This window comes from Enterobacter cloacae complex sp. S3 (assembly GCF_014930495.1).
GTDB classification, from domain to species: domain Bacteria; phylum Pseudomonadota; class Gammaproteobacteria; order Enterobacterales; family Enterobacteriaceae; genus Enterobacter; species Enterobacter asburiae_B.
This window is the reverse complement of record NZ_JADBRD010000006.1, coordinates 1-101,862: the sequence shown is the minus strand read 5'-3', so window position 1 is coordinate 101,862 and position 101,862 is coordinate 1. Positions and strand designations below refer to the sequence as shown.

The 101,862-nt window shown below is 55.9% G+C and carries 92 protein-coding genes, 1 rRNA gene and 1 riboswitch; of the genes, 46 read left to right on the top strand and 47 right to left on the bottom strand.

Translation table 11 applies throughout. From position 1 onward, the window contains the following. Positions 1-254: 254 nt before the first annotated feature. Together murI and btuB are read right to left on the bottom strand one after the other, a co-directional pair. On the bottom strand, positions 255-1,106 hold the full coding sequence (gene murI / locus IM317_RS02075; RefSeq protein ID WP_023309660.1) for a glutamate racemase: 852 nt from the start codon (positions 1,104-1,106) through the stop codon (positions 255-257). Then, positions 1,051-2,898, bottom strand: coding sequence for a TonB-dependent vitamin B12 receptor BtuB (gene btuB / locus IM317_RS02070; RefSeq protein ID WP_033146921.1), 1,848 nt, complete (start codon positions 2,896-2,898; stop codon positions 1,051-1,053). Before btuB ends, murI begins: the two co-directional genes overlap by 56 nt. A gap of 65 nt (positions 2,899-2,963) precedes the next feature. Further along, positions 2,964-3,140, bottom strand: a riboswitch (cobalamin riboswitch). 104 nt (positions 3,141-3,244) lie between these two features. Between btuB and trmA the strand changes: the two genes are divergently transcribed. After that, the gene (gene trmA / locus IM317_RS02065; protein WP_033146922.1) at positions 3,245-4,345 is read left to right on the top strand and encodes a tRNA (uridine(54)-C5)-methyltransferase TrmA; all 1,101 of its coding nucleotides are present in this window, start codon (positions 3,245-3,247) and stop codon (positions 4,343-4,345) included. A gap of 79 nt (positions 4,346-4,424) precedes the next feature. Here the strand turns inward: trmA and IM317_RS02060 are convergent, their stop codons facing one another. Further along, entirely contained in the window at positions 4,425-4,784 is a 360-nt protein-coding gene (locus IM317_RS02060; protein WP_008501783.1) for a YijD family membrane protein, read from the bottom strand. 9 nt (positions 4,785-4,793) lie between these two features. Then, positions 4,794-5,432, bottom strand: a complete 639-nt coding sequence (gene fabR / locus IM317_RS02055; RefSeq protein ID WP_008501784.1) for an HTH-type transcriptional repressor FabR — start codon at positions 5,430-5,432, stop codon at positions 4,794-4,796. A 196-nt stretch (positions 5,433-5,628) separates the two neighbouring features. On the opposite strand from fabR, the gene sthA reads away from it, so the two are divergent. Next, on the top strand, positions 5,629-7,029 hold the full coding sequence (gene sthA, locus IM317_RS02050; RefSeq protein ID WP_008501785.1) for a Si-specific NAD(P)(+) transhydrogenase: 1,401 nt from the start codon (positions 5,629-5,631) through the stop codon (positions 7,027-7,029). On the opposite strand, the gene oxyR is transcribed toward sthA, so the two are convergent. From oxyR to argC, 4 genes are all read right to left on the bottom strand, one after another. After that, the gene (gene oxyR, locus IM317_RS02045) at positions 7,012-7,929 is read right to left on the bottom strand and encodes a DNA-binding transcriptional regulator OxyR (RefSeq protein ID WP_023309664.1); all 918 of its coding nucleotides are present in this window, start codon (positions 7,927-7,929) and stop codon (positions 7,012-7,014) included. The two genes, sthA and oxyR, sit on opposite strands and share 18 nt — an antisense overlap. Positions 7,930-8,265: 336 nt before the next feature. Continuing rightward, on the bottom strand, positions 8,266-9,639 hold the full coding sequence (argH, locus tag IM317_RS02040) for an argininosuccinate lyase (protein WP_033146923.1): 1,374 nt from the start codon (positions 9,637-9,639) through the stop codon (positions 8,266-8,268). Between the two features lie 78 nt (positions 9,640-9,717). Beyond that, positions 9,718-10,494, bottom strand: coding sequence for an acetylglutamate kinase (gene argB / locus IM317_RS02035; RefSeq protein WP_120785294.1), 777 nt, complete (start codon positions 10,492-10,494; stop codon positions 9,718-9,720). A 6-nt stretch (positions 10,495-10,500) separates the two neighbouring features. Then, the gene (gene argC, locus IM317_RS02030) at positions 10,501-11,505 is read right to left on the bottom strand and encodes an N-acetyl-gamma-glutamyl-phosphate reductase (protein WP_033146925.1); all 1,005 of its coding nucleotides are present in this window, start codon (positions 11,503-11,505) and stop codon (positions 10,501-10,503) included. Positions 11,506-11,593: 88 nt separating this feature from the next. Here argC and argE point away from each other — a divergent pair, with 88 nt between their 5' ends. From argE to IM317_RS02005, 5 genes are all read left to right on the top strand, one after another. Continuing rightward, complete coding sequence (gene argE / locus IM317_RS02025; RefSeq protein WP_008501790.1) at positions 11,594-12,745, top strand: acetylornithine deacetylase; 1,152 nt, start codon at positions 11,594-11,596, stop codon at positions 12,743-12,745. 271 nt (positions 12,746-13,016) lie between these two features. Further along, a complete protein-coding gene (gene ppc, locus IM317_RS02020) occupies positions 13,017-15,668 on the top strand; it encodes a phosphoenolpyruvate carboxylase (RefSeq protein WP_033146926.1) in 2,652 nt (883 codons plus the stop codon). Positions 15,669-15,762: 94 nt separating this feature from the next. Further along, positions 15,763-16,527, top strand: coding sequence for an AraC family transcriptional regulator (locus tag IM317_RS02015; RefSeq protein WP_033146927.1), 765 nt, complete (start codon positions 15,763-15,765; stop codon positions 16,525-16,527). A gap of 128 nt (positions 16,528-16,655) precedes the next feature. Then, on the top strand, positions 16,656-17,318 hold the full coding sequence (gene fsa, locus IM317_RS02010) for a fructose-6-phosphate aldolase (RefSeq protein WP_033146928.1): 663 nt from the start codon (positions 16,656-16,658) through the stop codon (positions 17,316-17,318). Between the two features lie 12 nt (positions 17,319-17,330). Continuing rightward, positions 17,331-18,434 (top strand): glycerol dehydrogenase, encoded by a 1,104-nt coding sequence (locus IM317_RS02005; protein WP_033146929.1) that lies wholly within the window; start codon positions 17,331-17,333, stop codon positions 18,432-18,434. A gap of 83 nt (positions 18,435-18,517) precedes the next feature. On the opposite strand, the gene katG is transcribed toward IM317_RS02005, so the two are convergent. The 4 genes from katG to metB form a co-directional block, all read right to left on the bottom strand. Further along, on the bottom strand, positions 18,518-20,698 hold the full coding sequence (gene katG, locus IM317_RS02000) for a catalase/peroxidase HPI (RefSeq protein ID WP_033146930.1): 2,181 nt from the start codon (positions 20,696-20,698) through the stop codon (positions 18,518-18,520). A gap of 147 nt (positions 20,699-20,845) precedes the next feature. Then, positions 20,846-21,733: a methylenetetrahydrofolate reductase gene (gene metF, locus IM317_RS01995; RefSeq protein ID WP_033146931.1), complete on the bottom strand. Its 888-nt coding sequence runs from the start codon at positions 21,731-21,733 to the stop codon at positions 20,846-20,848. Positions 21,734-21,959: 226 nt separating this feature from the next. Continuing rightward, complete coding sequence (locus tag IM317_RS01990) at positions 21,960-24,392, bottom strand: bifunctional aspartate kinase/homoserine dehydrogenase II (RefSeq protein WP_033146932.1); 2,433 nt, start codon at positions 24,390-24,392, stop codon at positions 21,960-21,962. A 2-nt stretch (positions 24,393-24,394) separates the two neighbouring features. After that, on the bottom strand, positions 24,395-25,555 hold the full coding sequence (metB, locus tag IM317_RS01985; protein WP_033146933.1) for a cystathionine gamma-synthase: 1,161 nt from the start codon (positions 25,553-25,555) through the stop codon (positions 24,395-24,397). A 276-nt stretch (positions 25,556-25,831) separates the two neighbouring features. Between metB and metJ the strand changes: the two genes are divergently transcribed. Then, positions 25,832-26,149: a met regulon transcriptional regulator MetJ gene (metJ, locus tag IM317_RS01980; protein ID WP_007369220.1), complete on the top strand. Its 318-nt coding sequence runs from the start codon at positions 25,832-25,834 to the stop codon at positions 26,147-26,149. Between the two features lie 47 nt (positions 26,150-26,196). Here the strand turns inward: metJ and rpmE are convergent, their stop codons facing one another. Then, positions 26,197-26,409 (bottom strand): 50S ribosomal protein L31, encoded by a 213-nt coding sequence (rpmE, locus tag IM317_RS01975; protein WP_003862040.1) that lies wholly within the window; start codon positions 26,407-26,409, stop codon positions 26,197-26,199. Between the two features lie 200 nt (positions 26,410-26,609). On the opposite strand from rpmE, the gene priA reads away from it, so the two are divergent. The 7 genes from priA to rraA all read left to right on the top strand — a co-directional run bounded on the left by priA (position 26,610) and on the right by rraA (position 34,563). Next, complete coding sequence (gene priA, locus IM317_RS01970) at positions 26,610-28,805, top strand: primosomal protein N' (protein ID WP_033146934.1); 2,196 nt, start codon at positions 26,610-26,612, stop codon at positions 28,803-28,805. A gap of 119 nt (positions 28,806-28,924) precedes the next feature. Next, positions 28,925-29,938, top strand: a complete 1,014-nt coding sequence (cytR, locus tag IM317_RS01965) for a DNA-binding transcriptional regulator CytR (RefSeq protein WP_193362463.1) — start codon at positions 28,925-28,927, stop codon at positions 29,936-29,938. A 93-nt stretch (positions 29,939-30,031) separates the two neighbouring features. Continuing rightward, entirely contained in the window at positions 30,032-31,027 is a 996-nt protein-coding gene (ftsN, locus tag IM317_RS01960) for a cell division protein FtsN (RefSeq protein ID WP_033146935.1), read from the top strand. Between the two features lie 94 nt (positions 31,028-31,121). Then, positions 31,122-31,652: an ATP-dependent protease subunit HslV gene (gene hslV, locus IM317_RS01955; protein WP_008501802.1), complete on the top strand. Its 531-nt coding sequence runs from the start codon at positions 31,122-31,124 to the stop codon at positions 31,650-31,652. A gap of 9 nt (positions 31,653-31,661) precedes the next feature. Then, the gene (gene hslU / locus IM317_RS01950; RefSeq protein ID WP_023309685.1) at positions 31,662-32,996 is read left to right on the top strand and encodes an HslU--HslV peptidase ATPase subunit; all 1,335 of its coding nucleotides are present in this window, start codon (positions 31,662-31,664) and stop codon (positions 32,994-32,996) included. Positions 32,997-33,064: 68 nt separating this feature from the next. Then, positions 33,065-33,985, top strand: coding sequence for a 1,4-dihydroxy-2-naphthoate polyprenyltransferase (menA, locus tag IM317_RS01945; RefSeq protein ID WP_033146936.1), 921 nt, complete (start codon positions 33,065-33,067; stop codon positions 33,983-33,985). Positions 33,986-34,077: 92 nt separating this feature from the next. Then, complete coding sequence (gene rraA / locus IM317_RS01940; RefSeq protein WP_032662736.1) at positions 34,078-34,563, top strand: ribonuclease E activity regulator RraA; 486 nt, start codon at positions 34,078-34,080, stop codon at positions 34,561-34,563. 585 nt (positions 34,564-35,148) lie between these two features. Here rraA and zapB read toward each other — a convergent pair. Then, positions 35,149-35,388, bottom strand: coding sequence for a septal ring assembly protein ZapB (gene zapB / locus IM317_RS01935; protein WP_010436935.1), 240 nt, complete (start codon positions 35,386-35,388; stop codon positions 35,149-35,151). 399 nt (positions 35,389-35,787) lie between these two features. On the opposite strand from zapB, the gene IM317_RS01930 reads away from it, so the two are divergent. From IM317_RS01930 to fpr, 4 genes are all read left to right on the top strand, one after another. Further along, positions 35,788-36,633, top strand: a complete 846-nt coding sequence (locus tag IM317_RS01930) for an MIP/aquaporin family protein (protein ID WP_014885705.1) — start codon at positions 35,788-35,790, stop codon at positions 36,631-36,633. Positions 36,634-36,654: 21 nt separating this feature from the next. Continuing rightward, complete coding sequence (glpK, locus tag IM317_RS01925) at positions 36,655-38,163, top strand: glycerol kinase GlpK (protein WP_023309688.1); 1,509 nt, start codon at positions 36,655-36,657, stop codon at positions 38,161-38,163. Positions 38,164-38,316: 153 nt separating this feature from the next. Then, positions 38,317-39,327 carry a class II fructose-bisphosphatase gene (gene glpX, locus IM317_RS01920; protein ID WP_032662725.1) on the top strand — a complete coding sequence of 337 codons (1,011 nt, stop codon included), beginning with the start codon at positions 38,317-38,319 and terminating at the stop codon, positions 39,325-39,327. Positions 39,328-39,423: 96 nt separating this feature from the next. Further along, positions 39,424-40,170 (top strand): ferredoxin--NADP(+) reductase, encoded by a 747-nt coding sequence (fpr, locus tag IM317_RS01915; protein WP_033146938.1) that lies wholly within the window; start codon positions 39,424-39,426, stop codon positions 40,168-40,170. Here fpr and IM317_RS01910 read toward each other — a convergent pair whose 3' ends face one another. Beyond that, positions 40,171-40,590 carry a DUF805 domain-containing protein gene (locus IM317_RS01910; RefSeq protein WP_033146939.1) on the bottom strand — a complete coding sequence of 140 codons (420 nt, stop codon included), beginning with the start codon at positions 40,588-40,590 and terminating at the stop codon, positions 40,171-40,173. It lies immediately after the preceding gene. A gap of 112 nt (positions 40,591-40,702) precedes the next feature. Between IM317_RS01910 and IM317_RS01905 the strand changes: the two genes are divergently transcribed. Then, positions 40,703-41,299 carry a DUF1454 family protein gene (locus IM317_RS01905; RefSeq protein WP_033146940.1) on the top strand — a complete coding sequence of 199 codons (597 nt, stop codon included), beginning with the start codon at positions 40,703-40,705 and terminating at the stop codon, positions 41,297-41,299. Positions 41,300-41,410: 111 nt separating this feature from the next. Further along, positions 41,411-42,178: a triose-phosphate isomerase gene (gene tpiA, locus IM317_RS01900; RefSeq protein ID WP_033146941.1), complete on the top strand. Its 768-nt coding sequence runs from the start codon at positions 41,411-41,413 to the stop codon at positions 42,176-42,178. Between the two features lie 99 nt (positions 42,179-42,277). Here the strand turns inward: tpiA and IM317_RS01895 are convergent, their stop codons facing one another. The 6 genes from IM317_RS01895 to cpxP all read right to left on the bottom strand — a co-directional run bounded on the left by IM317_RS01895 (position 42,278) and on the right by cpxP (position 48,422). Next, positions 42,278-43,582 (bottom strand): SLC13 family permease, encoded by a 1,305-nt coding sequence (locus tag IM317_RS01895; RefSeq protein ID WP_033146942.1) that lies wholly within the window; start codon positions 43,580-43,582, stop codon positions 42,278-42,280. A 73-nt stretch (positions 43,583-43,655) separates the two neighbouring features. Further along, positions 43,656-44,399 (bottom strand): CDP-diacylglycerol diphosphatase, encoded by a 744-nt coding sequence (locus IM317_RS01890; protein WP_033146943.1) that lies wholly within the window; start codon positions 44,397-44,399, stop codon positions 43,656-43,658. A gap of 107 nt (positions 44,400-44,506) precedes the next feature. Further along, positions 44,507-45,496, bottom strand: coding sequence for a sulfate ABC transporter substrate-binding protein (locus tag IM317_RS01885; RefSeq protein WP_023309695.1), 990 nt, complete (start codon positions 45,494-45,496; stop codon positions 44,507-44,509). Positions 45,497-45,732: 236 nt separating this feature from the next. After that, positions 45,733-46,695: a 6-phosphofructokinase gene (gene pfkA / locus IM317_RS01880; protein WP_023309696.1), complete on the bottom strand. Its 963-nt coding sequence runs from the start codon at positions 46,693-46,695 to the stop codon at positions 45,733-45,735. Between the two features lie 174 nt (positions 46,696-46,869). Continuing rightward, the gene (gene fieF, locus IM317_RS01875; RefSeq protein ID WP_023309697.1) at positions 46,870-47,763 is read right to left on the bottom strand and encodes a CDF family cation-efflux transporter FieF; all 894 of its coding nucleotides are present in this window, start codon (positions 47,761-47,763) and stop codon (positions 46,870-46,872) included. 152 nt (positions 47,764-47,915) lie between these two features. Further along, entirely contained in the window at positions 47,916-48,422 is a 507-nt protein-coding gene (cpxP, locus tag IM317_RS01870; protein WP_032662714.1) for a cell-envelope stress modulator CpxP, read from the bottom strand. Positions 48,423-48,572: 150 nt separating this feature from the next. On the opposite strand from cpxP, the gene cpxR reads away from it, so the two are divergent. Both cpxR and cpxA read left to right on the top strand, forming a co-directional pair. Then, complete coding sequence (gene cpxR, locus IM317_RS01865; RefSeq protein WP_006179159.1) at positions 48,573-49,271, top strand: envelope stress response regulator transcription factor CpxR; 699 nt, start codon at positions 48,573-48,575, stop codon at positions 49,269-49,271. Continuing rightward, positions 49,268-50,641 (top strand): envelope stress sensor histidine kinase CpxA, encoded by a 1,374-nt coding sequence (gene cpxA / locus IM317_RS01860; protein ID WP_023309731.1) that lies wholly within the window; start codon positions 49,268-49,270, stop codon positions 50,639-50,641. Before cpxR ends, cpxA begins: the two co-directional genes overlap by 4 nt. A gap of 53 nt (positions 50,642-50,694) precedes the next feature. Here cpxA and yiiM read toward each other — a convergent pair whose 3' ends face one another. Beyond that, on the bottom strand, positions 50,695-51,369 hold the full coding sequence (yiiM, locus tag IM317_RS01855) for a 6-hydroxyaminopurine reductase (protein WP_033146944.1): 675 nt from the start codon (positions 51,367-51,369) through the stop codon (positions 50,695-50,697). A 195-nt stretch (positions 51,370-51,564) separates the two neighbouring features. Continuing rightward, entirely contained in the window at positions 51,565-52,185 is a 621-nt protein-coding gene (sodA, locus tag IM317_RS01850; protein WP_004203668.1) for a superoxide dismutase [Mn], read from the bottom strand. A gap of 288 nt (positions 52,186-52,473) precedes the next feature. Here sodA and rhaT point away from each other — a divergent pair, with 288 nt between their 5' ends. After that, positions 52,474-53,508 (top strand): L-rhamnose/proton symporter RhaT, encoded by a 1,035-nt coding sequence (gene rhaT, locus IM317_RS01845; protein ID WP_033146945.1) that lies wholly within the window; start codon positions 52,474-52,476, stop codon positions 53,506-53,508. Here the strand turns inward: rhaT and rhaR are convergent, their stop codons facing one another. Together rhaR and rhaS are read right to left on the bottom strand one after the other, a co-directional pair. After that, on the bottom strand, positions 53,509-54,357 hold the full coding sequence (gene rhaR / locus IM317_RS01840; RefSeq protein ID WP_033146946.1) for an HTH-type transcriptional activator RhaR: 849 nt from the start codon (positions 54,355-54,357) through the stop codon (positions 53,509-53,511). It lies immediately after the preceding gene. A gap of 73 nt (positions 54,358-54,430) precedes the next feature. Further along, on the bottom strand, positions 54,431-55,267 hold the full coding sequence (rhaS, locus tag IM317_RS01835) for an HTH-type transcriptional activator RhaS (RefSeq protein ID WP_033146947.1): 837 nt from the start codon (positions 55,265-55,267) through the stop codon (positions 54,431-54,433). Positions 55,268-55,568: 301 nt separating this feature from the next. On the opposite strand from rhaS, the gene rhaB reads away from it, so the two are divergent. From rhaB to rhaM, 5 genes are all read left to right on the top strand, one after another. After that, entirely contained in the window at positions 55,569-57,038 is a 1,470-nt protein-coding gene (gene rhaB, locus IM317_RS01830; protein WP_033146949.1) for a rhamnulokinase, read from the top strand. Beyond that, positions 57,035-58,294 carry an L-rhamnose isomerase gene (rhaA, locus tag IM317_RS01825; protein ID WP_045888511.1) on the top strand — a complete coding sequence of 420 codons (1,260 nt, stop codon included), beginning with the start codon at positions 57,035-57,037 and terminating at the stop codon, positions 58,292-58,294. Before rhaB ends, rhaA begins: the two co-directional genes overlap by 4 nt. Before the next feature lie 116 nt (positions 58,295-58,410). Next, positions 58,411-59,241, top strand: coding sequence for a rhamnulose-1-phosphate aldolase (gene rhaD, locus IM317_RS01820; RefSeq protein WP_033146950.1), 831 nt, complete (start codon positions 58,411-58,413; stop codon positions 59,239-59,241). A 41-nt stretch (positions 59,242-59,282) separates the two neighbouring features. Continuing rightward, complete coding sequence (gene fucO / locus IM317_RS01815) at positions 59,283-60,431, top strand: lactaldehyde reductase (protein WP_033146951.1); 1,149 nt, start codon at positions 59,283-59,285, stop codon at positions 60,429-60,431. Then, positions 60,428-60,742: an L-rhamnose mutarotase gene (gene rhaM / locus IM317_RS01810; protein WP_033146952.1), complete on the top strand. Its 315-nt coding sequence runs from the start codon at positions 60,428-60,430 to the stop codon at positions 60,740-60,742. Before fucO ends, rhaM begins: the two co-directional genes overlap by 4 nt. Here the strand turns inward: rhaM and IM317_RS01805 are convergent. The 4 genes from IM317_RS01805 to IM317_RS01790 form a co-directional block, all read right to left on the bottom strand. Next, positions 60,730-62,004: an MFS transporter gene (locus tag IM317_RS01805; RefSeq protein ID WP_033146953.1), complete on the bottom strand. Its 1,275-nt coding sequence runs from the start codon at positions 62,002-62,004 to the stop codon at positions 60,730-60,732. The two genes, rhaM and IM317_RS01805, sit on opposite strands and share 13 nt — an antisense overlap. Positions 62,005-62,048: 44 nt before the next feature. Then, entirely contained in the window at positions 62,049-64,172 is a 2,124-nt protein-coding gene (locus tag IM317_RS01800; protein ID WP_033146954.1) for an alpha-galactosidase, read from the bottom strand. Between the two features lie 103 nt (positions 64,173-64,275). Next, the gene (locus IM317_RS01795; RefSeq protein WP_033146955.1) at positions 64,276-65,271 is read right to left on the bottom strand and encodes a LacI family DNA-binding transcriptional regulator; all 996 of its coding nucleotides are present in this window, start codon (positions 65,269-65,271) and stop codon (positions 64,276-64,278) included. A gap of 17 nt (positions 65,272-65,288) precedes the next feature. Beyond that, complete coding sequence (locus tag IM317_RS01790; RefSeq protein ID WP_033146956.1) at positions 65,289-65,837, bottom strand: helix-turn-helix domain-containing protein; 549 nt, start codon at positions 65,835-65,837, stop codon at positions 65,289-65,291. A 103-nt stretch (positions 65,838-65,940) separates the two neighbouring features. On the opposite strand from IM317_RS01790, the gene IM317_RS01785 reads away from it, so the two are divergent. Then, on the top strand, positions 65,941-66,600 hold the full coding sequence (locus IM317_RS01785) for an AzlC family ABC transporter permease (RefSeq protein ID WP_023309745.1): 660 nt from the start codon (positions 65,941-65,943) through the stop codon (positions 66,598-66,600). After that, entirely contained in the window at positions 66,600-66,923 is a 324-nt protein-coding gene (locus IM317_RS01780) for an AzlD domain-containing protein (protein WP_033146957.1), read from the top strand. Before IM317_RS01785 ends, IM317_RS01780 begins: the two co-directional genes overlap by 1 nt. Positions 66,924-66,962: 39 nt before the next feature. Here IM317_RS01780 and IM317_RS01775 read toward each other — a convergent pair whose 3' ends face one another. Both IM317_RS01775 and fdhD read right to left on the bottom strand, forming a co-directional pair. Next, on the bottom strand, positions 66,963-67,175 hold the full coding sequence (locus IM317_RS01775; RefSeq protein WP_033146958.1) for a DUF1471 domain-containing protein: 213 nt from the start codon (positions 67,173-67,175) through the stop codon (positions 66,963-66,965). Between the two features lie 114 nt (positions 67,176-67,289). After that, positions 67,290-68,126: a formate dehydrogenase accessory sulfurtransferase FdhD gene (gene fdhD / locus IM317_RS01770; protein WP_193362462.1), complete on the bottom strand. Its 837-nt coding sequence runs from the start codon at positions 68,124-68,126 to the stop codon at positions 67,290-67,292. Between the two features lie 373 nt (positions 68,127-68,499). On the opposite strand from fdhD, the gene fdnG reads away from it, so the two are divergent. Genes fdnG through fdhE form a run of 4 tightly spaced genes read left to right on the top strand, consistent with a single transcriptional unit; the run spans position 68,500 to position 74,023 of the window. Continuing rightward, a complete protein-coding gene (gene fdnG, locus IM317_RS01765; RefSeq protein WP_094935278.1) occupies positions 68,500-71,550 on the top strand; it encodes a formate dehydrogenase-N subunit alpha in 3,051 nt (1,016 codons plus the stop codon). Positions 71,551-71,562: 12 nt separating this feature from the next. Beyond that, positions 71,563-72,465: a formate dehydrogenase subunit beta gene (gene fdxH / locus IM317_RS01760; RefSeq protein ID WP_010436855.1), complete on the top strand. Its 903-nt coding sequence runs from the start codon at positions 71,563-71,565 to the stop codon at positions 72,463-72,465. Then, complete coding sequence (gene fdoI / locus IM317_RS01755) at positions 72,462-73,097, top strand: formate dehydrogenase cytochrome b556 subunit (RefSeq protein ID WP_010436852.1); 636 nt, start codon at positions 72,462-72,464, stop codon at positions 73,095-73,097. Before fdxH ends, fdoI begins: the two co-directional genes overlap by 4 nt. Next, positions 73,094-74,023: a formate dehydrogenase accessory protein FdhE gene (gene fdhE / locus IM317_RS01750; RefSeq protein ID WP_023309751.1), complete on the top strand. Its 930-nt coding sequence runs from the start codon at positions 73,094-73,096 to the stop codon at positions 74,021-74,023. The genes fdoI and fdhE overlap by 4 nt, the downstream gene beginning before the upstream one ends. Positions 74,024-74,062: 39 nt before the next feature. Here fdhE and IM317_RS01745 read toward each other — a convergent pair whose 3' ends face one another. Both IM317_RS01745 and IM317_RS01740 read right to left on the bottom strand, forming a co-directional pair. Further along, complete coding sequence (locus IM317_RS01745; RefSeq protein ID WP_080277799.1) at positions 74,063-74,434, bottom strand: type II toxin-antitoxin system VapC family toxin; 372 nt, start codon at positions 74,432-74,434, stop codon at positions 74,063-74,065. Positions 74,435-74,436: 2 nt separating this feature from the next. After that, complete coding sequence (locus tag IM317_RS01740; protein ID WP_033146961.1) at positions 74,437-74,679, bottom strand: CopG family transcriptional regulator; 243 nt, start codon at positions 74,677-74,679, stop codon at positions 74,437-74,439. 199 nt (positions 74,680-74,878) lie between these two features. Between IM317_RS01740 and IM317_RS01735 the strand changes: the two genes are divergently transcribed. Next, complete coding sequence (locus tag IM317_RS01735; protein ID WP_193362461.1) at positions 74,879-75,799, top strand: alpha/beta hydrolase; 921 nt, start codon at positions 74,879-74,881, stop codon at positions 75,797-75,799. An 8-nt stretch (positions 75,800-75,807) separates the two neighbouring features. Here IM317_RS01735 and fabY read toward each other — a convergent pair whose 3' ends face one another. The 6 genes from fabY to IM317_RS01705 form a co-directional block, all read right to left on the bottom strand. Next, on the bottom strand, positions 75,808-76,749 hold the full coding sequence (gene fabY, locus IM317_RS01730; RefSeq protein WP_033146963.1) for a fatty acid biosynthesis protein FabY: 942 nt from the start codon (positions 76,747-76,749) through the stop codon (positions 75,808-75,810). 44 nt (positions 76,750-76,793) lie between these two features. Next, positions 76,794-77,231, bottom strand: coding sequence for a D-aminoacyl-tRNA deacylase (gene dtd, locus IM317_RS01725; protein WP_033146964.1), 438 nt, complete (start codon positions 77,229-77,231; stop codon positions 76,794-76,796). After that, on the bottom strand, positions 77,228-78,109 hold the full coding sequence (locus IM317_RS01720; RefSeq protein WP_033146965.1) for a virulence factor BrkB family protein: 882 nt from the start codon (positions 78,107-78,109) through the stop codon (positions 77,228-77,230). The genes dtd and IM317_RS01720 overlap by 4 nt, the downstream gene beginning before the upstream one ends. Next, entirely contained in the window at positions 78,103-78,702 is a 600-nt protein-coding gene (gene yihX / locus IM317_RS01715; RefSeq protein ID WP_033146966.1) for a glucose-1-phosphatase, read from the bottom strand. The genes IM317_RS01720 and yihX overlap by 7 nt, the downstream gene beginning before the upstream one ends. A gap of 88 nt (positions 78,703-78,790) precedes the next feature. Beyond that, a complete protein-coding gene (locus IM317_RS01710; RefSeq protein WP_033146967.1) occupies positions 78,791-79,261 on the bottom strand; it encodes a hypothetical protein in 471 nt (156 codons plus the stop codon). Beyond that, a complete protein-coding gene (locus IM317_RS01705) occupies positions 79,258-80,007 on the bottom strand; it encodes a transcriptional regulator (RefSeq protein WP_033146968.1) in 750 nt (249 codons plus the stop codon). Before IM317_RS01705 ends, IM317_RS01710 begins: the two co-directional genes overlap by 4 nt. Positions 80,008-80,552: 545 nt before the next feature. On the opposite strand from IM317_RS01705, the gene IM317_RS01700 reads away from it, so the two are divergent. Next, positions 80,553-81,170 (top strand): transcriptional regulator, encoded by a 618-nt coding sequence (locus IM317_RS01700; RefSeq protein ID WP_033146969.1) that lies wholly within the window; start codon positions 80,553-80,555, stop codon positions 81,168-81,170. A 71-nt stretch (positions 81,171-81,241) separates the two neighbouring features. Then, complete coding sequence (locus IM317_RS01695) at positions 81,242-84,088, top strand: autotransporter outer membrane beta-barrel domain-containing protein (RefSeq protein ID WP_033146970.1); 2,847 nt, start codon at positions 81,242-81,244, stop codon at positions 84,086-84,088. Positions 84,089-84,170: 82 nt separating this feature from the next. Here IM317_RS01695 and typA read toward each other — a convergent pair whose 3' ends face one another. Continuing rightward, positions 84,171-85,994 (bottom strand): ribosome-dependent GTPase TypA, encoded by a 1,824-nt coding sequence (gene typA, locus IM317_RS01690; RefSeq protein WP_023333895.1) that lies wholly within the window; start codon positions 85,992-85,994, stop codon positions 84,171-84,173. A gap of 378 nt (positions 85,995-86,372) precedes the next feature. Between typA and glnA the strand changes: the two genes are divergently transcribed. From glnA to IM317_RS01670, 4 genes are all read left to right on the top strand, one after another. Beyond that, positions 86,373-87,782, top strand: coding sequence for a glutamate--ammonia ligase (glnA, locus tag IM317_RS01685; protein ID WP_023309763.1), 1,410 nt, complete (start codon positions 86,373-86,375; stop codon positions 87,780-87,782). 171 nt (positions 87,783-87,953) lie between these two features. Beyond that, the gene (gene glnL / locus IM317_RS01680; protein ID WP_008501857.1) at positions 87,954-89,003 is read left to right on the top strand and encodes a nitrogen regulation protein NR(II); all 1,050 of its coding nucleotides are present in this window, start codon (positions 87,954-87,956) and stop codon (positions 89,001-89,003) included. Between the two features lie 11 nt (positions 89,004-89,014). Then, complete coding sequence (gene glnG, locus IM317_RS01675; protein ID WP_023309765.1) at positions 89,015-90,427, top strand: nitrogen regulation protein NR(I); 1,413 nt, start codon at positions 89,015-89,017, stop codon at positions 90,425-90,427. A 111-nt stretch (positions 90,428-90,538) separates the two neighbouring features. Continuing rightward, entirely contained in the window at positions 90,539-90,649 is a 111-nt protein-coding gene (locus IM317_RS01670) for a YshB family small membrane protein (RefSeq protein WP_023333898.1), read from the top strand. Between the two features lie 72 nt (positions 90,650-90,721). Here the strand turns inward: IM317_RS01670 and hemN are convergent, their stop codons facing one another. Further along, a complete protein-coding gene (gene hemN, locus IM317_RS01665) occupies positions 90,722-92,095 on the bottom strand; it encodes an oxygen-independent coproporphyrinogen III oxidase (RefSeq protein WP_033146971.1) in 1,374 nt (457 codons plus the stop codon). Positions 92,096-92,283: 188 nt separating this feature from the next. Continuing rightward, a complete protein-coding gene (gene yihI, locus IM317_RS01660; protein ID WP_033146972.1) occupies positions 92,284-92,799 on the bottom strand; it encodes a Der GTPase-activating protein YihI in 516 nt (171 codons plus the stop codon). Between the two features lie 577 nt (positions 92,800-93,376). Here yihI and yihA point away from each other — a divergent pair. Next, on the top strand, positions 93,377-94,006 hold the full coding sequence (gene yihA, locus IM317_RS01655) for a ribosome biogenesis GTP-binding protein YihA/YsxC (protein ID WP_029741470.1): 630 nt from the start codon (positions 93,377-93,379) through the stop codon (positions 94,004-94,006). A gap of 311 nt (positions 94,007-94,317) precedes the next feature. On the opposite strand, the gene polA is transcribed toward yihA, so the two are convergent. Then, the gene (polA, locus tag IM317_RS01650) at positions 94,318-97,110 is read right to left on the bottom strand and encodes a DNA polymerase I (protein ID WP_033146973.1); all 2,793 of its coding nucleotides are present in this window, start codon (positions 97,108-97,110) and stop codon (positions 94,318-94,320) included. Positions 97,111-97,550: 440 nt separating this feature from the next. Between polA and IM317_RS01645 the strand changes: the two genes are divergently transcribed. After that, positions 97,551-98,459: an acyltransferase gene (locus IM317_RS01645; protein WP_033146974.1), complete on the top strand. Its 909-nt coding sequence runs from the start codon at positions 97,551-97,553 to the stop codon at positions 98,457-98,459. Between the two features lie 23 nt (positions 98,460-98,482). Here IM317_RS01645 and dsbA read toward each other — a convergent pair whose 3' ends face one another. The 3 genes from dsbA to IM317_RS01630 form a co-directional block, all read right to left on the bottom strand. Beyond that, a complete protein-coding gene (gene dsbA, locus IM317_RS01640; RefSeq protein ID WP_033146975.1) occupies positions 98,483-99,106 on the bottom strand; it encodes a thiol:disulfide interchange protein DsbA in 624 nt (207 codons plus the stop codon). A gap of 27 nt (positions 99,107-99,133) precedes the next feature. Continuing rightward, positions 99,134-100,120 (bottom strand): serine/threonine protein kinase, encoded by a 987-nt coding sequence (locus tag IM317_RS01635; RefSeq protein WP_033146976.1) that lies wholly within the window; start codon positions 100,118-100,120, stop codon positions 99,134-99,136. Between the two features lie 75 nt (positions 100,121-100,195). After that, positions 100,196-100,465, bottom strand: a complete 270-nt coding sequence (locus IM317_RS01630) for a YihD family protein (protein WP_008501866.1) — start codon at positions 100,463-100,465, stop codon at positions 100,196-100,198. A 68-nt stretch (positions 100,466-100,533) separates the two neighbouring features. Here IM317_RS01630 and mobA point away from each other — a divergent pair, with 68 nt between their 5' ends. Continuing rightward, a complete protein-coding gene (gene mobA / locus IM317_RS01625) occupies positions 100,534-101,118 on the top strand; it encodes a molybdenum cofactor guanylyltransferase MobA (protein WP_033146977.1) in 585 nt (194 codons plus the stop codon). Further along, positions 101,115-101,618, top strand: a complete 504-nt coding sequence (gene mobB / locus IM317_RS01620; RefSeq protein ID WP_033146978.1) for a molybdopterin-guanine dinucleotide biosynthesis protein MobB — start codon at positions 101,115-101,117, stop codon at positions 101,616-101,618. The genes mobA and mobB overlap by 4 nt, the downstream gene beginning before the upstream one ends. A 98-nt stretch (positions 101,619-101,716) precedes the next feature. On the opposite strand, the gene rrf is transcribed toward mobB, so the two are convergent. Next, a 5S ribosomal RNA gene (rrf, locus tag IM317_RS01615) occupies positions 101,717-101,832 on the bottom strand. Positions 101,833-101,862: the final 30 nt, after the last annotated feature.

Here is a 101,862-nt window from a genome sequence, read left to right as displayed (position 1 = left end):
TAAATTGTTAAAGAGCAGTGCAACGCGGCTTTCGCTCACCGTTGCGAGGTCCCGTATATTACGTTTTCCTCATTCAGAGTCAAGCGATTATTTTTGCTTTTCTCTGCCGGCGTTCATCTCTGAACCCCGCTAACCCGGCGGCCTGTAAGCCGTTGTTCCGTGTCAGTGGAGGCGCATTATAGGGAGTTCTCAGACGTTGACAACCCCTCTTTTAAAAAAAACTTTCAACCGTCTCTTTTTTGCTCAAAACCGTGCTACAGCGCCAGTTTTTCGAGCGTTTCAAAGCCATAACGGCGTAAAACGGGTAAAAGTTGCTCAGTCTCTTTCGTGATGGCCATACAAAACGCGATATTCGCATCGGTAGATTTCGCATCCGGCGCTTCATGCTCCAGCAGCCAGGCCGTACGACGGGCGATAGCCGCACCGGAATCCACCAGGCGCGTCCCCTCCGGCAATACCTCTAATAGCTCTTCCTGTAATAGCGGGAAGTGGGTGCAGCCCAGCACAACGGTATCCGGGGGTTCAGGCATGCGCAGCCACGGACGGAGAATACGACGCAGCTCGTCGAGTGATACCGCCTTTCCATGCAGCTTCGCTTCAGCCATCTCCACCAGCTCAGCCGAACCCAGCATCGCAATCTGGCATTCGTTGGCAAAACGGTCGATCAGCTCGCGGGTATAAGGACGCTTTACCGTGCCTCGCGTTGCCAGCAGACCCACAATGCCGTTCGCCGTCAGGCGCGCGGCTGGCTTTATTGCAGGAACGACGCCCACAACCGGGAACTGGAATTTTTCACGCAGGGCGGGAAGAGAAACGGTGCTCGCCGTATTACAGGCGATGACGGCCAGCGCAAGGGGATAGCGCTTTTGTACCGCGGTGACGATTTCAACCACACGCTCAACAATAAAATCTTCGCTCTTTTCCCCATACGGGAAAGCGACGTTATCGAAGGCGTAGATGTAATGGAGATCCGGCAGGAGATGCCGAATCTCATCATAGACCGAAAGCCCACCGACGCCGGAATCAAACACCAGCACGGTGGGACGCGGATTAGAAGGTGTAGCTGCCAGACAAGGTGTATTCCCGTCCTGCAGTTTGGTAGCCATAAACTGTCTCGTAATCTTTATCGAACAGGTTGGCTATTTTACCACGAACTGTGAGATGTGAGGTGACAGGATACGAAACTGCGACATCCCACAGGCTGACACCGCCCATTTTTACTTTCTCAGACGGATAAGCACCAAAGTCAGTGTCGTAACGCGTACCGAGATAGTGATAAGTCAGGCTCCAGTCGAAATCATAGATGTGCGTGTCGAGCTGATATTTCACCTGCTGCTTAGCACGACGGTCCAGAAGTTCGTTGGTTGCGGCATTGCGGGCATCCACATAGTCGTAGCCTACAGTATGCGTCAACGGACCCGTATCAAACGATGCTGTCGCTTCCACACCTTTAATGCGCGCTTTACCAACGTTGTAATATTGCTGAAGGTTATTATCGAAGTCGATGAGATTATCGACGTCATTACGGTAGCCGGAAACGCGCCAGCTCACGCCGGCCGTCAGGCCTTCAAACGCACCTTCCCACTGCTTGCTCTCTTCGGGATCAAGATGGTCATTGCCATAGAAACCATAGAGTTGACCCAGATTCGGTGCTTTATAGGCCGTACCATAAGAAGCAACGAAGCGGTAACCCTCCACGAACTCCCAGGCCGCACTACTTTGCCAGGTGCCATGGCGACCGAACTGAGAGTTGTCATCGCTGCGAACCGCTCCTTCCAGAGTGAAGTCACCAAACTGCTGCAACCCGGTCAGGTAAACGCCGGTGTTACGCAGGTCGTAGCCGTTGGTCACGTAGTTTGTACCCGGCTCGGTGCTCTGCTTCTGCCAGTCAACGCCCGCGCCAATGTTTCCATGGCCAACATCAACGGAGTTCAGCCACTGGACGTTGTACTGCTTGATTTCATCCAGTGTGGCTGTCGAATCGTAGCGGCCCAAATTTGGGTCGTAGTTATAGTCCTTGCTGTGACTATAGCTGGTGAGCAGCTGTGAATGGAAGATGTCATCGTTGAAGCGCAATCCTGCATCCCAGGTCTGACTATAGAGCTGGCGGGTATCGACCAGTACGTCAGGGGTAAATGAACTGTAGTAACCGTCGTAGGCAGTACGGTTGCTGTAGCCAAAGCCGCGAACAAATCCGCTCCACTGCTCCGAGAATGCGTGATCCAGTGCACCATAGAGCGTTTTATTCATAAAGCCGTCGCGATCGGTCTGGGCAAGGCCACCATTGTTGCCGTCCGCAACCACATCAAACCCTTTGGTATAGGTGTAATCACCCGCAAGCGTGACGCGCGTGCTGTCGCCCAATGTTTGCTGAGTACTGCCGCCATAATTCTGGTAACCATGCGACCCTACACCTGCATTCAGCGTGGTACCGTCCTTCGCGCGAGTGGTAATAATGTTTACGACTCCGCCAATCGCGTCCGAGCCGTATACCGCCGAACGCGGTCCACGAACATATTCGATACGCTGCACCAGGGAGATCGGGAACTGGCTGAGATCGGACGACCCCGTAACGCCCGCCTGGTTAAGGCGGATCCCATCAACAAGGATCAGGACATGGCTGGAGTTGGTGCCACGTATAAAGAGAGAAGAGAGTTGCCCCATCCCGCCATTTTGCGCCGTATCCACGCCGGGCAGGCGACGCATAACATCCAGGACTGAGGTTGATTGCCAACGGTCAATATCGGCACGCGTAACAACGGAGGTTGCAGCCAGAATAGTTTTTTCAGGTTGTTCAAAACGATTTGCCGTCACCACCAACGAGTCGGCGCTATCCTGCGCCCAGCCCGAAAATGCCGTGACGGACAACGCCGTCAACAGCGATACTTTTTTAATCATTGTTAAAGCATCCACAATATAAGAAGGATGCCGCAGGCCTCATCGATAGCACGCGATGATGAAACCAAATGCGACGTGATCCCGGCAGGTCTTCGGGCTAGGTGGCTATATAAGGATGAAGACTTCCCATTTTCACAGTGTCTACAACACTCATCCCGCCAGACTTTACCGCTGCGCGTCAGCTCCAGATTTACACTGGATTCCCTTTTCACTCTCAGGAGACCGGAAACAGAATGCTACAATTAGACACGTATGGATGTCCAGACAGCTATTGCCCATTAAATCTGGACATCCCCTGAACAATGCCTACAATCCCCGCGTAATTCTTTATCACTCAGGACGCATCATGACCCCAGAACACCTCCCGACAGAACAGTACGACGCGCAGCTGGCAGAGAAAGTCGTCCGCCTGCAAAGTATGATGACGCCTTTCAACGCGCCCGTTCCCGAGGTGTTCCGCTCTCCCGTCAGCCACTACCGCATGCGCGCCGAGTTCCGCATCTGGCACGACGGTGACGACCTGTACCACATCATTTTCGATCAGCAGACGAAATCCCGTATTCGCGTGGACAGCTTTCCGGCGGCGAGCGAGCTCATTAACCAATTGATGACGCTGATGATGGACGGCGTGCGCAACAATCTGGTACTGCGTAACAAGCTGTTCCAGATTGACTACCTGACCACGCAAAGCAATCAGGCGATTGTCTCCCTGCTGTACCACAAAGCGCTCAATGACGAGTGGCGCGAGCAGGCAGAAGCGCTGCGCGATGCGCTGCGCGCGCAGAACATCAACGTTCACCTGATTGGCCGCGCGACAAAAACCAAAATCATGCTGGATCAGGACTACATCGACGAGCGCCTGCCGGTGGCAGGTAAAGAGATGGTGTATCGTCAGGTCGAGAACAGCTTTACCCAGCCAAACGCTGCGATGAACGTGCAGATGCTGGAGTGGGCGCTGAAGGCGACGGAAGGGTCAACGGGCGATCTGCTTGAGCTCTACTGCGGTAACGGCAACTTCTCGCTGGCGCTGGCGCGTAATTTCGATCGCGTTCTGGCAACGGAAATCGCCAAGCCGTCGGTGGCTGCCGCGCAGTACAACATCGCTGCTAACCATATCGATAACGTGCAGATCATTCGTATGGCCGCGGAAGAGTTCACGCAGGCCATGAACGGCGTACGCCAGTTTAACCGCCTGGAAGGGATCGATTTGAAAAGCTACCAGTGTGAGACGATTTTTGTCGACCCGCCGCGCAGTGGCCTGGACAGCGAAACCGAGAAGATGGTGCAGGCGTACCCGCGTATTTTGTACATCTCCTGTAACCCGGAGACGCTGTGCAAGAACCTCGAAACATTAGGCCAGACGCACAAGGTTGAACGTCTGGCGCTGTTCGATCAGTTCCCGTATACGCACCATATGGAGTGCGGCGTTTTACTTACCGCACGGTGATCTGTAGGCCGGATAAGCGTAGCGCCATCCGGCGTTTTTGGCAGGTGGCGCTTCGCTTACCTGCCCTACAAATAATTCATTACTCTGGTAACTGGCTTTTACGGCTACGCATGCGCGAGCCAATCCAGAACACCAGCGCCACAGACAGTACCGCAGGGAAGAAGTTAGAGCCGATATCCGGATACTCCGCGCGAACCACCGTGCTATACAGCAATACGCCCAGAATAAAGCAGGCAGCGGCCAGCCCCGGTAACCCCACCGGCATGGTGCGGTTCAGGTAACGTTGATGCAGGCAGTAAACCGTCAGCACCAGCGCAATAAGCGGGAAAATCGAAAATGGAACAATTGAGCTAAAAATAGCGGCAAACGTACCATTAATGGATAAGCCAGCGATCAATGCCAGCAACAGCGTCCCTTTATCCTGACCTGACTGTTTCATTACTCACCTTCACTCTTCGGTTTGATGTGCCAGTTTCTCTTGTTCACGGCGATACCAGTAGTACGCGCCTTTGGAGATCATCCTGAGCTGCAATACCAGTCGCTCTTCGAGCTGTTTGCGTTGTTCAATGCTGACATCCAGCGCTTCGGCACCCGCGCTGAAAACAATCGTCACCATCGCCTCGGCCTGTGCTTCAGTAAACGCACGCGGCATATGGTTTTCGAGTTCAAGATAGTCGGCAAGTTCCGCGATGAAGTGCTGAATTTCACGCGCGACGGCGGCACGAAACGCCGCCGATGTGCCCGAACGCTCGCGCAGAAGCAGACGAAACGCGTTGGGGTTATTGCCGATAAATTCCATAAAGGTCGATACGGAGGTGCGGATCACGCTGCCCCCTTTGGCGATACGCTGACGCGCCTGGCGCATCAGCTGGCGCAGCATCAGACCGCTCTCGTCGACCATAGTCAGGCCCAGTTCATCCACATCACGGAAATGACGATAGAAGGACGTTGGCGCAATCCCGGCCTCGCGTGCGACTTCGCGCAGGCTCAAACTGGCAAAACTCCGCTCAGCACTCAGTTGACTGAATGCGGCTTCCACCAGCGAACGCCGGGTTTTCTCTTTTTGTTGTGCTCTTACGCCCATCACGATAGTTGAATCCTTCCAAAGGCCTGATGGCACTATACCAGAGAATAAAATTAATCTGTTTGCCTGGCTTTGTGAATGATTGTTTACGTGCGGTTTGTGCTCCACTGCCGGAAAAAAGCACAACGATAATTGGGTTACTCTGCCAATGATGTTATGATTCTGTTGCTTTTATGTATAAGAACAGGTAAGCCTTACCATGCCACATTCCTACGATTACGACGCAATAGTTATTGGTTCCGGCCCCGGCGGCGAAGGTGCTGCTATGGGTCTGGTGAAACAGGGAGCCAGAGTAGCGGTCATCGAGCGCTACCATAATGTCGGCGGCGGTTGCACCCACTGGGGCACCATCCCTTCGAAAGCCCTCCGCCACGCCGTTAGCCGCATTATCGAATTTAACCAGAACCCTCTTTACAGCGACCACTCCCGACTTCTTCGTTCATCCTTTGCTGACATCCTGAATCACGCGGATACCGTTATTAACCAGCAGACACGCATGCGTCAGGGATTTTATGAGCGTAACCACTGTGAAATTTTGCAGGGCAACGCGCATTTTGTGGATGAACACACCCTGGCACTCGAATGCCACGACGGTTCGGTTGAAACCATCACGGCTGAAAAATTTGTGATCGCCTGCGGCTCACGCCCTTACCATCCGGCCGACGTGGACTTCTCGCACCCGCGTGTTTACGACAGCGACTCGATTCTGAGCCTGCACCATGAGCCTCGCCACGTCATTATCTATGGCGCAGGGGTCATTGGTTGCGAATATGCGTCGATCTTCCGCGGAATGGACGTCAAAGTTGACCTGATCAACACTCGTGACCGCCTGCTGGCGTTCCTGGATCAGGAGATGTCGGACTCTCTCTCCTACCACTTCTGGAACAGCGGCGTGGTGATTCGCCACAACGAAGAGTACGAGAAGATCGAAGGCTGCGACGACGGGGTGATCATGCACCTGAAGTCCGGTAAGAAGCTGAAAGCAGACTGTCTGCTGTACGCCAACGGTCGTACCGGCAACACCGATTCACTGCAGCTGGAAAATATCGGGCTTGAAACCGACAGCCGCGGTCAGCTGAAGGTCAACAGCATGTATCAGACCGCCCTGCCGCACGTTTACGCGGTCGGCGACGTGATTGGCTACCCAAGCCTGGCCTCAGCCGCTTACGACCAGGGACGCATCGCCGCACAGGCGCTGGTAAAAGGCGAAGCGACGGCGCACCTGATCGAAGATATTCCGACGGGGATCTATACCATCCCGGAAATCAGTTCAGTCGGGAAAACCGAGCAGCAGCTGACGTCAATGAAGGTGCCTTACGAGGTGGGACGTGCCCAGTTTAAACATCTGGCGCGGGCGCAAATCGTGGGGATGAGCGTGGGAACGCTGAAGATCCTGTTCCATCGCGAAACGAAAGAGATCCTCGGCATTCACTGCTTTGGTGAACGCGCGGCGGAAATCATTCATATCGGCCAGGCGATAATGGAGCAGAAAGGCGGTGGTAACACCATTGAGTACTTCGTTAACACCACCTTTAACTACCCGACCATGGCGGAAGCCTATCGGGTAGCCGCGCTGAACGGCTTAAACCGCCTGTTTTAACGCGCTGTCAAAATGGCCATCCATCGAACCACGGATGGCCTCTGCCAGCTGCTCATAGCGGCTGCGCAGCGGTGAACCCGGACGATACACCAGGCCGATAGTGCGACGCGGCTCCGGCTTAATGCACGGCAGATAAACCACGCCATCACGTTTACGCTCGCGCGGCACGGCCAGCGCAGGCAGCAGCGTAATCCCGCTTCCCGCCGCGACCATATTACGCAGCGTTTCCAGGCTGGTTGCGCGGAAATGGGTATCCTCATCCGCACCCGCTTCGAAGCAGAAGCCCATCGCCTGATCGCGCAGGCAGTGGCCATCTTCCAGCATCAGCAGCTTTTCACCGGCCAGATCGGCCATCGGTACGCGATCGCGGTTCGCCCACGGGTGATCTTCATAGATCGCCAGCATCATCGGCTCATCGAACAGCGGCACTTCAATAAAGGCTTCACTCTCTTTCACCAGCGCCAGAATGGCGCAGTCGAGCTTGCCGCTGTCTAACTGCGCCAGCAGCTGATGGGTTTGCGCTTCATGCAGGTACATTTCGAGTTTCGGGAACGTCTGGTGCAGCATCGGAATGATGTGCGGCAACAGGTACGGGCCAACGGTTGGGATCAGGCCGATATGCAGCGGGCCGGACATCGCCTCCCCCTGCTGGCTTGCCATTTCCTTGAGCACTTTGACCTCGCGCAGCACGGTGCGCGCCTGATCCACCAGCAGCAGACCTGCCTGTGTGAACAGAACCTTACGACTGGTGCGCTCCAGCAGCATCACGCCCAGCTCGTCTTCCAGCTTGCGGATCTGACCGCTCAGCGTGGGCTGGCTGACGTGGCAGGAATCTGCCGCGCGGCGAAAGTGACGATGCTCGGCTAACGCTACCAGGTATTCAAGATCACGAATATTCATTATTCATCCTCCGTCGCCACGATAGTTCATGGCGATAGATAGCATAGCAACGAACGATTATCCCTATCAAGCATTCTGTTGAATAATACACCACATAGACGAGGCGGCACGTGTTTGACCCTTGACGTCCCCGCACCGTCAGCGAGTTTCTCTCAAAACTCGAACAACTAAAGCCAACGTGAACTTTTGCGGACCCCGTGGTCCGCTTTTTTTTGCGTAAAAGAGCCCGGGGATAAAAGCAAAATGGCAACCGAAGTTGCCATTTTTAGTGTTTGCTCCCTCTCCCCGTGGGAGAGGGCCGGGGTGAGGGCACCAGCCCGCACTGTTCAAACCAAATCAAACCAACCGGTTTTTCGCATCCGCTATCGCCTGCGCCACCTGCTTCGGCGACACGCCGCCTTTCGCGGCACGTTTATCCAGACAAGACTGCAGCGCAAGGATCGGATACACATCATCCCCGATAACCGCGCTGAACTTCTGCAGGTCTGCCAGCGCCAGATCTTCCAGTGGTTTACCCTGACGAATGGCTTCCACCACCGCTTCACCCACAATGTGGTGCGCTTCACGGAAAGGTACGCCTTTCGCCACCAGATAATCCGCCAGTTCGGTAGAGTTCGCATAGCCCTGCTGCGCCGCTTCCTGGCAGCGCGGACGTTTCACCTGAATGCCGTCCAGCACCAGGGCGCCCATATGCAGACAGTCCAGCCAGGTGTCGAGCGCGTCGAACAGCCCTTCTTTGTCTTCCTGCATGTCTTTGTTATACGCCAGCGGCAGCCCTTTCAGGGTCATCATCATGCCGGTCAGCGCGCCCTGCACGCGGCCACATTTGCCGCGGATCAGCTCCAGCGCGTCCGGGTTTTTCTTCTGCGGCATCAGGGAGGAGCCTGAGGTCACGCGGTCGGAGAGCTCGACGAAGCCCGCTTCGCCAGAGTTAAAGAAGATCAGGTCTTCGGCAAAGCGCGACAGATGCACCATTCCGATAGACGCATTGGAGAGCAGCTCCAGCACGTGGTCGCGGTCGGACACGCTGTCCAGGCTGTTACGGGTGGCGGAAGCAAAGCCCAGCCAGCCTGCCAGCTGCTCACGGTCGATTTCATACGCCGTACCGGCCAGCGCGCCGCTGCCCAGCGGGCTGACGTCCAGACGCTTCAGGGTATCCTGCAGACGGCTTTCGTCACGCGCCAGCATCTCGACGTAGGCCAGACACCAGTGCGCGAAGGTCACCGGTTGGGCGCGCTGCAGGTGGGTATAACCCGGCATCACCGCGTCCTGGTTGTTCTGCGCGGTCTCCACCAGCGCACTCTGCAGCTGGCGGTTAGCCGCCAGCAGTTCGCCAACGGTATCTTTGCACCACAGCTTCAGATCGGTGGCGACCTGGTCGTTACGACTGCGGCCGGTATGCAGCTTTTTACCCAGCTGGCCGACTTTGTCGATAAGTTTGCCTTCCACCCAGCTGTGAATATCTTCAGCATCGCTTTCGAGGATCTGCTGCGGGTTAAGACGCACCTCTTCCAGCAGATTGTTCAGCGCTTCTTCCAGCTGTAATTGTTCATCTGCGGTCAGTACGCCCACCGTCACCAGCGCCCTGGACCAGGCCACAGAGCCGACAATATCCTGTTCGGCCAGGCGGTAGTCGAAGCGCAAAGAGTCGTTGAACTGTTTGAACCGCTGATCCGCTGCCTGTGTAAAACGCCCACCCCAAAGTGCCATAACATGCTTCCTTAAGTATCTTTGAATTTCATTGCCCGGTGGCGCTGCGCTTACCGGGCCTACAAAACATTAAATCGATTACGCCAGAATACGCGTGCCAATCGGCGTGCCGTTAAACAGCGCCGGCAGTTGTTCCGCGTGACGCCAGGAGGCGATATCCACCGGACGGCCCAGCGTGCGTGCGGCATCCAGCGCGGCGTTCACTTTGACGATCATGCCGTCGGTAATAATGCCCTGGGCAATCAGCTGCTCGGCTTTCTCAGCCGTCATTTCCGCAATGCGCTGGCCTTTGCCGTCCAGAATGCCGCTCACGTCGGAGAGCAGGATCAGATCCGCGCCCAGCGTTGCCGCCAGTGCCGTCGCCGCCTGGTCAGCGTTGACGTTCATCAGCTCGCCCTCTTCGGTCACGCCGATAGAGCTCACCACCGGCAGGAACCCCCCTTCCAGCAGCGTGTTAATCAGCTTAGGTGAACCCGGCTGCGCCAGTCCAACGTGGCCGAGCTCTTCGTCGAGCTGGGTCACTTTTACGCTATCGCCATCGCCCAGACAGAGGCCAACGGATGCGATGTGGTGTTTCTTCGCCCACGCCAGCAGCGTTTTGTTCGCCGTACCCGCCAGCGCACCGGTAATGATGTCAATCTGGTCAGCAGGCGTGACGCGCAGGCCGTTCTTCTTTTTCACCGGCAGGTTGAGCCCTTTCATCAGCTCATCCACCACGCAGCCGCCGCCGTGCACAATCACCAGCGGACGCTGGTGTGATTCGCGATAGTTCACCAGCGCGGTAAACAGACGCTCCAGTGCTTCTTCGCTGTCCAGCAGTACACCACCGAGTTTGATAATTAATGGGTTCATCATCACACCTTAAATAAGAGCCTGCGTTTCCGGGAAACAGAAACGAATATTTGCACACTGCATTGCCTGTGCGGCAGCGCCTTTGAGTAAGTTATCTTCCGCGGCGACCACAATCAGATGCTCGCCCTGCACGGCAAAGCCGATGTCGCAGAACGGCAGGCCGACCACGTTTTTCAGCGCCGGCACGCCTTTATCGTACAGGCGCACCAGCGGTTTATCCGCATACGCCTGCGTGAAGGCCTCGTTCACCTGCTCTTTGGTCACGCCCGGCTTCAGGCGGCAGGTAATGGTTTCGAGGATCCCGCGCGGGAAGCTGCCCAGATGCGGCGTGAAAATGACGTCCGCGCCCAGATGCGTCGTGATTTCAGGGTGATGACGGTGATTAAACACGCCATACGGCTGAAGGCTCACTTCGCAGAAGCTGTTGGAGATAGCGGCCTTGCGTCCTGCACCGCTCACGCCGCTGGTGGCGTTGATCACCGGCCACTGGCTCAGATCCAGCAGGCCTGCGTCGATCAGCGGCTTCAGGGAAAGCTGCGCCGCCGTCGGGTAGCAGCCCGGAACGGCAATCAGGTCCGCTTCTTTCAGTTTATCTGTGCTCCACTCCGCCAGTCCGTACACCGCTTTTTCCAGCAGTTCCGGATGCTGATGGGTGAAGCCGTAATATTTTTCGTAAAACGCACCGTCGTTCACGCGGAACGCGCCGGAAAGGTCGAAGACCACGCAGCCAGCCGCCAGGAACTGCGGCGCCAGGTCGTGGCTGACCTCGTGCGCGGTGGCTAAAAACACCACGTCGACGCCGTCGGTAAACTCGCTGATGTCAGACATGGGCTGCAGCGGCAGATCGACAAGACCCTTAAGCTGCGGATGCAAATCGGAAATTAACTTTCCTGCATCATTGCTTTGCGCTGACACGGTCAAAGCGGTTATGGTCATATGTGGATGGCGATTCACGTAGCTTACAAGCTCTGCGCCCGCATAACCGCTAGCGCCTACAATCAGCGTATTCAACATCGGGTTCCTTTATGCTCAACGTTAATGTATTTTTATTCACATTTATTGCATGAATATTGATACTATCACGACCTAAGGTGTGTCAACAATGAAAATGAACTTACCGCCATTTATCGAGATCTACCGCGCCCTGATTGCCACTCCGTCCATCAGCGCAACGGAAGAAGCGCTGGATCAGAGCAATGAGTCTTTAATCAATCTGCTGGCGGGTTGGTTTAGCGATCTTGGGTTTAACGTTGAGGTTCAGCCCGTTCCCGGAACACGCCACAAATTTAACCTGCTCGCCAGCACCGGAACCGGTGCGGGCGGCCTGCTGCTGGCCGGTCATACCGACACCGTGCCGTTTGACGATGGCCGCTGGACGCGCGATCCGTTCACCCTGACCGAGCACGACAACAAGCTCTATGGCCTGGGCACCGCCGACATGAAAGGCTTCTTCGCCTTTATCCTCGACGCGCTGCGTGACGTGGACGTGACGAAGCTGAAAAAACCGCTCTACATTCTGGCGACCGCCGACGAAGAAACCAGCATGGCGGGCGCGCGCTACTTCTCTGAAAATACGTCGATTCGCCCGGATTGCGCGATCATCGGCGAGCCGACGTCTCTGCAGCCGATCCGCGCGCACAAAGGCCATATCTCTACGGCCGTGCGCGTGCTGGGTCAGTCCGGCCACTCCAGCGACCCGGCGCGCGGCGTGAACGCCATCGAGCTGATGCATGACGCCATCGGCCGCATCATGACCCTGCGCGACGATCTGAAAGAACGCTATCACTATGAGGCGTTCACCGTGCCGTATCCGACGCTGAACCTCGGCAGCCTGCACGGCGGCGATGCCTCCAACCGCATCTGCGCCTGCTGCGAACTGCATATGGACATCCGCCCGCTGCCGGGCATGACGCTGAGCGATCTCGACGGCCTGCTGAATGAAGCGCTGGCTCCGGTGAGCGAGCGCTGGCCGGGCCGCCTGACGGTCTCCGAACTGCATCCGCCGATCCCGGGTTACGAATGCCCGCCGGATCATCAGCTGGTTGAGGTGGTGGAAAAGCTGCTCGGTGAGAAAACCGACGTGGTGAACTACTGCACCGAAGCGCCGTTTATTCAGACGCTTTGCCCTACGCTGGTCCTGGGCCCCGGCTCCATCAACCAGGCCCACCAGCCTGATGAATATCTGGAAACCCGCTTCATCAAGCCAACCCGCGAACTGATTACCCAGGTTGTGCATCACTTCTGCTGGCATTAAAACCGCACCGAAGAGTCCCCTCTCCCAGTGGGAGAGGGTCAGGGTGAGGCCAACAAATCGCATGATCTCCGTCACATTCCCATAAGCATCTCTTATCTGACGCAATGCGAATTAAATTTCGTAAATTGCCCGCATTTATTCGTTTGCTGAACCGTTTTCGCAGCAATTGACGACGGGGGTTTTACGTGGCTTTATAAAGGGAGATGACAAAATAATGTCCAGATGATTTTCGCCTGGGCATAAACAAAAATGATGGGGTGACTGGGTTTTTATGAACGAACAATATTCCGCGTTGCGTAGTAATGTCAGTATGCTCGGCAAAGTGCTTGGAGATACCATCAAAGACGCGTTGGGGGAGAACATCCTCGACCGCGTTGAAACCATCCGCAAGCTGTCTAAATCTTCCCGTGCCGGTAACGAGGCCAGTCGTCAGGAGCTGCTCACCACCTTGCAGAACCTCTCTAACGATGAGCTGCTGCCCGTTGCACGCGCATTCAGCCAGTTCCTGAACCTGGCTAACACCGCTGAGCAATACCACAGCATTTCGCCAAACGGCGAAGCGGCAAGCAACCCGGAAGTCATTGCCCGCACCCTGCGTAAACTGAAAGACCAGCCAGACCTCAACGAAGCCACCATCAAAAAAGCGGTGGAATCGCTTTCGCTGGAGCTGGTGCTGACCGCACACCCCACTGAAATTACCCGTCGCACCCTGATCCACAAAATGGTGGAAGTGAACAACTGTCTGAAGCAGTTGGATAATAAAGATATTGCCGACTACGAACGCAACCAGCTGATGCGCCGTCTGCGCCAGCTGATTGCCCAGTCCTGGCACACCGATGAAATTCGTAAGCATCGTCCAAGCCCGGTCGACGAAGCCAAATGGGGCTTTGCGGTGGTGGAAAACAGCCTGTGGGAAGGGGTGCCTAACTATCTGCGCGAGCTGAACGAACAGCTGGAAGAGAACCTCGGCTACCGCCTGCCGGTCGACTTCGTTCCGGTGCGCTTCACCTCCTGGATGGGCGGCGACCGCGACGGTAACCCGAACGTGACCGCAGAAATCACCCGTCACGTCCTGCTGCTGAGCCGCTGGAAAGCGACCGACCTGTTCCTGAAAGACATTCAGGTGCTGATCTCCGAGCTGTCGATGGTTGAAGCGACGCCTGAACTGCGCGCGCTGGCCGGAGAAGAAGGCGCCAGCGAGCCGTACCGTTTCCTGATGAAGAAACTGCGTGGTCAGCTGATGGCCACTCAGGCCTGGCTGGAAGCGCGTCTGAAAGGTCAGCGCCTGCCAAAACCAGAAGGTCTGCTCAGCCAGAACGAACAGCTCTGGGAGCCGCTGTATGCCTGTTATAAATCACTGCAGGCCTGCGGGATGGGCATCATCGCTAACGGCGAACTGCTCGACACCCTGCGCCGCGTGAAGTGTTTCGGCGTGCCGCTGGTGCGTATCGACGTACGTCAGGAAAGTACCCGTCATACCGAAGCGCTGGGCGAACTGACCCGCTATCTCGGCATCGGCGACTATGAAAGCTGGTCCGAAGCCGACAAACAGGCCTTCCTGATCCGCGAGCTGAACTCGAAGCGCCCTCTGCTGCCGCGCAACTGGGAGCCAAGCAACGAAACCCGCGAAGTGCTCAACACCTGTAAAGCGATCGTGGACGCACCGAAAGGATCGGTGGCCGCCTATGTGATCTCCATGGCGAAGACCCCGTCCGACGTGCTGGGCGTTCACCTTCTGCTGAAAGAAGCGGGAATCGACTACGCCCTGCCGGTCGCCCCGCTGTTTGAGACCCTCGACGACCTGAACAACGCCAACGACGTCATGACCCAGCTGCTGAATATCGACTGGTACCGCGGCTTTATTCAGGGCAAACAGATGGTGATGATTGGCTATTCCGACTCCGCGAAAGATGCGGGCGTGATGGCGGCATCCTGGGCGCAGTATCAGGCGCAGGACGCACTGATCAAAACCTGCGAGAAAGCCGGTATTGAGCTGACCCTGTTCCACGGACGCGGTGGCTCGATTGGCCGTGGCGGCGCACCTGCACACGCAGCGCTGCTTTCACAGCCGCCGGGAAGCCTGAAAGGCGGCCTGCGCGTCACCGAGCAGGGCGAGATGATCCGCTTCAAGTACGGTCTGCCGGAAGTGACCATCAGCAGCCTGTCGCTCTACACCAGCGCGATCCTGGAAGCAAACCTGCTGCCGCCGCCGGAGCCGATAGCATCCTGGTGCCATATCATGGACGAGCTGTCTGATATCTCCTGCGATCTGTACCGCGGCTACGTGCGTGAAAACAAAGATTTCGTTCCTTACTTCCGCTCGGCCACGCCTGAGCAGGAGCTGGGTAAACTGCCGCTGGGCTCACGTCCTGCGAAGCGTCGCCCAACCGGTGGCGTAGAGTCTCTGCGCGCGATACCGTGGATCTTCGCCTGGACGCAGAACCGTTTGATGCTGCCCGCCTGGCTGGGTGCCGGTGCCGCGCTGCAAAAAGTGGTGGAAGACGGTAAACAGAACGAACTGGAAACCATGTGCCGCGACTGGCCGTTCTTCTCTACCCGTCTGGGCATGCTGGAGATGGTCTTCTCGAAAGCTGACCTGTGGCTGGCGGAATACTACGACCAGCGTCTGGTGAAACCAGAGCTGTGGGCGCTGGGTAAAGAGCTGCGCGAACTGCTGGAAGGCGACATCAAAGTGGTACTCGACATCGCCAACGACTCACATCTGATGGCGGACCTGCCGTGGATTGCCGAGTCTATTCAGCTGCGTAACATCTACACCGACCCGCTGAACGTCCTGCAGGCAGAGCTGCTGCACCGTTCGCGTCTGGCGGAAGAAGAAGGTAAAGAGCCGGATCCGCGCGTTGAACAGGCGCTGATGGTGACGATTGCGGGCGTTGCTGCGGGTATGCGTAACACCGGCTAATACTCTATGCCCGGCGGCGCCGCGCTTGCCCGGACCTGTGACTGGTAGGCCGGGTAAGCGTTAGCGCCACCCGGCACATTTCGGTAGTCTTCTCATGCATTCCGATATCACCCGAATTTTGGCAGACCTGGTAAACCGCACGCTACCGCTGGGTCAGATTCATTTCTCAGCGCTGTCTGAACAGCATTCCCGAACATCTCCCTGCCTCGTCATTACCCTTGATGCCCCCTGTGAGGCGATATTTTCATCCTTTGGACACTTAACGCATCCATCGTCTAACGCCCTGAGCATGCATTTCGGTAAGCAGCTGCTGACTATCGAGTTACAGCATGACAATACGCTTGTGCAGCAGCTCCAGGTTGCCCGCCGCGGTCCGCGAACGGGTGCTTTTCTTCTGCAGACGCTAGCCGAATTACAGATGCAGCCGGATGAGCAAGAGACCGCGATACTGGTGGTATTAAGCTTGCTCAGCCACTGCCGGGATCTGCTTGGCAGCGACATCCACACCGCCAGCCGCAGCCGCGCCCTGTTTGAGGCCATTCGCCGCTTCATCGAAGAACATCACGCTTCGGCGTTAACCCGTGAATCCGTCGCGCAGGCGTTCTACGTCTCGCCGAACTACCTTTCCCACCTCTTTCAGAAGATTGGCAACGTGGGGTTCAACGAATACCTGACGCAAACGCGACTCGAACACGCGCGCCAGCTGCTCAAAGGCTACGATCTTAAAATCAAAGATATCGCCGCACGCTGTGGGTTTACAGACAGCAATTACTTCTGCCGTCTCTTTCGCAAGCACACCGAACGCTCTCCTTCCGAATATCGTCGCCAGTATCACAGCGAGCTGACCGCCAAAAAATAGCATTGTGATCGCTCTCGCACTTCGCTAAGGACATTACATTTGTCCAGTATTTGGCAAAATTGGCCTGTATCCGCCCTGCCTGCCCGCGTCTTATCCTTTATTCAACCTTTCTGACTTAAGGAAAAATAATGGAACTGTACCTGGATACCGCCAACGTGGCGGAAGTTGAACGCCTGGCGCGGGTCTTCCCCATTGCGGGGGTCACTACCAATCCGAGCATCGTTGCCGCCAGCCGTGAATCCATCTGGGACGTGCTGCCGCGTCTGCAAAAAGCCATCGGGCCGGAAGGCACGCTGTTTGCTCAAACCATGAGCCGCGATGCCGAAGGGATGGTGGCAGAGGCCAAACGTCTGAGTAACGCCGTCCCGGGCATCGTGGTGAAAATCCCGGTGACGGCTCAGGGGCTCATCGCGATTAAGGCGTTGAAAAAAGAAGGGATAGCCACGCTGGGGACCGCCGTTTACAGCGCGGCACAGGGCCTGCTCGCCGCGCTGGCAGGCGCGAAATATGTCGCGCCGTACGTAAACCGCGTTGACGCGCAGGGCGGTGACGGCATTCGCATGGTCCAGGAGCTGCAATCCCTGCTGGAACTGCACGCGCCGGAAAGCAAAGTGCTGGCCGCCAGCTTCAAAACGCCGCGGCAGGCGCTGGACTGCCTGCTGGCGGGATGCGAGGCAATCACGCTTCCCTTAGACGTAGCGCAACAAATGCTCGGCACGCCAGCGGTAGAGTCAGCCATAGAGAAGTTCGAGCAGGACTGGAAAAACGCGTTTGGTAACCTCAACCTCTAAGGGAGAACTGTTATGGACCGTATCATTCAATCGCCGGGAAAATATATCCAGGGCGCTGATGTGCTTACCCGTCTCGGCGACTATCTGAAACCCCTGGCCAATCGCTGGCTGGTTGTCGGCGATAAATTTGTGCTGGGTTTTGCCGAAGAGACCCTGCGCCAGAGTTTTAAAAAAGCCGAACTGCACGCCGAAATGGCGCCGTTTGGCGGCGAATGTTCGCAAAATGAAATCGATCGGCTGAAAAAGCTGGCAGACAGCGCCGACTGCCTGGCGGTGCTGGGTATCGGCGGTGGTAAAACGCTGGATACCGCTAAAGCGCTGGCCCATTTTATGGACGTGCCGGTCGCTATAGCCCCGACAATCGCCTCCACCGATGCGCCGTGCAGCGCCCTTTCGGTCATTTACACCGACAGCGGTGAGTTCGATCGCTACCTGATGCTGCCGCACAACCCGAACATGGTAATCGTCGATACCAAAGTGGTCGCGGGCGCGCCGGCACGCCTGCTGGCCGCCGGGATTGGCGATGCGCTGGCAACCTGGTTTGAAGCACGCGCCTGCTCGCGCAGCGGCGCGACCACCATGGCGGGAGGCAAATGTACGCAGGCTGCACTCGCGCTGGCCGAGCTGTGCTACAACACGCTGGTTGAAGAGGGTGAAAAAGCCATGCTGGCCGCGGAACAGCATGTGGTTACACCGGCGCTGGAACGCATTATCGAAGCCAACACCTATCTCAGCGGCGTAGGCTTTGAAAGCGGCGGGCTGGCGGCAGCACACGCTATTCATAACGGTATGACGGCGGTACCGGACGCGCACCACTTCTATCACGGCGAAAAAGTGGCGTTTGGCACGCTGACGCAGCTGGTGCTGGAAAACGCGCCGGTAGAAGAAATAGAGACCGTCGCCGCGCTTTGTCACAGCGTTGGGCTGCCGATCACGCTGGCGCAGCTAAACATCAAAGAGGATATTCCGGCCAAAATGCGTTTGATCGCGGAAGCCTCCTGTGCCGAAGGGGAAACTATCCACAACATGCCCGGCGGCGTAACGCCGGATCAGGTGTATGCGGCGCTGCTGGTGGCCGACCAGTATGGGCAGCGGTTCCTGCAGGAGTGGGAGTAAATAGCGTGAATAAAAATCCCCGCAACAGCGGGGATTTTTTTGCCCGTAGGCCGGGTAAGCGTTAACGCCACCCGGCACAACGGTTACTGCAGGTCAAACCGGTCCAGATCCATCACCTTCGCCCATGCGGCAACGAAGTCGCGGACGAACTTCTCGCTGGCATCGCTGCTGGCATAAACCTCTGCCAGCGCGCGCAGGACGGCGTTAGAACCGAAGACCAGATCGGCGCGGGTGGCGGTGTATTTCACTTCACCGCTGGCGCGATCGCTTCCGGCAAACAGTTCATTAGATTCGTCGGTTGCCTTCCACTGGGTGTTCATGTCCAGCAGATTCACGAAGAAATCGTTGCTCAGCACGCCCTCGCGGTCGGTAAACACGCCATTCTTGCTGCCATCAAAGTTTGCACCCAGCACGCGCAGGCCACCGATCAGCACCGTCAGCTCAGGCGCGGTCAGCGTCAGCTGCTGGGCTTTGTCGATCAGCAGTGACTCCGTCGTGGACACATCCACCTGCGCACGGTAGTTGCGGAAGCCGTCGGCAATCGGTTCGAGCAGGTTAAACATCTCGATATCCGTCTGATCCTGACGCGCATCGACGCGGCCCGGGGTGAACGGAACGTTGACGTAAACGCCTGCCGCTTTCGCCGCCTGCTCAACGCCCACCACGCCCGCCAGCACGATGATATCGGCCAGAGAGGCTTTGTTGGTGGTGCGCTGGATAGCTTCCAGAGCCGGCAACGCGCGAACCGCTGCGGCGTTCACATCCCAGTCGCGCTGAGGAGCCAGCGCCAGACGCGCGCCGTTGGCGCCGCCGCGCTTGTCGCCGCCGCGGAAGGTCGACGCTGATGCCCAGGCAACGGAAATCAGTTCGCTCACGGAGAGGCCAGAGGCAGCGATTTCCGCCTTCAGGCTTTCAATGTCTTCTTTCGACGGATTGAACACCGCCTGCGGCAGCGGGTCCTGCCAAATCAGATCTTCTTTCGGCACTTCCGGGCCAAGGTAACGCGATTTTGGCCCCATATCGCGGTGGGTCAGCTTGTACCACGCGCGCGCGAAGGCTTCGTTGAAGGCCTGCGGATCGTTCAGGAAGCGGCGGGAAATTTTCTCGAATTCCGGATCAAAACGCAGCGTCAGGTCGGTGACCAGCATGGTAGGTTTGCGTTTTTTCGACGGGTCGAACGGGTCAGGCATGATTTCCGGAGCATCCACGGCTTCAAACTGAATCGCCCCCGCCGGGCTGCGGGTCTGCACCCATTCGTATTTGAACAGGTTCTCGAAGAAGTAGTTGCTCCACTGGGTCGGGGTTTGCGACCAGATGACTTCCAGACCGGAGGTAATGGCATCTGCGCCAATTCCCGTGCCGTGCGTGCTGGCCCAGCCCAGGCCCTGCGCTTCAATCGGCGAGGCTTCCGGGTCGGTGCCGACGTGCGTGGCTTCACCCGCGCCGTGGGTTTTGCCGAGGGTGTGGCCGCCCGCGATCAGCGCAACGGTCTCTTCGTCGTTCATCCCCATGTTGCCGAAGGTGGCACGAATGGCCGCCGCAGCAGACAGAGGTTCACCGCTGGCGTTTGGCCCTTCCGGGTTCACATAAATCAGGCCCATTTCGGTGGCGGCGAGAGGTCGCTTCGCCAGCGCCTCCGGGTCACGGTGGGTTAGCCAGGCTTTTTCATCACCCCAGTTCACGTCCAGGTCTGGTTCCCAGACGTCTTCACGCCCGGCACCGAAACCAAAGGTACGGAAGCCGGAGTTCTCCAGCGCCACGTTACCCGCGAGGATAAACAGGTCGGCCCAGGAAATTTTTTGTCCGTATTTTTGCTTGATGGGCCACAGCAGACGGCGCGCCTTATCCAGGCTCACGTTATCCGGCCAGGAGTTCAGCGGCGCAAAGCGCTGTTGACCGCGGCCTGCGCCACCGCGCCCGTCAACGGAGCGATAGGTACCCGCGCCGTGCCAGGCCATACGGATAAACAGGCCCGCATAGCTGCCCCAGTCGGCAGGCCACCACGGTTGAGAGTCGGTTAAAAGGGCTTTGAGGTCGCCTTTAAGGGCGGAGTAATCAAGTTTGCTGAATTCTTTGCGGTAGTCGAAGTCTTCACCCAGCGGGTTCGAACGATTGGAATGTTGGTTAAGAAGATCGATGCGGAGTTGTTTTGGCCACCAGTCGCGGCTGCCTGTACCTGCCCCCGCGCTGTGATCGACGCCGCCCTGGTGGAACGGGCATTTGCCGACCGATGCCGCTTTATTGGTCTCGTCTGACGTGCTCATCGCTATGCTCCCTTTTACAGTGTTACCGTTACGATATACACCACTAGCAATAAGTTATAGTTGAATTAATCCACAGATTCGATAGCTAATACCTTTTAACTATTCGCGTAACTAAAAAGCCCTCGTAATACGAGGGCTTTGTGCTTATTACGCCGGACGAACGCCCAGCGTATGGCAAATGGCGTAGCTCATCTCCGCACGGTTCAGCGTATAGAAGTGGAAATCTTTCACCCCTTCACGGCTTAAAATTTTCACCATGTCCATCGCGATATTCGCCCCCACCAGCTTGCGGGTTTCCGGGTCGTCGTCCAGCCCTTCGTACATTTTGGACATCCACAGCGGAATGCGGACATTGGTCATATCGGCGAACTTCTTCGCCTGTTTGAAGTTAGAAACCGGCAGAATACCCGGGATAATTTCAACATCGATGCCCGCGGAGACGCAGCGGTCACGGAAACGCAGGTAGCTTTCCACATCAAAGAAGAACTGGGTAATGGCGCGGTTCGCGCCGGCGTCCACTTTACGCCTGAGGTTCAGCAGATCGGCCTGGGCGCTTTTCGCTTCCGGATGCACCTCAGGATAAGCGGCAACGGAGATATCAAAATCAGCCACCTCTTTCAGCAGCGCGACCAGATCGGCGGCATACATGTCCGGCTTACCGCTGCCCGGCGGCAGGTCACCGCGCAGAGCGACGATATGACGAATGCCGTTATTCCAGTAATCCTGAGCGATGGCCCGCAGCTCGTCGCGGGTGGCGTCGATACAGGTGAGATGCGGCGCCGCTTCCAGACCGGTACGATCTTTGATGCCTTTAATGATGCTGTGCGTACGGTCACGCTCGCCGGAGTTAGCACCGTAAGTCACGGAGACGAACTTCGGCTTCAGGCTGCTGAGACGATCGATAGAGCTCCACAGAGTTTGCTCCATTTCACTGGTGCGCGGCGGGAAAAATTCAAAAGAGACGTTAATCTGGCCGTTTACTTCGGCCAGGCTCTGATTCAGTGCTTCCCGCTGGTTGGCGTGAAAAAAGCTCATACCTTACCTCTATCAATCGCATGTCGTTATTTGTTGTGTTGTGAACTTCTATACGTTTAGACGTCCAGATGTAAAAATGACGGAAAAGCGGAGGGACGTCAACATAAATAATCAACAATAACGGTGAGGTTTGCTCAGGGAATATGAGGGAAATTCAGGATGAGGGTGAGTGCGGTCTGATGCCCTCACCCTAACCCTCTCCCACAGGGAGAGGGAAATTCAGGATTTACAGCAGCTTAGCCAGACGGTTGATGTCGGACTGAATGGCTCCAGCGGTGACATCGCGTCCCGCGCCAGGGCCGCGGATCACCAGCGGGTTATCGCGATACCAGCGGCTTTCGATGGCGAAGACGTTATCGCACGGCAGCAGCGCCGCCAGCGGATGTTCAGGACGCACCGCCTCGACGCCGACTCGCGCTTTTCCGTTGGCCTCGAAACGCGCCACATAGCGCAGTACCAGCCCCATCTCGTTCGCCGCTTCCAGACGCTGTACCATCTGCTCGTTAAGCTCTTCACCATTTTCAAAGAAATGATCCACAGAACCTTCTTCACAGCCGGCAGGCACCAGCGATTCGACGCGTACGGAATCCGGTTCGATGTCGTAACCGGCTTCACGCGCCAGGATCACCAGCTTACGCATCACGTCTTTTCCGGAAAGGTCAACGCGCGGATCGGGTTCGGTTAAGCCCTGCTGCCACGCCTGATCCACCAGGTCAGTGAACGGTACGGTGCCGTCGAACTGCAGGAAAAGCCAGGAGAGCGTGCCGGAGAAGATACCGCTCAGCGCCAGAATGCTGTCGCCGCTTTCAATCAGGTCACGCACGGTGTGGTTAACCGGCAGGCCAGCCCCAACGGTGGCGTTATAGAGCCAGTGGCGCCCCGTTTTTTCAAACGCGTCGTGGATCTGGCGGTATTTATCGGTGCTGCTCGCCCCCGCCAGCTTGTTCGCACTGATAACGTGGAAACCGTGGCTGGCGAAATCCAGATACTGATCCGCAAGCTGTTCGCTTGCGGTAACGTCCAGCACCACCAGATCGTCATACGGGTGCGCACGCATCCACAGGAACAGCGACTCTTCATCCTGCTCAACCGCTTCATCATTAAAGAAGGCAAGCGCGCGGCTGGCGTCCAGCCCTTCGTAGTTCAGCAGGCTGCGGCGGCTGTCCACCACGCCCGCAAGAATGAATTCGAATCCGGTACGCGCCGAGAGCGTCACCTGTTCGCGGGCAAACAGCTCCAGCCAGCGGGAACCGATGTTGCCTTTCCCGAACAGCACCAGACCGATGCGCTTTTCCGCGCGGAACAGGGAGGTGTGCAGGCCCTGAATCAGGCTCTCGGTTGGGCCTTTGCGCAGGACGGCGACCAGGCTGATGCCCTCCTCCGACTGCCAGGTGAACTCCACCGGCTGGCCTTTCAGCTGCTGCCAGAAGCGGTGGCAGTGCAGCGGGTTACGGGTGACGCCCGCGCCCACCATCGCCACCAGCGCCAGCCCCTGACGCAGGCGAAGCTCGCCCGGCAGGCCCGCTTCATCCAGAATTTTCAGCGCGCTGTCCGCCACTTCCGCGGTATAGCAGAACTGCAGCAGCTGACGATCGTTATGCACGCCAACGGCCAGCGGACGCACCTGGGCGCGTTTCAGGATCGTGTCGATATCTTTATGCGCCAGCTTGAAGTCCTGGCCCGCAGGCACCTGAAACTCAATCAGGCAGATGTCGTCGTGGCTGGTGACAATACGCGCCCCGGTACCGGACGCCAGCACGCGCTCAATGCGCGTGGAGCCTTGATCCGGGGTGTAACTGCAGCGCAGCTGGAGGTCGATATCGCTGCCGGAAACCGGCTGCAGCGTGCGCGCGTGCAGTACCGGCGCGGCCAGACGCGCCAGCTCGCTGGCTTCGTCGAGACGCAGCAGCGGCAGCAGGCAGGCATCTTTTACTTTGCGCGGGTCCGCGCTGTACACGCCGGCCACGTCGCTCCAGATGGTGACGCGAGACACGCCCGCCAGGGCACCAATTTGCGTTGCCGAGTAGTCCGAACCGTTACGACCCAGCAGCACGGTTTCGCCCGCGTTGCTGCGGCTGATAAAGCCGGTGACGACAATACGTTTGCCCGGGTGCTGCACCAGCAGCTGTTGCAGTAGCGGGTAGGACAACCCTTCATCCACCTGCGGCTGCGCGGCGCGTTCGGCGCGCAGGAAATCACGCGCGTCGAGCCAGGCCGCTTCCACGCCCAGGTGCTGCAGCACGGCGGCCATCAGGCGCGCGGACCACACTTCACCGTGGCCCACCACTTCGGCATACACCGCGTCGGTAATTCCGCTGTCCAGCAGGGCAGCCAGACGCTCAAGGTCATGCGTAAAGGCGCTGATCAGCCCGTCCGCCACGTCCGCAGGCAGCAGGCCGGCAATCAGCTCGCTCTGGTAACGGCGTAAGGACTGTTGCACCTGATGCGCAGAAAGGCGATCGGTCTGGCTCAGTTTCAGCCAGCTAATCAACTGGTTGGTGGTGCTGCCCGCCGCCGAGACAACCATCATGTCACCCGGCTGTGAATATTCCGTCATGATCCCTGCAACGCGCAGGTAACATTTCACATCAGCAAGACTACTACCACCAAACTTGTGCAGTTGACGACCCTTCGCCCCTGCCTGCGCTATCACACTCATGATTACCCCTTGGCTGCGATCCGGAAGGCATTTTCCAGATCGGCAATTAAATCTTCAGAATCTTCAATGCCGGTTGAGATACGCAGCAGCGTCTCAGAAATTCCGGCGGCGGCACGAGCTTCCGGTGCCATACCTGCGTGCGTCATGGTCGCGGCGTGGGAGATCAAGCTTTCAACCCCACCTAAGGATTCCGCCAGCGTAAACAATGACAGCCCGCTCAGGAAGCGACGCAGCGTTTGCTCGTCACCGTCCAGTTCAAAACTTAACATCGCGCCAAACCCTTTCTGCTGACGCGCGGCAATCTCGTGCCCCTGATTTTCCGGCAGCGACGGGTGATAAAGCTTTTTCACCAGCGGCTGGGTTTTCAGGAAATCGACAATCGCCTGGGCATTGCGCTGCGCTACGTCCATGCGCGGCGACAGCGTGCGGATGCCGCGCAACAGCAGATAGCTGTCGAAGGCCCCCGCGGTGACGCCAATATTATTGGCCCACCATGCCAGTTCGGTGACAACGTCGGGATCTTTGGCAATCACCACGCCCGCCACCACATCAGAATGGCCGTTCAGATATTTAGTGCATGAATGTAATACCAGATCGGCACCCAGTGCGAGTGGGTTCTGAAGGGCCGGACTGAGGAACGTATTATCCACTACACTTATCGCTCCCGCATCCCTTGCGAGCTGACAAATTTTCGCAATATCGACAACGCGCAACAATGGATTGCTTGGACTTTCCACCAGAACCAGCTTCGGTTTCTCTGCCAGGGCCTGTTTCAGCGCCTGTTCGTCGTTTTGATCGACAAACAGCACGCGATAGCAGCCGCGTTTCGCCAGGCTGTCAAACAGGCGATAGCTGCCGCCGTAGCAGTCGTGCGGCGCGACCAGCAGATCGCCCGGTTTCAGGAACACCGTGGTCACCAGGTGAATGGCGGACATCCCCGTATTGGTTAATACTGCACCTGCGCCACCTTCCAGCTCGGCCAGCGCGCGCTGGGTCACGTCACGCGTAGGGTTGCCACGACGCGAATAATCATGCGCGCGGGGTTCATTAAATCCGGTGAAATTATAGGTACTGGAAAGATGAATCGGCGGGACAACGCAGCCGTACTGCTCGTCATCATTTAATCCGCTACGCACTGCAATAGTGGCCTGTTTACGCGTCATGGTGAGGGCTTCCTGGCGAATGAGGTGAAAAGTCAGGCACCAGAGTAAACACTGAAAGTATGGACGTCAATACATCTGGACATCTAAACTTCTTTGCGTATAGATTGAGCAATGCGCAAATAGCCGTTAAAATTATATGCTTTAGTGCACGCTGCAGCGGCAATATCCGTGCCACGGTATCGTCTCTACGGTAAACTAGACAAGATTGCGGTTCAAAACGGGTGGTTACAGGTTTTGCACCTTTAAATAAATGACTGAGAGGATTAAAGGTATCTCATGGCTGAATGGAGCGGCGAATATATCAGCCCATACGCTGAGCACGGTAAGAAGAGTGAGCAAGTAAAGAAAATTACGGTTTCCATTCCTCTGAAGGTGTTGAAGATCCTCACCGATGAACGTACGCGTCGTCAGGTGAATAACCTGCGCCACGCGACCAACAGCGAACTGCTGTGCGAAGCGTTTCTGCATGCGTTTACCGGTCAACCGTTGCCGAACGATGAAGATCTGCGCAAAGAGCGCAGTGATGAAATCCCGGAAGAGGCGAAGGTGATCATGCGTGAACTGGGTATTGACCCGGATACGTGGGAATACTGAGAAGCGGATACAAAAAAGGCACCTTGCGGTGCCTTTTTTTCGGGAACTTATTTAGCGCCCGGGATGCTGAAACGCTTGTTGAAGCGGTCAACACGGCCACCGGTTGCAACGTCACGCTGCTTACCAGTGTAGAACGGGTGGCATTTGCCGCACACGTCCAGGTTCAGATCGTGACCCACGGTAGAGCGGATCTGGATAGAGTTACCGCAAGAACAGTTTGCAGTAATCATTTCGTATTTCGGGTGAATATCTTTTTTCATGGGAGAACCTCAGTTAAGGCCGCGTCGCTCTTCCAGCCCTAACGCCAGACACCACGCGATGTTGATTGTAAGTTCTTTGGCGTAAAGTACACCAAAGGCGGCGAATCATACAGAATTTGACCAACGTATGCAAACTGATCCGCACGCCGCTTTTACTAATGTGTATACTAACGCGCCACTTTTCAAGTCAGGAAGATTCGATGCCCGTCGCTCACGTTGCCCTGCCCGTTCCGCTTCCCCGCACCTTTGACTACCTGCTGCCCGACAGCATGAGCGCCAAAGCGGGTTGCCGCGTGACCGTGCCGTTTGGCAAACAGCAGCGCGTGGGGATTGTTGTCTCCGTCAGCGATCAAAGCGAATTACCGCTTAACGAGCTGAAGTCGGTCGTTGAGGTACTGGACAGCGAGCCCGTTTACTCTACCAGCACCTGGCGACTGCTGCTGTGGGCGGCGGATTATTATCATCACCCGATTGGCGACGTGCTGTTCCACGCCCTGCCAATCATGCTGCGCCAGGGCAAAAGCGCCAGCCATGCGCCGATGTGGTACTGGTTTGCCACCGAGCAGGGCCAGGCGGTGGATATCAACAGCCTGAAGCGATCGCAGAAACAGCAGCAGGCGCTGGCGGCGCTGCGTCAGGGAAAAATCTGGCGACATCAGGTCGACGAGCTTGAGGTCAGCGAAACGGCGCTACAGGCCTTAAGAAAGAAAGGGCTGAGCGAACTGGCCAGCGAAGCTCCCGCTCTTTACGACTGGCGGGAGAGTTTCTCCGTTTCAGGGGATCGCCTGCGTCTGAATACCGAGCAGGCCACCGCCGTGGGCGCGATTCATAGCGCCTCCGATCATTTCTCTGCCTGGCTGCTGGCGGGGGTCACCGGTTCCGGCAAGACCGAAGTCTACCTGAGCGTGCTGGAAAACGTGCTCGCGCAGGGCAAACAGGCGCTGGTGATGGTGCCGGAAATTGGCCTGACGCCGCAAACCATCGCCCGATTCCGCGAGCGCTTTAACGCGCCGGTTGAGGTGCTGCACTCCGGTCTGAACGACAGCGAACGCCTCAGCGCCTGGCTGAAAGCGAAAAACGGCGAAGCGGCGATTGTGATCGGCACCCGCTCGTCTCTGTTTACGCCGTTTAAAAATCTTGGCGTTATCGTGATCGACGAAGAACACGACAGCTCCTATAAACAGCAGGAAGGCTGGCGCTATCACGCCCGCGATCTGGCGGTCTATCGCGCGCACAGTGAGCAGATTCCTATTATTCTCGGGTCCGCAACGCCGGCGCTCGAAACCCTGCACAACGTGCGCCAGCGTAAGTACCACATGCTGCGCCTGACGCGTCGGGCGGGGAATGCCCGTCCGGCCATTCAGCACGTGCTTGATCTTAAAGGTCAGCAGGTTCAGGCCGGGCTAGCGCCTGCATTGATTACCCGCATGCGCCAGCACCTGCAGGCGGGGAACCAGGTCATTCTGTTTCTGAACCGCCGCGGATTCGCCCCCGCCCTGCTGTGCCACGACTGCGGCTGGATTGCCGAGTGTCCGCGCTGCGACCACTACTATACCTTCCACCAGGCCCAGCGGCATTTGCGCTGCCACCACTGCGACAGCCAGCGCCCGGTGCCGCGCCAGTGCCCGTCGTGTGGTTCCACGCATATTGTGCCGGTCGGTCTGGGGACGGAACAGCTGGAACAGGCGCTTGGCCCCTTCTTCCCGGACGTGCCTATCTCGCGTATCGACCGGGATACCACCAGCCGCAAGGGCGCGCTGGAACAGCAGCTGGCGGAAGTGCATCGCGGCGGCGCGCGCATCCTGATTGGCACCCAGATGCTGGCGAAAGGCCACCACTTCCCGGACGTGACGCTGGTTGCCCTGCTGGACGTGGACGGCGCGCTGTTCTCGGCAGATTTCCGCTCAGCCGAGCGCTTCGCCCAGCTTTATACCCAGGTGGCAGGGCGTGCCGGTCGCGCCGGTAAACAGGGCGAAGTGGTGCTGCAAACGCACCACCCTGAGCATCCGCTGCTGCAAACCCTGCTGCATAAAGGCTATGACGCCTTTGCCGAGCAGGCGCTGGCCGAACGCCAGACCATGCAGCTGCCGCCGTGGACCAGCCACGTCATCATCCGCGCGGAAGATCACAACAACCAGCAGGCGCCGCTTTTCCTGCAGCAGCTGAGAAACCTCCTGCAGGCCAGCCCGCTGGTGGATAATCAGCTGTGGATCCTGGGCCCGGTGCCGGCACTCGCACCAAAGCGCGGCGGACGTTTCCGCTGGCAAATCTTACTTCAGCACCCCTCACGTGTTCGCCTGCAGCATATCGTCAGCGGCACGCTGGCGCTCATCAACACGCTGCCGGAAGCGCGAAAAGTGAAGTGGGTACTGGACGTCGATCCCATCGAAGGCTGAAGACGGATCGAAAAATTTAACGCTCCTCACACTTTTTATGAAAATTCTGTAACCGATTCCATTAACTATCTGTAAAAATGGTGATGTCAGAAGTTCGGTGTTCAGGCGAGGAGAAGACGTTGAAGTCCAGGAAAGAGGTTGCACCGGCGACCATGAAAGACGTTGCCCAGAAAGCACAAGTCTCTACGGCAACGGTATCCCGCGCATTAATGAACCCGGATAAAGTCTCCCAGGCGACCCGTAACCGGGTAGAGCAGGCTGCGCTTGAAGTGGGCTATTTCCCACAGGCGATGGGGCGTAACGTCAAACGCAATGAGTCGCGCACCATTCTGGTGATTGTGCCGGATATCTGCGACCCCTTCTTCAGCGAGATTATCCGCGGTATTGAAGTCACCGCAGCGGAACAGGGTTACCTGGTGCTGATTGGCGACTGTGCTCATCAGAACCAGCAGGAAAAAACCTTCATCGATCTCATTATCACCAAGCAGATCGACGGCATGCTGCTGCTTGGCTCCCGCCTGCCGTTTGATGCCAGCATTGAAGAGCAGCGTAATTTACCGCCGATGGTGATGGCCAACGAGTTTGCGCCAGAGCTGGAGCTGCCGACGGTCCACATTGATAACCTCACCGCCGCGTTCAACGCCGTAAACTATCTCCAGGAGCGCATTGGCTGTATTGCCGGGCCTGAAGAGATGCCGCTGTGTCATTATCGCTTGCAGGGCTACGTTCAGGCGCTGCGCCGTACCGGCGTCACCGTCGATCCGCACTACATTGCGCGCGGTGACTTTACCTTCGCCGCGGGTGGACAAGCGCTTGAGAAACTTCTGGACCTGCCTGAACCGCCAACCGCCGTATTTTGTCACAGCGACGTGATGGCGCTGGGCGCATTGTCGTACGCCAAACGCCGCGGCCTTCGCATACCGAAAGATTTATCGATCATCGGATTCGACAATATTTCGCTTTCAGAATTTTGCGATCCGCCGCTCTCAACGGTCGCTCAGCCGCGCTACCAAATCGGCCGCGAAGCGATGCTGCTTCTGCTGGATCAGCTTCACGGTCAAACAGTTAGCAGCGGCTCGCGGTTGCTGGACTGTGAACTGATTGTCCGCGGCACTACCCAGGCATTGACTTAAAGTAAACGTCTTTCGGATACCCTTATCTGGTCAAAGCCCCGCCGCTTAAGTAACATGGCGGACTGACGAACGAATAAATACAGCGAAACGATAGTGGCACAACGAGATTATGTACGTCGCGGCCAGCCGGCACCTTCGCGACGCAAAAAGAGTAGCTCAAGGAAAAAGCAACGTAACCTGCCTGCTGTCTCGCCAGCAATGGTCGCTATTGCTGCGGCTGTAGTCGTCGCCTTTATTGGTGGCCTGTACTTTATCACGCACCATAAAAAAGAAGAGTCTGAGGCGCTTCAGGCCAATAAAGTTGCCGGAAATGGCCTTCCTCCGAAGCCTGAAGAGCGCTGGCGCTATATCAAAGAGCTGGAAAGCCGTCAGCCTGGGGTGCGTGCGCCAACCGAACCTTCTGCGGGTGGTGAAGTGCAGAATGCGAATCAGCTGACGGATGAACAGCGTCAGCTGCTGGCCCAAATGCAGGCCGATATGCGCCAGCAGCCTACGCAGCTGAACGAAGTACCGTGGAATGAGCAGACGCCGGCACAGCGCCAGCAAACGCTGCAGCGACGTCAGGCGCAACAGCAGATCCAGCAGCAACAACAGCAGCAGTGGGCGCAAACCCAGCCGGTGCAGCAGCCGAAAGCACAGCCGCGGGTAACGGAACAGCCATACCAGCAGCCGACGCGTACGGCGCAGTCTCAGCCTGTCCAGCAGCAGCCGAAAACGCAGCCGCAGAAACAGGCGGCTCAGCCGTATCAGGATCTGCTCCAGACGCCAGCGCATACCACCGCGCAGCAGCCGAAAACGCAGCAGGCCGCGCCGGTGACCAAAGAGACCGAAGCGCCGAAGCAGACGGCTGAGAAAAAAGACGAGCGTCGCTGGATGGTACAGTGCGGTTCGTTCAAAGGCGCGGAGCAGGCGGAAACGGTACGTGCGCAGCTGGCCTTTGAAGGGTTTGATTCGCGTATTACCACCAATAACGGCTGGAATCGCGTGGTGATTGGTCCGGTCAAAGGCAAAGAAAATGCCGATGGCACCATTTCTCGTTTGAAAATCGCCGGCCATACAAACTGCATTCGACTCGCCTCCGGGGGTTGAAACCCCCGAAATCCCCCCCATCTATCATTTAATTCAGCCCTGAGCACAGGCTCAGGGCTTCTGTTTCCCGATTCTGTAACCAGGGGGTCTGCTCGTGACAACAATAGTAAGTGTACGCCGTAACGGCCATGTGGTAATCGCCGGTGATGGCCAGGCCACGCTGGGTAATACCGTCATGAAAGGCAACGTGAAGAAAGTGCGCCGCCTCTACAACGACAAAGTGATCGCCGGTTTTGCAGGCGGCACGGCGGACGCCTTCACGCTGTTTGAACTGTTCGAACGCAAACTGGAAATGCACCAGGGTCATCTGGTGAAAGCTGCCGTTGAGCTGGCGAAAGACTGGCGTACCGACCGCATGCTGCGCAAGCTCGAAGCGCTGCTGGCCGTGGCCGATGAAACCGCCTCGCTGATCATCACCGGTAACGGTGACGTCATTCAGCCGGAAAATGACCTGATTGCCATCGGCTCTGGCGGCCCTTATGCCCAGGCTGCAGCCCGCGCGCTGTTGGAAAATACCGACATGAACGCGCGTGATATCGCGGTGAAGGCGTTGGATATTGCAGGTGATATCTGCATTTATACCAACCACAACCACACCATCGAAGAATTGACCTCCAAAGCGTAAGGATCTCCCATGTCTGAAATGACCCCACGCGAAATTGTCAGCGAACTGAACAAACACATTATCGGCCAGGATAACGCCAAGCGTTCGGTGGCTATCGCCCTGCGTAACCGCTGGCGTCGTATGCAGCTTGATGAAGAGCTGCGCCACGAAGTGACGCCAAAAAACATTCTGATGATCGGCCCGACCGGCGTCGGTAAAACCGAAATCGCCCGTCGTCTGGCGAAGCTGGCTAACGCGCCGTTCATCAAGGTTGAAGCCACCAAGTTCACCGAAGTGGGCTATGTGGGTAAAGAAGTGGACTCCATCATCCGCGATCTGACCGACTCGGCGATCAAGATGGTGCGCGTCCAGGCGATCGAGAAAAACCGCTATCGCGCGGAAGAGATGGCCGAAGAGCGCATTCTCGACGTGCTGATTCCACCGGCAAAAAACAACTGGGGCCAGGCAGAGCAGCAGGCGGAACCATCCGCGGCGCGCCAGGCATTCCGCAAAAAACTGCGTGAAGGCCAGCTGGACGACAAAGAGATTGAGATCGATCTCGCTGCCGCGCCAATGGGTGTGGAAATCATGGCGCCTCCGGGCATGGAAGAGATGACTAGCCAGCTGCAGTCCATGTTCCAGAACCTGGGCGGCCAGAAGCAGAAAGCGCGTAAGCTGAAAATCAAAGACGCGATGAAGCTGCTGATTGAAGAAGAAGCGGCGAAGCTGGTAAACCCGGAAGAGCTGAAGCAGGACGCTATCGACGCGGTTGAGCAGCACGGTATCGTGTTTATCGACGAAATCGACAAAATTTGTAAGCGCGGCGGCAACAGCTCCGGCCCGGACGTGTCCCGCGAAGGCGTTCAGCGCGACCTGCTACCGCTGGTTGAAGGCTGCACAGTCTCCACCAAGCACGGCATGGTGAAAACGGACCACATCCTGTTTATCGCTTCAGGGGCGTTCCAGGTTGCCAGCCCGTCGGATCTGATCCCCGAACTGCAGGGGCGTCTGCCTATCCGCGTTGAGCTGCAGGCGCTTACTACCGAAGATTTCGAACGTATCCTGACCGAGCCAAACGCCTCTGCTACCGTACAGTACAAAGCGCTGATGGCGACCGAAGGCGTGAACCTCGAGTTCACCGAAGACGGTATCAAGCGTATTGCCCAAGCCGCATGGCAGGTCAACGAAACCACCGAGAACATCGGTGCGCGTCGCCTGCATACCGTGCTGGAACGCCTGGTGGAAGATATCTCTTACGACGCGAGCGACCTTAACGGCCAAACCGTTACCATTGACGCAGAATATGTGAGTAAACATCTGGATGCGTTAGTGGCAGATGAAGATCTGAGCCGTTTTATCCTATAATCGCGGTTACTGGATTCTCATCACGTTTAATGGGGGCTAATGCCCCCATTTTTATTGGCTAAATACTTATGACTGACATCAGCCGTACTCAGGCGTGGCTCGAAAGTCTGCGCCCTAAAACGCTTCCTCTGGCCTTTGCCGCAATTATCGTCGGCACCGCCCTTGCCTGGTGGCAGGGTTATTTTGATCCGCTGGTCGCCGCGCTGGCACTGATTACCGCCGGCCTGCTGCAAATCCTCTCCAATCTCGCCAACGACTACGGCGACGCGGTAAAAGGCAGCGACAAGCCGGACCGCATAGGGCCACTGCGCGGAATGCAGAAAGGGGTGATTACCCAGGCGCAGATGAAACGCGCGCTGATTATCACCGTGGTGCTGATCTGCGTATCCGGCCTGGCGCTGGTGACGGTGGCGTCTAAGACCACCAGCGATTTCATTGGCTTCCTGGTGCTGGGTTTACTGGCCATTATCGCGGCCATCACCTACACCGTCGGCACGCGTCCTTACGGTTATATTGGACTCGGGGATATCTCCGTACTGGTGTTCTTCGGCTGGCTGAGCGTGATGGGAAGTTGGTACCTGCAGGCGCATACGGTGATCCCTGCCCTTTTCCTGCCCGCGACCGCCTGCGGCCTGCTGGCGACGGCGGTGCTCAACATCAACAACCTGCGCGACATCGACAGCGATCGCGAGAACGGCAAAAATACCCTGGCGGTTCGTCTGGGGCCGGTTAATGCGCGCCGCTATCATGCCTGCCTGCTCATTGGCGCGCTGGTTTGCCTGGCGCTGTTTAACCTGATTTCCTTGCAGAGCTTGTGGGGCTGGCTGTTTGTGCTTGCCGCGCCGCTGCTGATTAAGCAGGCCCGCTTTGTGATGCGTGAACTCAGCCCGTCCGCCATGCCGCCGATGCTGGAACGCACGGTAAAAGGCGCGTTACTGACTAACCTGTTGTTCGTCATCGGGATTGTTTTAAGCCAGACGCTGCGTTAGCTGACAAATATCAATTAACAATTGATGATTTTGCCAACAACGCATTTCGCACGATATACTGAACACATTCGCAGCAACTGAGCGTTAAACCTATGAAATACGATACCTCCGAGCTTTGTGACATCTACCAGGAAGATGTCAACGTCGTTGAACCGCTGTTCTCCAACTTTGGTGGGAGGTCGTCGTTTGGCGGTCAAATCGTCACGGTGAAATGTTTCGAGGACAACGGGTTGCTGTACGATCTGCTCGAACAGAATGGCCGCGGCCGCGTTCTTGTGGTCGACGGCGGCGGTTCCGTGCGCCGTGCATTAATTGATGCTGAACTGGCCGGCATTGCCGTTCAGAATGAGTGGGAAGGCCTTGTGGTGTATGGTTCCGTACGTCAGGTGGACGATCTGGAAGACCTGGATATCGGGATTCAGGCCATCGCTGCCATACCGGTAGGGGCGGCGGGTGACGGCATCGGCGAAAGCGACGTGCGCGTCAATTTCGGCGGCGTGACCTTCTTCTCCGGGGACCATCTCTACGCCGATAATACCGGCATTATCCTGTCGGAAGATGCGCTGGATATCGAGTAGTTAAAAGTCAGCGAGAACCATAAAAAAACCGCCAACAGCAATGTGGCGGTTTTTTTGTCCCCTCAGGATTCGCGGTCCGTTGGGAAGTTTTGCAGACTAACACCAGGGAGTTTCATCATACTCTCGTCCAAACCTTGGGCAACCCCTCAGAACCTTTATAAAATCCTAATTGTCTATGAATACCTTAACTCCACGGTTGATGCTCATTATGATGAAGCGTCCCTTTCCGCCATCTCGCAAATGGGCATCGGTCCAGGGAAAGGTGTATTCACTACCGTAAAGCAGGCTAATACCAGGGCTTGTGTCCACCGACTTATCACCGGTGGTGAACGGTGGAGCGGTTAGCTGCAGGGACCGCATAATGAAACGCTATTTATGTATCGCGTTCATTGTCGCCAGCGTACTCGTTGTAAAGAGTGATGAACCGAATGTGTTCGTTGCTTTTGCTATGACAGCGCAGGACAAGTAGCGTTAAGGCCGCCTTTGGCGGCCTTTTTTATGGTGAGCCCCGGCTGACATCAAATCATAAAAAAGCCGGGTGGCGGCTTCGCCTTACCCGGCCTGTTCAATTCATCCCGTAGGGAATTAGACCTCTTCCATACGTCCCAGCAGCGCCTGCAGGCGATCCTGCCAGCCGTTCTGCTGTTCGCGCAGCTGGTTGTTTTCGCGCTCCAGTTCTTCGCGGCCGTGCTGAGCGTTCTGAACTTCCTGCGCCAGGCTGTTGTTCTTTTCTTTCAGCTCTTCAATTTCCATCTGCAGCAGGGTGATGGTGTCAATCGCCTGCTGTACTTTCGATTCCAGTTTCTCAAACACTTCTAAAGACATGATGCTACCTCTCCTGAATTGCAAGGCGACGCTTTAACATAAACGCGCACGACATATACCGTCGATTGTATGGAGCGCGGCGCTCTGTGTCCAGCGACACACCGCGCAGATCGCGGTTTGCAACACTTTTAGGTCTGGTCCTGGTGTGTTCGCGTCATATACCCCTAAATTGTTAACTGATTCGTTAATGAAATGATTCAGCTCACATTTCTGTACTGATGCAAAAATGTGCTTTATGGCGCGAAAACGCTCATTTTATTGACACAGACCACACATTTTGATTTCGATATTTCTCGTTTTTGCTCGTTAACGATAAATTAACACTATGTCTACAGGGCATCGTGGCTGTCACGGGCGGCCATGCTAACAATAAACATCAATTTCTTCAGGATTCCGATTATGAGTCAGACATCAACCTTAAAAGGCCAGTGCATTGCCGAGTTCCTTGGTACCGGGTTGTTGATATTCTTCGGAGTGGGCTGTGTCGCTGCACTGAAAGTGGCGGGTGCCAGTTTTGGTCAGTGGGAAATCAGTATCATCTGGGGTCTGGGCGTGGCGATGGCCATCTACCTGACTGCAGGGGTTTCTGGTGCACATCTTAACCCGGCGGTGACAATCGCACTGTGGCTGTTCGCGTGCTTCGACGGACGCAAAGTTGTTCCTTTCATTCTTTCTCAGTTTGCCGGCGCGTTTTGCGCAGCGGCGTTAGTTTACGGGCTTTATTACAATCTTTTCATCGACTTCGAACAGACGCATCATATGGTACGCGGCAGCGTCGAAAGTCTGGATCTGGCAGGCATCTTCTCAACCTATCCAAACCCGCATATTAATTTTGTGCAGGCGTTCGCAGTTGAAATGGTGATTACCGCTATTCTGATGGGCGTTATCCTGGCGCTGACCGACGACGGAAACGGCATTCCGCGCGGCCCGCTGGCCCCCCTGCTGATTGGTTTGCTGATTGCGGTGATTGGCGCATCCATGGGCCCGCTGACCGGCTTCGCGATGAACCCGGCACGTGATATCGGACCAAAAGCCTTCGCCTTTATCGCCGGCTGGGGCGACGTGGCCTTCACCGGTGGCAAAGACATTCCTTACTTCCTGGTACCGCTGTTTGCGCCGGTTGTCGGGGCTGCGCTGGGTGCGTTTAGCTACCGCAAATTAATTGGTCGCCACTTACCGTGCGACACCTGTGTGGAAGAGGAGAAGGAAACGACTTCTACCGCACAACAAAAAGCTTCGCTGTAATCTGACTACGGGACACATACCATGACCGAAAAAAAATATATCGTTGCGCTCGACCAGGGCACTACCAGCTCCCGCGCTGTCGTAATGGATCATGACGCGAACATCGTCAGCGTGTCACAGCGCGAATTTGAGCAAATTTATCCTCGTCCAGGCTGGGTAGAACACGACCCGATGGAGATTTGGGCATCACAAAGCTCCACGCTGGTCGAAGTGCTGGCGAAAGCCGATATCAGTTCCGACGAGATTGCCGCGATTGGTATTACCAACCAGCGTGAAACGACGATTGTCTGGGAACGCGAAACCGGTAAGCCCATTTACAACGCTATCGTCTGGCAGTGCCGCCGTACATCCGAGATCTGCGAACAGCTGAAGCGCGACGGTATGGAAGAGTACGTGCGCAGCGCCACCGGTCTGGTGGTTGACCCGTATTTCTCCGGCACCAAAGTGAAATGGATCCTCGACCACGTAGAAGGTTCACGCGAGCGTGCTAAACGCGGCGAGCTGCTGTTCGGTACCGTCGATACCTGGCTTATCTGGAAGATGACCCAGGGACGCGTTCACGTGACCGACTACACCAACGCCTCGCGTACCATGCTGTTCAACATCAACACCCTTGAGTGGGATGACAAGATGCTGGACGCGCTGGACATTCCGCGCGCGATGCTGCCTGAAGTGCGTAAGTCTTCCGAAGTGTACGGCCAGACCAACATCGGCGGTAAAGGCGGCACCCGTATTCCTATCGCCGGTATCGCCGGTGACCAGCAGGCGGCGCTGTTCGGCCAGCTATGCGTCAAGGAAGGGATGGCGAAGAATACCTACGGCACCGGCTGCTTTATGCTGATGAACACCGGCGAGAAAGCGGTGAAATCAGAAAACGGCCTGTTGACCACCATCGCCTGCGGCCCGCGCGGCGAAGTGAACTATGCGCTGGAAGGTGCGGTGTTCATGGCGGGTGCATCCATTCAGTGGCTGCGCGACGAGATGAAGCTGATCAGCGATGCGTTCGACTCCGAGTACTTCGCGACCAAAGTGAAAGACACCAACGGCGTGTACGTGGTGCCTGCGTTCACCGGTCTGGGCGCGCCGTACTGGGACCCGTATGCACGCGGCGCAATTTTCGGCCTGACGCGCGGTGTGAACTCTAACCACATTATTCGCGCTACTCTCGAATCCATCGCCTACCAGACACGCGACGTGCTGGAAGCGATGCAGGCTGACTCCGGCATTCGTCTGCACGCCCTGCGCGTGGACGGCGGTGCGGTAGCGAATAACTTCCTGATGCAGTTCCAGTCCGACATTCTCGGCACCCGCGTTGAACGCCCTGAAGTGCGTGAAGTCACGGCGCTGGGCGCGGCGTACCTTGCCGGTCTGGCGGTAGGCTTCTGGCAGAACCTGGACGAGCTGCAGGAAAAAGCGGTTATCGAACGCGAGTTCCGCCCGGGCATCGAAACCACCGAGCGTAACTTCCGCTACAGCGGCTGGAAAAAAGCGGTGAAACGCGCCCTGGCGTGGGAAGAGCACGAAGAGTAATCCCCCTCACCCCGGCCCTCTCCCCAAAGGGGAGAGGGTGTTTTAAGTCCCCTCGCCCCTTTGGGGAGAGGGGCTCCAACCGCACCGGCCCCCTCACCCCTCCCCACTCTGTGATAAACTTCGTGCAATTCCTTTTGATTGCACGAGTACCTCATGAAACGTGAACTTGCTATCGAGTTTTCCCGCGTCACCGAAGCGGCCGCACTTGCAGGCTATAAATGGCTGGGCCGTGGCGACAAAAATACCGCAGACGGCGCAGCCGTCCATGCCATGCGTATTGTACTTAACCAGGTCAACATTGACGGCACCATCGTGATCGGCGAAGGCGAGATCGACGAAGCGCCGATGCTCTACATCGGTGAAAAAGTCGGTACCGGCAAAGGCGATGCCGTGGATATCGCGGTTGACCCGATCGAAGGCACCCGCATGACGGCGATGGGTCAGGCCAATGCGTTAGCGGTGCTGGCCGTGGGCGATAAGGGTTGCTTCCTCAACGCGCCGGATATGTACATGGAAAAGCTGATTGTCGGTCCTGGCGCAAAAGGCGCAATCGACCTTAGCCTGCCGCTGGAAGAGAACCTGCACAACATCGCCAAAGCCCTGGGCAAACCCCTTAGCGAACTCACCGTCACCATTCTGGCGAAACCGCGCCACGACGCCACTATCGCGCAGATGCAAAAGCTCGGCGTGCGCGTGTTTGCTATCCCTGACGGTGACGTTGCCGCCTCGATCCTGACCTGCATGCCGGACAGCGAAGTCGACGTGCTGTATGGCATCGGCGGCGCGCCGGAAGGTGTGGTCTCCGCGGCAGTGATCCGCGCGCTGGATGGCGATATGCAGGCCCGTCTGCTGCCCCGCCATGAGGTGAAAGGCGACAGCGAAGAGAACCGCCGTATCGGGGAAAACGAGCTGGCGCGCTGCGAAGCGATGGGCATCGAGGCCAATAAAGTGCTGGCTCTGGACGAGATGGCGCGTAGCGATAACGTTGTCTTCTCGGCGACCGGCATCACCAAAGGCGATCTGCTGGACGGCATCACCCGCAAGGGCAATATGGCCACCACTGAAACGCTGCTGATCCGCGGTAAATCACGCACCATTCGCCGCATCCAGTCTATCCACTATCTCGACCGCAAAGACCCGGACGTGCAGACGCACATTCTGTAAAACCGTTTGATCGATAGAGCTTTCCGGCCCTGACGGGCTGGAAATTACCACCACAAGTACGGAAGATAGAACAGAGAAACAGCACAGGAGAAGATCATGGCGGACTGGGTAACAGGTAAAGTCACAAAGGTACAGTTCTGGACCGATGCGCTATTTAGTCTCACCGTACATGCTCCCGTTCACCCGTTTAAAGCCGGGCAATTTGCGAAGCTGGGACTGGATGTCGACGGCGAGCGCGTGCAGCGCGCCTACTCTTACGTTAACGCGCCTGATAACCCGGATCTCGAGTTCTATCTGGTCACCGTTCCTGAAGGTAAGCTCAGCCCGCGCCTTGCCGCCCTTAAGCCCGGCGACGAGGTGCAAATTGTGAGTGAAGCGGCAGGCTTCTTTGTGCTCGAAGAGATCCCTGACTGCGACACGCTCTGGATGCTGGCAACCGGTACGGCCATCGGCCCTTATCTCTCTATTTTGCAGTACGGCAAAGATCTGGAGCGCTTTAAAAACATCGTGCTGGTTCACGCTGCGCGCTACGCCGCAGACCTGAGCTATTTGCCGCAAATGCAGGCGCTGGAGCAGCAGTACGGCGGAAAGCTAAAGATTCAGACGGTGGTCAGCCGCGAAACCGTAGCAGGAGCGCTTACTGGCCGCGTGCCGGCGTTAATTGAGAGTGGAGCCCTGGAAGAGGCAGTAGGTTTGCCGCTGAACGCTGAAACCAGCCACGTCATGCTGTGCGGCAACCCGCAGATGGTACGTGACACGCAGCAGCTTCTGAAGGATACCCGGCAGATGACGAAACATCTTCGCCGCCGACCGGGCCATATGACCGCCGAACACTACTGGTGATCAGCGGTATTTCACCTCAACGGTGTCTTTACCGTATTTATTTTCGCTCTGGGTGCCAATAAACGCGCCCAGATCGACAATCATCATCACGAAGATGGCCGACGGCAGCAGCCTGCCCACGACCCACGGCAGGATGGACGGAAGCATCGCCCAGTTTCCCGCCACCAGCATCCACGCCAGAATAATCAGAAATGCCCACGCGCCGGAACGTCCGCGATCGTGCAGCCGTTTTACGACAACCGCCGCCGTTGGCCATAGCAGACAGACCAGCGCGAAGGCTGCCGTTTGCGTGCTCAGCCAGGCGTTGTAAGCCACGAAAAACAGAAGCAGCATGGCGACAACCCACGTCACCATCCAGATCCAGAAATCACGGCGTCCAATACGCCCTTTGAATGAAAACAGCCACTGCTGTATGGTCATGTAAGGTTCCTTATTATCGTATAGCGCGCATTTTACCCTGGAGTTGTGACCTTTTGACAAGCCGACCAGATATCGTTTTAATCATGAGCACTTACGGCCAGGGGCAATGTTAATGAAAAGTTCGGCACGTTCTCTTTTCCTGTGTTTAACGCTGCTCAGCGCGGGTTATCCCCTGCACGCCGCCGAAACCACAGCCCCGACCACAGCACCCTATCTGCTGGCGGGCGCGCCGTCGTTCGATCAGTCTATCAGCCAGTTTCGTGAAACCTTCAATCAGACCAACCCCACGCTGCCGCTGGATGAGTTTCGCGCCATTGATGGCTCACGCGATACCCCCACACTGACCCGTGCGGCAAGCAAGATTAACGAGAATTTGTATGCTTCCACGGCGCTGGAGCGCGGTACGTTAAAAATCAAAAGCATGCAAATCACCTGGCTGCCGATACAGGGGCCAGAGCAGAAAGCCGCTAAGGCGAAAGCGCTGGAGTACATGAGCGCGGTACTGCAGGCCTTTACCCCTGCGCTGACGAAAAAGCAAAGCCAGCAAAAGCTGCAAAAACTCCTTACCGCCGGGAAAAACAAGCGTTATTACGCCGATACCGAAGGCGCGATCCGCTATGTTGTGGCGGACAACGGCGAAAAAGGACTGACCTTCGCTGTTGAACCGATTAAGCTGGCACTATCTGACACCCTCGGCGGGGCGAATTAATGACAAAAAGCAAAGCCTTTCGAGGGAAAATCTCTATACTGATTCACAGACCATGCTGCCCGACAGGGTGGCCATATTCCTTAATTCGCTTATTTAGCGTGGAGAATTGAAATGCGACATCCTTTAGTGATGGGTAACTGGAAACTGAACGGCAGCCGCCACATGGTAAACGAACTGGTTGCGAACCTGCGTAAAGAGCTGGCTGGCGTGACGGGCTGCGCGGTTGCTATCGCTCCGCCGGATATGTACCTGGATCTGGCTAAACACGCCGCTGACGGCAGCCACATCATTCTGGGCGCGCAGAACGTTGACGTTAACCTGTCTGGCGCGTTCACCGGTGAAACCTCCGCTGAAATGCTGAAAGATATCGGCGCGAAATACATCATCATCGGCCACTCCGAGCGTCGCACCTATCACAAAGAATCCGACGAGTTCATCGCGAAGAAATTCGCCGTGCTGAAAGAGCAGGGCCTGATCCCGGTTCTGTGCATCGGTGAAACCGAAGCGGAAAACGAAGCGGGCAAAACCGAAGAAGTGTGCGCACGTCAGATCGACGCAGTGCTGAAAACCCAGGGCGCGGCAGCGTTCGAAGGCGCAGTAATCGCGTACGAGCCAGTCTGGGCGATCGGTACCGGCAAATCTGCAACCCCTGCGCAGGCTCAGGCGGTTCACAAATTCATTCGTGACCACATTGCTAAAGCCGACGCGAAGATCGCTGAGCAAGTGATTATTCAGTACGGCGGTTCCGTAAATGCTTCCAACGCTGCTGAGCTGTTCACCCAGCCAGACATCGATGGCGCGCTGGTTGGCGGTGCATCCCTGAAAGCTGACGCTTTCGCGGTGATCGTTAAGGCAGCTGAAGCGGCTAAACAGGCGTAATTGCCTTTGTGGCGGGTGGCGCTTGCGCTTGCCCGCCGCTCTTCTCCTCCCTCTCCCTTTAGGAGAGGGTTGGGGTGAGGGGAAACCGCTCGCACCGAACTACACTTTCCCCAGCAAACTAAACCACAGATAATCCAGCGGCAGCAGCACCAGATAAGTCGCTATCGCCAGCGCCAGACAGAGCACCATCCCCGCCCTTGCAGGCACCTTTCCTAACCCCATCGCCACGACAATCGGCGACGCCTGATACGGCAGCAGCGGCGTGGAATAGCCCAGCACCTGAATCATGATCACCGACAGCAGCGGAAAACCGGTCGCGTCCGAAAAACTCTGCGCCAGGGTGGTGTACAGCGCCGGAACGCCGTTGGCGGTCATGATGAAGTTGAGCGCCGTGGTAATACCGGTCAGCGCCAGGAAACTGGTGAACGGCCTGTCTGCATCCAGCGGCATAATGCGAAGCAATGCCTCGCCCACGGCCGTTCCGATACCGGTTTGCGTCACGACAATCGCCAGCCCAAGAATGCCCGCGACGTAAATACAGGTGCGCATGTTCACCCCCGCAGAAAACTCTTCCCCGGTGATAAAGCCAACGCGCGGCAGCATAACGATGACCGACGCCGCCAGCCCCGTCCACGCCGGCCCTACGCCGTGCCAGCTCTCCGTGACCCACATCCCCAGCACCACCGCCAGCAGCCAGGCAAGACGCTTTTCATCCCGCCCCATAGGATCAGACGGCGCCTGTTCCTTCGGCGGTTTTGGGCAGCCGGGAAATAGCCAGCAGATGAGGCCAATCAGAATCAGGCCTTTGAGGATACCGAGCACCGGCGTGTGCAGCAGCAGATACGGGACATAGTTCAGATGGATGCCGTACGAGCCTTCCGCCGCACCGCTCATCACCAGATTGGGGACGTTTGCAGGCAGGATCGTCGCCGAAAGCTGGAAAGTCCCGAACCCCACCGCCAGCGCCAGTCCGAACCAGGCGCGGGAGCCGTCGGCGATACCGGCGCGTTTTGCCATCGCCGCGACAATCGGCATCAGCAGCGCAATACGTCCCATGTTCGACGGCATCACAAACGCCAGCGCGTAGCTCAGCAGCACCACGCTCGCCACCATCAACACCCAGGAGTCGGTGAGCTTTGCCGACAGCGCCCGGGCGGCCCTGTCCGCCAGTCCGGTTTTACGGATCGCCACGCCAAGCACAAAGCCGCTGAATACCAGCCAGAAAGCAGACGAGGCAAAACCGCCGAAGATGACCTCCGGCGGAGCGATTCTGGCGGTCATCGCCGCCGTGAAGAACAGCAGCGCGGTGATAAACTCCGGCAATAGCGACGTCGCCCACAGCACGATGGTGACGCCAACGATCAGTGAGGGCAGCAGCAGAGGATGCGTTAACCAGAGCGACATACCTGTCTCCTGTAGAATTTTTCAGCAAGTCTACGGTGACAGGCAGCCCGAGTAAACGCGATTTATGGTGGGGTTACTTCAGGATAGTGCATTGATGATCCTGCAGTTCCTCCGCTGACGCGCGGTTAAGCGTGAGCAGGTTACGCTCGGTCGCCAGCAAAACAAAAGAGCCATCCGACTGCTGCGCCATTGCCAGCGCGAAACGCCCCATATGGTCGCGCGCTTCCGGCAGCTCTTCCGCCAGCATCATAAACGGGCTGCGCTTGACCAGTTCATTCTCCGTCACGCGGCGAGCAAGATACTCATGTCCTTCCAGCCCCCCCGAAAGAGGCAGCCACTGGGTGCTGATTTCTCCCTGTGCCGCGTTGAGCTTCTCGCGCACGTCCGGGCGCAGGCAGGATATATGAATATGAAAATGGTTCTGCGTGCGGCCAGTCGGCGAGTTAATCGTCAGCGAAATGGCGCTGTCAGGCACCTCGGATCCACGCTTCAGGGTCATAAAGCTGCGCGACTGCCACGCCAGCCAGAAAAAGTTCGGCGTATGAGCGTCGGTCAGCAGCGGGCTCTCGGTGCCGTTGATGCGATATGTCGGCATCAGCAGGTATTGCAGCGGCCCGTTGCGATCTTTAAATACCACATAGCCTGCATCCGTTTTCACCTGCGCACAGGGTGCAGGGTTACGGTTCTGGATCTGATTCGGCACACACTGGTCGAGAACGATATGTCGCAACGCATTCGGATTACCCGCCTTCATCCAGTACACACCGCCAGCGGCAAGGGCGATGACAATGAGGAGCAATAAGATAATTTTTTTCACAACGCGTTCCCTGTTTTCAGTAGAGGCAAAAGAGTAACGCAAAATGATGACCAAATAAAAAACCCGGCGGATTTCTCACGCCGGGTCACCGTTTCACAGGCTAATGGTTAGCGCTGGCTAATTTGGTCGAAAGTACCGCCATTGGAGAAGTGCTCTTTCTGCGCTTTGGTCCAGCCGCCGAACACATCGTCAATAGTGAATAGCTTCAGTTTTGGGAACTCCCCTTCGTATTTCTTGGCGACCGCCGCATCGCGTGGACGATAGAAGTTTTTCGCCGCAATTTCCTGGCCTTCTGGCGAGTACAGATACTTCAGGTAGGCTTCCGCCACCGCTTTGGTATCTTTCTTCTCAACCACTTTATCGACCACGGAGACGGTCGGCTCAGCCAGAATCGATTCGCTCGGGGTCACGATCTCAAATTTGTCTTTGCCCAGCTCGTGGGTGGCCAGCAGGGCTTCGTTTTCCCATGCGATCAGCACGTCGCCAATCCCGCGCTCGACGAAGGTGTTGGTGGCGCCACGCGCGCCGGAGTCCAGCACCTCAACGTTTTTATACAGCGCCTTCACGAATTCCTGCGCTTTGGCCTGGTCGCCATTGTTGTGATGCAGTGCATAGCCCCATGCGCCCAGGTAGTTCCAGCGAGCGCCGCCGGAGCTTTTCGGGTTCGGGGTAATCACAGAAACGCCCGGTTTGATCAGGTCGTTCCAGTCTTTAATTTGTTTCGGGTTTCCTTTACGCACCAGGAAGACGATGGTCGAGGTGTAGGGTGCGGAGTTATCCGGCAGGCGTTTGATCCAGTTTTTGTCGATGCGGCCGCGCTCGGCGATCGCGTCGACATCGTAGGCCAACGCCAGGGTCACCACGTCGGCTTCAATACCGTTTATCACGGACGTCGCCTGCTTGCCGGAGCCGCCATGCGACTGACGAACCACCACGTTGTCGCCGGTTTCCTGTTTCCAGTGTGCCGCAAACGCTTTGTTGTATTGCTCGTACAGTTCACGCGTCGGGTCGTATGACACGTTCAGTAACTGGATATCCTTAGCCAGAACGCTGGTCGATGCCAGCAATAATGTTAAACCCACGCCCCATTTATTCATCGCCCAGCTCTCTTGTGTAGTGTTTTGATGAATGCAGCGTGCCAGAAAGCGAATCGAGGATTAAAGAATAAAAAAAGATTGGCTATAACGTAGTGGAATAAAAGAAGTGGATGAACGGCCTGATGCCCTCGCCCTGACCCTCTCCCACGGGAGAGGGAGCAACCATAAAAAACGGTAACCCAGGGGTTACCGTTTTGCATTTACCTTGCCGCCACCCGGCACAAAACAAACGCCGATCAGTACAGTTTTTTCGCGCAGTCCAGCCAGTCACCTTTGAACGGACGCTTCATGTTTTCAATCGCGTCGATGATGTCGTGGTGAACCAGTTTTTCGTTCTGAATACCGACGCAGCGGCCGCCGTGACCCTGCAGCAGCAGATCGATAGCGTACGCGCCCATACGGGACGCCAGAATACGGTCGTAAGGGCCTGGGGAACCGCCGCGCTGGATGTGACCCAGAACGGTCGCGCGGGTTTCGCGTTTGGTTTCGGCTTCGATGTACTTCGCCAGCTCGTCAACGTCACAGATGTGCTCGGTGATAGCCACGATCGCGTGTTTTTTACCTTTCGCGATGCCCGCTTTGATTTCAGCCACCAGATCTTCACGGCTAAATTCGACTTCCGGCACGACGATAAATTCGCAACCGCCCGCAATGGCTGCCGCCAGCGTCAGGTCGCCACAGTAACGGCCCATCACTTCAACGATAGAGATACGCTGGTGAGAAGAAGAGGTGTCACGCAGACGGTCAATCGCTTCAACAACGGTACCCAGTGCAGTAAAGAAGCCGATCGTGTAGTCAGTACCTTTGATGTCGTTGTCGATGGTGCCCGGCAGACCGATGCACGGGAAGCCCATTTCGGTCAGACGTTTTGCACCCATGTAGGAGCCGTCACCACCGATAACCACCAGGGCGTCCAGGCCGCGTTTCTTCATGTTTTCGATAGCCACTTCGCGAACGTGTTCATCACGGAATTCCGGGAAGCGTGCAGAGCCGAGGAAAGTACCGCCACGGTTGATCATGTCAGACACGCTGTAACGGTCGAGCTGAACCATACGATCTTCATACAGGCCCAGATAACCGTCATAAACGCCAAAAACTTCCAGGCCTTCCGTCAGCGCTGCACGGACAACACCACGAATTGCCGCGTTCATGCCCGGCGCATCACCGCCGCTTGTCAACACACCGATTTTCTTAATCATGACTACCTCTGAACTTAGGAATGCAAAATTGAAATCTGTTGCCGGAAGAAACTTATCGACCAACGAATACTGCAAATAGTATATCAATCCCTTCCAGCTGAATTGATTCAGGTCAGACCAAACGGCGGTAATTTATACACAAAATGCTGGCCTGGCTCACTTTTTTACAACGAATTACGAAAGCCCAACATGACCGGGTACAACCGAGCAGGGATCCTGGTGAATGATGACGTCTGAACCAGGAAAACGCTGCAAAATCGCCTGCTCGACCTGCTCAGCAATAACGTGAGCCTGAACCAGTGGCAGGTTGTCTTCCATTTCAATATGAATCTGAATAAAGCGGGTCGGCCCTGACTGCCGCGTTCGAAGATCGTGTGCACCGCTGACGCCGGGCCAGGAGGTCACGATAGAAAAAATTTCATTACGTTCTGAGTCCGGGAGGGCGCGGTCAAGCAGTGATTGCACCGCTTCATACCCCATCCGCAGGGCGCTATATAAAATATAGATACCAATCCCTAACGCAAATAACGCATCGGCGCGATGCCAGCCATACCAGGCCAGACCGAGCGCAATAAGAATAGCCCCATTCATCATAACATCAGATTGATAATGAAGCATATCCGCCCGTACAGCCTGACTTTGCGTTTTGCGAACAACCCAGCGCTGGAACGTTACCAGAACAAGTGTGCATATAAGCGCAACGATCGTCACAACTACGCCCACGCCGGGATCGTTCATCGGTGTCGGCGAAACGAGATGCTGAATGCCGGTTAAAAACAGGAACAGCGCAGAGCCGGAAATGAACATACTTTGCGCCAGCGCGGCCAGCGACTCCGCTTTGCCGTGCCCAAATGTGTGCTCTTCATCCGCTGGCTGCAGCGAGTAACGCACCACCAGCAGGTTGGTCAACGAGGCGGCAATGTCCATCAGCGAGTCCACCAGCGCCGCCAGAATACTGACCGAGCCGGTATACCACCAGGCAAAGATTTTAATCAGTAACAGGCTGGAGGCCATGACGGTCGCCGCAATGGCGGCCCGGCTTACCAGTCTTCCATAGGATTGATTCATAAACGCTCCTGTCATGTCATGCCGCTAGTATAACGGAAGCATGGGGAGTCTAAGGATGAATAAACGGTTAACAGCGCGGATGCGGGGCAAAAAAAACCCCCACATCATGTGGGGGAAGACAGGGATGGTGTCTATGGCAAGGAAAACAGGGTTTACTGGTTACTACGGGTACTGCTATTGCTACTGAAAAACGTCGTTTCTGAGCTTCGCTGCATCCGTGCAACCTCACGCAGCTGGTCCATTCGCTGCTGATGTCTGGCATTCAAAACCGCTTGCTGCTCGGGCGTTAGCAGATGGAACATCTGGTTGCGGACCTTCGCCATCTCTACCTGGCGGGCAACCTGTTCCTGTGCCATTTTTTCGGCCTGAGCGCGAACAGCGCTTTCGTCAAAATTTTCTGCGGTGACAAGGCGATGCATTGTCTCCATTTCGCTAACATTAACAGGGGGCTGGTCGTGTCGTGCCCTCTGCATCAGATCTCGCATCTGTTGACGCTGATGTTCGGTTAAACTTATGCCGTCAAACATATGGCTTTGGCTGCTGTTCTGCGTTGCGCCCTCTTGTAAGGGACTGTTATCGCTGATGATAGCTTCAGCAGCCTGGCTAAACGCACTGAACGCCAGCGTTGAGGCCATGACGGCAGCGGTAACTTTGCGCATCACTTGCTCCCAAAATCTTTCGTGTCGCGATTCAACGAGAGACAGTCTACGATTCAGGCTGCAAACATGCGTCAGGGGGTGTAAAACAACGTAAAGTCATGGATTAGACAGCCTTGATGTCGTAATTTCTGCCTCGGAGGTATTTAAACAATGAATAAAATCCTGTTAGTTGATGATGACCGAGAGCTCACATCCCTTTTAAAGGAGTTGCTCGACATGGAAGGTTTCAACGTCCTGGTTGCCCATGATGGCGAGCAGGCGCTGAGTCTCCTTGACGACAGCATCGATTTACTTTTGCTCGACGTGATGATGCCGAAGAAAAACGGTATTGATACGTTGAAAGAGCTTCGCCAGACACACCAGACTCCCGTTATTATGCTGACCGCGCGCGGCAGCGAACTTGACCGCGTACTCGGCCTTGAGCTGGGCGCGGATGACTATTTACCCAAGCCGTTTAACGACCGTGAACTGGTTGCCCGTATTCGCGCTATCCTGCGTCGTTCCCACTGGAGCGAGCAGCAGCAAAATACCGACAACAGCTCGCCTACTCTTGAAGTCGACTCCCTGAGCCTGAACCCGGGCCGTCAGGAAGCAAGCTTTGATGGCCAGACGCTGGAACTGACCGGCACGGAGTTCACCCTGCTGTATCTGCTGGCGCAGCACCTCGGCCAGGTGGTTTCGCGTGAACATCTAAGCCAGGAAGTGCTGGGCAAACGCCTCACCCCGTTTGACCGCGCCATCGACATGCACATCTCTAACCTGCGCCGTAAGCTGCCGGAGCGGAAAGATGGTCACCCATGGTTTAAAACCCTGCGTGGTCGCGGTTATCTGATGGTTTCCGCTTCATGATAGGAAGCTTAACCGCCCGCATCTTCGCCATCTTCTGGCTGACGCTGGCACTGGTTTTAATGCTCGTTTTGATGTTGCCAAAACTCGACTCACGCCAGATGACGGAGCTTCTCGACAGCGAGCAACGTCAGGGCGTGATGATCGAGCAGCACGTGGAAGCCGAGCTGGCAAACGATCCGCCAAACGATTTAATGTGGTGGCGCAGGCTGTTTCGCGCTATCGACAAGTGGGCGCCGCCCGGACAACGCCTGCTGCTGGTGACCAGCGAAGGCCGCGTGATTGGGGCCGATCGCAATGAAATGCAGATCATCCGCAACTTCATTGGCCAGGCGGATAATGCCGATCATCCCCAGAAGAAGAAATATGGCCGCGTAGAGATGGTAGGGCCTTTCTCCGTCAGGGACGGAGAGGATAATTATCAGCTCTACCTGATCCGTCCGGCGAGCAACTCCCAGTCTGATTTTATCAACCTGCTGTTTGACCGCCCTCTCCTGCTGCTGATTGTCACCATGCTGGTCAGCTCACCGCTGCTGTTATGGCTGGCGTGGAGCCTGGCAAAACCGGCGCGTAAGCTGAAGAATGCCGCCGATGAGGTGGCGCAGGGTAACCTGCGACAACACCCTGAACTGGAAGCAGGTCCGCAGGAGTTCCTTGCCGCCGGAACCAGTTTTAACCAGATGGTGAGCGCCCTCGATCGTATGATGACCGCACAGCAACGTCTGCTGTCGGATATCTCGCACGAGCTGCGTACCCCGCTTACGCGCTTGCAGCTTGGCACCGCGCTGCTGCGCCGCCGCAGCGGTGAGAGCAAAGAGCTGGAGCGTATTGAAACGGAAGCGCACCGCCTGGACAGCATGATCAACGACCTGCTGGTCATGTCGCGCAATCAGCAGAAAAACGCGCTGGTTAGCGAAACGGTGAAAGCCAATCACCTGTGGCACGAGGTGCTGGACAACGCGGCGTTCGAAGCGGAACAGATGGGTAAATCTTTCACCGTCAACTTCCCGCCGGGCCCGTGGCCGCTGTACGGAAACCCCAACACGCTGGAAAGCGCGCTGGAGAACATCGTGCGTAACGCTCTTCGCTACTCGCATACGAAGATTGAGGTGGCGTTCTCGGTGGATAAAGACGGGATCACCGTCATTGTCGATGATGACGGCCCAGGCGTGAGCCCGGAAGACCGCGAGCAGATTTTCCGTCCGTTCTATCGTACCGATGAGGCGCGCGACCGGGAATCGGGCGGCACGGGACTGGGTCTGGCGATTGTTGAAACCGCTATGCAGCAGCACCGCGGCTGGGTGAAAGCCGACGATAGCCCGCTGGGTGGACTACGGTTAACGCTGTGGCTACCGTTGTATAAGCGTTCGTAGACGTTAGTGCCGGGTGGCGGCTTCGCCTTACCCGGCCTACTTTCTGCAGAGGACTATTTCCCCCACAATCTCCGCGAATTATCCTCGATTTTGCTGCTTAAACGCCGCTTCTGCATCGTTCTTGTCCAGCTGATGGATAACCCCGCCGCCGACAGCAGGCGGTGATACTGTTCGTCGTCAAACGGCATATGCCAGGCAATGGCGCAGGCGTCATAAACAGACACATCGCTCAGGCGCGACGCCAGCTCAAGCGGCGCGTCCGCTGAAACCTGCCCAGCCAGCACCACGCGATACAGCCAGCCGGTTTTACCCGCTTTTTGCAGCTGGGCCGACATATCCTGAATACCGAAGTGGTAGTTGAGCTTGAAGCACGGCGAGCGTGGCTGCGTCACCTGAATCAGGGCATCGCCCCAGCGGTAGATATCACCGATAAACACGTTCTTTTCGGTGAGCTCTTCGGTGGAGAGATTCTCGCCAAACGCGGGGGCGACGAAGAGGTCCGCCTGCTCGGGAAACTCGGTTTTCCAGTGCTGATAGTGTTCACGCGGGTAGTGGCACAGCGCGCGATCGGGCCCGCCGTGGATTTTCTTTTCGGCCTGCTCGTCACCCGCAAGCCCGAGGTCGGTTAACGTCAACTCACCGTCGACCTGAATTTTGGCGATGGCACTCGGGCGGCTGCCGTCGTACTCCCTTACCTTGCCTGTAAACACGTTCACCGGGTAATGCATTGCTGCTCCTTTATATGCCCTAAATAATTCGAGTTGCAGGAAGGCGGCAAGAGAGTGAATCCCCAGGAGCTTACTCAAGTAAGTGACTGGGGTGAGCGAACGCAGCCAACGCACCTGCAACTTGAAGTATGACGGGTATACAGATACAAAAAAAGCGAGTCATAAGACTCGCTTCTCACAGGCGTCAATGCAACCTTATTTTTTAGCGGCGAAACGCGCTGCTGCTTCGTCCCAGTTCACCACGTCCCAGAAGGCTTTGATGTAGTCCGGACGACGGTTCTGGAATTTCAGGTAGTAAGCGTGTTCCCACACGTCCAGACCCAGGATTGGGAAGCCGGATGCGCCAGAAATCGCTTCACCCATCAGCGGGGAGTCCTGGTTAGCAGTAGAAACCACCGCCAGCTTGTCGCCTTTCAGAACCAGCCACGCCCAGCCAGAGCCGAAACGGGTTGCAGCGGCTTTTTCGAATTCCGCTTTGAAGTTGTCAACGGAACCGAAGTCGCGCTCGATAGCCGCTTTCAGGTCGCCCTGCAGGGTGGTACCGGTTTTCAGGCCTTTCCAGAACAGGCTGTGGTTAGCGTGGCCGCCAGCGTTGTTACGCAGAACGGTTTTCTTGTCCGCTGGCAGCTGGTCCAGCTTGGTGATCAGCTCTTCAGCAGACAGGTTAGCGAACTCTGGCAGGCTTTCCAGCGCGGCGTTCGCGTTGTTCACATAGGTCTGGTGGTGTTTAGTGTGATGGATTTCCATCGTCTGCTTGTCGAAATGCGGTTCCAGTGCGTCGTAGGCATACGGCAGGGATGGCAGTGTATAACTCATAATCCTCTCCATTATTGTCGGGCGGCACAGCTGTTAATGCCGCGTAAGCAGTTGGTTCATTATAGTTAATTAAATGATATTGAAAATGATTATCAATGCCGTAGTTTTTATAAGGTTATTCGTTTTTCGATTAATCGCGAAATTGTGAGTCTGCTCACGCGGTTAACGTGCTGATTGCCATCCAGAACACATCTGCGGCAACCTTCTGAAGGTCTCCAAACCGCCTAATTTTTACACTCCTCAAGTCGGTGGGAAGCCACTGACGATAAAAACGATGAGGGTGTAAAAATGAATCATGCGATTACGATGGGTATCTTCTGGCATTTGATAGGCGCTGCCAGTGCAGCCTGTTTCTATGCTCCGTTTAAAAAAGTGAGAGGCTGGTCATGGGAAACCATGTGGTCCGTTGGCGGTATCGTGTCCTGGCTGATTTTGCCCTGGACCATTAGCGCCATGCTGCTGCCCGATTTCTGGGGCTACTTCTCCTCCTTCAGCGCCGCCACCCTGCTGCCGGTGTTCCTGTTCGGCGCGATGTGGGGCGTCGGCAACATCAACTATGGCCTCACCATGCGTTATCTCGGCATGTCGATGGGGATTGGTATCGCGATTGGCATCACGCTGATCGTCGGTACCCTGATGACGCCAATTCTCAACGGCAACTTCGACGTGCTTATTAATACTCAGGGTGGGCGGATGACGCTCCTGGGCGTGCTGGTGGCGGTCATTGGCGTAGGAATTGTGACGCGTGCGGGGCAGTTGAAAGAGCGCAAGATGGGCATTAAAGCTGAAGATTTTAACCTGAAGAAAGGTCTGCTGCTGGCGGTGATGTGCGGCATTTTCTCGGCCGGCATGTCGTTCGCCATGAACGCCGCCAAACCGATGCACGAAGCGGCGGCCGCGCTGGGCGTCGACCCACTGTACGCTGCGCTACCAAGCTATGTCGTGATTATGGGTGGCGGCGCGATGGTTAACCTGGGCTTCTGCTTCATTCGTCTGGCAAAAGTAAAAAAACTGTCGGTAAAAACCGATTTCTCGCTGGCAACATCGCTCATCATTACCAACGTGCTGCTCTCCGCTCTGGGCGGCCTGATGTGGTATTTGCAGTTCTTCTTCTACGCCTGGGGCCACGCCAGCATTCCGGCGCAATACGACTATATAAGCTGGATGCTGCACATGAGTTTCTACGTACTTTGCGGCGGGCTGGTTGGGCTGGTGCTGAAAGAGTGGACGAACGCCGGACGTCGTCCGGTTGGCGTACTGAGCCTCGGCTGCGTGGTGATTATTATCGCTGCCAATATCGTCGGCCTCGGCATGGCAAACTGATTACGCCCCCTTTCGACTGCGATGACGCCACTGTACCGGCGTCATCCCCACCTCGCGGTTAAACACCACTGAAAAGTAGTTACTGTCCTCAAAGCCGCAGCGCATCGCCACATCACTGACCATCCACTCCGTATGCTGGAGGAGATATTGTGCATGGCAGATGCGCAGCTGGCGCAGATAGTGGTTCACCGTCATCCCGGTCAGGGTGCGGAAATGCTGGCGCAACGCGCGCTCGCTGCACTGTTCCTGCTCGCAGAATTTCTCCAGTACAAAGTTTTTATTCAGGCTGCCCGCAAGCCGGGTGATGAGCTTATCCAGCAGCGCTTCCTGCGTTGTGGCGGAGGGGTTATCAGTGGCGTAACGATGGCGCTTCAACGTCATCACCAGCTGGGCGAAAAGCAACTCCGCCAGCTGGTTAGCAACGGGGTCGTTCTTCTGGCTCTCCTGCTCCAGTTGAGAAATAACCTGCCGTACCTGAGCCATGCCGCTACTGCTTAAGCGCCAGTGCGGAGAACCCTTAGCATCAAGAAAGCCCGGGATGCTCGCGGCCCAGTCCACGTTAAGCTTGAGCCTGTCCGGACAGTAAATAACGTTTTGCAGCACCAGGTCGTTAACCGAGGCGTAGGAGTGTTTATCATCCGCGCGAATGTAGAACAGGTCTCCGCGCGTGATGCGGTAGGGACGGTCGTTGAGGATGTGCAGGCCGTTACCGCGCCAAACCAGCACCAGCTCGCAAAACTCGTGGGTATGTTCGGCAAAGACGTCCTGCGGGTAGCGATCGGCCACCGTGACGGCCTGACTCGCGGAGGCAAAAAAATCATCTTTGCGAAGAATTAACTGAGCAGCCACACCACGACCTCTACGCCGAATAACCTGACACTATTAGCTTTTTTGCGGAAATAAAACGGTGACTGCCCTCGCGTTACTGAAGCATCGCGTCTTTTCCCTGGCGAATATCGCGCGGAGACCAGTTAAATTCCCGGCGAAATAGCGTTGAAAAGTGATTGCTGTCGCCAAAACCGCAGCAATAGGCAATATCAGTGACGCTATCGTCGGTATGACGTAAAAGATGACGCGCTTTGATCAGGCGCAGACGGTTAAGGTAGCGTTGCGGCGTCAGTCCGGTGTGCTGTTTAAGCTGGCGATGCAGGGTACGCAACGACAGGGAAAAATCATCCGCAAGCGTTTCCCAGCAGACATCCTCGGCAAAATGATCTTCCAGCCAGGCCATCAGATGGTTCAGGCGCGCGTTGTTATCTTCCAGCCCTTCCACCAGGCTGCTGCGGCGCAGCAGCACCAGAAGCTGCATAAACAGCAGTTCGCGCGTGGCAATGGCGTGCGTCTCCTGCCCGTCCTCGCTTCTCTCCATCTGGCTCACCAGCTGACGCACCTGCTGCAGGATGGACTGATTCACCCGCCAGTGCGACGGATAGTGTCCGTCTTGCTCCTGGGGCAACAGCTGGCTCAGCCCCGAAAGAAACTGGAACGCGTCCGGGGAACGGTAAAGCACATTCGTCAGACACAGGTTGTCGGTATGTTCATACAGGTGCCGGTCGTGGTCGCGCACGAAGCACACCGTACCGCCGCTGATGGTATAGGGCTGGCCATTGAAAACATGAATACCCGTCCCGCGCTCAACAATCACAATTTCGTGAAAATCATGATGATGCTCCGGGAACGCAGCCTGAGGAAGCCGTGGCTCAATCGCGACAGGCGAACCTCCTGAAGGAAAAAAATCCACGCAGTGCAGTACGGTCATAACGGCCCCCACCAATGAAAAATGTTCTCAAAATAGTAATTAAGGCCTCCCACACTCACCTTCAATTTTTGGCAGTAAACCTCGCAAAAGCTGTCCATTTTTCAAGAAACAGGGGGAAAGATCGGGAAATGCGCTCAGCGTCACACTGCCTGAGCATCCCGTCACTGCTGGAAACTGTGAGCGTCCTCACATTCACCTTTGCTTTCTTGCCAGCGCGAGATTTGGCCTGTCAGTGGTGAGAAGGTGACTTTTTCTTCCCTTTTTTACACTCACCGCTAATGACTTAAGAAAGGACCCGACCATGACTTTTCGCCATTGTGTGGCTGTCGATTTAGGCGCATCCAGCGGCCGCGTAATGCTCGCGAGCTGGGACCGTGAGCAGCACGCGCTTTCGCTTCGCGAAATGCACCGTTTCGCCAACTGCCTGCAAAAGCAGGACGGTTTTGATACCTGGGATATCGATGCCCTGGAGGCAGAGATCCGTACCGGACTGAACAACGTCTGCAACGATGGCATTCGCATCGACAGCATCGGCATTGATACCTGGGGCGTGGACTACGTTCTGCTTGATAGCCATGGCGAGCGCGTCGGCTTGCCGGTGTCTTATCGCGACAGCCGCACCGACGGCCTGATGGCGAACGCTATCGCCCAGCTTGGCAAGGACAACATCTACGGGCGCAGCGGCATTCAGTTTCTGCCGTTTAACACGCTTTATCAGCTGCGTGCTTTGGTCGAGCAACAGCCGGAGCTGGTCGCGGACGTGGCCCATGCGCTGCTGATCCCGGACTACCTGAGCTATCGCCTGACCGGCAACATGAACTGGGAATATACCAACGCCACCACCACGCAGCTGGTCAACATCAACTCGGATAGCTGGGATGAACATCTGCTGGCCTGGACGGGGGCGTCGCCTTCCTGGTTCGGCACACCCACCCACCCGGGTAACGTGATCGGTCACTGGATTTGCCCCCAGGGGAACGCAATCCCCGTCGTTGCCGTCGCCAGCCACGATACCGCCAGCGCGGTAATAGCGTCCCCACTTGCAAGCAAAGACGCGGCTTACCTCTCGTCCGGCACCTGGTCGCTGATGGGCTTTGAGAGCAAAACCCCGTACGCCAGCGATGCCGCGATGGCCGCAAACATTACCAACGAAGGCGGTGCCGAAGGCCGCTACCGCGTACTGAAAAACATCATGGGGCTGTGGCTGCTCCAGCGGGTGCTGAAAGAGCAGAACGTTACCGACCTGCCCGCGCTTATCGCCGAAACCGAGAAGCTGAAGGCCTGCACGTTCCTGATCAACCCGAACGATGACCGCTTTATCAACCCGGCGCACATGAGCGCCGAAATTCAGGCCGCCTGCGTCGAGGGCGGGCAGCCGGTGCCGTCGAGCCCTTCCGAACTGGCGCGCTGCATTTTTGACAGCCTCGCCCTGCTGTATGCCGACATCCTCAGCGAGCTGGCGAGCCTTCGCGGAAAACCGTTCAGCCAGCTGCATATCGTGGGCGGCGGCTGCCAGAACCAGCTGCTGAACCAGCTCTGCGCCGATGCCTGCGGCATCACCGTGGTGGCGGGTCCCGTGGAGGCCTCCACGCTCGGGAATATCGGCATTCAGCTGATGACCCTGGACGAACTTTCCAGCGTTGACGACTTCCGTTCGGTGGTGGCGGCTAACGCCAGCCTGACCACCTTCACCCCCAATCCCTGCCGTGAAATTGCTCGCTTTCGGGCGCAGTTTCAGCAAAACCGACTGACTAAGGAGCTTTGCGCATGACAACTCAATTAGAACAAGCCTGGGGCCTGGCTAAACAGCGTTTCGCCGCCGTCGGCGTGGATGTCGAAGAGGCGCTGCGCCAGCTCGACCGTCTGCCCGTCTCCATGCACTGCTGGCAGGGCGATGACGTCGCCGGTTTCGAGAACCCAGGCGGTTCCCTGACGGGTGGTATTCAGGCCACCGGTAACTACCCGGGCAAAGCGCGTAACGCGACCGAACTGCGCGCCGACCTGGAGCTGGCGCTGAGCCTGATCCCGGGGCCAAAACGCCTGAACCTGCATGCGATTTACCTCGAATCCGACGAGCCAGTGGCGCGCAATGAAATCAAACCGGAACACTTTAAGAACTGGGTGGAGTGGGCCAAAGCCAACCGGCTGGGCCTGGACTTTAATCCGTCCTGTTTCTCACATCCGCTGAGCGCGGACGGTTTTACCCTCGCCCACGCGGACGACGACATCCGCCAGTTCTGGATCGACCACGTGAAGGCCAGCCGCCGCGTTTCGGCGTATTTCGGCGAGCAGCTCGGCACGCCGTCGGTGATGAACATCTGGATCCCGGACGGCATGAAGGATATCACCGTCGACCGTCTGGCCCCGCGCCAGCGCCTGCTGGCCGCGCTGGATGAGGCCATCAGCGAGAAGCTGGACCCGGCGCACCACATCGACGCCGTAGAGAGCAAGCTGTTCGGCATTGGCGCCGAGAGCTACACCGTGGGCTCGAACGAGTTCTACATGGGTTACGCCACCAGCCGCCAGACCGCGCTGTGTCTGGATGCCGGCCACTTCCACCCGACCGAGGTGATCTCCGACAAAATCTCCGCCGCCATGCTCTACGTGCCGCGCCTGCTGCTGCACGTCAGCCGTCCGGTACGCTGGGACAGCGATCACGTGGTGCTGCTGGATGATGAAACCCAGGCGATTGCCAGCGAAATCATCCGTCACGACCTCTTTGACCGCGTACACATCGGCCTCGACTTCTTCGATGCTTCCATCAACCGCATCGCAGCGTGGGTTATCGGCACCCGCAACATGAAGAAAGCCCTGCTGCGCGCGCTGCTGGAGCCTGTCGCCGCGCTGAAACAGCTGGAGGCTAACGGCGACTACACCGCCCGTCTGGCGCTGCTGGAAGAGCAGAAATCCCTGCCGTGGCAGGCGGTGTGGGAGATGTACTGTCAGCGTAACGACGCCCCGGCGGGCAGCCAGTGGCTGGACAACGTGCGGGCATACGAGAAAGACGTGTTGAGTCAGCGCGGGTAATTTTGCCCTCACCCTAACCCTCTCCCACAGGGAGAGGGAACTTTTACCCCCTCTCCCTGTGGGAGAGGGCCGGGGTGAGGGTTCAACCTCACCGCGATAACTGGAAAATGAAGACTATGCAGACCATCACCACTTCCTGGTTCGTCCAGGGCATGATCAAAGCCACCTCCGACGCCTGGCTGAAAGGCTGGGACGAGCGCAACGGCGGCAACCTGACGCTGCGCCTGGACGACGCGGATATTGAACCGTTCGCGGCCGATTTCCACCAGAAGCCGCGCTATATCGCGCTGAGCCAGCCGATGCCGCTGCTCGCCAACACGCCGTTTATCGTCACCGGTTCCGGCAAGTTCTTCCGTAACGTCCAGCTCGACCCGGAGGCCAACCTCGGCGTGGTGAAAGTGGACAGCGACGGCGCGGGCTACCACATACTGTGGGGCCTGACCGACGAGGCGGTGCCCACCTCCGAACTGCCGGCTCACTTCCTCTCCCACTGCGAGCGCATCAGGGCAACGAACGGCAAAGACCGCGTGATCATGCACTGCCACGCCACCAACCTGATCGCCCTGACCTACGTGCTGGAAAACAGCGCCGACTTCATCACCCGCAAGCTGTGGGAAGGCAGTACCGAGTGTCTGGTGGTGTTCCCGGACGGCGTGGGCATTCTGCCGTGGATGGTGCCGGGTACCGACGAAATCGGCCAGGCAACCGCCGTTGATATGCAAAAACATACTCTGGTGCTGTGGCCGTTCCACGGCGTGTTCGGCAGCGGCCCAACGCTGGATGAAACCTTTGGCCTGATCGACACCGCTGAGAAATCAGCGGAAGTGCTGGTGAAGGTGTACTCCATGGGCGGCATGAAGCAGACCATTTCCCAGGAAGAACTCATCGCCCTCGGCAAGCGCTTTGGCGTGAGCCCGCTGCAATCCGCGCTGGATTTGTACGCATAACGCCTTCGCAGGACAAACGTTGATCGTTAAGGAGAATTATCATGAGCTTTATGTTGGCACTTCCAAAAATCAGCCTTCACGGCGCGGGCGCAATCGGCGATATGGTTAACCTGGTTGCGAACAAGCAGTGGGGAAAAGCGCTGATTGTCACCGACGGCCAGCTGGTGAAGCTGGGCCTGCTCGACAGCCTGTTTACCGCGCTGGACGCCCATCAGATGTCGTATCACCTGTTCGATGAGGTGTTCCCGAATCCGACGGAAGCGCTTGTGCAAAAAGGAATTTCGGCTTACCGGGACGCGGAGTGTGATTACGTGATTGCCTTTGGCGGCGGCAGCCCGATTGACACCGCCAAGGCGATTAAAATCCTCACCGCCAACCCCGGCCCGTCAACCGATTATTCCGGCGTCGGCAAGGTGAAAAATGCGGGCGTGCCGCTGGTGGCAATTAACACCACCGCAGGCACGGCGGCGGAGATGACCAGCAATGCGGTGATCGTCGACTCCGCGCGTCAGGTGAAAGAGGTGATTATTGACCCAAACATCATCCCGGACATCGCCGTGGACGATGCCAGCGTGATGCTCGATATTCCCGCCTCCGTGACTGCCGCAACCGGTATGGATGCGCTAACCCACGCCATTGAAGCCTACGTGTCCGTTGGCGCGCACCCGCTCACCGACGCCAACGCGCTGGAAGCCATTCGCCTGATCAACCTGTGGCTGCCGGAAGCGGTCGAAGACGGTCATAACCTTAAGGCGCGCGAGCAGATGGCGTTTGGTCAGTATCTGGCGGGCATGGCGTTTAACAGTGCGGGTCTCGGCCTTGTGCATGCCCTGGCGCACCAGCCGGGCGCGACGCACAACCTGCCGCACGGCGTATGCAACGCCATCCTGCTGCCGATCGTCGAAAGCTTTAACCGCCCGAACGCGGTCGCGCGTTTTGCCTGCGTGGCGCAGGCGATGGGCGTCGATACCCGCGGCATGAGCGATGAAGCCGCCAGCATGTCCGCCATTCAGGCGATCCGCAACCTGAGCGCTCGCGTCGGCATCCCTACGGGCTTTAGCCAGCTCGGCGTGACCAAAGCCGATATTGAAGGCTGGCTGGATAAAGCGCTCGCCGATCCGTGTGCGCCGTGCAATCCGCGCGCCGCCAGTCGTGAGGAAGTTCGCGAGCTGTACCTGGAGGCCCTATGATCCGCAAAGCCTTTGTGATGCAGGTCAACCCGGACGCGCACGAGGAGTACGCGCGCCGCCACAATCCGATTTGGCCGGAGCTGGAAAAGGTGTTGAAAGACCACGGCGCACACCAGTACGCCATTTATCTCGACAAAGCCCGCAGCCTGCTGTTTGCGACCGTAGAGATTGAATCGGAGGAGCGCTGGAGCGCGGTAGCCAATACCGACGTCTGCCAGCGCTGGTGGAAACATATGGGCGACGTCATGCCGTCGAACCCGGATAACAGCCCGGTGAGTACCGAGCTGAAAGAGGTCTTTTACCTGGACTGATGTGTTAACGCTGCTGCCCCCGCGGCGGCGATCTCCTGCCTGCTGCTCAGCGTAAACGCCGACACCACCGTAATCGCCAGCACGAAACAGCCCAGCATCAGATACGTCTCCTGGAAGCCGATCCGGTCATACATATTCCCGGCAAAAGCGGAGAGGAAAATGGCCGCCGACTGCTTGGCGAACTGGAAGCCGATCAGATAGATAGTCGCTGACAGTCGGGTATCAAACACCCCGGTGATGTACTTAAATGCGCCCACCAGCAGGAACGGGACTTCCAGCGCGTGCAGCATCTTGAGGGCAATCACCTCCACGGCGGTGGTGGCGAACGATGAACCGATAATGCGCGTCGCCATAATCACCCCGGCGATCAGCAGCGTGTTCTTCGCGCCGATGCGGTTAATGATCCACGGCGAACAGAACATAATGATGGCGTTACAGATTTCCCCCGCAGTCGTTGCGAAACCAAAGGCGCGGGTTCCTTCCTGCGGCGTGGCGAAGAAGGTTTTAAAGAAGGTGGCAAACTGCTGGTCGAAAACGTCATACACGCAGGCCACGCCAATTACGTAGAGGATAAACATCCACATTCTGCGCTGGCGGAACAGGTTGAACACGGTTTTGGCGGTGATTTGCGGCTGGTTCGCGCCCAGGGCATCCATGACCTGCGCCGTCTGGTTGGGCTTTGGCTTCGCCACCACCAGCAGCAGCATCAGCAGCAAAGCCGCTCCCGATCCCATCCAGAAAACGTACGACGGATCGATGCCGAACAGGATGCCGCCCGTTGAGGCGCACAAGCCCCAGCCGAGGCAGCCAAACATCCGCGCCTTGCCGTACTCAAAGAAGCTGTTGCGGCTCACGCGCTCAATGTAGGCCTCAATCGCCCCCGATCCGGCCGAGAAGACAAAACCGATATACAGCCCGCCGCTCAGCGCGCCCAGCCAGATATTGGCTTTCAGCAGCGGCGCGAAGATGTACAGGAAGAACGGCGCGAACAGAAACAGCAGCACCGCGATGATCCACAGAAGGTGTTTTTTCAGCCCCAGCTTGTCCGAAATTACGCCCAGCACTGGCTGGAAGGCGATAGCCGACAGTGAGATGCAGGAGAAGACAATCCCGGTGTGGGTTTTATTCAGGCCGATGATGTCCGACAGCCAAATCGGCAGGAACGGAAAGCAGGTGGCCATAATGAAGAAGTAGAGAAAGAAGAACAGCCCAAAGATCCAGAAGTTAGGGTTGTCTTTGTGGGTACAGGTTGTTGTGTTCATTATTTTTATCCTCAACGGAGGGCCGGTTCCCCGGCCCGTCACCCTTACACGCGTTCGACGCCAATCAGAATGGCGGTTTCCGGATCCAGAATCGGCAGCGCAATGCCCGCCTGCATCAGCCACTCGCCGCTCACCGTTTGCGGCGTTTCCATCCACGCCGGCAGCTTGCGCATGGTGTGCCCTCCTTCACCCGTAATCTGAATATTCGGGTGATCGAGCAGCGTGACGCGATACCGCGCGCTGGCCTCCAGCCCCGCCATGCGCAGCGGCATCATCAGGCTGTAGTCCGGCATCGCGAGCTGGCTGACCATAAACAGCCCCTGCGCCTTATCTTCGCTAACAATACCCTGCGCCAGCGTGGTGGCGTCCGGCATATCAATTCGCCACTGGGTGCCGTGGTGAATGACCTCCCGCCACTGCTTGTGCAGCGCGGCGTAATGGCGATAGCCTTCGCGCTCCCGTGCGTCCACGGTGAGCGGATCCAGCTCCAGCCCCATATGGCCAAACAGAGCCGTCAGCCCGCGAAACTGGATGCTATGCTGGCGGAAGGTGGCGTGGCATTGATGATGACCGATATGCGCGCCCATCACCTCCGGCGGGAAGAAGTAGCTCATGCCGCGCTGGATGGTGCTGCGCTCCAGCGCGTCGTTGTTGTCGGACGCCCAGAAGCGGTGGCTGCGGGTCAGTACCTCATAATCAATGCGCCCGCCGCCGGAGGAGCAGGATTCAAACTCAATATGCGGGAAGCGTTCGCCCAGCACGTCCAGCAGGCGGTAAAACTGACGGGTCTGAGCGTCGGCGGCGGCTTTACCGTTGTGTCCAGGCTGCACCAGCTCGCGGTTCATGTCCCACTTCACGTAGTCGACCGCATGCTCGCCCAGCAGCCAGCTCATGCGCTCCACCAGGTAATCAAAGGCCTCCGGGATGTTGAGATTGAGCACCAGCTGGTGTCGTCCGGTCGCCCGGGGATAGCCCGGCAGCGCCAGTACCCAGTCAGGATGCGCACGGTACAAATCTGAATCCGGGTTGATCATCTCCGGCTCAACCCAGATGCCAAACTCCATGCCGAGCCGTTTGACGTGGTCGATCACCGGCGTCAGGCCGTTCGGGTATTTTTTCTCGTCCAGATACCAGTCGCCCAGCGCGGCATGGTCGTCGTTACGGCCTTTGAACCAGCCGTCATCAATGATGAAACGCTCCACGCCCAGCGCGGCAGCCTCGTCGGCCATGCGCTTAATGTAGTCCGGATCGTGGTTGAAGTAGATCCCTTCCCAGGTATTGAGGTGCACCGGGCGCGGTTTGTTTTCCGGGAAGCGGATGACGTTGTTGCGCAGGTAGCGATGAAACGGCTGGCTCATGCCGTTCAGGCCCTGCGTGGAGTAGCTGGCGTACAGGCGCGGCGTCCAGAGCGTATCGCCCTCCTCAACCGCCATTTCACCCGGCAGGTAGAGCGCTTCGGCCTGAAGATAGCGACGACCGTCGGTTTTCGCTTCCGCGCGCAGGCGGTGATTACCGCTCCAGCCCAGATGCACGCCCCAGACGTCGCCCTGCATTTCGCTGAACGACGGCGTACCGGCAATCAGCGCCGGGAAGTGCTCGTGGGAGGTTTTACCCCGACGATTTTCAATCACGAAGCTGTCGTGTTCAAGCTTAACGCGGTGCGGCTGAAACTCTCTGATCCAGCGTCCGTGGAAGGCCATCACCTCCTGCGCGCGCTCGGCCACCGGCAGCGTGACGGCGAAACGGTCAACCTGCCAGGGGATCGCTTTCAGGTTCGTTAAACCGTGACGAACCACCAGCACGCCGCTGACATCCAGCGCCAGCTCGCTGGTCAGGCGCAGGCCCGCATGCTCATCTTCGGCGGTAATCGTCAGGGTGTTTACGTCCTGCTGCACCTGCGTGGTTTTGAACACCGGGGAACCGTCCAGCCCCTGGCGATGACCCTCAATGCCAGGCGAACCAAACAGACCATGCCCCAGCTCGGCCATCAGCGTGACCGGGGAGTCGACGTCAAGCCTGCCGTTGGCAACGGGACGTGCGAGCGTAGCAACATCCTGCGGCGAAAAGTGCTGAAGGTGAGGCCCCCAGTAGAGAATTTCGGCGAACGGATGGGTTTTGATCACCACGTCTACCGTCGTGGTTTCGAGTCGTAAAACGGGATCTTGCATCAGACATCTCCTGTCATCGGGATGATCTGAGTGTTGATCCGAAACGTTTCGGATACAAACCAAAACGTTTCGGTTCTGTGATCGGGTTTGGAATTTTAGTGGTTTAGGCCGTCTGGCCCGGAGAGAATTCAGGCTGCCAGAGCACCTGAAGCTGTTCAATATCGTCGCCGTTAATCAGCTGACGCACCATATTGGCAATCTGTTTCCCGACGCCCTGGCGGGTGGACTGGATCACCGACGCCACCTCAATATCAACGATGCTGTCCTGCGGCAGGCCATCATAGACCACCAGCGAGACGGCGTTGTCGCCGGATAAACGCCCCAGCTGCGCCAGCGCCATCGCCGCGCCGTCGCCGTGGGTGTTGCAGTCGGTGATGATGGCCGTTGGCGGCTGCGGCAGGGCAAGCAGTTCTTTGGTGGTGGCATACCCGACGCGGCGCGAAGGCGGCATGGCGCGCAGCCATTCGCTGGAAAGCCCGGCTTCCCGCAGGGCGTCGAGATAACCCTGACGGCGCTGGGTGATAAATGCCTGATTGTTGCTTTCGCCAAGTAGCGCGATACGCTGATGGCCTTTCTCGATCAGCCAGCGGGTAGCCTGATGCGTACCGGCGTAGTTGTCGAAGTCAAACCACGCGTACGGCTGCGGAAGGTGGCTGCGCCCGAGCGCCAGGAAAGGAAAACCGGCGGCCTGCAGCTGCTCAAGACGGGGATCGTGATCCAGCGTGTGCGCCACGATCAGCGCGTCGACGCGTCGGCTTTGCACCATGCGCATATAGCTGTGCTTATCCGCCAGATCGTCGTCGGCGATGAGCAATAAGTCGATCTCATGTCGCGCCAGTTCATGGCTAATTTCGCCGACCATGTCCATAAATACGCTGTTATTGAGCGGAACAGGATGTACGGGAAACACCAGCCCGACGGCGTCAATTTTGCCCATCTTCAGGCGGCGGGCAAAGGTGTTTGGTCGGTAACCACGGCGCTGAGCCTCCGCTTCCACGCGTGCGCGCGTCTCGGCGGAGACGTCATCATATCCGTTGAGGGCGCGGCTGACGGTGGTGACTGACAGCCCCAGTTCTTTAGCAATGGCTTTAAGCGACATGAGTTTCCGTATCTCTGTTAGTTTTGTTCCGCCACCAGCAGCGCGTGCGTATCCGGCTCCAGCGCCTTAAAGATATGTGGCAGATCGGCGGGATAACAGATGTAATCTCCCGGGCCGAGTTCTTCGGCCGCGTCGATCAGGCCCACTAACGCGCGCCCCTGCGTCACAATAATGTGTTCAACGGACCCCGGCGGATGCGGCTGGGAAATGCGGTCTGCGCCCGGCTGGGTAAGCAGGAGGTATACGTCGCGTCGCGCGCCAGGCGGACATGCCGCCAGCAGTATCGCCTCGTAGTTGGCCTGTCCGGCAACGACCTTCGTACCTTCACCACGACGGATCACCTGAGTGGTAGGCTGCTGTGGTTCAAGCAGGCGGGCAAAAGGAATATCCAGCGCCACGCAAAGCGACCACAGCGTTTCGAGGCTAGGGTTACCGTTGCCTGACTCTAGCTGAGAAAGCGTGGATTTTGCGATCCCGGCACGGCGAGCGATTTCCGCCAGTGAAAGCCCGGTTCGCAGGCGTTCTCGCACCAGGCTTTTGGCGATTACGCTGATTGGCTGCGTCATAAAACGACCTCTTTGTTCTTTAAATCGAACGAATCGTTCATCTTGAAAAACACTTCTGTTGCGTTCATTATAATGGATACCCGTTCGATATGGCTAAAAATGTATGAAGCATCATCTCTCTTGCCTGAAAGGCGACACCATAAAAGCAATCATCCTGGTCTGCCTCGCGGTCGGCGTGGTCGGGATGTCATACGGCTCCCTGGCGATGGCCTACGGTTTTCCGGTCTGGGTACCGTTTGTACTCTCCATCACCGTACTCGCGGGCGCGTCAGAGTTTATGTTTATTGGCATCGTGGCAAGCGGCGGTAACCCGCTGGCGGCCGCAGCCGCGGGGTTACTGGTCAACGCGCGGCACGTGCCGTTTGGCGTGACGGTGCGTGAGCTGGTCGGCAAACGCGGCCTGAGCCTGTTGGGCTGCCACATCATGAATGACGAAAGCGTGGTGTTTGGCCTGTCGCAAAAAACGCCCGAACAGCGCAAAGCGGCGTACTGGCTATGTGGTTTAGGCGTGGCGATTGTCTGGCCGCTGGGGGCCCTGCTGGGTGCCATGGTCGGCAAGCTGCTACCGGACCCGGAAACCATTGGCCTGGATGCGGTATTCCCGGCCATATTGCTGGCGCTGGTGGTTCCCGCGTTTAAAAACCGTACCACGCTGATCCGCGCCTGCAGTGGCGCCGCGCTGTCACTGGCCGCCGTGCCGTTTGCCCCGGTGGGATTACCGGTGCTGCTCTCCTTACTGGGTCTCGCTGCGAGGAAAAAATAATGGGAAATATGACGTTTTTTATTCTCGGTATCGCCATTTTGTCTGCGGGAACGTATCTGATGCGTCTTGGCGGGGCGAAACTGGGCAGCAGGCTGGCATTGTCAGAGCGTTCACAGGCGCTGCTGTCAGATGCGGCAACGGTATTGCTGTTTTCCGTGGCGCTGGCGACCACGTTTTATGAAGGTGACCACTTTGCCGGAATGGCGCGCGTGCTGGGCGTGGCGTTTGCGGTATTTCTGGCCTGGCGGAAAATGCCGTTAATTGTGGTGATCGTGGCGGCGGCAGTGGTAACCGCGCTGCTGCGCGTGGCGGGCATAAACTAAAAAAGCGCCCCGGGGGCGCTCTTTCGACGGTGTGACAGCTTATTTAGTCAGTTCAGCAGTCATGTGTACGCGGTTACCTGAGAACGCCTGGGTAATTTTGTAAGATGATGCGCCAGCATCCTGAGCCTGAGCCGCGATTTTAGCTTCTGCGCCATCAATGGTAGAGGCGGTTGCAGTCACGGTCTGTGCAGCGAAAGAACCGAAAGAAGTAGCCAGAGCGATTACAGCGACAAAAGTTTTGATGCTTTTCATTATATAAACCCTTTCATTAAGTTGTTTAGGTAAGGCACCGTGCCTTGATGAGATAAATACTAGACCTCATCACGAACAACTAAAAGCGGAAGGATTTGCTATTATCATTCAAAATTATTGATTAACTATTAATCGCTGCGGATGGGTATAAACGGTCGCCCTTCCCGGCTTGCAGAAGCCCACCAGCGTCAGGTTGCAGCGCTCCGCCACCTCCACCGCCAGCGTGGTCGCCGCCGACACCGCGAAGAGAATTTCCACACCGCACATCGCCGATTTTTGCACCATCTCATAGCTGGCGCGGCTGGAAACGAGTACCGCCCCCTGCCTCCAGACATCACTTTCACGCGCACGGCGACCGAGCAGCTTGTCCAGCGCCACGTGGCGGCCCACGTCCTCGTGGCCCCCGGCAATATCGCCCGACGGCAACACCCATGCCGCCGCGTGCGTGCAGCCGCTCAGCTGGCCAATGGGCTGTACATCGTTCAGGTGCTCGAGCGCATGGTCGAGGTGAGCCAGATTAAAGGTCTGAGTAAACGGCAGTGGCGCAACGGGTTTGCCAATATCATTAAGTTGCTCAACGCCACACACGCCGCAGCCGGTACGCCCGGCCAGCGCGCGGCGGCGCTCTTTCAGCCCCATAAAGCGGCGGCTGGAGAGTTCGATTTGCACTTCAAGGCCGTTGCAAGCCTGCACCATGTCCATGCCGTAGATCTCCTGCGGATGGTCAATGATGCCTTCCGAGAGGGAAAAACCGATGGCGAACAGCTCGAGATCTTTCGGCGAAGCCATCATCACCACATGGGAGATACCGTTGTAAACGAGCGCAACGGGCACCTCTTCCGCCAGAAAATCCGGCGTGGCATTGGTAATGTGGGGCGGTCTGTGTACCGACAGTTCCACAATGCCCGCAGGCAGGGGTGACGAGTGGGGAGCACGGTTTTGTTTAGACACAGCGGTATTCCTGAACAACCACGGAGGTGAGCCTGCTATTGCATCACAAACAACAGGGCTTACGCATAGTATGGATCAACTTTTCAGCATCAAGTTTACCTACTCACTTGTGAGAGGTACAACAAAACGCATGCTACACCCCTTTAACATGTGGGGTTAATAATGTGATTAATATCACACTTTATAGTCAACAGGGTGATAATACGTTCACTTTGTATTAACGCCATTAGAACAGCTGTACCGACATTGTGGTATTCTGATGATATCCCTCGTGGAATTGAGGGATTAACGCAAATTTTTCTCCTTTGCGGTCAATTCTCAACCGCGAAGTTAAAACTACATATGTAAGCAATGTCGAAACAAGGAGTGACCCATGCAGGTCAGCAGAAGGCAGTTCTTTAAGATCTGCGCTGGCGGTATGGCAGGCACCACGGCAGCGGCACTGGGCTTTGCGCCCGGCGTAGCGCTGGCGGAAACGCGGCAGTATAAACTGCTGCGCACCCGTGAAACCCGTAATACCTGTACGTACTGCTCTGTCGGTTGCGGGCTGTTGATGTATAGCCTCGGCGACGGTGCTAAAAACGCCAAAGCGTCTATTTTCCATATCGAAGGCGACCCGGATCATCCGGTCAACCGCGGCGCATTGTGCCCGAAAGGGGCCGGTCTGGTGGACTTTATCCACTCCGAAAGCCGCCTCAAGTTCCCTGAATATCGCGCGCCTGGCTCCGATAAATGGCAGCAAATCAGCTGGGAAGAGGCGTTTGACCGCATCGCAAAACACATTAAAGAAGACCGCGATGCCAACTTTGTTGAGAAGAACGCCGACGGCGTCACGGTCAACCGCTGGCTCTCCACCGGGATGCTGTGTGCCTCTGCTTCCAGCAACGAAACCGGTTATTTAACCCAGAAATTTACGCGCGCACTCGGTATGCTCGCGGTCGACAACCAGGCGCGTGTCTGACACGGACCAACGGTAGCAAGTCTTGCTCCAACATTTGGTCGCGGTGCGATGACCAACCACTGGGTCGACATCAAGAACGCCAACCTCATTGTGGTGATGGGCGGTAACGCCGCTGAAGCGCACCCTGTCGGGTTCCGCTGGGCGATGGAAGCCAAAATCCACAACGGTGCGAAACTGATTGTGATCGATCCCCGCTTTACGCGTACTGCGTCAGTGGCGGATTTCTACACCCCAATTCGTTCAGGTACTGACATCACTTTCCTGTCAGGCGTATTGCTGTACCTGATGACCAACGAAAAATATAACCGCGAATACACCGAAGCTTATACCAACGCCAGCCTGATCGTGCGTGAGGATTACCACTTCGAAGATGGCCTGTTCAGCGGTTACGACGCCGAAAAACGCAAATACGACAAAACCAGCTGGAACTACGAGCTGGATGAAAAAGGCTTTGCGAAGCGCGACACCACCCTGCAACATCCGCGCTGCGTGTGGAACCTGCTGAAAGAGCACGTTTCCCGCTACACGCCGGAGGTGGTTGAGAATATCTGCGGTACGCCGAAGGCAGACTTCCTTAAGGTATGCGAGCTGATCGCCGAGACCAGCGCGAAAGATAAAACCGCGTCGTTCCTGTACGCCCTCGGCTGGACGCAGCACTCCATCGGCGCGCAGAACATCCGTACCATGGCGATGGTTCAGCTCCTGCTCGGCAACATGGGGATGGCAGGCGGCGGCGTGAACGCCCTGCGCGGTCACTCCAATATTCAGGGTCTGACCGACCTCGGCCTGCTGTCTCAAAGCCTGCCGGGTTACATGAACCTGCCAAGCGAGAAACAGACCGACCTGCAAACCTACCTGACGGCCAGCACGCCTAAACCGCTGCTCGAAGGCCAGGTAAACTACTGGGGCAACTATCCGAAGTTCTTCGTCTCAATGATGAAAGCCTTCTTCGGCGACAAAGCGACGGCTGAAAACAGCTGGGGCTTTGACTGGCTGCCGAAGTGGGACAAAGGTTACGACGTTCTGCAGTATTTCGAGATGATGCACCAGGGCAAAGTGAACGGCTATCTGTGCCAGGGCTTTAACCCGGTTGCCTCGTTCCCGAACAAGAACAAGGTTGTTGAGTCTCTGTCGAAGCTGAAGTTCCTGGTGACGATTGACCCGCTCAATACCGAGACCTCAACCTTCTGGCAGAACCACGGTGAATCGAACGACGTCGATCCGTCGAAGATTCAGACCGAAGTGTTCCGTCTGCCGTCGACCTGCTTCGCGGAAGAGAACGGTTCTATCGTCAACTCCGGACGCTGGCTGCAGTGGCACTGGAAAGGCGCGGACGCCCCGGGCATCGCCATGAACGACGGCGAGATCCTGGCCGGCATCTTCTTACGCCTGCGTAAGATGTATGCGGAAGAAGGCGGCGCGAACCCGGAACCGGTGCTGAACATGACCTGGAACTACTCGACGCCGGAAAACCCTGCGCCGGAAGAAGTGGCGATGGAGAGCAACGGTAAGGCGCTGGCGGACGTTATCGACCCGGCCACCGGTACCGTGCTGGCGAAGAAAGGCGATCAGCTCAGCACCTTCGCACACCTGCGCGATGACGGTACCACGTCAAGCGGCTGCTGGATCTTCGCCGGTAGCTGGACGCCGAAGGGCAACCAGATGGCCAACCGCGATAACGCCGACCCGTCAGGCCTGGGCAATACGCTGGGCTGGGCATGGGCATGGCCGCTCAACCGCCGTATCCTCTATAACCGCGCATCCGCTGACCCGCAGGGCAACCCGTGGGATCCGAAGCGTCAGCTTCTGAAGTGGGACGGCGCGAAATGGGGCGGCGTGGATATTCCGGACTACAGCACTGCCGCACCGGGCAGCGACGTTGGGCCGTTTATCATGCAGCCTGAAGGGATGGGACGTCTGTTTGCTATCGATAAGATGGCGGAAGGTCCGTTCCCGGAACACTACGAGCCGTTTGAGACGCCGCTGGGTACCAACCCGCTGCACCCGAACGTGGTCTCTAACCCGGCAGCCCGTATCTTTAAGGGCGATTTCGAAGCGCTGGGTAAAAAGGACAAGTTCCCGTACGTGGGTACCACCTACCGTCTGACCGAGCACTTCCACTACTGGACCAAGCACGCGCTGCTTAACGCCATCGCGCAGCCGGAACAGTTCGTGGAGATCGGCGAGAAGCTGGCGGGCAAGCTCGGCATTGCCCATGGCGATACCGTGAAGGTCTCCTCTAACCGCGGCTATATCAAGGCCAAGGCGGTGGTGACCAAGCGTATTCGCACGCTGAACGTTCACGGTCAGCAGGTGGATACCATCGGTATTCCGATCCACTGGGGCTATGAGGGCGTGGCGAAAAAAGGGTTCATTGCGAATACCCTGACGCCGTTCGTCGGCGATGCGAACACGCAGACGCCGGAGTTTAAGGCCTTCCTCGTGAATGTGGAAAAGGTGTAACGGAGACGACTTATGGCTTATCAATCTCAAGACATTATCCGTCGTTCCGCGACAAACAGTTTCACGCCCGCGCCTCAGGCGCGGGACCACCAGCAGGAAGTGGCGAAGCTTATCGACGTGACCACCTGTATTGGCTGTAAAGCCTGTCAGGTGGCGTGCTCGGAGTGGAACGATCTGCGTGACGAAGTGGGTCACAACGTCGGGGTGTACGACAACCCGGCGGACCTGACCGCCAAGTCCTGGACGGTGATGCGTTTCTCGGAAGTTGAGCAGAACGACAAACTGGAATGGCTTATCCGCAAAGACGGCTGTATGCACTGTGCGGATCCGGGCTGCCTGAAGGCATGTCCGTCAGAAGGGGCTATCATTCAGTATGCCAACGGTATCGTCGACTTCCAGTCCGAACAGTGCATCGGCTGCGGCTACTGCATCGCGGGCTGCCCGTTCGACGTACCGCGCCTGAACCCGGAAGACAACCGCGTCTACAAATGCACGCTGTGCGTTGACCGCGTCACCGTCGGCCAGGAGCCAGCGTGCGTGAAGACCTGCCCAACCGGCGCAATCCACTTTGGCTCCAAAGAGGATATGAAAACGCTGGCGGCAGAGCGCGTGGGCGAGCTGAAAACCCGCGGTTACGACAACGCGGGCCTGTACGATCCGGCCGGAGTTGGCGGTACGCACGTGATGTACGTGTTGCACCACGCCGACAAGCCGAACCTGTATCACGGCCTGCCGGAGAACCCGGAAATCAGCGCCACCGTGAAGTTCTGGAAAGGCATCTGGAAACCGCTGGCAGCGGTCGGTTTTGCTGCCACCTTCGCAGCGAGCATCTTCCACTACGTCGGCGTTGGTCCGAACCGCGCGGAAGAGGAAGACGACAACCTGCATGAAGAGAAAGACGAGGTGCGCAAATGAGAAAACGTGACACCATCGTGCGCTACACCGCGCCGGAACGCATCAACCACTGGGTCACCGCCTTCTGCTTCATGCTGGCGGCGATAAGCGGGCTGGGGTTCTTCTTCCCGTCCTTCAACTGGCTGATGCAGGTACTGGGTACGCCACAGCTGGCGCGCATCCTTCACCCGTTCGTGGGTGTGGTGATGTTTGCCTCGTTTATCATCATGTTTTTCCGCTACTGGCACCATAACCTAATCAATCGGGATGATATCTTTTGGGCGAAGAATATTCGTAAGATCGTCGTCAACGAGGAAGTGGGTGATACCGGGCGTTATAACTTCGGCCAGAAATGCGTATTCTGGGCGGCGATTATCTTCCTGGTCCTGTTGCTGGTGAGCGGCGTGATCATCTGGCGTCCGTACTTTGCGCCTGCTTTCTCAATCCCGGTGATCCGATTCGCGCTGATGCTGCATTCATTTGCCGCAGTGGCGTTAATTGTGGTTATCATGGTGCATATCTACGCCGCCCTCTGGGTGAAAGGCACCATTACCGCGATGGTGGAAGGATGGGTAACCAGTACGTGGGCGAAGAAACATCACCCGCGCTGGTACCGTGAAGTCCGCCAGAAACAGGAAAAGTCATCTGAATGAGTATTCGCATAATCCCGCAAGATGAGCTGGGGTCGAGCGAGAAACGCACGGCGGATTATATTCCGCCGTTGTTATTCCCCAGACTCAAGAACCTCTACAACCGCCGCGCAGAGCGTCTGCGCGAGCTGGCAGAGAACAACCCGCTGGGTGATTTTCTGCGCTTTGCCGCGCTGGTTGCCCACGCGCAGGAAGTGGTGCTGTACGACCACCCGCTGCAAATGGATCTGACCGCGCGCATCAAAGAAGCCAACGCGCAGGGCAAGCCGCCGCTGGACATTCACGTCCTGCCGCGCGACAAGCACTGGCAAAAGCTGCTGCATTCGCTGATTGCCGAGCTGAAGCCGGAGATGAGCGGCACCGCGCTGGCGGTCATTGAGAATCTGGAAAAAGCCTCTGACCTGGAGCTGGAAGAGATGGCGAGCGCGCTGTTTGCCTCCGACTTCGCTCTGGTGAGCAGCGATAAAGCGCCGTTTATCTGGGCTGCGCTGTCGCTCTACTGGGCGCAAATGGCAAGCCTGATCCCCGGTAAAGCCCGCGCCGAATACGGCGAGGCGCGCCAGTTCTGCCCAGTCTGCGGCTCCATGCCGGTATCGAGCATGGTGCAAATCGGCACCACTCAGGGGCTGCGCTACCTGCACTGCAACCTGTGTGAAACCGAGTGGCACGTGGTGCGCATCAAGTGCAGCAACTGCGAGCAGACCCGCGATCTGAACTACTGGTCGCTGGAAAATGAAGAAGCGGCAGTGAAAGCCGAAAGCTGCGGCGACTGCGGCACTTACCTGAAGATTCTGTATCAGGAAAAAGACCCGAAAGTCGAAGCCGTGGCCGACGATCTCGCCTCGCTGATTCTGGACGCGAAGATGGAGCAGGAGGGCTTTGCCCGCAGCTCGATCAACCCGTTCCTGTTCCCGGGTGAAGGGGAGTAATTCCCTCTGACAGTGCCGGGCGGTGCGAGCTTGCCCGGCCTACAGCTGGTAAGGTGAAACGACCCCGGTGATGCCCAAAAAGTCTTTCGTATTGCGTGAGATTAACGGGCAACTTCTGCTCTGAGCTGTGGCCAGAATGATAGCATCAGGCAGTTTCATTCCATGCTTCTCGCGCAAAATTACACTTCTTTCAGCGATATCTCGGGTGATATCAATAATCTCAAATACGCCCATCACTGTCGCAGTTTTCGCTTCGTGACCATGTTTGCGGGCCCCCACCATGACTTCCATCCATGTGATCAGACTAATGGCTCGATGAGAAGCTGTGCGATCAATTGCATCCGCAGCCTCAACGCGATTATTAAAAAGATCGATGAGTATATTGGTATCGAACACCGCCATGTGCTCCATGATTACCACTCCTCACGCAGCTTGCGTTCATACTCAAGCCCATCTTCCTGCTGGTTTCCCCACAAGCCAAGCGCATCGCGGATAACCGATGAACTCTGCTGGTCGAGATATTGCTCAATGGCTTCCCGAAGCAATTCGGCACGAGGCCGGTTACGCAGCTGCTTCAGATTATCCAGTCGTTGAATTACGTCTTCAGACAAATCGATCAGAATTCTGCCCATATCAAGATCCGCGGAAAGAATCATATATCACCTTAGTATATCACTATTGTCTATTTTCAAGGCAACATACGCTTTCATTCAGAAGGGTTAAAGCCCGTAGCTATAGTTTTCCTGCTATTTGCGAAGCGCTTTCCAGATTTATAGTCCTCGACAATTTTCTTATTTTCTTTTGAATCAAACCAGGTTATAAAACTGTATATCCATACAGTTAAAGGGAGTTTTCATGGCACTGGAACAGGGTATTGCGCAGCTGGTTAAGGGATTTATCGCTGCAGGCCGGCCTTCGTCACATCGACAGACCATTGAGGTACGACGAGCAGGGTACATTGCCAGCACGGGGCTTGCCGGGAAGACAGAAACGCGCGTTCAGGTAGAGACGCTAGTGCTTGAGGGCCTTACCATTCGGGTATTTTCACCTCTTAATGCCCCTGAAATATTGCCTGCTGCCATCTACTATCACGGCGGATGCTTTATCAGCGGCGGCTTTGATACCCATGACAACCAACTCCGTCAGTTAGCCTGCTACGGCAATTGCCGGGTGATCGCGGTTCAGTACAGGTTGGCGCCGGAGCATACCTTCCCCGCCGCACATGACGATGCTGAAAGAGGTGCAGATCTGGTCTGGCAATATGCGGACAAATTAGGCGTGGATAAGAACCGGCTCACCCTCTGTGGAGACAGCGCGGGAGGGCATCTGGCGCTGGTGACGTCATTGCGGCTCAACACTAGAGGACAATGGAAACCCGTACAGCTCATTCTTATCTATCCTATGCTCGACGCCACCGCCAGTTTTGAAAGCTATGCCCTCAATGGCACGGATTATATTATCACCCGCGATACCCTGCTCAGCGGGTATGAAATGTATCTTGCAGAGACTGACCGCCAGCATCCGGAAGCCAGCCCGCTGTGGCGCGATGATTTTTACGGGCTTCCGCCAGCGCACATCATTACCGCAGAGTACGATCCGCTTTGCGATGAGGGAGAAATGTTGTATCAGCATCTGACTGAGCAGGGTGTGAAGTGTACCGCTCAGCGCTGGCTGGGCGTCATCCATGGCTTCTTTCAGCTTGGCGGCGTCAGCCAGTCAGCGCGAGACGTTATGCGGGATATCGCCGGGCGGATTAACCACGCCCGAGGAGAGTGAACGGAAGATTACTCCTCCTCGTTCCCACCCTCTTCATACGCGCCGAAGGGCTTCGCTGGAAGAACAATGTAGGTGCCTTCAAACACCGCACCCGGTGTTTTATCGCCAAACAGTTCAACCTGCATTTGTACGCGGGCTTTGCGGCCGCGCGCCAGGCGGTCCAGATCGCCGCCCAGTGACCCCAGATCGGCCACGGCGCTCGGCTTGCCGCTTATCGGTGCGCTATAGCGAATGTGAGCATCAGCAAGAATGATGGTGCCGCCCAGATGGCGCTCGCGAAGCATCAGCCAGATGAGCCCCCAGCCGGTGAGCGTCGCGAGGGAAAACAGACTTCCGGCAAACAGAGTGTGGTGCGGGTTTTGATTGCCGGTTTCCGGCATGGTGGTAATAAATTTTTGTCCGGTGTACTGCTGAATGCGCACACCCATTTTTTCGCTGAGCGGAATGTACTGATACCAGGCCTGCTGCAGCTGTCCACACCAGTCGGCGCGATGAAGAATATCATCCAGCGTGGCGATGGGTTTGATCATCAAAAAATGACGAATCGGCGTGGTTTGAGGGGTCGTGATTTCCCCCTGATTCACAAAGCCGAGCTTGGCGAAAAAATCTACGGCATCTTCGCGGGCGCTACAGGTGACGCGCTTAACGCCTTCCTGACGGGCGACGGACTCAAGGGTCATCGCCATTAGCGTTCCCAGACCTTTGTCCTGAACGGAGGGATGAACCGCCATAAAGCGAATCGACGCTTCGTTATCGGCGTTGATATACAAGCGCCCGACGGCGACGAGGTTACCCTCTTCGTCCATCACCATCTGATGGTGGGCCATCGCATCCCAGGCGTCGCGTTCCGAGCCTTTTGGCTGATGCAGTGGCTTGCGCAGCATTTCCCAGCGGAACTGGTAATAAGCGTCTAACTCTTCTTCCGTTTGCGGTACTCGAAGGTGATACATAGCTGTACTCTCTCTTGTTACCCGCGGCCACGCCGCCAGTTGGCTCATACCTGGAGCCAGAATGTGACGGGGCCATCGTTCACCAGCGAAACCTGCATATCTGCAGCGAATCGTCCGGTTTGCGTATTCATTTCCTGCTGGCGACAACGCTCAACAAAGTACTCGTAAAGTGTTTCTGCACGATCCGGCGCGGCGCCTTTGGAGAAGCTCGGACGCATGCCGCGCTCGGTATCCGCAGCCAGCGTAAACTGGGAAACCACCAGCACGCTGCCGCCCGCCTGCTGGACGTTCAGGTTCATCTTGCCTTCCGCATCGCTGAAAATACGGTAGCCCAGCACGCGCTCACACAAGCGGTTGGCTTTTTGTTCGTCGTCATCCTTTTCGACACCTAACAACACCAAAAGTCCTGGGCCAATTTCACCCGTCACCTCTCCCTCCACGGTGACGCTGGCACGGGTTACGCGCTGTATCAATGCAATCATGGTTGGTCTGCTTCTAATTGTTTTTCAGCTTCTGCTGCTTTTTTAAGTTCGCGGTACACACCGAGAGTGACAGTTATTTCGGCACCAAGCAAGACGATACACCAGGTCCAGTAGACCCATACAAACAAAATGGGGATCACCGCCAGCACGCCGTAAATCAGCTGATAGGACGGAAACATGGTGATGTAGAGGGCAAACCCTTTTTTACCGAGCTCAAAAAGCAACGCCGCCACCAGCGCTCCCACAACCGCATCGCGGTTAGGCACGCGCGTGGTCGGCACGACGCTATAGAGCAGCCAGAAAGAAAGCCACGACAGGATCAGCGGAAAGATACGAAGCGCATTATCAATTACGCCGTTTAAATCACTCGCCCAGCGCAAGGAGAGAAGATACGAACTGATCGCCAGGCTCGCCCCGGCCAGCAGCGGCCCCAGCGTAAGAATCATCCAGTACACGGCAAAGGAATAGACCTTTGGCCGCGCTTTTTTACTCCGCCAGATCGTGTTCAGCGCATTATCAATGGCGTACATCAACAGCAGCGCGGTAACGATAAGACCGCACGCCCCCACTGCCGTCATCTTGCTGGAATTGGCAACAAACTGCTCAATGTAGTTCTGGATGACATCCCCGGTTGCAGGGATGAAATTCGCGAAGACAAAATGACGAAGCTGCAGGCTGACGTCCGCAAACATCGGAAAGGCGGAAAACAGGGCAAAGATGACCGCCACAAGCGGCACTAATGAGAGCAACGACACGTAGGCGAGGTTACCCGCCAGCGTGGTCATGTTGTCCTCATCAATACGGTGCCAGAGCAGTTTCAGCCAGGCCCTCAGGGGGCGAGTATGATGCGTGGCTTTTTGATGAACGGTTTTTAGCATAGCTGCTTCGCAAAGTAGTTTGGTATCGTCTCTTTTCCGGTCACCAGAATTGACGTAATACCCAACTGGTTAGCTCCCTCTATATTATCGGCGTTGTCGTCAAAAAAGACCGCATCGGCCGCGGTGAATCCTTCCGACTGGAGAACAGCCTGATAAATTCGCGCTTCAGGCTTACGCATCCCCATCTCTTGCGAAAGATAAATCTTGTCGGCCGCAGCCTTAACTTCAGGGTATTCCTCAGGCCAGAACGTCGTGTGCAGACGGTTGGTATTGGATAACACAACGACCCGATGGCCCTGCTCACGGAGCTTATGCATGATGTCGATCACTTCAGGTCGGATGGCGACAAATACCGCCTGCCAGCCGTGAGAAAACTGCTCGTAGCTTAAGGGTAGATCCATCTCATGGCAGAAACGTTCAGCGAATTCTTCATCGTCGATCTCTCCGCGTTCATGCTGATGGAAGGTCTCGCCCATCGCGAAATTCTGCTTCAGTGTCGCCAGCGGAACGCGGCTAAAGTCGCTCCATGCACCCAGCACGCGATTAAAATCGATATCGACGATTACGTTTCCTAAATCAAAGATATAAAGCATGTTTATCTCCTGCTCGCCGTGGAGAGATAACTGTAGCGGGAATAAAGAGATTTGACTATGCGTGCTGTCTAAGGTGTGCGATCGATTTCTACGGCGCGCTTTTACGACAGTAAAGTGAAGGGACGTTTGACGCGGCAAAAAGCCAGGCTCCCCGATACTCATCGATCATCAGGCTCAGCTCTCTTCCCGGCGTGCGATAAAAACCCGGCAGCGTGGCGTTGATATCAGCCTCATCCGCATTATCGGCGAAGGTTTTAACAATACGATCGTTATTTAATACGCGCGCGTTCTGATGATAGCTGTAGTGAAAATAGATGGTCCGGTTAACCTCAGAAACCGTCTGACCAAATAATTTACCGTTAATGACGGTGGATCCCTCCCGATGCTGCATCCGCCAGGAGACCGTACCCACAAATCGGTTTTTACCAATCGTCCATTCCACATCCCCCGTACAGCGTATCGGCGAACTCGAGAAATGCGAATACGCTAACCAGCCGCTGGTGATAGCGGCCCCCAGAAACGCCGCCAGAAAAATAATACGGTTCCGGAATGTCTTCATTGCTCATGCGCCCAAAAATAATGCGTGGTACATAATGCTGCCGCATCCCGTCGCGCATCGTTATTACAGACAAACGCCGCGATTCGCTCCGTTTTACTATAGCCGATCAGAAAAACGTATCGTTTTTCGGCGCACAGACCGGGATGATTTTTTAACAGGCGCAAGTAATGATCCTGAACAGGTTCATTAGGTGCATAAAAAAGCTGGCAGGCGTTGTTCGTACTGCCCGTTGAAAGTGGCATGTAGTGGCTAAACGGCATGTTCTGGTAATGCTTATATAATATCCCCCCGTTGATAAGCGCGATCAGCAAAAGCACAGCGGTGGTTATTATCAACCAGACCGGCATCTGCATCTGCATCGCGGTATCATCAGCTATTTCCGCCTCGTTATTAACCATCACGGGCTCAGCGGTTGGGGTAAATACTTCAACCTGGGTGGCTTCGGAAAGCGTAAGCCCGCGGCGAGAAATCGTTTTTACCGTATCGCGCGGCAACCCCACCTCAGCAAGCGCATTGCGTAATGTCAAAATGGCCTGGTAAAAGGTATTCGGTGTTGTGACGTCATTGCGCTCCCCCCATCCCACCACCATTAACTTATTTTGCGAAATTATTTTCCCTGGATGGGTGATGAGATAAAGAAAACAGAGATTGGCAGGAAGCTGCAATTGTATCGTTCGCCCGGTAATATGATTTACCAGGGTTTTGTTTTCTGGGTCATACTCGACCAACTTGTTAATGAGATACAATTTTCCTTTCCTCAGAAATAACAATACATAACTCTATACACCAAAAACATATACGTATATTTAACAACAGTATAGGTCAGATGGATTAGGACGCGATACCGCCCCATCTAAGATTAAAAACAACATATTATTTTTCAATTAGTTACAAGGCACTTTTCTTAGGTTTACCTCATCTAAAACGACATAATGAGATTTCATTACACTTCGCCAGCCCAAATAATTATATTGAGCCGCAACCAGAGAAAAGACTGACGTTGCGGCAGACTGAGGAAACGAATCTTTAGCTATTAGTGCTATTTCGTGTACCTCCTTCCTGGATTTTTTTTGCCGAATAATCTTAAAGGAGTGACAAATATTCCTGGAGCACTTCTGTCAGGTGATATTTTTTCGCTATGACGACGGACTGACTGAATAGATAAGCCCAGGAATTTATTTCCCTGATACTCTTTTTCATAAACAAGACAGGATAACTGGATATGTTTCAAGATTGACACATTTGAACGGCAATGAAATATTGACAATGAAAAAAGACAGGAGTGGACTGGATGATAACATCGTCGAAAACAGTTGCCCGCTGTATAAGCTGTGAATTGTCCTGTCAGTTATTTCCAGATAACGCAGTACGATCACAATATTGTGGTAATGCCTCGTTCGCAGTTTGGCCGGTTGGTAATCATTTCCTGCAGATTGCAGTTGTAAATAAAATATTACGCAGGAACAAGAATCACCTGTCACGAGGGTTTATTTTTGTAGACTTTTCGATGTACAACCTGCGCGTACTGGCCGATCCGCAATGGATTGAACGCCTGGCGATAACTAACATGAACATCGTTATAATCTCGGACCGTAAACTAGAGGCATTGGCGAATTACTTACTCACTCACCACAGTGAAATAAAGGGAGTTATTTATTCAGACGATAATGACGTTATATTGCAGGATAAAATCAACCACCTTTTCTCCGGAAGACGGGTAAATAGTAGACGTGGAAGTAAGTTGAATGCTGTCGAATTTACTTTGCTTAACAGGTTTTTATCAGGAGCATGCCTCCAGGAGATTATAAAAACAGACAGCATTGATGTTAAAAAAATTTATGTTCATAAAATACGACTTGAGAGGAAGTTAGGTACCAGCATTCATAAAATTCTCGTTTCTATTTTGTAGTTTCAACCTCTTAGCATACCCACAATTAATCGCGTGGAGGATGTTCTACGCCTGAAAGAAAGGGGGCAGACATGCCATATTTAATGAAACACTCACCTGTCGCAGTTGCGATTTCACTGGCGTTATCGTCAGCGTTATTTACCGCCCATGCAGCGGTAATAGATTTTGCTAATTTACCCGCCTCCGGAGCAGTAACGGATTTGCCTGCAGAAATACAGGCGCTGATTCCTGCAACGGCAAACGCGAACTTTAGCAAAAATACCAGCGATCCTAACTATGTCTACCAGTACAGCCCGGGTAATATCCCGATCTACGGAGATGGGATCACCCTCGAAGGACCGGGGGCGGAAGCCTTTGAGCATTCAGTCACCGTTATTCAGAACTCCACGTCCGGCAGCCCGGGGGTAATATTTGGTGACGATCTGACTATTCGCACCCAGTCAAAAGTGGCTGCCAATAATGGTAAAGACGTCGACGGCATTCGTACCCATGGTATGAACACGCCGGACAACCCGGTGTTTATTATTACCGGAGACCGCACCCACATTTACGTTAATGGCCAAAGCGGTGACGGCATCAATGCCGGGTACAGCTCCTTCAGCCAGGGCTCTCTTGGCTCCGCCAATATTTATGTGGGTGACGATCTCTATATCGAAACCACCGGCAGTACCGGTCGCGGCATTAGCGCCTATGCATTGAATGATGCTTCAAAAGCCAAAAATAACATTATCGTCGGCGATCGTGCGCATATTGTGACGCGTGGTACCTACGCAGAGGGGATTCGTACCAACCAGAGCGGCTCTTATGTTCGTCTGGGGAGTGAGGCCACCATCGAAACGTACGGCACATCGGCCTACGGCCTGTATGCAGGCTCTGCATCCAAAATTGAGCTGGGAAAAAACGCGACGATTACCACCGACGCGGCCAGCGCCTCCGGGGTGTATTCTACCGGCTCGTCAACCATCACCCTTGATGAAGGCGCGACCATCACCACCAACGGTGCCAGCGCGCATGGCGTCTATGCGTACACAGGCGCGGTGAATCTTGGTGATAACGTCACCATTGCGGTCAACAGCAGCGAGAAAACCAGCAGCTCCGCGCAAGCGCCGCACGGGATGTATGCCTGGTCACGCGGCGTGATAACGCTCGGGGGTGGCGCAACCATTACCACCGCAGGCCAGCGCGACAGCGGTAGCTACGCCCTGAACGCCAGCAACGGTGGCGTGATTGATGCCTCCGCGGGCGGAAAATTCACCCTCAACGGTGACATCCTCTCCGCTGGCGGCGTCGCGGCCACCAGCACTGCCGCAGCGCAAAACAGCGCGATCGCGCTCACCATGCAGGACAACTCTCTCTGGAACGGGGCGTCTTACATTGAGAGCAACGCCAACGGTACCGGGACTATCGCGCTTACGATGAATGATGCCGTGTGGAATATGCGCGACAGCTCCACGCTGACCAGCCTGACGCTGAATGCGGGCGGTACGATTAATTTCCAGCATGCTGAGGATGCGGCGTGGCAAACCCTGACCATCAGTGACGATTTTATCGGCAACGGCGGCAAGCTGGTTTTCAATACCGTGCTGTTTGACGACACATCGGAAACGGACAAACTGATCGTTGAAGGCAACACCTCCGGTCATACCGGGGTGGAAGTGAACAACATTGGCGGTACTGGCGCACAAACCATTGAAGGGATAGAAATCGTCAGCGTTGGCGGCAACTCTGACGGGACGTTTGAGAAGGCCAGCCGTATCGTGGCGGGGGGTTATGACTATAACGTTGTGCAAAAAGGTAAAAACTGGTTTCTGACCAGCCTGGTTGAGCCCGTTGACCCGCCGGTCGACCCGGTAGACCCACCTGTTGACCCTGTGGACCCGCCCGTCGACCCGGTGATTCCGCCGCAGGAACCGGCCCCCCCTGCTGCACCACCGCAAAGCGAGCATCAGTATCGCCCTGAATTTGGTAGCTATCAGGCGAACAGCTATGCGGCAAATACGCTGTTTATGACCCGCCTGCACGACCGTCTGGGTGAAACGCAGTACACCGACCTGCTCACCGGCGAGCAAAAAGTAACGAGCCTGTGGATGCGTAACGTCGGCGGCCATACGCGTTTCAGAGACGGCAGCGGCCAGTTAAAAACGACCGCCAACCGCTACGTGCTGCAGCTGGGTGGTGATGTCGCCCAGTGGAGCACCGACGGCCTGGATCGCTGGCATCTTGGCCTGATGGCGGGCTACGGCAACAGCCAGAGCCGGAGTGCTTCCAGCCTGACCGGATACCACTCGCGTGGCGAAGTGAATGGCTATAGCGTCGGTCTGTACGGTACCTGGTACGCAAACGACGCGGATAAAAGTGGAACCTACGTTGATAGCTGGATGCTGTATAACTGGTTCGACAATAAGGTGATGGGGCAGGATCAGGCGACTGAGCGTTATCACTCCAGCGGCGTAACCGCCTCTGTAGAAGCTGGCTATAGCATTAAGGGGGGCGAAAGCGGCCGCAACAGCTACTGGATCCAGCCGAAAGCGCAGGCCGTTTGGATGGACGTGCAGGCTCACGACCATCGCGAACGCAACGGCACGCGGGTGAAAGACGAGACTCAGGGGAATCTGATGACACGTCTCGGCGTGAAGGCCTATATCAGCGGACATAACGCGATTGACGACGGTAAATCCCGTACCTTCCAGCCGTTTATCGAGGCGAACTGGATCCACAATACCCAGACCACGCGCATCCGCATGGATGACGTCAGCAATGAAATGCGCGGTGCTCGCAATATCGGCGAGTTAAAGACGGGCGTAGAGGGGCAGATTACGCCGCAGCTTAGCGTTTGGGGCAATGTGGCTCAGCAGATAGGCGACAAAGGCTACAGCGATACCCAGGGGATGCTGGGGGTGAAATACAGCTTCAAATAACAATAAAAAAGCCGCTGAGAGATCAGCGGCTTTTTAGTTGCCAGGTGGCGCTCACGCTTACCCGGCCTACGGATTGACCGTATTACTCTTCTTTCGCACCGCGCATAGCACGTTTACGATCGTTCTCGGTCAGGTGACGTTTACGGATACGAATTGACTGTGGAGTCACTTCTACCAGTTCGTCATCATCGATGAATTCCAGAGCCTGCTCCAGAGTCATCTTGATCGGTGGAACCAGAACTGTTGCTTCGTCAGTACCGGACGCACGCATGTTGGTCAGTTTCTTACCGGTCAGGCAGTTTACGGTCAGGTCGTTAGAACGACTGTGAATACCGATGATCTGGCCTTCGTAAACTTCAGCACCGTGACCCAGGAACAGCTTGCCGCGATCCTGCAGACCGAACAGCGCAAACGCAACCGCTTTACCCTGACCGTTGGAGATCAGCACGCCGTTATTACGCTGGCCCACTTCGCCCGGACGCACGTCGTCGTAGTGGCTGAAGGTGGAGTACAGCAGACCGGTACCGGAAGTCATGGTCATGAACTCTGAACGGAAGCCGATCAGACCACGGCTTGGGATCACGTAGTCGAGACGTACGCGGCCTTTGCCATCTGGATTCATGTTTTTCAGGTCGCCTTTACGCTCACCCAGAGCCTGCATCACAGAACCCTGGTGCTGCTCTTCAACGTCCAGCGTTACGTTTTCGAACGGCTCTTGTTTACGGCCGTCGATTTCGCGGAAGATTACTTTCGGACGGGAAACCGCCATTTCGAAACCTTCACGACGCATGTTTTCGATCAGAACAGACAGGTGCAGCTCACCACGACCAGAAACGCGGAATGCATCGGCATCCTGGGTTTCTTCAACGCGCAGCGCAACGTTGTGCACCAGCTCTTTGTTCAGGCGGTCAAGGATCTGACGAGAGGTAACGAATTTACCTTCTTTACCACAGAACGGAGAGGTGTTGACGTTGAAGAACATGGATACGGTTGGTTCATCAACGGACAGGGCTGGCAGCGCTTCGACGTTCTGCGGATCGCAGATGGTGTCGGAGATGTTCAGTTCACCCAGACCGGTGATAGCGATGATGTCGCCCGCTTCCGCAACGTCACTCTCGATACGCTCAAGACCCAGGTGAGTCAGTACTTTACCGACTTTACCGTTACGGGTTTTGCCTTCGCTATCGATGATAGTAACCTGCTGGTTAGGCTTCACTTTACCGCGCTTGATACGACCAATGCCGATTACGCCAACGTAGTTGTTGTAGTCGAGCTGAGAGATCTGCATCTGCAGGGTGCCGTCGAGATCGACGTTTGGTGCAGGAACACGGTCAACAATCGCCTGATACAGCGGGGTCATGTCTTCAGCCATGTCTTCGTGGTCCAGACCTGCGATACCGTTCAGCGCAGAGGCGTAAACGATAGGGAAGTCCAGCTGCTCGTCGGTCGCGTCGAGGTTAACGAACAGGTCGAAGACCTGGTCAACAACCCAGTCAGGACGCGCGCCAGGGCGGTCAACTTTGTTGATAACAACGATTGGCTTCAGACCATGGGCAAAAGCTTTTTTGGTCACGAAGCGCGTCTGTGGCATTGGGCCATCCATTGCGTCAACGACCAGCAGAACGGAGTCTACCATGGACATTACACGTTCAACTTCACCACCGAAGTCGGCGTGCCCTGGGGTATCAACGATGTTGATACGGTAGTCATTCCATTTAATCGCGGTGTTTTTCGCGAGGATGGTAATCCCACGCTCTTTCTCCAAATCGTTGGAGTCCATCACGCGTTCTTGGGTTTCGGCACGCGCATCAAACGTACCGGATTGCTGCAGCAGCTTGTCGACCAGGGTAGTTTTACCATGGTCAACGTGCGCGATGATGGCGATGTTACGCAAATTTTCGATCACAACTTTGCCTCAGGCATTTAGAAATAGCGCGTTATTGTACACGGATTAATCGCACTACAAAACAGGATCACAAACATCCCCCGCAAACAAGTATTGCAGAGATGCTTTGTGATCGCTTTCACGGAGCGGTAAAAGGGCACTTTAACGTAAATTGCACCAATATGGTGCTCAATGTTCACATTGAAGCACTATACTGGTGCAACAAATCCATTGTGGTGCAGCCCTTTTGCACTATGGTGCGCATGATAACGCCTTTTTGGGGTGATTTAAAAGTTGGCACAGATTTCGCTTTATAAAAAATACATGGCACCAGCCAGTACAAACAGAAATTGAAGACCTCGTTACCACGACGACAATGACCAATCTGGAGAGTTAAGTATGTCCGCTGAACACGTTTTGACGATGCTGAACGAACATGAAGTGAAGTTTGTTGATCTGCGCTTCACCGATACCAAAGGTAAAGAACAGCACGTCACAATCCCTGCTCATCAGGTGAACGCCGAATTCTTTGAAGAAGGCAAAATGTTTGACGGCTCCTCCATTGGTGGCTGGAAAGGCATTAACGAATCCGACATGGTTCTGATGCCAGACGCGACCACTGCGGTCATTGATCCGTTCTTCGAAGAACCAACCCTGATCATTCGTTGCGACATCCTCGAGCCAGGCACGCTGCAGGGCTACGACCGCGACCCACGTTCTATCGCGAAACGCGCTGAAGAGTACCTGCGTTCTACCGGCATCGCAGACACCGTTCTGTTCGGGCCAGAGCCAGAATTCTTCCTGTTCGATGACATCCGCTTCGGTGCCTCTATTTCTGGCTCCCACGTGGCTATCGACGACATCGAAGGTGCATGGAACTCCTCCACTAAATACGAAGGCGGTAACAAAGGTCACCGTCCTGGCGTGAAAGGCGGTTACTTCCCGGTTCCTCCGGTCGACTCTGCACAGGACATCCGTTCCACCATGTGTCTGGTGATGGAAGAGATGGGCCTGGTTGTTGAAGCTCACCACCACGAAGTGGCGACTGCTGGTCAGAACGAAGTGGCTACCCGCTTCAACACCATGACCAAAAAAGCGGACGAAATTCAGATCTACAAATACGTTGTGCACAACGTTGCGCACCGTTTCGGTAAAACCGCGACCTTCATGCCAAAACCAATGTTTGGCGATAACGGTTCCGGTATGCACTGCCACATGTCTCTGTCCAAGAACGGTACCAACTTGTTCTCTGGCGACAAATATGCCGGTCTGTCCGAGCAGGCGCTGTATTACATCGGTGGTGTTATCAAACACGCTAAAGCGATCAACGCCCTGGCGAACCCAACCACGAACTCCTACAAGCGTCTGGTCCCGGGCTACGAAGCGCCAGTGATGCTGGCCTACTCTGCACGTAACCGTTCTGCTTCTATCCGTATTCCGGTGGTGGCTTCTCCTAAAGCACGTCGTATCGAAGTTCGCTTCCCGGACCCAGCGGCTAACCCATACCTGTGCTTCGCAGCACTGCTGATGGCCGGTCTGGACGGTATCAAGAACAAGATCCACCCGGGCGAAGCGATGGACAAAAACCTGTACGACCTGCCGCCAGAAGAAGCGAAAGAGATCCCACAGGTTGCTGGCTCTCTGGAAGAAGCCCTGCAGGCGCTGGACGCAGACCGCGAGTTCCTGACTGCAGGTGGCGTATTCACTGACGACGCTATCGATGCTTACATCGCCCTGCGTATGGAAGAGAACGACCGCGTGCGTATGACGCCACACCCGGTAGAGTTCGAGCTGTACTACAGCGTTTAATTAAAGTTGTTTTACCCGGCGTGATAAGCGCCGGGGGTAGTTGCCGTGGAAACTTTTAGCCCATCTCCGGATGGGCTTTTTTCTCCACCAACAACCTGATCTCACGCGCTTTTTACGCCGAAAACGCTATACTGCACTAAATTAGTGCAAACGACTCCAGGAGACTGCTGAATGGCAACTGGCACGCTGCCCGATGCTGGGCAGATCCTCAATTCTTTGATTAACAGCATATTGCTGGTCGATGACGAGCTGGCCGTTCATTACGCCAACCCGGCGGCGCAGCAGCTGCTCGCCCAAAGCGCACGTAAACTGTTCGGCACCCCGCTTCCTGAACTCCTGAGCTATTTTTCACTGAATATTGGCCTGATGCAGGAAAGTTTGCAGGCCGGCCAGGGGTTTACCGATAACGAAGTGACGCTGGTGATCGACGGGCGCTCGCACATTCTGTCGCTAACCGCGCAACGTCTTCCCGAAGGCCTGATCCTGCTGGAAATGGCGCCGATGGATAATCAGCGTCGACTGAGCCAGGAGCAGCTTCAGCATGCGCAGCAGATTGCCGCCCGTGACCTGGTGCGCGGTCTGGCGCATGAAATCAAAAACCCGCTGGGTGGATTACGCGGCGCGGCGCAGCTTCTGACCAAGGCGCTGCCCGATCCCGCGCTGGCGGAATATACCAACGTCATCATTGAGCAGGCGGATCGTCTGCGGAATCTGGTAGACCGTCTTCTCGGTCCGCAGCAGCCGGGAATGCACGTTACTGAAAGCATCCATAAAGTGGCTGAGCGGGTGGTGAAGCTCGTCTCAATGGAGCTGCCGGAGAACGTCACGCTGGTACGTGATTACGACCCAAGCCTGCCGGAACTGGCCCACGACCCGGACCAGATTGAGCAGGTCCTGTTGAATATTGTGCGTAATGCCCTGCAGGCGCTGGGGCCTGAAGGCGGTGAGATTATTTTACGCACCCGCACCGCCTTCCAGCTCACGTTACACGGCGTGCGCTACCGGCTGGCCGCCCGAATCGACGTTGAGGATAACGGGCCCGGCATTCCATCGCATTTGCAGGACACCCTGTTCTACCCGATGGTAAGCGGTCGCGAAGGCGGAACCGGCCTGGGCTTATCCATTGCCCGCAGTTTGATCGATCAACACTCCGGGAAAATTGAATTTACCAGTTGGCCGGGACATACCGAGTTTTCGGTTTTCCTGCCGATTAAAAAATAAAGGTGACGTTTATGCAACGAGGGATAGTCTGGGTAGTCGATGACGATAGCTCCATCCGTTGGGTGCTTGAACGCGCGCTCACTGGGGCAGGATTAAGCTGCACGACGTTTGAGAGCGGCAGCGAAGTGCTCGACGCACTCACCACCAAAACGCCAGATGTTTTGCTTTCGGATATCCGTATGCCGGGCATGGACGGGCTGGCGCTGTTAAAGCAGATCAAACAACGCCACCCTATGCTTCCGGTCATCATAATGACCGCGCACTCCGATCTGGATGCCGCAGTGAGCGCCTATCAGCAAGGGGCGTTTGATTACCTGCCCAAACCCTTTGATATCGACGAAGCGGTGGCGCTGGTTGAGCGCGCGATTAGCCATTATCAGGAGCAGCAACAGCCGCGCCACGCGCCCGATTTTGGGCCAACGACAGATATCATCGGTGAAGCGCCGGCGATGCAGGACGTGTTTCGCATTATCGGTCGTTTGTCCCGCTCGTCCATCAGCGTATTGATTAACGGTGAGTCGGGAACCGGTAAAGAGCTTGTGGCGCATGCATTGCACCGCCACAGCCCGCGGGCAAAAGCGCCGTTCATCGCCCTGAATATGGCGGCGATCCCGAAGGATTTGATTGAGTCCGAACTGTTCGGCCATGAAAAAGGGGCATTTACCGGCGCCAATACCATTCGCCAGGGGCGGTTCGAACAGGCTGACGGCGGTACGCTGTTCCTGGATGAAATTGGCGATATGCCGCTGGATGTCCAGACCCGCCTGCTGCGCGTGCTGGCCGACGGGCAGTTTTATCGCGTGGGCGGCTATGCGCCGGTGAAGGTGGACGTGCGCATTATCGCCGCGACCCACCAGAACCTGGAGCAACGCGTGCAGGAAGGAAAATTCCGTGAGGATTTATTCCACCGTCTGAACGTTATTCGCGTTCATCTGCCGCCGCTGCGTGAACGTCGGGAAGATATTCCCCGCCTGGCGCGTCATTTCCTGCAGGTAGCCGCCCGCGAGCTGGGCGTGGAAGCCAAGCAGCTTCACCCGGAAACCGACGCCGCTCTGACGCGTCTGGCGTGGCCGGGCAACGTGCGTCAGCTGGAAAACACCTGCCGCTGGTTAACCGTGATGGCCGCCGGGCAGGAAGTGCTGATTCAGGATTTACCGGCCGAGCTGTTTGAAGCGACCGCGCCTGAAAGCAGTACCGGGCACGCGCTGCCGGACAGCTGGGCGACGCTGCTGGCGCAGTGGGCCGACCGCGCGCTGCGTTCCGGTCATCAAAACCTGCTGTCTGAAGCTCAGCCGGAGATGGAGCGTACGCTGTTAACTACCGCGCTTCGTCATACGCAGGGCCATAAGCAGGAAGCCGCTCGCCTGCTGGGATGGGGACGTAATACCCTGACGCGCAAGCTTAAAGAGCTGGGAATGGAGTGATCGTACGCCGCTGTGTAAAGGTTATTCATTGAGCGCAAATTGCCGTTATTTTGCGCTTTACTGTTCCGATGAGTTTTGTATGATCGTGCCCGGAAATTGGGGGTGAACATCATGCTGGAAACAATCGTGAATATGCTCTCTAGCGGAGCCGCTGAAAGCCACACGCCACAGACAGCCGTTGCGGCTATGTTGTGTGCGGCGCTGGTGGGGCTGTTTAGCTAGCGAGTTGAACGTAAAAGCCGGGTGGCGGCTTCGCCTTACCCGGCCTACGTTTTGTGCATTTTGCAATGCGCCTTAAATCACCCGCGAGAACTGCTGTAGTCGCGCTTTCTGACGTAGATACGCGTCAAAGCACATGCAGATATTACGGATCAAAAGACGCCCTTTCGGCGTGACCTCAATTGCGTTCTCCGACACATCCACCAGCCCGTCTTTCGCCAGCGGCGCAATCAGCTTCAGGTCTTCCGCAAAATAATCGCTGAAGTGCAGATCCCACTGCGACTCAACGTCGCTGAAATCGAGACGGAAGTTGCAGATTAGCGCCTTAATCACATCGCGTCGGATGCAGTCGTCGCGCGTTAACGCGATGCCTCGCCACAGCGCGTTGCCCGTTTCATCAACCTGCTGGTAGTAAAGCTTCAGCTCTTTCTGGTTCTGCGCGTAACAGTCGCCAATCATGCTGATAGCGGAGACGCCCATCCCCAGCAAATCGGTATCGCCCTGGGTTGTGTAGCCCTGGAAGTTGCGGTGCAGAACGCCTTCACGCTGCGCAATCGCCAGCTCGTCATCCGGACGGGCAAAGTGATCCATCCCGATAAACTGATAGCCGGTTTCGGTCAGCGAGGTAATGGTTTCCTGCAGGATATCCAGCTTCTGCTGGGCAGAAGGAAGATCGGCATCTTTGATTTTTCGCTGAGCGGCAAAGAGCGTCGGCAGATGCGCATAGTTAAAGACGCTCAGGCGGTCCGGGTTGAGTTCGGCCACGCGCTTCAGGGTGAAGGCGAAGCTTTCCGGCGTTTGCTTTGGCAGGCCGTAAATCAGGTCAATATTGGTCGAGGTGAAACCAATCTCGCGCGCGTGATTGAGTAAGGCAAAGATAAATTCTTCGTCCTGCTCGCGGTTCACCAGACGCTGAACCTCTTTATTGAAATCCTGCACGCCCATACTCAGACGATTGAAGCCTTCGGCGCGTAAGTGATCCAGTACATCCAGCTCAATTTCACGCGGATCGACTTCGATCGAGATTTCAGCGTCGGCGTTAAAACTGAAATTGCCGCGCAGCAGGGTCATCAGGCGGCTGATTTGCGCTTTATTCAGATAGGTTGGCGTACCGCCGCCCCAGTGCAGCTGGCTAACGTGACGGCCAGCAAACAGCGGCGCGCGATGCACAATTTCTTGTTCGAGCGCATCAAGATATTGGTCGGCTTTGTGCTGCTGACGGGTAACGATTTTATTGCAGCCGCAGAAGTAGCAGAGCTTGTGGCAGAACGGAATATGGACGTAGAGCGACAGCGGACGCTCAGGATAGCGCGCGACAGCCTGCTGGAAATCAGCCTCGCCGAAGGCATCGGAGAACTCCAGCGCGGTGGGGTATGACGTATAACGCGGCCCGGAATAGTTATATTTCTGGATTAGGGCCAAATCCCAGTCGATAGTTGGTGCTGACATGCTCACTCCTTCCGTTGGTGTCGCGTTCGTATACGGCGGCCCGTTCTGGCCCCGTTGCGGGCCATCATTCGGGTGCGCAGCCACTTCTGTCGCCGCGACAACCGCCGTAGTTTAACGAATAACCACACCAGATAACATATAACCGGAAGGGTTATAAGCAGGACTATCGTGCCTGCCGGGTGCAAATGTTAGTTTCCACCCTTCAGAAGACGCATCATATCTTCCTGCTTCTCGTCTTCTTCTTCATCTTCGTCATCGTCGTATGACAGGCCCAGCTTCTGCATCAGTTCATCGATACGATCCAGTTTGGCATCCACCCATGACTGCTCTTCAGCGGTCAGGGTTTCACCCTCTTCAAGACGTTCCAGCAGCGCGTCCAGGCGCTCATCGTTCTCCAGCAAATCCAGCTCAGCCTGCGGTGAAAGCATAGGTTTCTCGCTCTTTGGTTTGTGCTGCTTAGTGACCGGGGTGTCTGTCACGCCCAGTGGAATGGGAGTTTTACTGCCGATACGAGGGTCTTTCTGCTGTTTGCCTTTTGCAGAAGCACCCGCTGCACCACCACCGTTGGCACGGCTACCCGCAGTATGACCGCGATGTTTTTTGTCGCGTTTGCGATCGCGCGCTTCCTGGTTCAGTTCTTCGCGCGTTTTGCGGCGTGCTTTTGCAGGGCGTTTCGCGCCCGCAGCGGAGGTTGGTTTTTTCATGATGTTTTATCTTTAAGTCGTTTTCTTCAGTATAGAATTGCGGCGAAATCTAGCAGAAAGCAAGCAAAGAAAAAAGGCGACAGAGCAATCTGTCGCCTTTTTTCCTGACTCACAACCCTTAGCGGGTCAGACTTTCCGTGTTTGCCAACAACAAACCCTGTTTATCCCTTGGCTAATACCGTCCGTGATACGGTTCCATTTCCTTTTAAAACGCCTCCAGGCGCTGGTCATCCTGACAATCCTGCGTCTTCGCCTCCTGGCGCTCCTGACCCTAATCCTTAAGTCGATTTCCTGTTGGCTTCCTCGCCCTGACGCACACTTTACCTTGTTCCGTTAAACTAACAAGCAACGAAACGGTACAAAAAGGATTTTTCAGACAATTACCCGGAAATAAGCTTATGATTTAAAACAGTTTGGCTTTTTTGACGCCTGCGAATTCTCTGAAATCTCCCATAGCATCACTGGCCGATCTCTCACACCGGTTGGGGCATTCGCCTACAGCTCATAGCAATCAGAAAAGCCTTTTGGCTGCATTCGGGTATAATCCCCTTCAGATTACGATTTTGGAGACGACCACGTGACTACCTGGAACTACCAACAGACGCATTTTGTCACCAGTGCGCCCGATATTCGCCACCTTCCTTCTGATACCGGTATTGAAGTGGCATTTGCTGGCCGCTCCAATGCGGGGAAATCCAGCGCCCTGAATACGCTGACCAATCAGAAGAGCCTGGCGCGTACCTCAAAAACACCTGGCCGTACCCAGCTGATCAACCTGTTTGAAGTCGCAGAGGGCAAACGCCTGGTCGACTTACCGGGCTACGGTTACGCGCAGGTACCGGAAGAGATGAAAATCAAGTGGCAGCGTGCGCTGGGTGAATACCTGGAAAAACGCCTGTGCCTGAAAGGTCTGGTGGTGCTGATGGATATTCGCCATCCCCTGAAAGATCTGGATCAGCAGATGATCGACTGGGCTGTAGCAAGCGATATCGCCGTGCTGGTGCTGCTGACGAAAGCCGATAAGCTGGCGAGCGGCGCGCGTAAAGCGCAGGTGAATATGGTTCGCGAAGCGGTGCTGGCGTTCAACGGTGATGTGCAGGTTGAGCCGTTCTCCTCGCTGAAAAAGCTGGGCGTGGACAAGCTGCGTCAGAAGCTCGATACCTGGTTTAGCGAGCTGGAACCCGCGACGGAAGCGGAAGAAGAGTAATACCGAGCGCGGCGATAGCCGCGTTTTTTTTGCCTGAATTTTTCTTTGACGCAATAAAAAACGCCCCAGTCATTACTGACTGGGGCGGCTAAAATATTCAGCCAAATCCGATTACGTGAAGTAAAAGGTCTGAAAGATAGAACATCTTACCTCTGTACCCTACGCCGACAACTCTACCCCTTTTTGTGCTGCAGAAAAAGCATTTTTTGTAGTTTTTTTTCATTCTTTACATAGGGAATTCTAATGATTGTCACAAAACGCGCGTTGTTATGTTGCAAACTTACATAAAAAGCGCGTTATGCGAAGAACCCTTAGTGAGCCTGATCCCAGTTTTCGCCACTTCCCACTTCCACCAGCAACGGCACGTCAAGCGTCATGCTGCTTTCCATCAGTTCGTGGATCTTCTTCGACACGGCGTCGAGGTCGTCTTTGTGCACTTCAAATACCAGTTCATCGTGTACCTGCATGATCATTTTCACGCGAGGCTTCTCTTTTTCCAGCCAGGCATCAACGGCGATCATTGCACGCTTAATAATGTCCGCCGCGGTACCCTGCATCGGGGCGTTGATCGCCGCACGCTCTGCGCCAGCGCGACGCGCCGCGTTGCTGGATTTGATGTCCGGTAAGTAGAGACGACGGCCATCCAGGGTTTCGACGTAACCTTTTTCCTTCGCCTGCGCGCGGGTGCGTTCCATGTATTCCAGCACGCCCGGATAACGCTCGAAGTAGAGATCCATATACTTCTGCGACTCTTTGCGCGGAATATTGAGCTGGCGCGAAAGACCAAATGCACTCATGCCGTAAATCAGACCGAAGTTGATCGCCTTAGCACTGCGGCGCTGCTCGTTGGTCACGCTGTCCAGCGGCAAGCCGAAGACTTCCGCCGCAGTTGCCCGGTGGATATCCTTCCCTTCAGCAAACGCGGTCAGCAGGCCTTTGTCGCGGGACAGATGCGCCATAATGCGCAGCTCAATTTGCGAGTAGTCAGCAGAGACAATCAGATAATCCTCTGGTGCGATGAAAGCCTGTCGAATACGGCGGCCTTCTTCGTTACGTACCGGGATGTTCTGCAGGTTGGGATCGGTTGATGAGAGACGACCGGTCGCCGCGACAGCCTGGTGGTACGACGTGTGCACGCGACCCGTTTTCGGGTTGATCATCAGCGGAAGCTTGTCGGTGTAGGTAGACTTCAGCTTCGCGAGGCCACGGTACTGCAGAATCACTTTTGGCAGCGGATAATCCAGCGCCAGCTCTTCCAGCACCTCTTCAGAGGTTGACGGCGCGCCGCCAGGAGTTTTCTTCAGCGGCTTGATGCCCTGCTTTTCAAACAGAATGGTTTGCAGCTGCTTCGGCGAAGAGAGGTTAAACGGCTCGCCTGCAAGCTCATGCGCTTTTTGCTCGAGCTCGGTCAGACGCTGCGCCAGCTCCCCGGAGTGGTTATGCAGCACCGTTGGGTCAATCTTCACGCCGTTGCGTTCAATGCGGGACAGAACGGGTACCAGCGGCATCTCGATATGCTGGAACACGTTCAGCGGACCTTCATGCTTCTGCAGTTTTGGCCACATCTTCAGGTGCAGCTGTAGCGTGACATCTGCGTCTTCCGCCGCGTAGCGCCCCGCTTCTTCCAGAGCAATCTGGTTAAAGGTGAGCTGATTTTTCCCTTTACCGGCAATCTCTTCAAAGGTGATCGTTTTGTGCTTGAGCCAGCGGTCAGATAAGGAATCCATATCATGGCGGCCCGCGACGCTGTCCAGAATGTAGGATTCAAGCATGGTGTCGAAGGCAATCCCGCGCAGTTCAATGCCGTAGTTTTGCAAAATACCGCGGTCGTACTTGAGGTTTTGTCCAACCTTGAGCGCCTTTTCGTCTTCCAGGATCGGCTTTAGCAGCTCAAGCACGCGTTCACGGGAGATCTGCTCCGGCGCATCCAGGTAATCGTGCGCCACAGGGACGTAGGCGGCAATACCCGGCTCTGTCGCAAATGACAGGCCGACCATATTGGCAGAGATGTTATCGAGGCTGTCGGTTTCGGTATCAAAGGCGAAGACCGGCGCCTTTTTCAGCTTATCGATCCAGGCGATCAGCTGTGACTCTTCAAGAATGGTTTCGTAGTTGTCGAAGGAAAGCGCCACGGCTTCTTCTTCCGCCTGCTCTTCTGCGTCAACGACGATCGTCTCCTTCGGCTTTGCAGCAGGTTTGGCCCCTTTCGCCTGCAGCCATTTACCGGCTTCCACGTCAGCGGTCCAGCGCTTGAATTCGTATTTCTTAAACAGGCTCAGCAGATCGTCAGCGGAAGGCTGTTGCACTTCAAGCTGCTCACAGCCCAGCTCCAGTTCGACATCGGTTTTGATTGTGGCCAGCTTATAGGAGAGATAAGCCACCTCTTTGTTCTCTTCCAGTTTTCCGGCCATGGTTTTTGCACCACGGAAGGAGAGCCCGGCGATTTTGTCTGACTCCGCGTAGAGCGTGTCCAGACCGCCCAGCCCCTGGAGCAGCGCCTGCGCGGTTTTTTCACCGACGCCAGGGACACCCGGGATGTTATCCGAGGAGTCGCCCATTAACGCGAGGAAGTCGATAATCAGCTCAGGCGGCACGCCGTACTTTGCGACCACTTCTTCAGGCCCGAGAATGGTGTTAGTCATGGTGTTAATCAGGGTAATACCTGGCGTCACCAGCTGCGCCATATCTTTATCACCGGTGCTGATCAGCACAGGACGCCCCATCTTTTCTGCTTCACGCGCCAGCGTGCCGATGACGTCATCGGCTTCAACGCCAGAGACGGCCAGCAGCGGCAGCCCCATCGCTTTTACCATGGTGTGCAGCGGCTCAATCTGCGCGCGCAGATCGTCAGGCATTGGCGGACGGTGAGATTTGTAATGTTCAAACAGCTCGTCGCGGAAAGTTTTACCTTTCGCATCAAAGACCACAGCCGCATGGGTTGGCTGATACTGAAGGATCAGGCTGCGCAGCATGTTCAGCACGCCGTACATTGCGCCGGTGGGTTCCCCTGCGCTATTGGTCAGAGGAGGAAACGCATGATATGCCCGATACAGGTAAGAAGAGCCATCGACGAGAATAAGAGGGTTTTCTGGGATCTGAACCATAATGTCCGTGCCTTTAATCAATTTATGGGTAAAGGATGCCACAGAAGGATGAAAACATCAGGTATTAGCGCCAGATACAGGAAAAGATTTTGCGATCGTGAGGATCGCTCGCAAAAATCAAACTGTGGATAAGTTTGTGCATATTTTCACTTCATATGAATAACAGACGTAAAAAATACATATGCGTTAATTTTTAAATCTTAATTATCATGCTGTTATATCATTAGATCTTATCTATATGGTCAACTGATGGCAATTTAGTCTATGTGGATATAAGCCTTGTTAAGCGCGCAATCACAGAGAAATCGTCTGCGACAGAGTAAAAGCGGCCAAATCATCACGTCAAAGCGCCATTAATTTGTCTGTTTTCTGGTAAAATCAGCGCCCGGCGTTGCATAGCCGACCGCTCACTTACAGCTAACTACCTGAAAAAGCTCATCATGCCGAGATTGCTCGCAGCAATAACATTACTGTTAAGCATCATTTTAACTATCCTTGTGACTGTCGCCTGCTCTGTGCCGATCATTATCGCCGGGATCGTTAAACTGCTGCTGCCTGTTCCCATGGTGTGGCGAGCCGTGTCTGCATTTTGTAACTTCATGATGTACTGCTGGTGCGAAGGACTGGCGATCCTGCTGTGCCTGAACCCACATCTAAAGTGGGATATCAAAGGGCTGGAGAGTCTTAACAAGAAGAACTGGTATCTGCTGATCTGCAATCACCACAGCTGGGCGGACATCGTGGTGTTATGCGTACTTTTTCGCAAACACATCCCGATGAACAAATATTTTCTGAAACAGCAGCTCGCCTGGGTGCCTTTTATCGGGCTGGCCTGCTGGGCACTTGATATGCCGTTTATGAAACGCTATTCGCGCAGCTATTTGATTCGTCATCCCGAGCGTCGCGGCAAAGATGTGGATACCACGCGCCGTTCCTGCGAAAAGTTTCGCGCGCATCCTACGACCATCGTGAACTTTGTTGAAGGCTCCCGGTTTACGGAAGAGAAGCATCAACAAACTCGCTCCCCTTACCAGCACTTGCTGCCGCCAAAGGCTGCGGGTATTGCGATGGCGCTTAACGTGCTGGGATCACAGTTCGATAAACTCCTGAACGTCACACTCTGCTATCCGGAAAACAATAAGACGCCGTTCTACGATATGCTCAGCGGCAAACTGACGCGCATTGTTGTGCGTGTCGATCTGGTTCCGATAGATGCCGGGCTGCACGGTGATTACGTTAACGATAAGAATTTCAAGCGTCGTTTCCAGCAGTGGCTTAATACGCTCTGGAAAGACAAAGACGAACAGATAGACAATATTAAATCTTCATACAAAAACGCCGGTCAGTGACCGGCGTTTTTACATCCGCGAAATTACTTCTTCTCAACCAGGTATTTCACGGTATCAGCATACTGCTGTACGAAGATATCCATGCTGCTGGTGTCCATGCCCTGCATGTTCAGCTGGTATTTGCCGTTAACAAACATCGCCGGAACGCCCTGAAGCTGGAGGTCAGCAGCCGCTTTTTCCTGCTGAGCAACCAGAGATTTCACCACAAAGCTGTTCCATGCTGCGTCATACTCTTCACCTTTCACGCCGGCATCAACGAACACTTTACGGATATCCGCAGTGGTCTGAACGGTCTGGGTTTTCTGTACGGCTTCAAACATTGGCGCAGTGATCTTATCTTCCACGCCCAGTGCCATCGCAACCGCCCACGCCTGGGTCAGGTCTTTACCCAATGGACCCAGGAACTCGACGTGGTACTTGGTCATTTTGGTGCCTTCTGGCAGCTTTTTCTTCACGTTGTCAGAAACATGCAGAACCTGCTCGAACTGATAGCAGTGTGGGCAATAGAACGAGAAGAACTCCAGAACCTGTGGCTCGCCAGCGACCGGTTTGTCCAGCGTGATGAACTGTTTGCCGTCGGTAAACTGCGCAGCAGAAGCGCTAAATGCCAGAATCATACCTGCCAGCGCCAGCCAAATTTTTTTCATGATTAACTCTCTCCTGGGTGTGTCCAATTAATACATCGGCGTTAATTGCAGAGGGGGTTCCTGAAGAACCTTGACCTGCTCAGTAAATGTAGATATCTGGCTACGCCAGTAATCCTCTCCGGTAAGCCACGGGAAATTCCGGGGAAATGCGGGATCGTCCCAACGCCTGATTAACCATGCGAGATAATAAACAAAACGCATCGCACGTAAAGGCTCAATCAGGGCAATTTCGTCTGAATTAAACGGGCTAAATTCTTCATATGCTTCAATAATGGTTTCAAGCTGCATACGTTGCTCGGCTTTGTCGCCATTGAGCAGCATCCACAGGTCCTGAACCGCTGGCCCCATACGCGCATCATCGAGATCGATAAACAGCGGGCCATCACGCCAGAGGATATTTCCGGCATGACAATCGCCATGCAGGCGCAGGACAGAAATATCGTCGCGCCAGCAGGTTTTAACAGCAGCAATGAGCTTATCGGTGGCGTTGAGGAAATCATCCTTTAACGCAGTGGGGATCATGGCAGACGTTTCGAATATTCCGCGTGGCTCAAGAAGGTATTCCTGAATTCCGATAGTCGGGCGGGCAATAAAGGCTTTTTTGCGTCCCGTCTGGTGTATGCGCCCAAGATAGCGGGCAACCCACTCCATCTGATCGATATTATCCGCTTCAAACTGGCGGCCACCCAGGCTCGGGAATACAGCGTAGTAAAACCCTTCGTGCGTGAGGAGCGTTTGGTTATTGAATTTTAGCGGTGCGGCAACGGGAACATCGTCATCCAGCAGATCGTGAGCAAACTGATGCTCTTCCTGAATTTGTTCTGCGGACCAGCGTTCAGGACGATAGAATTTTACGACGAAGCGATGACGATCCTCATCCTGAAACTGATAGACGCGGTTTTCGTAGCTGTTTAACGGTGTTAGCCCGGAATCCACCCGAATACCCTGTTCAAACAGGGCATCCATAATGGTGTCCGGGTGTAATGTCTGGAAAGTAAAAGCCTGGTCGTTCATCCGATCATCCGGAAATTATACGAATGATTCAGGATATCATCTTGTGGCGATTTCGGTGCCGCCGCTTACAAGCTTTTACTCTTTAATTACGCCTCGGGCGCGCAGTAATGCGGTCTTAAAATCTTCCTCATAATCTTTCTGAATACCAGGAATAACAGCATCTTTGGCAGAGTCACGCATTTTAAGGTGATAGATCAGGATGTCGTCAGAAAGGTCTGCCAGATCGCCGTCAAAACCTGACTCTTTCGCCAGTTTCTGTAAAAATTGCATCAGATTTAGCTCTGGCTCTTTTTGCCAGGCGGGCTGGAGGAGTTCAATGACTTCATTCAGACGTTTACATTTCATGGTGGTGCTCCTTTCATTTAGAGTGACACGTTAGCAGGGTCAATCCCACAATAAAAGAGGCGATATTCGTGAATCTTAGCCAGGAAATCATTGGGGTCGTTCTGGCAGGTGGCAGAGCGACACGAATGGGGGGAAAAGATAAGGGGCTTCAATGCCTGAACGGCAAACCCTTATGGCAATGTGTCGCTGATACGCTCGCAGGCCAGGTGTCGACAATGGTCATCAGTGCTAACCGGCATATCGACACTTACCAGCTCAGCGGGTATGCCGTTTATCAGGATATCCTTGAGGATTACCCGGGACCGCTGGCCGGCATGCTTTCGGTCATGCAACAGTCTCACGGAGAGTGGTTCATCTTCTGTCCCTGCGATACCCCGTTTATTCCGTCCTGTCTTGTCGAACGTTTGTTGCTGCTTCGGGGTACGGCTCCTGTGGTTTGGGTACATGACGGCGAGCGTGATCATCCTGCTATCGCATTGATGCACCGATCCCTGGCGCCAGCCCTGCAGTACTATCTGGCTGCGGGAGAGCGCAGGGTGATGGCTTTTATGCGCGAGTCTGGCGGTCATCCCGTTGATTTTAGCGATTTAAAATCAGCATTTGTGAATGTGAATACGCCTGACGATTTGCAGATGATGCAGGAGAAAAGATGATACCTGTTGTCGCCATTTCTGCCTGGAGTGGGACCGGAAAAACCACTCTGCTGAAAAAGCTCATTCCTGCGCTTTGTGCCAGAGGTATCCGTCCAGGATTGATTAAACATACCCACCATAATATGGATGTCGATAAACCGGGCAAAGATAGCTATGCGTTGCGTAAAGCGGGTGCAGCGCAAACGATGGTGGCAAGTACTCAACGCTGGGCGCTGATGACAGAAACGCCGGATGAGGCACCGCTGGATCTCGCTTATCTGGTCAGCCGGATGGATCACGCCACGCTGGATCTGGTGCTGGTTGAGGGATTTAAGCATGAGGCCGTGCCTAAGATCCTGCTGTTCAGAAGCGATGCCGGGCATGATTTCAGCGAGTTAACGCTGGATGAGCATGTGATTGCGGTGGCCAGTGATGTTGTATTGCCGCTTGAAGTTCCGATGCTGGATTTAAATGATGTGGATGGGATTGCGGAGTTTATTGTGGAGTGGAGTGCGATCTGACTTGCCGGGTGGCAGCTTTGCCTTATCCGGCCTACAAATTTCTGAATGCTTAAACGCAAAAAGGCCATCCTTGCGGATGGCCTCTTCACTTATTTGATGCCTGGCAGTTCCCTACTCTCACATGGGGAGACCCCACACTACCATCGGCGCTACGGCGTTTCACTTCTGAGTTCGGCATGGGGTCAGGTGGGACCACCGCGCTAAAGCCGCCAGGCAAATTCTGTTAATCTGTATCAGGCTGAAA

Bases quoted from the DNA above. Each gene is read 5' to 3' on its own strand.
- murI (WP_023309660.1), bottom strand. From the start codon at position 1,106: ATGGCTACCAAACTGCAGGACGGGAATACACCTTGTCTGGCAGCTACA.
- btuB (WP_033146921.1), bottom strand. From the start codon at position 2,898: ATGATTAAAAAAGTATCGCTGTTGACGGCGTTGTCCGTCACGGCATTT.
- trmA (WP_033146922.1), top strand. From the start codon at position 3,245: ATGACCCCAGAACACCTCCCGACAGAACAGTACGACGCGCAGCTGGCA.
- IM317_RS02060 (WP_008501783.1), bottom strand. From the start codon at position 4,784: ATGAAACAGTCAGGTCAGGATAAAGGGACGCTGTTGCTGGCATTGATC.
- sthA (WP_008501785.1), top strand. From the start codon at position 5,629: ATGCCACATTCCTACGATTACGACGCAATAGTTATTGGTTCCGGCCCC.
- oxyR (WP_023309664.1), bottom strand. From the start codon at position 7,929: ATGAATATTCGTGATCTTGAATACCTGGTAGCGTTAGCCGAGCATCGT.
- argH (WP_033146923.1), bottom strand. From the start codon at position 9,639: ATGGCACTTTGGGGTGGGCGTTTTACACAGGCAGCGGATCAGCGGTTC.
- argB (WP_120785294.1), bottom strand. From the start codon at position 10,494: ATGATGAACCCATTAATTATCAAACTCGGTGGTGTACTGCTGGACAGC.
- argC (WP_033146925.1), bottom strand. From the start codon at position 11,505: ATGTTGAATACGCTGATTGTAGGCGCTAGCGGTTATGCGGGCGCAGAG.
- argE (WP_008501790.1), top strand. From the start codon at position 11,594: ATGAAAATGAACTTACCGCCATTTATCGAGATCTACCGCGCCCTGATT.
- ppc (WP_033146926.1), top strand. From the start codon at position 13,017: ATGAACGAACAATATTCCGCGTTGCGTAGTAATGTCAGTATGCTCGGC.
- IM317_RS02015 (WP_033146927.1), top strand. From the start codon at position 15,763: ATGCATTCCGATATCACCCGAATTTTGGCAGACCTGGTAAACCGCACG.
- fsa (WP_033146928.1), top strand. From the start codon at position 16,656: ATGGAACTGTACCTGGATACCGCCAACGTGGCGGAAGTTGAACGCCTG.
- IM317_RS02005 (WP_033146929.1), top strand. From the start codon at position 17,331: ATGGACCGTATCATTCAATCGCCGGGAAAATATATCCAGGGCGCTGAT.
- katG (WP_033146930.1), bottom strand. From the start codon at position 20,698: ATGAGCACGTCAGACGAGACCAATAAAGCGGCATCGGTCGGCAAATGC.
- metF (WP_033146931.1), bottom strand. From the start codon at position 21,733: ATGAGCTTTTTTCACGCCAACCAGCGGGAAGCACTGAATCAGAGCCTG.
- IM317_RS01990 (WP_033146932.1), bottom strand. From the start codon at position 24,392: ATGAGTGTGATAGCGCAGGCAGGGGCGAAGGGTCGTCAACTGCACAAG.
- metB (WP_033146933.1), bottom strand. From the start codon at position 25,555: ATGACGCGTAAACAGGCCACTATTGCAGTGCGTAGCGGATTAAATGAT.
- metJ (WP_007369220.1), top strand. From the start codon at position 25,832: ATGGCTGAATGGAGCGGCGAATATATCAGCCCATACGCTGAGCACGGT.
- rpmE (WP_003862040.1), bottom strand. From the start codon at position 26,409: ATGAAAAAAGATATTCACCCGAAATACGAAATGATTACTGCAAACTGT.
- priA (WP_033146934.1), top strand. From the start codon at position 26,610: ATGCCCGTCGCTCACGTTGCCCTGCCCGTTCCGCTTCCCCGCACCTTT.
- hslU (WP_023309685.1), top strand. From the start codon at position 31,662: ATGTCTGAAATGACCCCACGCGAAATTGTCAGCGAACTGAACAAACAC.
- menA (WP_033146936.1), top strand. From the start codon at position 33,065: ATGACTGACATCAGCCGTACTCAGGCGTGGCTCGAAAGTCTGCGCCCT.
- rraA (WP_032662736.1), top strand. From the start codon at position 34,078: ATGAAATACGATACCTCCGAGCTTTGTGACATCTACCAGGAAGATGTC.
- zapB (WP_010436935.1), bottom strand. From the start codon at position 35,388: ATGTCTTTAGAAGTGTTTGAGAAACTGGAATCGAAAGTACAGCAGGCG.
- IM317_RS01930 (WP_014885705.1), top strand. From the start codon at position 35,788: ATGAGTCAGACATCAACCTTAAAAGGCCAGTGCATTGCCGAGTTCCTT.
- glpK (WP_023309688.1), top strand. From the start codon at position 36,655: ATGACCGAAAAAAAATATATCGTTGCGCTCGACCAGGGCACTACCAGC.
- glpX (WP_032662725.1), top strand. From the start codon at position 38,317: ATGAAACGTGAACTTGCTATCGAGTTTTCCCGCGTCACCGAAGCGGCC.
- fpr (WP_033146938.1), top strand. From the start codon at position 39,424: ATGGCGGACTGGGTAACAGGTAAAGTCACAAAGGTACAGTTCTGGACC.
- IM317_RS01910 (WP_033146939.1), bottom strand. From the start codon at position 40,590: ATGACCATACAGCAGTGGCTGTTTTCATTCAAAGGGCGTATTGGACGC.
- IM317_RS01905 (WP_033146940.1), top strand. From the start codon at position 40,703: ATGAAAAGTTCGGCACGTTCTCTTTTCCTGTGTTTAACGCTGCTCAGC.
- tpiA (WP_033146941.1), top strand. From the start codon at position 41,411: ATGCGACATCCTTTAGTGATGGGTAACTGGAAACTGAACGGCAGCCGC.
- IM317_RS01895 (WP_033146942.1), bottom strand. From the start codon at position 43,582: ATGTCGCTCTGGTTAACGCATCCTCTGCTGCTGCCCTCACTGATCGTT.
- IM317_RS01885 (WP_023309695.1), bottom strand. From the start codon at position 45,496: ATGAATAAATGGGGCGTGGGTTTAACATTATTGCTGGCATCGACCAGC.
- pfkA (WP_023309696.1), bottom strand. From the start codon at position 46,695: ATGATTAAGAAAATCGGTGTGTTGACAAGCGGCGGTGATGCGCCGGGC.
- fieF (WP_023309697.1), bottom strand. From the start codon at position 47,763: ATGAATCAATCCTATGGAAGACTGGTAAGCCGGGCCGCCATTGCGGCG.
- cpxP (WP_032662714.1), bottom strand. From the start codon at position 48,422: ATGCGCAAAGTTACCGCTGCCGTCATGGCCTCAACGCTGGCGTTCAGT.
- cpxR (WP_006179159.1), top strand. From the start codon at position 48,573: ATGAATAAAATCCTGTTAGTTGATGATGACCGAGAGCTCACATCCCTT.
- cpxA (WP_023309731.1), top strand. From the start codon at position 49,268: ATGATAGGAAGCTTAACCGCCCGCATCTTCGCCATCTTCTGGCTGACG.
- yiiM (WP_033146944.1), bottom strand. From the start codon at position 51,369: ATGCATTACCCGGTGAACGTGTTTACAGGCAAGGTAAGGGAGTACGAC.
- sodA (WP_004203668.1), bottom strand. From the start codon at position 52,185: ATGAGTTATACACTGCCATCCCTGCCGTATGCCTACGACGCACTGGAA.
- rhaT (WP_033146945.1), top strand. From the start codon at position 52,474: ATGAATCATGCGATTACGATGGGTATCTTCTGGCATTTGATAGGCGCT.
- rhaS (WP_033146947.1), bottom strand. From the start codon at position 55,267: ATGACCGTACTGCACTGCGTGGATTTTTTTCCTTCAGGAGGTTCGCCT.
- rhaB (WP_033146949.1), top strand. From the start codon at position 55,569: ATGACTTTTCGCCATTGTGTGGCTGTCGATTTAGGCGCATCCAGCGGC.
- rhaA (WP_045888511.1), top strand. From the start codon at position 57,035: ATGACAACTCAATTAGAACAAGCCTGGGGCCTGGCTAAACAGCGTTTC.
- rhaD (WP_033146950.1), top strand. From the start codon at position 58,411: ATGCAGACCATCACCACTTCCTGGTTCGTCCAGGGCATGATCAAAGCC.
- fucO (WP_033146951.1), top strand. From the start codon at position 59,283: ATGAGCTTTATGTTGGCACTTCCAAAAATCAGCCTTCACGGCGCGGGC.
- rhaM (WP_033146952.1), top strand. From the start codon at position 60,428: ATGATCCGCAAAGCCTTTGTGATGCAGGTCAACCCGGACGCGCACGAG.
- IM317_RS01805 (WP_033146953.1), bottom strand. From the start codon at position 62,004: ATGAACACAACAACCTGTACCCACAAAGACAACCCTAACTTCTGGATC.
- IM317_RS01800 (WP_033146954.1), bottom strand. From the start codon at position 64,172: ATGCAAGATCCCGTTTTACGACTCGAAACCACGACGGTAGACGTGGTG.
- IM317_RS01795 (WP_033146955.1), bottom strand. From the start codon at position 65,271: ATGTCGCTTAAAGCCATTGCTAAAGAACTGGGGCTGTCAGTCACCACC.
- IM317_RS01790 (WP_033146956.1), bottom strand. From the start codon at position 65,837: ATGACGCAGCCAATCAGCGTAATCGCCAAAAGCCTGGTGCGAGAACGC.
- IM317_RS01785 (WP_023309745.1), top strand. From the start codon at position 65,941: ATGAAGCATCATCTCTCTTGCCTGAAAGGCGACACCATAAAAGCAATC.
- IM317_RS01780 (WP_033146957.1), top strand. From the start codon at position 66,600: ATGGGAAATATGACGTTTTTTATTCTCGGTATCGCCATTTTGTCTGCG.
- IM317_RS01775 (WP_033146958.1), bottom strand. From the start codon at position 67,175: ATGAAAAGCATCAAAACTTTTGTCGCTGTAATCGCTCTGGCTACTTCT.
- fdxH (WP_010436855.1), top strand. From the start codon at position 71,563: ATGGCTTATCAATCTCAAGACATTATCCGTCGTTCCGCGACAAACAGT.
- fdoI (WP_010436852.1), top strand. From the start codon at position 72,462: ATGAGAAAACGTGACACCATCGTGCGCTACACCGCGCCGGAACGCATC.
- fdhE (WP_023309751.1), top strand. From the start codon at position 73,094: ATGAGTATTCGCATAATCCCGCAAGATGAGCTGGGGTCGAGCGAGAAA.
- IM317_RS01745 (WP_080277799.1), bottom strand. From the start codon at position 74,434: ATGGAGCACATGGCGGTGTTCGATACCAATATACTCATCGATCTTTTT.
- IM317_RS01740 (WP_033146961.1), bottom strand. From the start codon at position 74,679: ATGATTCTTTCCGCGGATCTTGATATGGGCAGAATTCTGATCGATTTG.
- IM317_RS01735 (WP_193362461.1), top strand. From the start codon at position 74,879: ATGGCACTGGAACAGGGTATTGCGCAGCTGGTTAAGGGATTTATCGCT.
- fabY (WP_033146963.1), bottom strand. From the start codon at position 76,749: ATGTATCACCTTCGAGTACCGCAAACGGAAGAAGAGTTAGACGCTTAT.
- dtd (WP_033146964.1), bottom strand. From the start codon at position 77,231: ATGATTGCATTGATACAGCGCGTAACCCGTGCCAGCGTCACCGTGGAG.
- IM317_RS01720 (WP_033146965.1), bottom strand. From the start codon at position 78,109: ATGCTAAAAACCGTTCATCAAAAAGCCACGCATCATACTCGCCCCCTG.
- yihX (WP_033146966.1), bottom strand. From the start codon at position 78,702: ATGCTTTATATCTTTGATTTAGGAAACGTAATCGTCGATATCGATTTT.
- IM317_RS01710 (WP_033146967.1), bottom strand. From the start codon at position 79,261: ATGAAGACATTCCGGAACCGTATTATTTTTCTGGCGGCGTTTCTGGGG.
- IM317_RS01700 (WP_033146969.1), top strand. From the start codon at position 80,553: ATGATAACATCGTCGAAAACAGTTGCCCGCTGTATAAGCTGTGAATTG.
- IM317_RS01695 (WP_033146970.1), top strand. From the start codon at position 81,242: ATGCCATATTTAATGAAACACTCACCTGTCGCAGTTGCGATTTCACTG.
- glnA (WP_023309763.1), top strand. From the start codon at position 86,373: ATGTCCGCTGAACACGTTTTGACGATGCTGAACGAACATGAAGTGAAG.
- glnL (WP_008501857.1), top strand. From the start codon at position 87,954: ATGGCAACTGGCACGCTGCCCGATGCTGGGCAGATCCTCAATTCTTTG.
- glnG (WP_023309765.1), top strand. From the start codon at position 89,015: ATGCAACGAGGGATAGTCTGGGTAGTCGATGACGATAGCTCCATCCGT.
- IM317_RS01670 (WP_023333898.1), top strand. From the start codon at position 90,539: ATGCTGGAAACAATCGTGAATATGCTCTCTAGCGGAGCCGCTGAAAGC.
- hemN (WP_033146971.1), bottom strand. From the start codon at position 92,095: ATGTCAGCACCAACTATCGACTGGGATTTGGCCCTAATCCAGAAATAT.
- yihI (WP_033146972.1), bottom strand. From the start codon at position 92,799: ATGAAAAAACCAACCTCCGCTGCGGGCGCGAAACGCCCTGCAAAAGCA.
- polA (WP_033146973.1), bottom strand. From the start codon at position 97,110: ATGGTTCAGATCCCAGAAAACCCTCTTATTCTCGTCGATGGCTCTTCT.
- IM317_RS01645 (WP_033146974.1), top strand. From the start codon at position 97,551: ATGCCGAGATTGCTCGCAGCAATAACATTACTGTTAAGCATCATTTTA.
- dsbA (WP_033146975.1), bottom strand. From the start codon at position 99,106: ATGAAAAAAATTTGGCTGGCGCTGGCAGGTATGATTCTGGCATTTAGC.
- IM317_RS01635 (WP_033146976.1), bottom strand. From the start codon at position 100,120: ATGAACGACCAGGCTTTTACTTTCCAGACATTACACCCGGACACCATT.
- IM317_RS01630 (WP_008501866.1), bottom strand. From the start codon at position 100,465: ATGAAATGTAAACGTCTGAATGAAGTCATTGAACTCCTCCAGCCCGCC.
- mobB (WP_033146978.1), top strand. From the start codon at position 101,115: ATGATACCTGTTGTCGCCATTTCTGCCTGGAGTGGGACCGGAAAAACC.